Origin of the sequence: Terasakiella sp., from assembly GCF_048267425.1 — a bacterium.
Taxonomy (GTDB): Bacteria; Pseudomonadota; Alphaproteobacteria; order Rhodospirillales; family Terasakiellaceae; genus Terasakiella.
The window spans coordinates 115,344-229,573 of sequence record NZ_JBLWXN010000006.1; the positions used below are offsets into that span (position 1 = coordinate 115,344).

General features: G+C 47.8%; 115 protein-coding genes, 2 tRNA genes and 2 pseudogenes (1 of these 119 only partly in view). 42 read left to right on the plus strand and 77 right to left on the minus strand.

Annotated features, from left to right (window positions below; translation table 11 throughout):
* The 11 genes from ACN0VA_RS11020 to ACN0VA_RS11070 all read right to left on the minus strand — a co-directional run.
* On the minus strand, positions 1-35 hold the beginning of the coding sequence (locus ACN0VA_RS11020) for an NAD(P)H-dependent flavin oxidoreductase (protein ID WP_417821203.1). Its footprint begins 961 nt before the window's first position; the window shows 35 of its 996 coding nt (coding positions 1-35); it begins with the start codon at positions 33-35; its stop codon lies beyond the left edge, outside the window.
* A gap of 71 nt (positions 36-106) precedes the next feature.
* Positions 107-2,377 carry a 3-hydroxyacyl-CoA dehydrogenase NAD-binding domain-containing protein gene (locus ACN0VA_RS11025; protein WP_417821204.1) on the minus strand — a complete coding sequence of 757 codons (2,271 nt, stop codon included), beginning with the start codon at positions 2,375-2,377 and terminating at the stop codon, positions 107-109.
* A complete protein-coding gene (bktB, locus tag ACN0VA_RS11030; protein WP_417821205.1) occupies positions 2,377-3,564 on the minus strand; it encodes a beta-ketothiolase BktB in 1,188 nt (395 codons plus the stop codon). The genes ACN0VA_RS11025 and bktB overlap by 1 nt, the downstream gene beginning before the upstream one ends.
* Before the next feature lie 28 nt (positions 3,565-3,592).
* Positions 3,593-5,371, minus strand: coding sequence for an acyl-CoA dehydrogenase (locus ACN0VA_RS11035; protein WP_417821206.1), 1,779 nt, complete (start codon positions 5,369-5,371; stop codon positions 3,593-3,595).
* A gap of 21 nt (positions 5,372-5,392) precedes the next feature.
* Positions 5,393-7,204, minus strand: coding sequence for an AMP-dependent synthetase/ligase (locus ACN0VA_RS11040; protein ID WP_417821207.1), 1,812 nt, complete (start codon positions 7,202-7,204; stop codon positions 5,393-5,395).
* Positions 7,205-7,232: 28 nt separating this feature from the next.
* Positions 7,233-8,048, minus strand: coding sequence for an ABC transporter ATP-binding protein (locus ACN0VA_RS11045; protein WP_417821208.1), 816 nt, complete (start codon positions 8,046-8,048; stop codon positions 7,233-7,235).
* A 10-nt stretch (positions 8,049-8,058) separates the two neighbouring features.
* Positions 8,059-9,234: an ABC transporter substrate-binding protein gene (locus ACN0VA_RS11050; RefSeq protein WP_417821209.1), complete on the minus strand. Its 1,176-nt coding sequence runs from the start codon at positions 9,232-9,234 to the stop codon at positions 8,059-8,061.
* Between the two features lie 56 nt (positions 9,235-9,290).
* Entirely contained in the window at positions 9,291-10,334 is a 1,044-nt protein-coding gene (locus tag ACN0VA_RS11055; protein WP_188662273.1) for a branched-chain amino acid ABC transporter permease, read from the minus strand.
* Positions 10,335-10,339: 5 nt separating this feature from the next.
* Positions 10,340-11,218, minus strand: coding sequence for a branched-chain amino acid ABC transporter permease (locus ACN0VA_RS11060; RefSeq protein ID WP_417821210.1), 879 nt, complete (start codon positions 11,216-11,218; stop codon positions 10,340-10,342).
* A gap of 3 nt (positions 11,219-11,221) precedes the next feature.
* Positions 11,222-12,010 carry an ABC transporter ATP-binding protein gene (locus ACN0VA_RS11065; protein WP_417821211.1) on the minus strand — a complete coding sequence of 263 codons (789 nt, stop codon included), beginning with the start codon at positions 12,008-12,010 and terminating at the stop codon, positions 11,222-11,224.
* A gap of 99 nt (positions 12,011-12,109) precedes the next feature.
* On the minus strand, positions 12,110-12,853 hold the full coding sequence (locus ACN0VA_RS11070; protein WP_188662280.1) for a FadR/GntR family transcriptional regulator: 744 nt from the start codon (positions 12,851-12,853) through the stop codon (positions 12,110-12,112).
* 319 nt (positions 12,854-13,172) lie between these two features.
* Here ACN0VA_RS11070 and ACN0VA_RS11075 point away from each other — a divergent pair, with 319 nt between their 5' ends.
* Together ACN0VA_RS11075 and ACN0VA_RS11080 are read left to right on the plus strand one after the other, a co-directional pair.
* On the plus strand, positions 13,173-13,943 hold the full coding sequence (locus ACN0VA_RS11075; RefSeq protein WP_417821212.1) for a FadR/GntR family transcriptional regulator: 771 nt from the start codon (positions 13,173-13,175) through the stop codon (positions 13,941-13,943).
* A gap of 237 nt (positions 13,944-14,180) precedes the next feature.
* A complete protein-coding gene (locus tag ACN0VA_RS11080) occupies positions 14,181-14,744 on the plus strand; it encodes a substrate-binding periplasmic protein (protein ID WP_417821319.1) in 564 nt (187 codons plus the stop codon).
* 112 nt (positions 14,745-14,856) lie between these two features.
* Here the strand turns inward: ACN0VA_RS11080 and ACN0VA_RS11085 are convergent, their stop codons facing one another.
* Genes ACN0VA_RS11085 through ACN0VA_RS11105 form a run of 5 tightly spaced genes read right to left on the minus strand, consistent with a single transcriptional unit; the run spans position 14,857 to position 19,359 of the window.
* Positions 14,857-15,573 (minus strand): ABC transporter ATP-binding protein, encoded by a 717-nt coding sequence (locus ACN0VA_RS11085; protein ID WP_417821213.1) that lies wholly within the window; start codon positions 15,571-15,573, stop codon positions 14,857-14,859.
* On the minus strand, positions 15,557-16,276 hold the full coding sequence (locus ACN0VA_RS11090; RefSeq protein ID WP_417821214.1) for an ABC transporter ATP-binding protein: 720 nt from the start codon (positions 16,274-16,276) through the stop codon (positions 15,557-15,559). Before ACN0VA_RS11090 ends, ACN0VA_RS11085 begins: the two co-directional genes overlap by 17 nt.
* Positions 16,269-17,243, minus strand: a complete 975-nt coding sequence (locus ACN0VA_RS11095) for a branched-chain amino acid ABC transporter permease (protein ID WP_417821215.1) — start codon at positions 17,241-17,243, stop codon at positions 16,269-16,271. Before ACN0VA_RS11095 ends, ACN0VA_RS11090 begins: the two co-directional genes overlap by 8 nt.
* Before the next feature lies 1 nt (position 17,244).
* Positions 17,245-18,114: a branched-chain amino acid ABC transporter permease gene (locus ACN0VA_RS11100; protein ID WP_417821216.1), complete on the minus strand. Its 870-nt coding sequence runs from the start codon at positions 18,112-18,114 to the stop codon at positions 17,245-17,247.
* Positions 18,115-18,174: 60 nt separating this feature from the next.
* The gene (locus tag ACN0VA_RS11105) at positions 18,175-19,359 is read right to left on the minus strand and encodes an ABC transporter substrate-binding protein (RefSeq protein WP_417821217.1); all 1,185 of its coding nucleotides are present in this window, start codon (positions 19,357-19,359) and stop codon (positions 18,175-18,177) included.
* A gap of 266 nt (positions 19,360-19,625) precedes the next feature.
* Here ACN0VA_RS11105 and ACN0VA_RS11110 point away from each other — a divergent pair, with 266 nt between their 5' ends.
* Both ACN0VA_RS11110 and ACN0VA_RS11115 read left to right on the plus strand, forming a co-directional pair.
* Positions 19,626-20,399 carry an IclR family transcriptional regulator gene (locus tag ACN0VA_RS11110; RefSeq protein ID WP_417821218.1) on the plus strand — a complete coding sequence of 258 codons (774 nt, stop codon included), beginning with the start codon at positions 19,626-19,628 and terminating at the stop codon, positions 20,397-20,399.
* Positions 20,400-20,451: 52 nt separating this feature from the next.
* The gene (locus ACN0VA_RS11115; protein WP_417821219.1) at positions 20,452-21,309 is read left to right on the plus strand and encodes an acyl-CoA thioesterase; all 858 of its coding nucleotides are present in this window, start codon (positions 20,452-20,454) and stop codon (positions 21,307-21,309) included.
* Positions 21,310-21,350: 41 nt separating this feature from the next.
* On the opposite strand, the gene ACN0VA_RS11120 is transcribed toward ACN0VA_RS11115, so the two are convergent.
* Positions 21,351-22,742: a hypothetical protein gene (locus tag ACN0VA_RS11120; protein ID WP_417821220.1), complete on the minus strand. Its 1,392-nt coding sequence runs from the start codon at positions 22,740-22,742 to the stop codon at positions 21,351-21,353.
* A gap of 2 nt (positions 22,743-22,744) precedes the next feature.
* Positions 22,745-24,319: a class I adenylate-forming enzyme family protein gene (locus tag ACN0VA_RS11125; protein ID WP_417821221.1), complete on the minus strand. Its 1,575-nt coding sequence runs from the start codon at positions 24,317-24,319 to the stop codon at positions 22,745-22,747.
* 239 nt (positions 24,320-24,558) lie between these two features.
* Here ACN0VA_RS11125 and ACN0VA_RS11130 point away from each other — a divergent pair, with 239 nt between their 5' ends.
* From ACN0VA_RS11130 to ACN0VA_RS11155, 6 genes are all read left to right on the plus strand, one after another.
* Positions 24,559-25,761, plus strand: coding sequence for a 3-oxoadipyl-CoA thiolase (locus tag ACN0VA_RS11130; RefSeq protein ID WP_417821222.1), 1,203 nt, complete (start codon positions 24,559-24,561; stop codon positions 25,759-25,761).
* A gap of 62 nt (positions 25,762-25,823) precedes the next feature.
* Entirely contained in the window at positions 25,824-27,929 is a 2,106-nt protein-coding gene (locus ACN0VA_RS11135) for a 3-hydroxyacyl-CoA dehydrogenase NAD-binding domain-containing protein (RefSeq protein ID WP_417821223.1), read from the plus strand.
* Complete coding sequence (locus tag ACN0VA_RS11140; protein WP_417821224.1) at positions 27,926-28,939, plus strand: NAD(P)H-dependent flavin oxidoreductase; 1,014 nt, start codon at positions 27,926-27,928, stop codon at positions 28,937-28,939. The genes ACN0VA_RS11135 and ACN0VA_RS11140 overlap by 4 nt, the downstream gene beginning before the upstream one ends.
* Positions 28,936-29,676, plus strand: coding sequence for an enoyl-CoA hydratase (locus ACN0VA_RS11145; RefSeq protein ID WP_417821225.1), 741 nt, complete (start codon positions 28,936-28,938; stop codon positions 29,674-29,676). The genes ACN0VA_RS11140 and ACN0VA_RS11145 overlap by 4 nt, the downstream gene beginning before the upstream one ends.
* 31 nt (positions 29,677-29,707) lie before the next feature.
* Entirely contained in the window at positions 29,708-30,904 is a 1,197-nt protein-coding gene (locus ACN0VA_RS11150) for an acyl-CoA dehydrogenase family protein (RefSeq protein WP_417821226.1), read from the plus strand.
* 14 nt (positions 30,905-30,918) lie between these two features.
* A complete protein-coding gene (locus tag ACN0VA_RS11155; protein ID WP_417821227.1) occupies positions 30,919-32,052 on the plus strand; it encodes an acyl-CoA dehydrogenase family protein in 1,134 nt (377 codons plus the stop codon).
* A 155-nt stretch (positions 32,053-32,207) separates the two neighbouring features.
* On the opposite strand, the gene ACN0VA_RS11160 is transcribed toward ACN0VA_RS11155, so the two are convergent.
* From ACN0VA_RS11160 to ACN0VA_RS11200, 9 genes are all read right to left on the minus strand, one after another.
* Positions 32,208-32,411: a hypothetical protein gene (locus ACN0VA_RS11160; RefSeq protein ID WP_417821228.1), complete on the minus strand. Its 204-nt coding sequence runs from the start codon at positions 32,409-32,411 to the stop codon at positions 32,208-32,210.
* Positions 32,408-32,860, minus strand: a complete 453-nt coding sequence (locus ACN0VA_RS11165; protein ID WP_417821229.1) for a FliM/FliN family flagellar motor switch protein — start codon at positions 32,858-32,860, stop codon at positions 32,408-32,410. Before ACN0VA_RS11165 ends, ACN0VA_RS11160 begins: the two co-directional genes overlap by 4 nt.
* An 83-nt stretch (positions 32,861-32,943) precedes the next feature.
* On the minus strand, positions 32,944-33,504 hold the full coding sequence (locus tag ACN0VA_RS11170) for a Crp/Fnr family transcriptional regulator (protein WP_417821230.1): 561 nt from the start codon (positions 33,502-33,504) through the stop codon (positions 32,944-32,946).
* Positions 33,505-33,516: 12 nt separating this feature from the next.
* Positions 33,517-34,836, minus strand: a complete 1,320-nt coding sequence (locus ACN0VA_RS11175; protein WP_417821231.1) for a dihydroorotase — start codon at positions 34,834-34,836, stop codon at positions 33,517-33,519.
* Between the two features lie 17 nt (positions 34,837-34,853).
* Entirely contained in the window at positions 34,854-36,614 is a 1,761-nt protein-coding gene (gene asnB / locus ACN0VA_RS11180; protein WP_417821232.1) for an asparagine synthase (glutamine-hydrolyzing), read from the minus strand.
* A 44-nt stretch (positions 36,615-36,658) separates the two neighbouring features.
* A complete protein-coding gene (locus tag ACN0VA_RS11185; protein ID WP_417821233.1) occupies positions 36,659-37,696 on the minus strand; it encodes a glycosyltransferase in 1,038 nt (345 codons plus the stop codon).
* Positions 37,696-38,730, minus strand: a complete 1,035-nt coding sequence (locus ACN0VA_RS11190; protein WP_417821234.1) for a glycosyltransferase — start codon at positions 38,728-38,730, stop codon at positions 37,696-37,698. Before ACN0VA_RS11190 ends, ACN0VA_RS11185 begins: the two co-directional genes overlap by 1 nt.
* Positions 38,730-39,482 carry a glycosyltransferase family 2 protein gene (locus tag ACN0VA_RS11195; protein ID WP_417821235.1) on the minus strand — a complete coding sequence of 251 codons (753 nt, stop codon included), beginning with the start codon at positions 39,480-39,482 and terminating at the stop codon, positions 38,730-38,732. Before ACN0VA_RS11195 ends, ACN0VA_RS11190 begins: the two co-directional genes overlap by 1 nt.
* Entirely contained in the window at positions 39,482-40,510 is a 1,029-nt protein-coding gene (locus ACN0VA_RS11200) for a glycosyltransferase (RefSeq protein WP_417821236.1), read from the minus strand. Before ACN0VA_RS11200 ends, ACN0VA_RS11195 begins: the two co-directional genes overlap by 1 nt.
* Positions 40,511-40,658: 148 nt before the next feature.
* On the opposite strand from ACN0VA_RS11200, the gene ACN0VA_RS11205 reads away from it, so the two are divergent.
* Together ACN0VA_RS11205 and ACN0VA_RS11210 are read left to right on the plus strand one after the other, a co-directional pair.
* On the plus strand, positions 40,659-41,486 hold the full coding sequence (locus tag ACN0VA_RS11205; RefSeq protein WP_417821237.1) for a YgfZ/GcvT domain-containing protein: 828 nt from the start codon (positions 40,659-40,661) through the stop codon (positions 41,484-41,486).
* Positions 41,486-42,394, plus strand: a complete 909-nt coding sequence (locus ACN0VA_RS11210; protein ID WP_417821238.1) for a DMT family transporter — start codon at positions 41,486-41,488, stop codon at positions 42,392-42,394. The genes ACN0VA_RS11205 and ACN0VA_RS11210 overlap by 1 nt, the downstream gene beginning before the upstream one ends.
* Here ACN0VA_RS11210 and ACN0VA_RS11215 read toward each other — a convergent pair.
* Entirely contained in the window at positions 42,391-43,023 is a 633-nt protein-coding gene (locus ACN0VA_RS11215; RefSeq protein WP_417821239.1) for a LysE family translocator, read from the minus strand. The genes ACN0VA_RS11210 and ACN0VA_RS11215 overlap by 4 nt on opposite strands.
* 109 nt (positions 43,024-43,132) lie before the next feature.
* Entirely contained in the window at positions 43,133-44,461 is a 1,329-nt protein-coding gene (locus tag ACN0VA_RS11220) for a sodium-dependent transporter (protein ID WP_417821240.1), read from the minus strand.
* A 223-nt stretch (positions 44,462-44,684) separates the two neighbouring features.
* On the opposite strand from ACN0VA_RS11220, the gene ACN0VA_RS11225 reads away from it, so the two are divergent.
* Positions 44,685-45,299: a FecR family protein gene (locus ACN0VA_RS11225; protein ID WP_417821241.1), complete on the plus strand. Its 615-nt coding sequence runs from the start codon at positions 44,685-44,687 to the stop codon at positions 45,297-45,299.
* 7 nt (positions 45,300-45,306) lie between these two features.
* On the opposite strand, the gene ACN0VA_RS11230 is transcribed toward ACN0VA_RS11225, so the two are convergent.
* The 6 genes from ACN0VA_RS11230 to ACN0VA_RS11255 all read right to left on the minus strand — a co-directional run bounded on the left by ACN0VA_RS11230 (position 45,307) and on the right by ACN0VA_RS11255 (position 53,174).
* Positions 45,307-46,248: an ArgK/MeaB family GTPase gene (locus tag ACN0VA_RS11230; RefSeq protein ID WP_417821242.1), complete on the minus strand. Its 942-nt coding sequence runs from the start codon at positions 46,246-46,248 to the stop codon at positions 45,307-45,309.
* Positions 46,249-46,263: 15 nt separating this feature from the next.
* Positions 46,264-48,930 carry a pyruvate, phosphate dikinase gene (gene ppdK, locus ACN0VA_RS11235; protein WP_417821243.1) on the minus strand — a complete coding sequence of 889 codons (2,667 nt, stop codon included), beginning with the start codon at positions 48,928-48,930 and terminating at the stop codon, positions 46,264-46,266.
* A gap of 105 nt (positions 48,931-49,035) precedes the next feature.
* Positions 49,036-51,120, minus strand: a complete 2,085-nt coding sequence (glyS, locus tag ACN0VA_RS11240; protein WP_417821244.1) for a glycine--tRNA ligase subunit beta — start codon at positions 51,118-51,120, stop codon at positions 49,036-49,038.
* Between the two features lie 2 nt (positions 51,121-51,122).
* Positions 51,123-52,010 (minus strand): glycine--tRNA ligase subunit alpha, encoded by an 888-nt coding sequence (locus ACN0VA_RS11245; RefSeq protein WP_417821245.1) that lies wholly within the window; start codon positions 52,008-52,010, stop codon positions 51,123-51,125.
* Positions 52,011-52,093: 83 nt separating this feature from the next.
* Entirely contained in the window at positions 52,094-52,360 is a 267-nt protein-coding gene (locus ACN0VA_RS11250) for a hypothetical protein (RefSeq protein WP_417821246.1), read from the minus strand.
* 100 nt (positions 52,361-52,460) lie between these two features.
* Positions 52,461-53,174, minus strand: a complete 714-nt coding sequence (locus ACN0VA_RS11255; protein ID WP_417821247.1) for a hypothetical protein — start codon at positions 53,172-53,174, stop codon at positions 52,461-52,463.
* Between the two features lie 278 nt (positions 53,175-53,452).
* Here ACN0VA_RS11255 and ACN0VA_RS11260 point away from each other — a divergent pair, with 278 nt between their 5' ends.
* Complete coding sequence (locus ACN0VA_RS11260; protein WP_417821248.1) at positions 53,453-55,588, plus strand: diguanylate cyclase domain-containing protein; 2,136 nt, start codon at positions 53,453-53,455, stop codon at positions 55,586-55,588.
* Position 55,589: 1 nt separating this feature from the next.
* On the opposite strand, the gene ACN0VA_RS11265 is transcribed toward ACN0VA_RS11260, so the two are convergent.
* Together ACN0VA_RS11265 and ACN0VA_RS11270 are read right to left on the minus strand one after the other, a co-directional pair.
* The gene (locus ACN0VA_RS11265) at positions 55,590-56,378 is read right to left on the minus strand and encodes a tRNA1(Val) (adenine(37)-N6)-methyltransferase (protein WP_417821249.1); all 789 of its coding nucleotides are present in this window, start codon (positions 56,376-56,378) and stop codon (positions 55,590-55,592) included.
* A complete protein-coding gene (locus tag ACN0VA_RS11270; protein ID WP_188667307.1) occupies positions 56,356-56,580 on the minus strand; it encodes a DUF2007 domain-containing protein in 225 nt (74 codons plus the stop codon). The genes ACN0VA_RS11265 and ACN0VA_RS11270 overlap by 23 nt, the downstream gene beginning before the upstream one ends.
* 123 nt (positions 56,581-56,703) lie before the next feature.
* Between ACN0VA_RS11270 and ACN0VA_RS11275 the strand changes: the two genes are divergently transcribed.
* A complete protein-coding gene (locus tag ACN0VA_RS11275) occupies positions 56,704-57,702 on the plus strand; it encodes a polyprenyl synthetase family protein (protein ID WP_417821250.1) in 999 nt (332 codons plus the stop codon).
* 108 nt (positions 57,703-57,810) lie between these two features.
* A tRNA-Pro gene (locus tag ACN0VA_RS11280) sits at positions 57,811-57,887 on the plus strand.
* Between the two features lie 291 nt (positions 57,888-58,178).
* Here the strand turns inward: ACN0VA_RS11280 and ACN0VA_RS11285 are convergent.
* The 21 genes from ACN0VA_RS11285 to ACN0VA_RS11385 all read right to left on the minus strand — a co-directional run bounded on the left by ACN0VA_RS11285 (position 58,179) and on the right by ACN0VA_RS11385 (position 81,217).
* A complete protein-coding gene (locus ACN0VA_RS11285; protein WP_417821251.1) occupies positions 58,179-58,829 on the minus strand; it encodes a hypothetical protein in 651 nt (216 codons plus the stop codon).
* A complete protein-coding gene (locus ACN0VA_RS11290; protein WP_417821252.1) occupies positions 58,829-59,272 on the minus strand; it encodes a glycoside hydrolase family protein in 444 nt (147 codons plus the stop codon). Before ACN0VA_RS11290 ends, ACN0VA_RS11285 begins: the two co-directional genes overlap by 1 nt.
* Before the next feature lie 9 nt (positions 59,273-59,281).
* Positions 59,282-59,527: a hypothetical protein gene (locus ACN0VA_RS11295; protein ID WP_417821253.1), complete on the minus strand. Its 246-nt coding sequence runs from the start codon at positions 59,525-59,527 to the stop codon at positions 59,282-59,284.
* 39 nt (positions 59,528-59,566) lie between these two features.
* On the minus strand, positions 59,567-60,058 hold the full coding sequence (locus tag ACN0VA_RS11300) for a hypothetical protein (RefSeq protein ID WP_417821254.1): 492 nt from the start codon (positions 60,056-60,058) through the stop codon (positions 59,567-59,569).
* Complete coding sequence (locus ACN0VA_RS11305) at positions 60,059-60,505, minus strand: hypothetical protein (protein WP_417821255.1); 447 nt, start codon at positions 60,503-60,505, stop codon at positions 60,059-60,061.
* An 11-nt stretch (positions 60,506-60,516) separates the two neighbouring features.
* Complete coding sequence (locus tag ACN0VA_RS11310) at positions 60,517-62,034, minus strand: hypothetical protein (protein WP_417821256.1); 1,518 nt, start codon at positions 62,032-62,034, stop codon at positions 60,517-60,519.
* A 140-nt stretch (positions 62,035-62,174) separates the two neighbouring features.
* Complete coding sequence (locus ACN0VA_RS11315) at positions 62,175-68,717, minus strand: hypothetical protein (protein WP_417821257.1); 6,543 nt, start codon at positions 68,715-68,717, stop codon at positions 62,175-62,177.
* Entirely contained in the window at positions 68,714-70,519 is a 1,806-nt protein-coding gene (locus tag ACN0VA_RS11320; protein WP_417821258.1) for a hypothetical protein, read from the minus strand. Before ACN0VA_RS11320 ends, ACN0VA_RS11315 begins: the two co-directional genes overlap by 4 nt.
* A 2-nt stretch (positions 70,520-70,521) precedes the next feature.
* The gene (locus ACN0VA_RS11325) at positions 70,522-71,148 is read right to left on the minus strand and encodes a hypothetical protein (RefSeq protein WP_417821259.1); all 627 of its coding nucleotides are present in this window, start codon (positions 71,146-71,148) and stop codon (positions 70,522-70,524) included.
* Complete coding sequence (locus tag ACN0VA_RS11330; RefSeq protein ID WP_417821260.1) at positions 71,148-71,618, minus strand: hypothetical protein; 471 nt, start codon at positions 71,616-71,618, stop codon at positions 71,148-71,150. Before ACN0VA_RS11330 ends, ACN0VA_RS11325 begins: the two co-directional genes overlap by 1 nt.
* Positions 71,611-73,863 (minus strand): ubiquitin-activating E1 FCCH domain-containing protein, encoded by a 2,253-nt coding sequence (locus tag ACN0VA_RS11335; RefSeq protein ID WP_417821261.1) that lies wholly within the window; start codon positions 73,861-73,863, stop codon positions 71,611-71,613. The genes ACN0VA_RS11330 and ACN0VA_RS11335 overlap by 8 nt, the downstream gene beginning before the upstream one ends.
* Positions 73,860-74,453 carry a hypothetical protein gene (locus tag ACN0VA_RS11340; protein WP_417821262.1) on the minus strand — a complete coding sequence of 198 codons (594 nt, stop codon included), beginning with the start codon at positions 74,451-74,453 and terminating at the stop codon, positions 73,860-73,862. Before ACN0VA_RS11340 ends, ACN0VA_RS11335 begins: the two co-directional genes overlap by 4 nt.
* Before the next feature lie 51 nt (positions 74,454-74,504).
* Positions 74,505-74,903, minus strand: coding sequence for a hypothetical protein (locus ACN0VA_RS11345; protein WP_417821263.1), 399 nt, complete (start codon positions 74,901-74,903; stop codon positions 74,505-74,507).
* A 42-nt stretch (positions 74,904-74,945) separates the two neighbouring features.
* On the minus strand, positions 74,946-75,350 hold the full coding sequence (locus ACN0VA_RS11350) for a Bbp16 family capsid cement protein (RefSeq protein WP_417821264.1): 405 nt from the start codon (positions 75,348-75,350) through the stop codon (positions 74,946-74,948).
* A gap of 41 nt (positions 75,351-75,391) precedes the next feature.
* Positions 75,392-76,396, minus strand: coding sequence for a major capsid protein (locus ACN0VA_RS11355; RefSeq protein ID WP_417821265.1), 1,005 nt, complete (start codon positions 76,394-76,396; stop codon positions 75,392-75,394).
* Between the two features lie 22 nt (positions 76,397-76,418).
* Complete coding sequence (locus ACN0VA_RS11360; RefSeq protein WP_417821266.1) at positions 76,419-77,129, minus strand: hypothetical protein; 711 nt, start codon at positions 77,127-77,129, stop codon at positions 76,419-76,421.
* Positions 77,104-77,454 (minus strand): hypothetical protein, encoded by a 351-nt coding sequence (locus ACN0VA_RS11365; RefSeq protein WP_417821267.1) that lies wholly within the window; start codon positions 77,452-77,454, stop codon positions 77,104-77,106. Before ACN0VA_RS11365 ends, ACN0VA_RS11360 begins: the two co-directional genes overlap by 26 nt.
* Positions 77,454-79,115, minus strand: coding sequence for a portal protein (locus ACN0VA_RS11370; protein ID WP_417821268.1), 1,662 nt, complete (start codon positions 79,113-79,115; stop codon positions 77,454-77,456). The genes ACN0VA_RS11365 and ACN0VA_RS11370 overlap by 1 nt, the downstream gene beginning before the upstream one ends.
* Positions 79,116-79,119: 4 nt before the next feature.
* On the minus strand, positions 79,120-79,326 hold the full coding sequence (locus ACN0VA_RS11375) for a hypothetical protein (RefSeq protein ID WP_417821269.1): 207 nt from the start codon (positions 79,324-79,326) through the stop codon (positions 79,120-79,122).
* A 9-nt stretch (positions 79,327-79,335) separates the two neighbouring features.
* On the minus strand, positions 79,336-80,895 hold the full coding sequence (locus ACN0VA_RS11380) for a hypothetical protein (RefSeq protein ID WP_417821270.1): 1,560 nt from the start codon (positions 80,893-80,895) through the stop codon (positions 79,336-79,338).
* The gene (locus tag ACN0VA_RS11385; RefSeq protein ID WP_417821271.1) at positions 80,852-81,217 is read right to left on the minus strand and encodes a hypothetical protein; all 366 of its coding nucleotides are present in this window, start codon (positions 81,215-81,217) and stop codon (positions 80,852-80,854) included. Before ACN0VA_RS11385 ends, ACN0VA_RS11380 begins: the two co-directional genes overlap by 44 nt.
* A 237-nt stretch (positions 81,218-81,454) precedes the next feature.
* Here ACN0VA_RS11385 and ACN0VA_RS11390 point away from each other — a divergent pair, with 237 nt between their 5' ends.
* A complete protein-coding gene (locus tag ACN0VA_RS11390; RefSeq protein ID WP_417821272.1) occupies positions 81,455-82,030 on the plus strand; it encodes a hypothetical protein in 576 nt (191 codons plus the stop codon).
* A gap of 17 nt (positions 82,031-82,047) precedes the next feature.
* Positions 82,048-82,899, plus strand: a complete 852-nt coding sequence (locus ACN0VA_RS11395; protein ID WP_417821273.1) for a hypothetical protein — start codon at positions 82,048-82,050, stop codon at positions 82,897-82,899.
* A gap of 186 nt (positions 82,900-83,085) precedes the next feature.
* Here ACN0VA_RS11395 and ACN0VA_RS11400 read toward each other — a convergent pair whose 3' ends face one another.
* From ACN0VA_RS11400 to ACN0VA_RS11460, 13 genes are all read right to left on the minus strand, one after another.
* Positions 83,086-84,012, minus strand: a complete 927-nt coding sequence (locus ACN0VA_RS11400) for a phage Gp37/Gp68 family protein (RefSeq protein ID WP_417821274.1) — start codon at positions 84,010-84,012, stop codon at positions 83,086-83,088.
* Positions 84,005-84,349, minus strand: coding sequence for a hypothetical protein (locus ACN0VA_RS11405; RefSeq protein WP_417821275.1), 345 nt, complete (start codon positions 84,347-84,349; stop codon positions 84,005-84,007). The genes ACN0VA_RS11400 and ACN0VA_RS11405 overlap by 8 nt, the downstream gene beginning before the upstream one ends.
* A 57-nt stretch (positions 84,350-84,406) precedes the next feature.
* A complete protein-coding gene (locus tag ACN0VA_RS11410) occupies positions 84,407-85,123 on the minus strand; it encodes a hypothetical protein (protein ID WP_417821276.1) in 717 nt (238 codons plus the stop codon).
* Complete coding sequence (locus ACN0VA_RS11415) at positions 85,120-85,971, minus strand: DUF1376 domain-containing protein (RefSeq protein ID WP_417821277.1); 852 nt, start codon at positions 85,969-85,971, stop codon at positions 85,120-85,122. The genes ACN0VA_RS11410 and ACN0VA_RS11415 overlap by 4 nt, the downstream gene beginning before the upstream one ends.
* Before the next feature lie 85 nt (positions 85,972-86,056).
* Positions 86,057-87,469: a DEAD/DEAH box helicase gene (locus ACN0VA_RS11420; protein WP_417821278.1), complete on the minus strand. Its 1,413-nt coding sequence runs from the start codon at positions 87,467-87,469 to the stop codon at positions 86,057-86,059.
* Positions 87,466-87,858 (minus strand): RusA family crossover junction endodeoxyribonuclease, encoded by a 393-nt coding sequence (locus ACN0VA_RS11425; RefSeq protein WP_417821279.1) that lies wholly within the window; start codon positions 87,856-87,858, stop codon positions 87,466-87,468. The genes ACN0VA_RS11420 and ACN0VA_RS11425 overlap by 4 nt, the downstream gene beginning before the upstream one ends.
* Positions 87,859-87,869: 11 nt before the next feature.
* Positions 87,870-88,661 (minus strand): hypothetical protein, encoded by a 792-nt coding sequence (locus ACN0VA_RS11430; protein WP_417821280.1) that lies wholly within the window; start codon positions 88,659-88,661, stop codon positions 87,870-87,872.
* A gap of 66 nt (positions 88,662-88,727) precedes the next feature.
* On the minus strand, positions 88,728-89,420 hold the full coding sequence (locus ACN0VA_RS11435) for a DNA-methyltransferase (protein WP_417821281.1): 693 nt from the start codon (positions 89,418-89,420) through the stop codon (positions 88,728-88,730).
* Positions 89,420-89,617: a hypothetical protein gene (locus ACN0VA_RS11440; RefSeq protein ID WP_417821282.1), complete on the minus strand. Its 198-nt coding sequence runs from the start codon at positions 89,615-89,617 to the stop codon at positions 89,420-89,422. The genes ACN0VA_RS11435 and ACN0VA_RS11440 overlap by 1 nt, the downstream gene beginning before the upstream one ends.
* Positions 89,618-89,624: 7 nt before the next feature.
* Positions 89,625-89,891 (minus strand): hypothetical protein, encoded by a 267-nt coding sequence (locus ACN0VA_RS11445; protein WP_417821283.1) that lies wholly within the window; start codon positions 89,889-89,891, stop codon positions 89,625-89,627.
* A gap of 3 nt (positions 89,892-89,894) precedes the next feature.
* Positions 89,895-90,149 carry a hypothetical protein gene (locus ACN0VA_RS11450; protein ID WP_417821284.1) on the minus strand — a complete coding sequence of 85 codons (255 nt, stop codon included), beginning with the start codon at positions 90,147-90,149 and terminating at the stop codon, positions 89,895-89,897.
* A gap of 2 nt (positions 90,150-90,151) precedes the next feature.
* On the minus strand, positions 90,152-90,625 hold the full coding sequence (locus tag ACN0VA_RS11455) for a phage regulatory CII family protein (protein ID WP_417821285.1): 474 nt from the start codon (positions 90,623-90,625) through the stop codon (positions 90,152-90,154).
* 160 nt (positions 90,626-90,785) lie between these two features.
* On the minus strand, positions 90,786-91,022 hold the full coding sequence (locus ACN0VA_RS11460) for a hypothetical protein (protein ID WP_417821286.1): 237 nt from the start codon (positions 91,020-91,022) through the stop codon (positions 90,786-90,788).
* Positions 91,023-91,118: 96 nt separating this feature from the next.
* On the opposite strand from ACN0VA_RS11460, the gene ACN0VA_RS11465 reads away from it, so the two are divergent.
* Positions 91,119-91,442, plus strand: coding sequence for a helix-turn-helix domain-containing protein (locus ACN0VA_RS11465; protein ID WP_417821287.1), 324 nt, complete (start codon positions 91,119-91,121; stop codon positions 91,440-91,442).
* Here the strand turns inward: ACN0VA_RS11465 and ACN0VA_RS11470 are convergent.
* Together ACN0VA_RS11470 and ACN0VA_RS11475 are read right to left on the minus strand one after the other, a co-directional pair.
* On the minus strand, positions 91,393-91,623 hold the full coding sequence (locus tag ACN0VA_RS11470) for a hypothetical protein (RefSeq protein ID WP_417821288.1): 231 nt from the start codon (positions 91,621-91,623) through the stop codon (positions 91,393-91,395). The two genes, ACN0VA_RS11465 and ACN0VA_RS11470, sit on opposite strands and share 50 nt — an antisense overlap.
* A gap of 222 nt (positions 91,624-91,845) precedes the next feature.
* Positions 91,846-92,277 carry a hypothetical protein gene (locus ACN0VA_RS11475; protein ID WP_417821289.1) on the minus strand — a complete coding sequence of 144 codons (432 nt, stop codon included), beginning with the start codon at positions 92,275-92,277 and terminating at the stop codon, positions 91,846-91,848.
* Positions 92,278-92,388: 111 nt separating this feature from the next.
* Between ACN0VA_RS11475 and ACN0VA_RS11480 the strand changes: the two genes are divergently transcribed.
* The 14 genes and pseudogenes from ACN0VA_RS11480 (at position 92,389) to ACN0VA_RS11545 (ending at position 99,399) form a co-directional block, all read left to right on the plus strand.
* Positions 92,389-92,682, plus strand: coding sequence for a hypothetical protein (locus ACN0VA_RS11480; RefSeq protein WP_417821290.1), 294 nt, complete (start codon positions 92,389-92,391; stop codon positions 92,680-92,682).
* A 168-nt stretch (positions 92,683-92,850) separates the two neighbouring features.
* On the plus strand, positions 92,851-93,159 hold the full coding sequence (locus ACN0VA_RS11485; RefSeq protein WP_417821291.1) for a hypothetical protein: 309 nt from the start codon (positions 92,851-92,853) through the stop codon (positions 93,157-93,159).
* Positions 93,160-93,459: 300 nt separating this feature from the next.
* Positions 93,460-93,537, plus strand: a tRNA-Arg gene (locus ACN0VA_RS11490).
* A gap of 297 nt (positions 93,538-93,834) precedes the next feature.
* Positions 93,835-94,935 (plus strand): PD-(D/E)XK nuclease-like domain-containing protein, encoded by a 1,101-nt coding sequence (locus ACN0VA_RS11495; protein WP_417821292.1) that lies wholly within the window; start codon positions 93,835-93,837, stop codon positions 94,933-94,935.
* Position 94,936: 1 nt separating this feature from the next.
* Complete coding sequence (locus ACN0VA_RS11500) at positions 94,937-95,929, plus strand: AAA family ATPase (protein ID WP_417821293.1); 993 nt, start codon at positions 94,937-94,939, stop codon at positions 95,927-95,929.
* A 152-nt stretch (positions 95,930-96,081) separates the two neighbouring features.
* Complete coding sequence (locus ACN0VA_RS11505; protein WP_417821294.1) at positions 96,082-96,237, plus strand: hypothetical protein; 156 nt, start codon at positions 96,082-96,084, stop codon at positions 96,235-96,237.
* Between the two features lie 13 nt (positions 96,238-96,250).
* Positions 96,251-96,610, plus strand: coding sequence for a hypothetical protein (locus ACN0VA_RS11510; protein ID WP_417821295.1), 360 nt, complete (start codon positions 96,251-96,253; stop codon positions 96,608-96,610).
* A 10-nt stretch (positions 96,611-96,620) separates the two neighbouring features.
* Complete coding sequence (locus tag ACN0VA_RS11515; protein WP_417821296.1) at positions 96,621-96,791, plus strand: hypothetical protein; 171 nt, start codon at positions 96,621-96,623, stop codon at positions 96,789-96,791.
* A 19-nt stretch (positions 96,792-96,810) separates the two neighbouring features.
* Positions 96,811-97,131 carry a hypothetical protein gene (locus tag ACN0VA_RS11520; protein WP_417821297.1) on the plus strand — a complete coding sequence of 107 codons (321 nt, stop codon included), beginning with the start codon at positions 96,811-96,813 and terminating at the stop codon, positions 97,129-97,131.
* Between the two features lie 13 nt (positions 97,132-97,144).
* Positions 97,145-97,432 (plus strand): hypothetical protein, encoded by a 288-nt coding sequence (locus ACN0VA_RS11525; protein ID WP_417821298.1) that lies wholly within the window; start codon positions 97,145-97,147, stop codon positions 97,430-97,432.
* A 13-nt stretch (positions 97,433-97,445) separates the two neighbouring features.
* Positions 97,446-97,676 carry a hypothetical protein gene (locus tag ACN0VA_RS11530; protein WP_417821299.1) on the plus strand — a complete coding sequence of 77 codons (231 nt, stop codon included), beginning with the start codon at positions 97,446-97,448 and terminating at the stop codon, positions 97,674-97,676.
* A gap of 14 nt (positions 97,677-97,690) precedes the next feature.
* Positions 97,691-97,924: a hypothetical protein gene (locus tag ACN0VA_RS11535; protein WP_417821300.1), complete on the plus strand. Its 234-nt coding sequence runs from the start codon at positions 97,691-97,693 to the stop codon at positions 97,922-97,924.
* A gap of 303 nt (positions 97,925-98,227) precedes the next feature.
* Positions 98,228-98,365 (plus strand): annotated as a pseudogene (locus tag ACN0VA_RS11540) (helix-turn-helix domain-containing protein); the annotation flags it as partial.
* Between the two features lie 17 nt (positions 98,366-98,382).
* Positions 98,383-99,399 carry a tyrosine-type recombinase/integrase gene (locus ACN0VA_RS11545; RefSeq protein ID WP_417821301.1) on the plus strand — a complete coding sequence of 339 codons (1,017 nt, stop codon included), beginning with the start codon at positions 98,383-98,385 and terminating at the stop codon, positions 99,397-99,399.
* 300 nt (positions 99,400-99,699) lie between these two features.
* Here ACN0VA_RS11545 and ACN0VA_RS11550 read toward each other — a convergent pair whose 3' ends face one another.
* Together ACN0VA_RS11550 and ACN0VA_RS11555 are read right to left on the minus strand one after the other, a co-directional pair.
* Positions 99,700-103,452, minus strand: a complete 3,753-nt coding sequence (locus tag ACN0VA_RS11550) for a hypothetical protein (protein WP_417821302.1) — start codon at positions 103,450-103,452, stop codon at positions 99,700-99,702.
* Positions 103,453-103,476: 24 nt separating this feature from the next.
* Positions 103,477-103,716: a helix-turn-helix domain-containing protein gene (locus tag ACN0VA_RS11555; RefSeq protein ID WP_417821303.1), complete on the minus strand. Its 240-nt coding sequence runs from the start codon at positions 103,714-103,716 to the stop codon at positions 103,477-103,479.
* 152 nt (positions 103,717-103,868) lie between these two features.
* On the opposite strand from ACN0VA_RS11555, the gene ACN0VA_RS11560 reads away from it, so the two are divergent.
* The 5 genes from ACN0VA_RS11560 to ACN0VA_RS11580 are packed head-to-tail and all read left to right on the plus strand — an operon-like array spanning position 103,869 to position 106,189.
* A complete protein-coding gene (locus ACN0VA_RS11560) occupies positions 103,869-104,087 on the plus strand; it encodes a hypothetical protein (protein WP_417821304.1) in 219 nt (72 codons plus the stop codon).
* A gap of 9 nt (positions 104,088-104,096) precedes the next feature.
* Positions 104,097-105,284: an Arm DNA-binding domain-containing protein gene (locus ACN0VA_RS11565; RefSeq protein WP_417821305.1), complete on the plus strand. Its 1,188-nt coding sequence runs from the start codon at positions 104,097-104,099 to the stop codon at positions 105,282-105,284.
* On the plus strand, positions 105,277-105,570 hold the full coding sequence (locus ACN0VA_RS11570) for a hypothetical protein (RefSeq protein WP_417821306.1): 294 nt from the start codon (positions 105,277-105,279) through the stop codon (positions 105,568-105,570). Before ACN0VA_RS11565 ends, ACN0VA_RS11570 begins: the two co-directional genes overlap by 8 nt.
* The gene (locus ACN0VA_RS11575) at positions 105,567-105,782 is read left to right on the plus strand and encodes a hypothetical protein (RefSeq protein WP_417821307.1); all 216 of its coding nucleotides are present in this window, start codon (positions 105,567-105,569) and stop codon (positions 105,780-105,782) included. The genes ACN0VA_RS11570 and ACN0VA_RS11575 overlap by 4 nt, the downstream gene beginning before the upstream one ends.
* A complete protein-coding gene (locus ACN0VA_RS11580; protein WP_417821308.1) occupies positions 105,782-106,189 on the plus strand; it encodes a hypothetical protein in 408 nt (135 codons plus the stop codon). Before ACN0VA_RS11575 ends, ACN0VA_RS11580 begins: the two co-directional genes overlap by 1 nt.
* 1 nt (position 106,190) lies before the next feature.
* On the opposite strand, the gene ACN0VA_RS11585 is transcribed toward ACN0VA_RS11580, so the two are convergent.
* Complete coding sequence (locus ACN0VA_RS11585) at positions 106,191-106,523, minus strand: helix-turn-helix domain-containing protein (RefSeq protein WP_417821309.1); 333 nt, start codon at positions 106,521-106,523, stop codon at positions 106,191-106,193.
* Between the two features lie 146 nt (positions 106,524-106,669).
* Here ACN0VA_RS11585 and ACN0VA_RS11590 point away from each other — a divergent pair, with 146 nt between their 5' ends.
* The 4 genes from ACN0VA_RS11590 to ACN0VA_RS11605 all read left to right on the plus strand — a co-directional run bounded on the left by ACN0VA_RS11590 (position 106,670) and on the right by ACN0VA_RS11605 (position 113,623).
* The gene (locus ACN0VA_RS11590; RefSeq protein ID WP_417821310.1) at positions 106,670-107,215 is read left to right on the plus strand and encodes a hypothetical protein; all 546 of its coding nucleotides are present in this window, start codon (positions 106,670-106,672) and stop codon (positions 107,213-107,215) included.
* A gap of 656 nt (positions 107,216-107,871) precedes the next feature.
* Positions 107,872-108,387: a hypothetical protein gene (locus ACN0VA_RS11595; protein ID WP_417821311.1), complete on the plus strand. Its 516-nt coding sequence runs from the start codon at positions 107,872-107,874 to the stop codon at positions 108,385-108,387.
* The gene (locus tag ACN0VA_RS11600) at positions 108,384-110,588 is read left to right on the plus strand and encodes a hypothetical protein (RefSeq protein ID WP_417821312.1); all 2,205 of its coding nucleotides are present in this window, start codon (positions 108,384-108,386) and stop codon (positions 110,586-110,588) included. Before ACN0VA_RS11595 ends, ACN0VA_RS11600 begins: the two co-directional genes overlap by 4 nt.
* Positions 110,585-113,623, plus strand: coding sequence for a tyrosine-type recombinase/integrase (locus tag ACN0VA_RS11605; protein ID WP_417821313.1), 3,039 nt, complete (start codon positions 110,585-110,587; stop codon positions 113,621-113,623). The genes ACN0VA_RS11600 and ACN0VA_RS11605 overlap by 4 nt, the downstream gene beginning before the upstream one ends.
* 121 nt (positions 113,624-113,744) lie before the next feature.
* Here ACN0VA_RS11605 and ACN0VA_RS11610 read toward each other — a convergent pair.
* Positions 113,745-114,196, minus strand: a pseudogene (locus ACN0VA_RS11610) (IS6 family transposase).
* Positions 114,197-114,230 lie beyond the last annotated feature (34 nt).

Sequence of the window (114,230 nt, forward strand, 5' to 3'; positions counted from 1 at the left end):
TTCAGATTATCGTTAAAATTTTGCGCTAAAGTCATAGCCTTCTTTCCTTCCTAAAATGAAACGGGTCTGTTTTACCCCGAATAAAACAGGTCCGATCCTTTGTTTCTTAATTTTTCAACGGCTTGCCCGTCTTCAACATATGCTGCATGCGTTCGATCGCAGCAGGTTTTGCACACAGTATAAGCACGTTTTCCAACTCGGCTGCCAACAAGGATTTTTCCCAATCATCAGACAAGGCCGCCAACATGGTTTCATACGTCGTGCGTTCCACCAGTTCCTGATGACCACCTTCACTAAAAGATGGTTCTGCAACAGGTGATAAAGCGCTCAAAGTCTTTGGCTTGAACGGTGTTTCCTTAAGGGCGAGTGCACGCTTTTTCGCATCCATTAACAAACGATCCCGGTTCATGGTCACACCGTCTGTAGATCGCAGGTATCCCAGTTCCTTGGCATGCATGGCAGAACCGGACACCATCGCCCCGGAAATAACGCGGTAGGCATTTTCAATGGCTTTATCGGATCCCAACATTTCCTGTGAACGAACCAGTAATTCTTTCGTGCCGCCCCATGCCGGAATAATGCCGACGTTATTTTCCACAAGCCCGATATATAGTTCACTATGGGCCTGAACGGCATGGCAATGCATCAAAATTTCCACACCGCCGCCAAAGGCCCGCCCGGCAGGTGCCCCGACAACTGGTATTGAAGCATATTTCAAACGCATAAAGACCTGTTGACCATAGGCGATATAATCACGCACATAAGTTTGATCTTCGACCTTTTCGATCAAATCCGCCAAATTGGCCCCAGCGGCAAATAACGGCCCTTCGTTATATAAAACCAGTGCCTTGTTTTCTGCTTCGGCACGTTCGCGGATATGATCAATATTTTCCAGTAATTCTTTGGGTAAGGTGTTCATTTTTGTGCGAAATTCCAACGCCCAGACATCATCGCCCAAATCCCAGACATTTGCCGTTTCACTTTCAATCACACAAGCCTTGCGGCGTTTCAAATCCGCCAAGGTCAACACACCATCGGGGCGTGCGATTTCCACATATTGCCCTTTGGCATTCAGGCATTTTTCAACACCGTTTTCTTCAATATAAATCTGGCGTCCATCGGCATTGCGCAAGAAATCAGAAACAGACAAGCCATCCGCATCCAGACGGGCAACAAATTCTTTGGTGCCGATCAAGTCGATCATTTCAAACGGCCCGAACTGCCAGTTATAACCAAGCTTCATGGCCTGATCGACGGATGTAATTTCCCCCGCAACATCAGGGACCAAAGTTGTGGCGTAGTTCAAAACCTGTGACAGAACTTTCCAGCCATAAACACCGCCTTTATCGGGACTTGCCAGCAGTTCAGCCAACTGACCTTTCTTCAACTGTGCACTGGCGAGTTCAGATTTCTCGAAGTTTCGATATTCAAGGTTTTGAAGATTGATCGTTTCTTTGATTTTTTTGCCATCATCGGTGCGGCTCAGACGGTAAAACCCCTGATAAACACGTCCTTTGCGGCCATGATAGCCCCGTTCCACCATACCGACGATTTGTGGCAGAACATCCCGATAAGGCGCAAACGCATCTGTTTCAGGCAATAAACCACCCAAACTGGCCGTCACATCCGGCATCAAATTGATCCCGCATAAATCCCAAAGGCCGAAAATTCCGGTGCTCGGATAACCACACGGACCAGACATAATCGCGTCCGCGTCTTCAATACTCAGTCCATTGCGCACGGCTTCATAAACCGCGGCCTGCATCCAAAACACGCCAAGACGGTTGGCGATAAAACCGGGACGGTCCGCACAATGAATAACGGTTTTCCCCATCTGGATGTCATTAAAAGAAGCAACGCGATCAACCGCACTTTGTTTGGTCTCGTCTCCTTTAACAATTTCCAACAGACGCATATGGCGCGGTGGATTGAAATAATGCGTCACGATAAAATCTTCGCGCAAACGCTGGGGCATCCCTTGCATCAATGTCGCCAACGGAATGGTCGAGGTATTGGACGATACGACCGATCCATCTTTGCGCACGGTTTCGATCTTTTGAAATAAGTCTTGTTTGATATCAAGCTTTTCAACAATAACTTCAACGATCCAGTCACAATCCGATAGAAGGTTGAGATCGTCTTCGATATTACCGACGCTCAGGCGTTTGGCTGCCTCTTGCCCCATAAAGCCACCATTGGCCCCGGCTTTGATAAAACGCTCCACCGCCCCTTGGGCAATGGCATTTCGGTCCGTTGCACCATCGGGCACAATATCCAGCAAGACAACCTCGGCCCCACCATTGGCCGCCTGTGCGGCAATGCCTGCCCCCATAACACCGGCCCCAATGACGCCAACTTTTTTAATATCCTGCGTCATTACAGTTTCTCCACGATCATTGCGATACCCTGACCGCCACCTATACACATGGTCATCAAACCATAACGTCCATTGATGCGTTCTAATTCATACAATGTTTTCAGAGTGATGATTGATCCTGTTGCACCAACCGGATGACCAAGGCTAATCCCACTGCCATTCGGGTTTACTTTTGCCGGATCGAAATCAAGCTCGCGTGAAACCGCCATTGCTTGTGCTGCAAATGCTTCGTTTGATTCAATCACATCCATATCAGCAACGCTTAACCCGGCACGTTGCAATGCTGCAGGTGCCGCACAAATGGGGCCAAGCCCCATAACATTGGGGGCAACACCACCAAAACCGTATGATACAATGCGCGCACGAGGTTTCAGGCCCCGTTTTTCCGCTTCGCTTTCGGTTGTTAAAACCATTGCACAAGCCGCGTCATTAATGCCGGAAGCATTCCCCGCCGTGACAATGCCATCTTTTTTAAAGGCAGGCGGTAATTTTGCCATGCCTTCAACTGTTGCATCCATGCGGATATGCTCATCCGTATCAAAGGTAAACGATTTGCGGCCTTTCTTAACTTCAACCGGAACAATCTGGCTTTTGAAATAGCCTTTTTCCGTTGCGTTTTGGGCGCGACGATGACTTTCCACCGCATATTCGTCCAGTTCTTCGCGGCTCAAACCATATTGTTCGGCAATGCGTTCGGCTGTCATACCCATATGACCACTGTCAAACGGGTCTGCCAGAACACCTGTTGTCATATCATACAGGCGACCATCACCCATGCGTTGACCAAAACGTGCACTTTCCAAATAATAAACGCCCCGGCTCATGACCTCAGCCCCACCAGCCAAAGCCAGTTTACAATCGCCCAACATCAACATTTGCGCGGCTGAAATTAAAGACTGAATGGATGATCCACACAGACGGTTCATATGAAAGGCAACCGAGCTTTCTTTCATCCCGGCGTTCAAGGCAATATGGCGCGACAGATAGGCATCCTGCGCCCCGGTCGTGATAATATGCCCAAAGACAGAATGTTCGATATCTTCTGCCGGAACACCGGATTTTGAAATCGCTTCTTTGGCTGCAATGGTGCCAAGGTCTGCTGGACTAAATCCACTGAGGCTGCCACCAAAACCACCGACCGCGGTTCTTGCACCATCAACAATAACTACATTTTCAAGGTTGGACATTTTTGTCTCTCCGTTTTCTTTGAATTTCTTAGAATTGATCGTCGCTCAGTCCCCAAACGGCATCCGTGCCATCCAGAACGATACTGAGGCAGGCCTCAGCCTGCGGTAAAATGTGAGTGATATAAAAATCGGCGCAGGCGATTTTCCCTTTGAGGAAACCCGTATTCGCATCACTTTGTTCCTGCTGCGCCATTGCAATAGAGGCTGCCTTCAACATCAGATAACCGCCAATGGCGTATCCCCAGACATCTAGATAAGCCACAGCGGTTGCCGCCACGTTTGCCGGGCCGGATTTGGCACGTTTCAACATCAAACCCAAAGCTGCGTCACAATGATCCAATGATTTTAAAACCTTGGCTTTCCCATCTTGCAAACGCCCGTCCTGATATCCGATGACATCTTCTTTCCATTGCGCGAGCAAACGACGCGCCGTCGCACCTTCGTCACGCAATGTCTTGCGGAAAACAAAATCATTGGCTTGAATAGCCGTTGTGCCTTCATAAATCGTGATGATGCGGGCATCGCGGTAATATTGTGCTGCCCCTGTTTCTTCGATAAAGCCCAAACCACCGTGAACTTGAAGACCAAGCGAAGTCATCTCCACCCCGCGTTCGGTGCACCATGCCTTGATAATCGGTGTTAAAAATTCCGCATCCGCCTGCACTGACTGACGACGTGTTTCATTTTCTTCATAATGGGCCAGATCAAGTTGTGCCCCGCCCCAATAGGTCAAGGCACGCATGGCTTGGGTCTGACTTTTCATGTGCATCAACAGACGTCGCACATCGGGATGCTTGATAATTGTATCACCGGGTTGTCCGTTAAACGGTACGCCCTGCACCCGTTCTTTGGCGTAAGAAAGCGCTTTTTGATAGGCCCGTTCCGCCAAGGATACACCTTGCAAACCAACTTCAAAACGCGCACGGTTCATCATCACGAACATATATTCCAACCCGCGATTTTCTTCGCCGATCAGATAACCAACCGCACCATCTTCATCCCCATAAGACATAACGCATGTCGGGCTGGCATGAATCCCCAACTTATGTTCCAGCGAAATCGCCCGCAGGTCATTTCGTGCGCCCAGACGGCCATCTGCATTCACCAGATATTTCGGGACGATAAACAAGGAAATCCCTTTGACCCCGTCCGGTGCATCCGGTGTGCGCGCCAAAACAAGATGAACGATATTGTCTGATAGTTCATGATCCCCATAAGAAATAAAGATCTTCGAACCTGAAATCAGATAATGATCACCATTTGGTACCGCCTTGGTCCGAACCGCCGCCAGATCCGAGCCAGCTTGCGGTTCGGTCAGGTTCATGGTGCCGGTCCATTCCCCACTGATTAATTTGGGAAGGTAGCGTTCTTTTAAGGCATCACTGGCATGGCGTAAAATCGCATCCCCGGCCCCTTGGTTCAACAAAGGCCAAAGGGAAAAGGCAAGGTTTGCACTTTGAAACATTTCAGCGACACTGCCTGCAACAACTTCGGGGAAGCCTTGCCCGCCATAAGCCGTTGAACTGCCAAGACCGACCCAGCCGCCTTGCGCCACCGCATCATAAGCCGCTTGCCAGCCATCCGGCGTAACAACCTTGCCATCAATCAGTTTTGATCCTTGTTGATCCCCGGTTTCATTTAAGGGGGCGAGAACCTGTTCCGCCAGTTTCGCGGCTTCTTCAGTAACGGCCTCGACCATATCCCAAGACAGATCATCATTGCCAATTTTATCAAAAATTTGATCGTAGTTCGCCATATGTCGCACGACAAAACGAATGTCGTCCAACGGTGCTTTGTAAGTCGTCATTTCTCTATTCCTTGTCACAGATCAGGCGTAAAGGGCCTCAATTTCCGTTTCATATTTCTGCGTAATGCTTGCACGCTTGATCTTCATGGTCGCCGTGACTTCGCCGTCGTCATGGTCCAGTTCTTTGGTCAGCAGGTGGAATTTGCGGATATGGGCAACCGTTGCCATTTTCTCATTTTGAGTCTTAATCTCGTTTTCCACCAATTCCCGAACAGCGGGGTTTTCTGCTAAATTTTTGAAATTGGTATAAGCAATTTGCTGGCTTTCCGCCCATTGGCCGACCGTTTCAGGATCAATCTGGATCAAGGCGGAGACAAATTTGCGTTTTTCCCCAATCACAATACATTCCTTGATGTAAGGGCTGGCCTTCATGGTATTTTCAATTTCTGTGGGGCTGAGGTTTTTCCCCCCGGCCGTGATCATAATATCTTTCAAACGATCAACAATGCGCACATGCCCGTCTTCGATGCGCACCACATCCCCTGTATGCAGCCAGCCATCCACGATGGTCTGTTTGGTGGCCTCTTCATTTTTGTAATATCCGGCAAAGACCAGATCGGATTTCACCAATAACTCGCCAGTTTCTTCATCTGCGCGTAGCTCGGCATTGAAAACACCGGGACCAACCGTACCAAGTCGGATATCTTGTAAGGTTTGTGACGTAACCATCCCGGTGGTTTCCGTCTGTCCATACACTTCGATAAACGGCAAACCGATGGTGCGAAAGAAATTAAGGATAAAAGGCGAAACCGGGGCCGCCCCACTCATCACCGTATGGGCGCGACGCAAGCCGACAAAATTCTGTAACGCGCGAAAGAACAGCCAATAAGCCAACTGAAATTTCAGTTTTTCGCCCAATGTGCGTTCATGGGCCGGTTTCAGATTAAACGGTTCACACATTTTCAGCATTTTTTGATAAAGGGCATAACGCCAGCCGCCAGCTTCCACCATTTTGATATGAATGGCAGATTGCAATTTTTCCCAAATACGCGGCACACCTAAAAACAAATGCGGGGCCACTTCGCGTACATCTTGCTGCACGGTGCGAATAGATTCCCCAAAATTCACCTGATAAGCTCCGCAAATCGCGCCATATACGGTCAAAAGCTGTTCTGCCACATGGCACAAGGGTAAATAAGAAAGGTAACGTTCGCCTTGTTTTACACCCAATGTTTCCAACACGGCATGGCCTTCTGCGCGCATGTTTTTATAGGATAGCATCGCGCCTTTGGGGCGTCCGGTCGAACCGGATGTGTAAACCATCAAACCGATATCGGATAACGTCTGTTGTGCCAGTCCTTCTTCCAATGCCGTGAAATGAGTATCGCCACGTTTGGCACCGGCCTCGACCACATCATCAAACAAAAGAACCTTATCTGCCGGATAACTACGAAAACCTTTATGTTCCAAAACGATGATCTTTTTCATTTTGGGCAGGCTGTCCCAGCTTTCTAAAATCTTATCTGTCTGTTCCTGATCTTCACAGACAATAACTTCCACATCCCCGTGTTCCAGAACGTAGGCGACCTCTTCGGCGGGACTGGTCGGATAAACCCCGACTGAAATAGCTCCTAAAATATTCGCCGCCATTTGGGACGTCACCCATTCCCAGCGATTTTCCGATAAAATGCCGAGGTGACTGCCTTTGCACAGTCCCAGTTCTTGCAAACCCAGCGCAAAATGACAGCTGCGCATATAATAATCGTGCCACGTGATCGGTTGCCAGATACCATGATCTTTTTGACGCAAGGCAACCTCATTGGGAATGTCGCGGGCATGGGCCTGCAACATTTGCGGGATGGTCAGTTCCGGTAAGGATATGTTCGCATTCATTCTTAAAACGTCCCGTATTCTTTTTCTTTTAGGAAAGCCAGCGTTTGCGGCGTTTATAATGTTTGACGTCACGGAAGGATTTACTTTCGCCTTCACCGTGCCCGCCCATGCCCAGATAGAATTCCTGAACGTCTGAATCGCTGGTCAACACTTCTGTCGGACCATCCAAAACGATCTTGCCCGTTTCCATGATGTAGCCGTAGTCCGCAACGGCAAAGGCCATTGCCGCATTTTGCTCCACCAACAGCATGGAGGTTCCCTGCTCGTTATTGATCCGCGCGATAATGGAGAAAATTTCTTCGGTAAACAGCGGAGACAAACCAAGGGACGGTTCATCCAGCAAGATGATTTTCGGATTGGCGATCAAAGCCCGCCCGATAGCCAACATTTGTTGTTCTCCACCCGATAGATAACCCGCCAGACCGTCCCGGCGTTCATAAAGGCGGGGGAAATATTCATAGACCAGTTCAAAACGTTTTTTGGCCTTGTTCAGATCATCGGCGTAAGTGGCGGCAGTCAGGTTTTCTTCAACGCTTAAATCTTCAAAAACGCGACGGCCTTCCATGACATGAAACAAACCACGGCGCACCAGACCATGTGGACTATCTTCCCGAACGGCCTTGCCATCAAACATGATCTCGCCGGATTTAACTTCGCCTTTTTCCAGTTCCAACAGTCGTGAAATGGCTTTTAAAGTCGTGGATTTTCCTGCCCCGTTTGAACCGAGGAGGGCGACAACCGCCCCCTTCGGCACAGACAGTGACAAGCCCCGCAACACCTGAACAGTGTTGTTGTAAACAACTTCGATGTTGCGGATATCCAAAATGGGTGACTCGCTTGTCATAAGTTTTTCCTTAGTCCAGATTGATCCAGTCGGAAGCTGCAACCATTTGTTTTTTCGCAGCATCGTACTGATAAACCCGACCAACCGGGACAGAGTTCCCTTTCACAGAAACAGGCACACCGATCACACCGCCGGTATCAAAGTCTTTAATGGCTTGCAGGCCAGCCTTCAGGTTCGCCCCGTTCAGTTCTTTGCCTGCTTTCACCGTATTGCGCGCCGCTTCCGCCATCATCATGGTGCTGAAGAAACCCTGCATATAGGCATTGCTTTGATAGGTGTCGCGCATGGAACGGATTTTATCCAGCATCGGTGCATTGTCGGCTTTGGTGTAATAATAGTTATACGGCATCACGCCCATAAACCCGTCGGCAACATCACCCATTTTGCCAACCATTGAATTGTCCATAGACCAGAATGTACCCATGAATTTGGTCTTTAGGCCCATAGAGCGCGCTTGTGTGATAAATTCCGGGATCGGTGCCAGTACATAACCGTGGAAGATCACGAAATCAGGACGCGCACGACGCATTTTTAAAACTTCGGTGGATACATCCACACCACCCGGTGCAGTGGAGATCACAAGGTTCATATCAAGGCCAAGTGCCTTGGCGCTTGCTTTGGCCCCTTCAACCGGATCACGGCCGAATTCTGTATCAGAATGTACAAAACCAACTTTTGCACCCGGTTTTTCCTTGGCAATATATTCCAGCAAAATACCAACCATGTCGGTATAGCTCGGCCCCGGAATAAAGATATTCGGGTATTTCTTCGGATCATCCAACTCAGATGCAAAAGATGCACCTGCCATCAACATTTTTCCAGAACGGTCAAGTTCGGGGGCGATCGTTTTGGAAAAAGCCGTTGAATCCCCATAATAAAGATTTACATCATGCTGGCTGGTAATTTTGTTAAAGGCGGCAACGGACGCGTCCACCTTGTAAGCTGTATCTTCCGGTACATAGACCAACTTGTGTCCTTCAATACCACCATTGTCATTGGTGATTTTTACCGCGTCTTGAATACCGGCATGAATACCAACACCAGCAAAGGCAAAGACACCTGTCAACGGAATGGAACCGCCAAGAACGATATCCTTTTTATCAGCTGCATGTGCTGCACCAACCATCAGACCGGCACCCAGTGCAACGGCTGTAGCCCGTTTTGCTATCTTGTGAAAAATAGACATTGATTACTCCCTGTTAGGATCGTGTTTAAGTTAAAATTTGACAGTTTATTATTGTCTCAGGTCCGAAACGGCCAGAGATGGAAGAACCGTCGGATATTGCGCCAAATTTCGGCCAAACCGTCCGGTTCAAAGATAAGGAAAAAAATGATCAGCCCGCCAAAAACGATGATCCGTACAGGCGACATCACCGCAACCGCGTCCGGCCAAATCGGCGATAACACGCCCACCATCATTTTCAGAATTTCCGGCACCATCGTCATAAAGACTGCGCCTAAAATACCGCCGAGGATTGAGCCCATGCCGCCAACGATAATGGCCGCCAAAAAGAAGATCGACATCATCAAGGGAAAGCTTTCCGGCGTAATCACACGGAAGAAATAAGCCCATAAGCCCCCGGCGACACCGGCGTAAAAAGACGAGATCGCAAAGCTCAACAACTTATAACGCAACAGACGGATACCCAGAACCTCGGCAGAAATATCCCGGTCACGAATGGCGATAAAGGCACGCCCGATGCGGGTGCGAAACAGGTTCGCCGCCCCAAACAGCATGACAACGGTGATCGGCATAATAATCCAATAAACCTGATTAGGCTGCACCAGTTCAAACCCGAAGATAGACGCAGGCGGCATGGTCAGACCGGACACACCACCTGTCACGCTCGTCCAGTTTGCAAAAACAAAATGCAAAATGACAGACGCCGCAATCGTTGCAATCGCCAAATATAAACCCTTAACCCGCAAGCTTGGTAATCCAACGACGACACCAACCAAAGAAGCCGCTCCACCTGCAATCAGCAAGTTTAACAAAAACGGTGTCCCGGCGTTGATTTCAAGGATTGCGACCGTATAGGCTCCAACGCCCATAAAGGCAGCTTGGCCTAAACTCACCAGGCCGGTAAATCCGGTTAAAATGTTCAATCCCGTCGTACTGACAATATTGATTAAAACCAGACAAACCAGATAACCGATATATTGTCCGCTGATAAACGGCAGAACCAACAAGGCTGCTGCCAAGGCTACCATCCATGCGCGCTGCACGTTCGTATCGAACAGGGCTGCATCATGGAGATAATTTTCTTTTGCTGTACCAATACGCATATCACTTACAACCGTTCAATTTCATGTGTACCGAAAAGCCCATAAGGACGAACGACGAGAACCAGAACCAACAGGCAAAAGGTCGCCAGCATCTTGTATTCTCCACCCAAATAAGCCCCGGCGTAGGTTTCGATTATGCCGACCAAGACCCCGGCAATCAGGGCACCCAACAAGCTGTCCAATCCGCCAACAATCACGACAACCAGTACAGACAGGCCGTACACCCCCATGTTGGGCGAAATTCCGCCGATGGACCCGACCAGAATGCCTGCCCCGGCAGAAATCATCGCCGTAATGACCCAAACGCTGGAAAAAACACCGGGAACGTTAATCCCCATTGAATATGCCGCTGCTTGATCACCCGCTGTTGCGCGCAAGGCAACACCGCCGCGCCATGTGCGAAAAACAATCAGGAACAGACCTAAAACGACCGCTGCAATAGCAAAGGCATAACCAACTTTGGATGATAAATAAGCTTCGCCGATAAAGATCGGATCAGATGGCATAAATTCGACCAGACGCTGCGGATTTGCCCCCCAGATAATCTCGACCAAACCAACCAGAACGCTGCCTAAGCCGATGGTGACCATAAAGATAGAAATTGCGCTTTCACCCAACATCGGGCGAATGATCAAACGTTCAATCACGCCACCCATCAGGCCTGTCACAAGGATCGCCAACGGAATGGCCGCCCACATCGGCAAGGCAAGTCCCGCGCTGAACCCCATGAAAACATAGGCACCGAACATCAATATCTCGCCGATTGCCATATTGACAACACGGGTCGCCTTATAAATCAGAACAAGGGCCAAACCGGTCAGGGCATAAAGACCGCCACTGCCGATCCCGGCCAATCCGATTTCGCTGAAAAATAACCAGTCCATAGCTTATTTTCCCTCCTTGAATTTCTTGCGAAGGGCCGCAACATCACCTGAACCCAAATAAGCGGAAATCACATCGGGATGCGCCTGAACATCACCGGGCAAACCCTCGGTAATGACTTTGCCAAAATTCAAACAAACCACATGATCAGACAGGTCCATGACCAGTCCCATGTCGTGTTCCACCATTAAAACCGTCACGCCCCATTCTTCTTTCACATCCAGAATAAAGCGGGCCATATCTTCGGTTTCTTCGCGGTTCATGCCCGCAACAGGTTCATCCAGAAGCAGAATTTTCGGCTGCATGGCCAAGGCACGCGCCAGTTCCACCCGTTTTTGCAACCCATAAGACAGATTGGCGACGGATTGATTGCGGATATGATCAATTTCCAGAAAATCAATGATACGTTCTTCAACTTCACGGCGCAGTTCACATTCTTCACGCCGGGCCCGCCCAAAATAAAACAAGGCATCCAGCACATTGGTTTTCAAATGAGCATGACGGCCTAGCTTGATATTGTCTAAAACCGTCATCCCCTTAAACAGGGCGATGTTTTGAAAGGTTCGTGACATGCCGCGTTCAGCGCGCTCCGGCGCCGTTACTTTATTGACGTTCTCGCCTAAGAAACGCACATCGCCTTCACTCGGTTTATAAAAACCCGAAATGGAGTTAAACAAAGACGTCTTCCCCGCCCCGTTTGGCCCGATCACGGACGTAATCGAGCCCTCTTTCACACTGAAAGACACGTTGGACAATGCTTTGACCCCGCCAAAGGATAGGCTGACACGGTCCACCGCCAATATTTCCTGATTTAAGAGCGGAGGTTCTATCGACCGCGCACTCTGTGATACTTGCCTCATCTGCATTGCTTTCTTCTTTTTGAAGTTTCCCTGTTAATGCTCTTTATCGATCCAGTATTTCGACGTCACCGGATCATCGAAATTGACACCCACGCCCAGCAGGCCTTTTTCAAAATCGAGAATATGTTTCTTCATCCAACTCAACGCCTTATCCCGATCACCGGCTTCCAACGCCTCCAGTAAGATACGGTGCGCGTCATAAAGACGTTGCGCCCCGATCGGTGCCTTTTCAAAAATCTGCTGCGTGGACGCATAAATCAGCTGACCAACCGGTTCATAAGCCATAACCATCACCGCATTTTCCGTGGCACGCGCCAATGTGGTGTGAAATTCCATATCCAATCGCGCCAGCGTTTCCGGCTCCGTCATGGACATACGGGTCTGCGTCAAGTTTTCACGTAGCGCGCTAAACAACACCGCATTATCATGCTGCAAGGCATTTTCAATGGATGCCATTTCAACAAAGCTGAGATATTCCACAAGATCGCGGTAGGTCGCACGCTGCATCAAAAGGGTGCGCTTGATCTGTGCGCTCATCAAATTGCTTTTGGGGCGGTCGACACTCAGCCTGCGCCCTTTTCGACGCGTCAACAAACCCAAGTATTCCAGAACGCGCACCCCTTCACGAATGGTGTTGCGACTGACGCCGAATTGTTTTTCCAATTCGGCTTCCGTGCCGATCTGGTCACCTTGGGAAAGCTCCCCACGCATAATTTTCATTTCGATCGCTTCAACCACCTGATTAAAGGCAGGTTGAAGGGATAACTTCTCAAACATCCAACAGCCTCCCTTATAATTATTGGTTTAAATGATCTTTGGATCTTCGTATTGTCGGACAATAGGACTTTATAAAATTATGTTCGCCAATCAAGCATTTTTTGAAATTTTATTATGTGCAGTGCAGCGACACCTTATATCCCCTGCGTCAAGGGCTACACAGGTTGACACATTCAGTCGGTAAAGAATGAGAATGAAGAGCAAATGCATAAAAGATTCGAGGCAAACAACCCTAATGACAAGTCCGCCTATCTCCACTATATTCGCGAGAATCAGCACGCCTTTGTTCAAAGGCTCAATCGGGACTCTCGTACTTCTTATGAAAAAACAAAAATTCGAAAAGCTTGAAATCTTACCTGCCTATCGTCAGGTCGCCGATGCAATCGAACAGCAAATCATGGAAGGCCTGATTAAACCCGAAGAACCCATCGGCACAGAGGCCGACCTTGTTGAACAATTTGGTGTCAACCGATCCACGGTTCGCGAAGGCATCCGCTTGTTGGAACAAAGCGGCATGTTGCGCCGGGGTGAAAAACGCCGCCTTTATGTGTCCCTTCCCGGGTATGACAAACTGGCAACACGCATCAGCCGTTCCTTGGTCCTGCATAAAGTTACCTTTCGGGAGCTGGTGGAATCACTGGAAATTTTGGAACCAAAAACCATTGAATTGGCTGCAAAAAATATCACCGATGACCAACTTGATCGTCTAGAACGCAATGTGCGTGAGACAGAAGAAAAATTGGACGATAAAAACGAACTCGCCCGCCTTGATACCGAATTTCATAGTATATTAGCCGAAGCCGCCCAGAACCGCGTTTTTATTCTGGCGCGCGAACCCTCTGGCTTACTCATTTATCCGGCCACCCAATATATTTTTGAAACCGTCCCCGAAGCCCCGTCTCGCCTGCTGGAAGCACATAAAGTCATGCTCAACGCGCTACGCGAACGTGATGTGGCAGAAGCAAAATCATGGATGCATAAACATGTACGTGATTTTGTGAAAGGTTTGATCCGTACCGGTGTCGATCTGGATGGCCCCATCGCCAAGCCCCATCTGGAACATTTATTCAGCTTAGACACGTATCTCTAAAGCCTGAACACATTTTCGGTGCATTCCTCTATTGAACATAAGAACAATATATTATAGGCTTCAATTCAACCACTAATAAGAACAGAACACCAAGAATTCTCTAAAACAGGGAGGTCCAGCACAATGTCTTTTGCGAAACATTTTCTTTTGTGCTGCCTTTTCACTGTTCTTGGTACTTTTTCAAATCCAGCAAGCGCCACTGATTCCCCCCAAGTGAAAGTCGCAGTATCTTTGGAGATGATTAAAGGTCTCCCCCAGAACGCACGTTGTCTGGAACGAGTGCAAAAAACATTACCCAACCTATCTATACAAGATATGCCGTGGAAAAGGATCATACAGTCCTTGCAATCGGGACGATCCGATATAACCCCTTGCATATTCAAAACGCCTGAGCGCGAAACCTTTCTGGACCTCTATGGTCCAATTGCCATGCTGCCGATTATCCTTGTTCGACGAAACGGGCAGAATATCCACCTTGGTAACATCAAGGATTACCACGGGGTTTTCTTGCGCGGGACGTCGCTGATAAAGGACTATACCAATAAGTCCATGCGAGTTTCAGAAACCTCGCGCATCCCCAATATTCTGGAACTTATTCGAAATGGTCGGGCAGATTACTCCCTTATGCCGGGGAATTTCATCGAAGATCGCAACACCACCGACCTCAATATAAATGTGATTGATGAAATCCCGCTTTATATCGGCATCAGTAAAAAATCCCCCAACAAGACGGTGATTTGGAACCAATTATCCGATCATGTTCCAATTGCCAGTCGCAATATACCCGCTCCCAATCGTTAAGGCCCTTATCCCGCAATAAAAACTGGCTCTATCATTAAAATGATAGAGCCAGTAGCCCTTAAAATAAGGGCAATAAACCAAATCTAGGGATTATTTGGTCTAAGTTCATAATTTATGCGGTTCTTGCAAAATACAAATCTTCAAGTCGTTGCAAATCCACGGCTTCACGCGGTTCTGACAAAGTAACTTTACCGGCTTGCATCAAATAAACATGATCGGCAATTTTCAAAGCTTGATTGGTATTTTGTTCCACCAACACAATTGTCATCTTATCTTCTTTCAATTCTCGAAAGATTGAAAAAATTTCATTGGTCATCACCGGGGATAAACCAAGGGAAGGTTCATCGACCAGACAGATTTCCGGTTCTTCCATCAATCCCCGGCCAATGGCCAGCATTTGCGCTTCACCACCGGATAGGGTTCCGGCTTCCTGATTGCGTCGTTCTTTCAAACGCGGAAATAACTGGAAAACATGTTCCCGGTTTTTTTCCATCGATTTGCGTGTTTTCTTCGGATAAGCCCCCATGATGAGGTTTTCTTCCACACTCAAATCAGAAAAGAGTAAACGCCCTTCCGGGATCATAACCAAGCCATCGTTAATCCGGTTCCATGTCGGTTCCTTGACGTAGCTTTGTCCCTTGAAACGAATATCGCCTTCGCGTGGTTCAATCAGCCCCATCAGGGTTTTCAAAAACGTACTTTTCCCGGCACCGTTCGGACCTACAATTGTTGTGGTCCGCCCGGCCTCAAACGTCAGCGACAAATCCCAAAAGACTTCCATCGCCCCATAACCGGCACTTAATTTTTCAGTCTCAAGCAGGTACTTCACCGGTGTAACTCCTTACTACTTCAGGGTTGCGGAAGGTTTCTTCGGGATCGCCATCGGCAATAACCTTGCCGAAGTTAAAGACCACAACGCGGTCACACATATTCATAATTGTTTCAATATCGTGTTCAATCACAATCATGGACAGGGAATACTTCTCGCGAATGTCCTTCAGGGTTTGCATAAACAGCTTTTTACTGGTCGTTTCCAACCCCGCCAAAACTTCATCCAGCATCAACAAAGTCGGTTCCGTCGCCAACGCTTTGGCAACTTCAAGGGCTTTACGCTCCGTCAAGGCCAATTCGGTTGCCGCGTCTGCCTCTGCCTTATGCAACAGATTGACAGATTCCAAAATTTCATCAATTCGTTCTTGCTTAACCTTGCCATCGGGACGGCCAAAACGTTGGGCCACGATCAGGTTTTCGCGTACGCTCAATTCATGCATGGGTTGGGGAATTTGAAATGTTCGCCCGATCCCAAACGTCACGCGTTGATGCATGGAAGATTTCAAAATATCATGCCCGTCATAGGTTACACTTCCCGACGTTGGGCGCACAGTGCCAGACAAAACGTTGAAACTTGTCGTTTTACCGGCCCCGTTCGGACCAACCAGACCCAGAACCTCGTGCTTTTGGACTTCGAAACTCACATTCTGAAGGGCGCGCACACCGCCAAAATTCACACTTAGATTTTCGACTTTAAGCATGTTGTGCCTCCCCCCGTTTGTTATCCGGTTTTTTTCGCGTAAACAGGTTGGTAATCACTGGCAACAAACCGGACGGGCTGAGAATAATCATCCCGGCCAACATCACACCAAGGATCATTTGATGCCCTTGCGGTATCAGGTTTTTAAAGACCAGTTGATCCACCAGATAAATAAACAGTGCCCCTAAAACCGGACCGCTTAGCGTGCGGTAGCCCCCGAAAATTGCCGCGACAATCGGAAAGACCGTCCATGTCCCGGAAAACGCATAATCAGGTTCAAGAAAGTTAATATAATGCGCATTAAACGCCCCGACCGCACCGGTCATAAAGGCAGACACAAGCAACATAACAACTTTCAAATAGGTGGCAGGAACCCCGACAATCCGTGTTGCCAGTTCGGAATCATGCATGGCTTTTAACGCCAAACCATAGGAACTGCGACGGATGAAGTAATAGGTAATCAACATCAGGGTAACGATATTCAAAATAACGATATAGCCCCCTAATTTTGTCCCAAAATCGACCCCGGCAAAAACAGGCAAAGACGGAATACTGAGCAACCCACCAGCCCCACCGGTCAAGCCCGTGGCTTCGGTTGCCAAAATTTTAAAAATTTCAGCATAAGCCAGAATGGCCAAGGCGAAATAGGGACCGCGTAATCGAAGCGCCGGCATCATAAAGATAGATGACAAACTCGCACCAATCCCACCGACAACAAGAGCGACAAAGACGGGTACCCCATAATCCATCGTTAAGACAGCCGACGTATAAGCCCCAACACCAAAGAAAGCGGCGTGTCCGAAACTGACCATCCCGCCAAGATTACCGAGCAAGGCCCAGGCCACCGCAACACCGGCAATGATTAAAGCCGATGCGACAAGACCGATCAAATAATCATTGCCGCCAAGGAGAAACGGGACGCCAAGATACATGACGGCCAACATGAGTGCAGAAATTTTAATATTCATCTTAATGGCCCCCCTTTTTCCCGAACAAACCGGACGGCATAACCAGCAGAACCAAAAGGAAAACGGTCATACTTGCCAGTTCTGAAAGTGAAGATTGGAAAAACGTTGTCGTCAGCCCTTCAATGACACCAATCATCAAGGCCCCGACCAGCACACCGGGAATAGACCCCATACCGGCAAGGACAGTGATAATAAAGGCTTTGATTGTCAGACTATGACCAATCGGGGGATGGATAACACTGGTCACATATAACATGACCCCCGCCAAGGCGGCCAAAACGCCTGCAATCCCCCATGACCAAAGCTCTGCCTTGGTTGGGTTCATCCCCATCAGCTTGGCAGCATCCCGGTTTGACGAGACCGAGCGGATTGCCCGACCATGCCACGTATGGTTTAACCACCAGTACAGGCCACCCAACGCACACAGACCAACAACAAACGCAAGCATTTCACTGCGCATACTAAATAAAGAGTCTGCAATCACCAGACCTTCCATAAACCACGCGCTTTGTGTCGAATAAATATCGGCAGAAAACACCATCAACAAGCCGTTGGTTAGGACGATCCCTAAACCAAACGTCAGGATCAGGGAATTAAGCTCCCGATCTTTTTTGATTTTATTGGTTAGATAAAAGGTGATCAGGGAGGCTGCAATCACAACCGCCATTGCAATCGGCATTGCCAATAAAGGGTTAATCCCGGTTTGGCTTTCAACCGCGTAAGCGATGTATGCAGCTAACAACACCAGCTCGCCATGCGCGAGGTTAATTACCTTCATCGTCCCGAAAACAAGAGCCAGCCCAACGGCAACAAGTCCGTAGAAGCCCCCCATCAACAGTCCGGTGAAGATCGCCTGGGCCGTAAGTTCCATCTTTCTTCTTCCTTCAGGTCCCCGGGCCGAAGCCCGGGTTTATATGTTATTGCTGTATACTTACTGCCAAGGTGTTCCAGGGAACACTTTCTCGCCTGTCTTCGAAGTCGCAGGCCAGACAAGCGGAATGGTCCCTTTTTGATGCTGACCGACACGCTGGACAAATTCCGGGTTGTCGCCATGTTCATCAAAACGAACCCGACCGGAAACGGTCTCCTCATCAGTTTTGCGCAGTTCTTCTGCAATACCTTTCAGGTTCAATTCGTTTTTATCAAACGCACGCACAATGGCTTCGCCTAACAAGCGGGTTTGAACGTAACCGAATTGTTCCAGATAGCTTGGCTCATCCTTGAAGTTGGCTTTAAACGCCTCATAAAAGAGTTTTTGTTTTGGGGAATTGAAAGAAACCGGGAACGGTAACATCGCTGTCCCATACACATTTTCCATCAAATCCGGGAATTCTTTCGCCATCTTGCCAGTCGCCAAGGACCATACACCGATCATGGCTTTTACATCCGGTTTCAACAATTTTGCCGCCCGTAAGATGCCGACATATTCGCTTTCATACCCAACCATAAGAATGGCTTCGGAACGATCGCGCAATTTGATCTTATTTACGATGGATTTAAAATCTTTAACATGGGCATCATATTCGTGCGTAGAGACTTTCAGCCCTTTTTCACTTAACTTCTTCTCAATATAGCCCGCCATTTTGTGCGTAGCTTCTTTGTTGGAATAAGCGATTGAAACGCTTTTCAGCCCCATTTCATCAACCAAACCAACAATTGCCTTGCCATAACCAGCAGCACTGTTAATGCGGAAGAAACCTTCGTGACCACGTTTGGACAAAGCCGACGCAACACCGCCAAAGGTGATATAAGGAATTTGTGCCTTGTTGGCAGCTTCAGACGCCGGACCAATAACGCCGGATGCGTAACCACCACTAAAGGCAATCACACCTTCGCTTGCCAGTTTTTCAACCGCACTCACGGCCTTTGCGGGGGAGCTTTCATCATCAATGGTTTTAAGTTCGAATGTATGCTGACCCGCATATTTATCATTCAGCACCTTAATACCTGTCATGACACCACGATGGGAACCTGTACCGACGCGTGCGAGTTTACCGCTCAGGGGTGTATGTTCCCCAATAACGAAATTGGCCGAATGAGCCGGGCTGGAAAAACCGGCACCCAATGCCATACCCAATGCACAACCGATAAATCCGGAAAGACTTAAAAACTTCATGTTCGCCTCAACCTGTTTGTGTTTTTACTACTCTCGCGACGCAATTCGACATTTGAATGGAAGCAAGTTGTCATTCTTTATATTTAAATGAAATTTCCATGTCAAATATTAAAATTTAATTCCGCATAGCGAAATTTATATTGCATTATTTTACAAACTATGGTTATTTTTATACTAGATAGTTCAACGCCTATTAACAGAGTTACCCCATTGATGTATCTTCCAAGCTATTCTAAAATCACGTTTTCCATCCCAAGAAGATCAAAATGACCGATACAGAACAAACAAAAGACAGAAAATTTGTAGAAGCTTTGTCCCGCGGCCTGCGAATCCTCAGCGCGTTTGACAAAATGTCGGGTCCACTTGGGAATCAGGATATTGCCTCCATCACAGGCCTGCCTAAACCCACCGTATCACGTATGACCTATACCCTCACTCAATTGGGCTATCTGGTCTATTCCGAACGTAATGAGAAATACGAGTTAGGCGCAACCAACCTGACACTGGGGCATGCCTACACCGCCAATCTGCGGATCCGTCAAATCGCCAAACCCCATATGTTGGAACTTGCCCGCGAGTTCAACGTCAATATCGGACTTGCGACCAATGTTCAAAACGAAATGATTTTTGTTGAATATTGTCGTGGTGACCAACTGAAATCCGTTCTTGTTGATATCGGTAGTAAGTTGCCTATGGGAAAATCAGCGATTGGTCGATCCTATCTGGCAGCCATCCCGGAAGAAAAGCGCAATCAGATTCTCCCGCAACTTGCTGACATTCACGATAAGGATTGGCCGGATGTTGAAAATAGCATTCAAGATTCGCTGGAAAGTTATCGTACACTGGGCTTCACCCGTTCCTTCGGGGATTGGGATCGCAACATCAACACCGTTGCCGTACCGTTAAAACTGTCGGAAAATAAAATTTTCTGCATCAGTTGCGGTGGTCCCAGCTACGTTATTTCCACCGATACCCTGCTCAACGTCATCGGGCCCCGCCTGATCCACGTTGCCCGTGATATCATGAACAGCGGCCTGTAACTTAAATTAAATAAGGCCGCCTCCCCCCCAACTATACATAAATGAGGATCACATGACCGAAGACCTCATGGCGCTTCTGGACGCCTTGTCACTGGAAAAAATTTCCCAAGGCCATTACGTCGGGCGCTATATTCCCGCTATCCCCAACCATATTTTCGGCGGTCAAATTGTCGCCCAAGCCATCAGTGCAGCCCAACAAGAAGTGGCCCCTGACAAATCGCTGCATTCTTTACATTCATATTTCCTCAATCGCGGACAAACGGACCTGCCGTTTCATTTTCATGTGGATCGGGTCCGTGACGGTAAATCATTTTGCACGCGTCAAGTCAGCGTCACACAGGAAGATCATGTCTTGTACAGCGCAACCTTTTCCTTTCATCGCATTGAAGACGGCCTGACTTTTCAAAAAGACATGCCCCGCGTCGATGCGCCGGAAAACTTTATGGAAGAGGCTGAACGTTGGAACACTCACCCTGTCATTCAAGAAAACCCACATCGTAAGATCACATTCCGCCCCAATGATGTCCGCCATACAGGGCCGATAGATTGGTTTGACCCGACCCCCACATCGCCTGAAACAGGTGTATGGATTAAAACCAAGGGACGGATTGGTGATGACCCTCGCCTTCATCAAACTCTACTTGGTTATTTTTCCGACTCTTTTCTCTATGCCGCTTCGTTGCGCCCACATGGTTTGACCTTCAATACACCAAATGTACAAGGCACCAGTCTGGATCATTCCATCTGGTTTCACGATGATTTTCGCGCAGATGAATGGCTATTCTATCAGCATAGCGGGATTTGGTCTGGGCGTGCACGTGGGCTAAATTTCGGCAAGTTCTACACCCACGATGGGCGTCATGTTGCCAGTACCTCTCAAGAAGGGCTGGTGCGGCTTAAACAGGCCTAAACACGATCAACAAGGCGCAGACTTTAAAACAGGTTTGCGCCTTAATCGTATATCAGGTGAAAAACGTATAAAATGGCAATGACAGCACTCAACGCCACACAAGAATAGCGCAGGTTCCAAACCAGTGTGATGTCACGCGGACGACAATCCAGAATGCGCCCGATTAAAATTGTCGAGATCGTCAAGGGAGAAGCGTTCAACGCCATTGCCCAACCGATCAACAGACTGAGTGCCAAAACATAAGGTGACAAGCCAAAAGCCGCCACATTGGCAAAAGTTGAGGCCAAAATGGTTACGGACACAAACGGGCTTACCCCGACAATACTGGTTCCTGTTACCATCAATGCGCAAAAAACCGCCAAGGCAAACCCTTCCAGCCCCATAGAGCCCGTTAAAGATTGCACAAGATCAGCCGGGATAATCGCAGCCACCAACGATCCGGTAAAGCTCGCCCCGCCGATTACCGCAACCTCAGACGACATAGCGTTTAATTCTTGTCCCAGATTTTGGGAAAACTGCATGGATACCGATTTCAAACCGAAACCGGATAAGCCCCCTTCGATCAAAAACCAGACAAGGCCGAACAGCGGACTCACCAATAAAATTGATGTCGGCAAGCCATAGCCCATATACATACTCAGCCCGCCGGAAAGGCCAAACAAGCACAGAACGATCACTATAAAAGCCAGAACAGCTTGAAAATTCTTACGTTGTCCAGCAATCAATCCTGTCCCGGACTTTGGTGGCGGATAAGCACGATAGTCCATGATCCAGCCCAGTCCGATCAACACAATGGCAAAAACGAGGGATAACGGAATGAGTGATTGCCATTCCAGCGCCGGAATAATCGACAACACCAACGCCATCGAAATGGAAAAAGGCGACGATAAGGGTAGAGTCGAAAAGCCCCGCAACATGGCAAGGACCATGCGTTGCAACCTGATCAGATGAATACGGCTATCACCTTTGGCCGCTTCCAACGTATTGCCATTGGCAATCACTTGGCCCATCAGGTTTAAGGCACCGAAGCTTAAAATCGCACCCAGCAGACAGCTGCCATAAGACAGCACGGCATAGCGTTTACCCGGTTTCTGATTGATCAAAAAATTGCCACAGCGCGAAATGATCAAGGACCGTTTCGCCGCCACCCGTAAAAAAACCAACGCAATCATAAAGGCGGAAAACAGGATAACGCGCGAAAAGCCTTGTTCCACAATAGCGCGATCAACCCCATCCCCCCAAAATAACACTAACATCACGATATTAATCGCAATAAAGATTTTACCGGGCCGTGAGACCTTCTGCCAAGTCAGTACGAGGAAAAGCAGAACTGCACCGGAGGCAATGAACAACATTTCCCCCACCCCTTGTGTTTTAAACACAATGGTCGAACACAAGGTTAAAATAAGCAGAAAGGCATTCACATAGGACATTCTTAACCAGCGGCTTGTTGTGCCGTTGCCATTTCCTTCAGGTGATGTTTCAAAATTTTCCCGGTGGAACTGGCTGGCAATTCATGAAGAATTGTTATTGAGGTGGGTCTTTTATACGCGGTCAACCGTTCCTTGCAAAATGCTTTTATCTCAGCTTCGCTTAAGGTGCTTTTGCGGGGGACTTGTACAAAGGCGTGAACCTCTTCATTTCCTTGAACGTCCACACCGACAACGGCTGACTGGATAATCCCATCATGGGAATTCAACGTTGCTTCTACTTCTGCCGGATAAACGTTAAAACCAGAACGCACAATCATTTCTTTGGTGCGACCAACAATAAACAGATTGCCATCTTCATCTTGACGCGCCAAGTCCTGCGTATTGAACCAGCCCTGATCAGTTAAAACGGCAGCCGTTTCTTCCGGCTTTCTGAAATAACCTTTCATTACATTGGGGCCCCGCACCCATAATTCACCGGTTTCGCCGTCCTTAACTTCTTCATCGGGCGTTTTCATCAGCTTTATTTCTTGGCCTGGGATCGGCTTGCCAACGGAACAAGTTTGTAAATTCTCATTTAATCGAACTTGGGAAATCGTCGGGCTGGCTTCTGTTAACCCATAGCCATTATGCAAGGGACGACCAAAGAAATTTTCCGTAATTGTTTTGGTTTCCGGGTCCAAAGGTGCCCCGCCTGCGGACATGTAACGCAAGAACAGGTCATCGGCTTTCAAGCCATGATTTTTTAAACCTTCGATCAACATGGAATACATTGGCGGCACGCCTTGCATCACGGTGATTTTCTTGTCGCGCAAGGCATTCAGGCAAATTTCGACATCAAAACGGGTTTCCATAAACAAGGTTGCCCCGGCAAATAAACTGCCCATACAGGTTGAGGCCAAACCAAACACATGCGAAATTGGCAAAACCACATAAACCCGATCCATTTGTTCCAAACCGCGCAAAGCCCCTGAAACTGTCGCAATAAAACCGATATTGCGATGGGTCAGCATCACCCCCTTGGGCTTCCCTGTCGTCCCAGAGGTATAAATCATCGCAAAAACCTGTTCTGCAGCAGATGCCTCCACAGCTTCAGCCTTGGAATCGGGATAGGTTTGACACATCAAGGTGCCAAGCAGGTCGTCCTCAACCGTCTTACAGCCAATGAAGTCCCCATAACGCTGCGCATCTTTGGAATAATCAACAAAACAAATCAGATGTTTCGGATCACAATCTTGGCGAATACCGTCAAGTTCTGCATTGGACATACGTGCATTGACCACAGAAACCCACACATCCATATCACTGGCAGCAAGCATAAAGGCCAACACAGCGCAGCAGTTTTCAATCACCACCATCAGACGATCACCAGCAATCACGCCGTGTGCTTCCAGATGCGCGCGCGCGCTTTTAATCGCATTTCCCAGATCCGCATAGGTCCACTGTTTTTTCGGATCGCTGACCGCATCGCGGGTCGGCGTCTTTTCAATCCATTCCCAGATTTTATGGCTCACGCGTTGAGGAAGCGCGGTAATAACCTCCTCTACATCCTGACCTAAAACTTTCTCGTTCTTATTCATCTTACGCTTTTCCTTCAATATTCGCGCAACTTTTAAACATCTTCTAAAGGCGTTTTATCTCACCTTTACACATGCTGTAAACAAAAATAAATACCGCATAGCGGAATATATGGTTTATTTTTTACATTAAAATGTTCTTTTTTTGAAAAAATATATGGACAATTTTAGATGATATGAATTATCTATATCTTGTTTTCGGAATTTTATTTCGCAATGCGAAACTAATTTGGAGTCCTTTAATGACTAATGCATATATATATGACGGTGGCAGAACGGCGTTTGGCAGACATGGCGGGGCATTATCTTCTTTGCGTCCTGATGACATGCTCGCTCATGTCATCAAAACTTTGATCAACAGAAACAATTTTGACTTAAAGGACTACGAAGACGTTATCGCGGGTTGTACCAATCAAGCTGGTGAAGACAGCCGCAACGTGGCACGTTTTGCCGGTCTTCTATCCGGTCTGCCGATGGAAACAGGTGGCATCACGCTTAATCGCCTGTGCGGATCCAGTCTGGCTTCTGCTGCTGATGCCGCACGTTGCGTTAAAGTCGGAGAAGGTGAATTATTCGTTGCCTGTGGTGTAGAAGCCATGAGCCGGGCTCCGTTGGTCCTGTCCAAAGCACAATCTGCTTTTGATCGTCAACAAACCATTGCCGATACAACAATGGGCGCACGGTTCAGCAACCCCAAACATCTGGAACAGTTCGGTGCTCACTCCATGCCCGAAACCGCCGACAATATCGCCCATGACCTTGGGATCACCCGCGAAGAAAGCGATGCCTTTGCGCTTGCCTCCCAACTCAAATACGAAGCCGCATACAAGGACGGTTACTATGACGGCGAGATTATTCCCATCCCTGTTTATATGGGTCGCAAAAAAGGCGAAGTCATTATCAGCGAAGACGAACACCCCCGCCCGAACAGTGATATCGCGTCCTTACAAAAACTCCGCGCTCTGTTTGCCGATGGCGTGGTCACAGCCGGTAATGCATCCGGCATCAATGACGGGGCCAGCGCAGTCCTGATCGGCAGCCAAGCTATTGGTGAGAAAAGCGGCGTGAAGCCGCGTGCCCGTATTGTCAGTTCGGCAATCGTCGGTGTGCCCCCACGGGTTATGGGGCTTGGTCCGGTCGGTGCAACACAAAAAGCACTGGCACGCGCAGGCCTGACGCTTAACGATCTTGATGTCATGGAATTCAACGAAGCCTTCGCGACACAAGCCTTGGGATGTTTAAACCAACTGGGTCTTTCCTATAATGATCCCCGCATAAACCCCAATGGCGGTGCCATTGCCATCGGTCACCCCTTAGGCGCCAGTGGTGCGCGCATTTTGTGGGCGGCTGTACGCCAACTGGAACGCACAAACGGTCGTTACGGCTTGGCGACCATGTGTATCGGTATCGGCCAAGGTATCGCCGTTGTTGTTGAACGTGTTTAAAGCAGGCTGACACAACCTGCAATGACGCATTTGCGTAAAACCAATAAGTGAGAGCAAGTTTCATGTCCCCCGTCAGTTACGAAATTATTGAGAATATCGGCATCATTACCATCGACAACCCGCCGGTCAATGCCCTGTCCCATGCGGTGCGTGTCGGTTTGGTTGAAACCGTTCTTCAGGCCCAAAATGATGAAAGCGACGCCTTGTTGCTGATTTGCACAGGCAAAACATTTATCGCAGGCGCGGATATTTCCGAATTTGGTAAACCACCGCAAGAACCTTTTTTGCCTGATGTTCTCAATACGCTCGAACAATCAGATAAACTGATTGTTGCGGCCCTGCACGGTCAAGCCTTAGGCGGGGGATTTGAAACAGCCTTATCCTGTCATTATCGTTGTGCCCTTGCCAGTGCCAAGGTCGGACTGCCCGAAGTCAACCTTGGCCTGCTTCCCGGTGCGGGCGGCACACAACGCACGCCACGTCTGGCAGGTGTAAAAGTGGCATTGGATCTGATTTTGTCCGGTAAACCAATTTCAGCATCAACCGCCCTTGAGGATCATCTTATTGATCATGTTTTTGCAGAAGGCGACCTCAAAACACAGGCCTTGGCCTACACCAAAGGATTGGTTGCTCAGAAGGCACCTTTGCGCCGTGCCAGCGAACAAGAAATCGACCAGAACAGCTTTGACGGTGCGATATTTGATCAATATCGCAAAACATACGCAAAGAAGTTACGCAATCAAAACTCCCCCCAATTGATTGTCGATTGCGTCGAAGCCGCCACAAAAGAAAACTTTACCGATGGTATGAAAATAGAACGCGATGCCTTCTTACAATGTCGTGCCTCCGATCAATCTGCCGGACTGCGCCATATTTTCTTTGCCGAACGACAAGCTGCCAAGATTAAAGATCTCCCCAGAGATACCGCCACCCGCGACATCCAGTCCATTGCCATTATCGGTGCCGGCCTGATGGGTGGCGGTATCGCCATGAATTTTGCCAACGCAGGCATCCCGGTAAAAATGCTGGAAATCAATGATGATGCGTTAAACAAAGGCCTTGCCAATGTCGCCAAAATTTACCGTTCAATGGCGGCAAAAAACCGCATCAGCCCAGAAGAAAGCGAAAAGCGGATTGCCTTGATCAGCGGCACAACGGATTACAATGACTTGCAAGATGTCGATCTGGTCATCGAGGCCGTTTTTGAAAGTATTGAGGTTAAAAAAGACGTATTCACCAAACTTGATCAAGTCTGTAAAGACGGAGCAATTCTGGCAACCAATACATCTTATCTCGATATCAACGAAATCGCCCAATTTACCAAGCGTCCCCAAGATGTGATCGGTTTGCATTTCTTCAGCCCCGCACACATTATGAAATTGCTGGAAATCGTACGCGCTGATGAAACGGCGGACGATGTCATGGCCAGTGCAATGGCCCTTGCCCGTAAAATCAAGAAAGTCCCGGTTCAGGCTCGTGTCTGTTATGGCTTTATCGGCAATCGCATGTTGCGCCAGTACCAACGTGAAGTTCAAATGTGCCTGATCGAAGGGGCAAGCCCCGAACAAATCGACAAATCCATGATGGACTGGGGGATGGCAATGGGACCGTTAATGGTTGCCGACCTTGCCGGATTGGATATCAGTTACAAGGCCCGCCAAGCCTTAAGTGATGAACAAAAAGGTGACCCCAAAAGTTATCGCATTCCCGATGTCTTGTTTGAAATGGGTCGGATCGGTCAGAAATCCGGTTCCGGTTATTATATCTATGATCCGGAAACCAAGGCCCGCACGGCAGACCCCAGCGTCAATGATATCATTGAACGTGAGGCCGCTGCATTTGGCGTTACGCGCAAAGCTATGAGTGATGAAGAAGTCCTCAACCGTTTGTCGCTGGCCTTGATTAATGAAGGGTTCAAGATTTTAGAAGAAGGCATTGCCCAGCGTGCCAGTGATATTGATGTCGTCTATTGCTTTGGCTACGGCTTCCCAAAATATCGCGGTGGCCCGATGTTCTTTGCGCAAACCCGTGGCTTGAACAAAGTCTATGAAGATATTTGCGCTTATCGCGAAAGCCACGGCGACCTTTATTGGACACCATCAAAACTGCTGCAAAATCTGGTTGAAACAAACACAAGCCTGAGTGATTGGGAAGAAAGCACGCAATGATGAACACGCCGATACCTTCACGTCAGGATTATCTCATTAAAACATTCGGACTGAAGTTCCCGATACTTGCCGGTGGTTTGATGTGGTTGTCCGATGCCAATTACGTCAGCGCGTGTGCCCGTGCCGGTATTTTAGGCTTCATCACCGCCGCCAGTTTCCCGGACGAGGGCGATTTGCGTAACGAAATTCGCAAATGTCGCCAACAAAGCAACGGTGCCCCGTTCGGGGTCAATGTCTCCATGCTGCCCAAACTGGTCCCCGGAGAAAAAACCGAAGATGTCTTTCGCCTGATTATTGATGAAGGTGTTCAGGTCGTGGAAACCTCCGGTCGTAACCCGGAACCCTATGTCAAGTTGCTCAAAGATGGGGGTGTTAAAATCATTCATAAGGTGCCCGCCGTTAAATATGCACAAAAGGCCCAGCAAATCGGTGTTGATGCCGTTTCAATTGTCGGGGCGGAATGCGGTGGTCATCCAGGTGAAGAAATGATCGGCAGTATGGTGAATTCCATTCTCGCCCTGAAACGATTGAATATCCCTTATTTTATCGGCGGTGGGATCGGTCACGGTGCCCAAATTGTCGCCGCCTTGTCAATGGGGGCTAGCGGAGTTGTCATCGGCACCCGTTTTTTAGTTGCTGAAGAAATCTGGGCGCATCCTGATTATAAAAAAGCATTGATCCATGCTTCTGAAAGCGACACGGCATTGATCATGCGCAGTATTCGCAACACAGTGCGTGCTTTTAAAAACCATACCACTGACTATGTACAGGCGATTGAACGCGAACAAAGCGATATCACGATTGACATGCTTTTGCCTCACGTGGCCGGAAAAATCGGCAAAACCGCCTACGAAACAGGGGATGTCACCAAAGGCGTACTTTCTGCCGGACAAAGTTTAGGCATGACCGACAAAATCACATCGCTTGCCAATATCATCGCAACATTGAAAGACGAATACCAAGCCGCCTTGTCCCGCCTTGATCATTTTGACGGGAAGGTAAGCCAATGAGTGAGCAATTCATTAAAACCCACGTTCAAGATCACGTTCAAATCATTGAATTGGACCGTGTTGATAAAAAAAACGCGATTAACAACGATATGTATATCCGGCTGCGCACCATGTTGGAAGATGGCGAAGCCAACACAGATGTGCGCGTTATCCTGATTCGGGGCAAAGGAAATGTTTTTACCGCAGGAAACGACCTTGGTGATTTCAACAATCGTCCTAAAAATGGGCCGTCAAAAGGTCACCTCTTCCTGAGAACCCTACATCGCGTCAAAAAACCACTTATTGCGCAGGTCGAAGGTCTGGCAATCGGGATTGGCGTCACGTTGCTGCTGCATTGTGATCTGGTTTATGCCGCCACCAACGCCCGCCTGCGTCTGCCTTTCGTCAATCTGGGGATTTGCCCGGAAGCCGGTTCTACCTTGTTATTACCGCAAAAAGCCGGGCATCGCGCCGCAAGTGAGCTTTTTCTGTTAGGTGATTATTTCACCCCTGAAGAAGCCAAAGAGCACGGCATTGTCAATCGCATCCTTCCCCCAGATGACATTCATGATTTTGTCTGGGAACAAGCTCAAAAGCTGGTTCAACAGAACCCACAGGCCCTAATGGAAACCAAGCGCCTGATGAAAGCCCACTTGCAAGATGCGACCGCAGATCAAATCGAAGCCGAAGCCATCACCTTTAACCGGCTTTTGCAATCGGATGCATCTAAAACCGCACGCAAAGAAACCCTGAAATAACAATGATCTATTTACTGAAAATGGTGACACAATGAATATTCATTTAACAGACGAGGAATTGGCCTTTCGCAAAGAAGTACAGGATTTCTTTGCCAACGAATTTCCCAAAGACATCAAGGAAAAACAAGCCAAAGGCATTTACCTGAGCAAAGACGATCACGTTCGTTGGCAAAAGGCCCTGCACGCCAAAGGCTGGGCCGGGATCAACTGGCCGGTTGAACATGGCGGCACAGGTTGGAGCGCCACACAAAAATACATTTACGCAAACGAAGCAGCCAAGGCCAATGCACCACGCATTATCCCCTTTGGTTTAACAATGGTTGCCCCGGTTATCTTTACTTATGGCAATGAAGAACAAAAGAAACGTTTCTTGCCTGATATTTTGGCCTCCAACGTCTGGTGGTGTCAGGGTTATTCTGAACCAAATGCAGGGTCTGATCTGGCCTCCCTCAAAACCAAGGCGGTGCGTGACGGTGACGATTTCATCGTGAACGGAACAAAAACGTGGACCACATTGGGCCAGCATGCCGACTGGATTTTCTGCCTTGTGCGGACCGACGACACGGGTAAAAAACAGCAAGGCATCAGTTTCCTGCTGATTGATATGAAAACACCGGGGGTCAGTGTTCATCCCATCATTACCATCGACGGCACCCATGAAGTCAACGAAGTCCACTTTGAAGATGTTCGTGTCCCGGCAGAAAACCTGATCGGGGAAGAAGGCAAAGGCTGGACTTATGCCAAAGTGTTATTGACCCATGAACGCACCGGCATTGCACGCGTGGCAGAGTCCAAAGCCCTGCTGGCATCGCTGAAACGCATGGTCGATGCCCAGAACGATGAACTGGTCAATATGAAAGAAAACACCGTTTTCATGACCCGTTTGATCGAAGCGGAAATCGAACTCAAAGCCCTTGAATATACCGAACTTCGTGTTTTATCCGCTGTTTCCACGGGCAAGGCACCGGGGCCGGAATCCTCAATCCTGAAAATCAAAGGGACAGAGATTATGCAGTTGTTAAATGAACTGTTTGTCGAAGTTGCAGGCATATATGCCCTGCCCTATGTCCCGGATCAATACCGTGACGGGTTTAATGACACACCTGTCGGCCCGCAATTTGCCGCAAAAACCAGTGCGACTTATTACAACAACCGTAAAGTCAGCATTTACGGCGGCACCAACGAAATTCAGAAAAACATTATTTCCAAGCAAGTGCTTGGGCTATAGGGAGAGGACGGATCATGGATTTTTCTCTTAACGATATTCAAGAAATGATGCGCGAAAGTGCGTCCAAATTCATTCAGAAAGAATATGACTTTGAAACCCGTCGCAAGCTGAGCAAAAGCGAGATGGGCTATAGCCAGAAAAACTGGGAACTCTTCGCAGAACTTGGCTGGCTTGCCCTGCCTGTAGACGAAGATTTCGGCGGTATTGGCGGCAGTGTTCTGGATACGATCATCTTACAGGAAGAACTAGGAAAAGGGCTGGTTGTCGAACCTTATTTCGCCACGGCCTTATTGGGGGCCAACCTGATCAACAAGTTTGCCCGTGATGATCAAAAAGAAACCATTCTGGAAAATGTCATTGCCGGGACACAAAAACTTACCCTCGCCCACAGCGAAGGCCATGCGCCCTTTGATCTGACACAAATGCGCACCACAGCACAAAAAAGCAGTAACGGCTTTGTGTTAAACGGTAAGAAGTCTGTGGTTCTGGACGCACAAAACGTCGACATGTTGTTAGTGGTTGCCCGGACCTCCGGTCAAAATGGTGATAAAAACGGACTGAGTGTTTTTAACCTCACCCCCGATACAGCTGGCGTGGCGATCAAGGGCTATGAAACAAATGACGGCTTGCGTGCCGCCGACATTACTTTTGACAATGTCAACCTTGACGAAACCACGGTTATCGGGGAACTGGACCAAGCCTATGACGCGGTTCATCGTGTTCTGTTGGAAGGGATCGTCAATCTATCCGGCGAAGCCGTCGGCATCATGGAAAAGCTGGTCGAATTGACCGCTGAATATTTAGGCGTACGGGAACAATTCAGCGCCCCCATTGGCAAGTTCCAAGCCTTGCAACACCGTACTGCCGATATGTTCATGGAAAAGGAACAAGCCAAATCCATGCTATACTATGCAGCCATTGAAACCGCAGAAAATGCAGAAGGTTTTGAACGAGCCTGCGCCATGTTAAAGGTTCGCATCGGCAATGCAGCACGGTTCGTCGGTCAACAAGCCGTTCAATTGCACGGCGGCATGGGCGTCACCGACGAACTCAGCGTCGGTCATTATTTCAAACGCCTGACCTGTATCAACAATTTATTGGGCTCTCGTGACTATCACCTGAATATTTTGGTGAAAGAAGCGCAATAGAAGGCCTATAAAAACATACCCTCTCTTTATCTGGAGAGGGTATGCCAGGCTTCTGACAACGTGTTTTGGGTAAAATTCCAATCAAATGGATCCCCGATCAAGGTCGGGGATGACAACATTGCTTATTGCCACAGGAAATTTTATACGTTCGCACCCTAATGCAGAACAGCACTTTTCGGGCGTTCTTTCGTCAACAGGATTTCGACAGCGCGGGTAATACGGCGCCACAGGACTTCGCCTTCCTGATTGCCTAAACGCTGAAACTCATCGCCTCGAATTGCGGCATATAGGGCGGCTTCGTCACCAAATTTCTCAATGACCTGATTGGCTGTTTTATAGATATCTGTTTCGGTTTTCATCGGCTTCGCTTCGACCTCATAATATCCCCGATGCTTACAGCCAGCTTATCCTCAACGACAACGACTTCCCCTTCTGCGATCTTTTGATCCGAGGAAAAGACATCAATCGGGTCGCCGACACCACGATCCAGTTCCACCACGGCCCCACGGCCAAGTTTCAGGATCTGGCTCATCGGCATCACTGCCATACCGAGAACAGCACGAATACTGACTTCGACATCGTAAACGGCATCCATAGATTCACTATAGCCCAAGGCACCGCCCAAGGTTGCGCCACCTTCGTCGCCATTTCCACCGCCACTAGCCGCTTTTTGGGCTTCTTCAGCCTCAATTTCCGCCAACGCCGCTGCCATGTCCATGTCTTCATCCATAGACGGTGCATTGTGGTCTTCTGCCAGTGCCGCTCCCCAATCTACGGAGAGATCGTCATCGTCTTCATCGTCCGCCATAAGCGCCTCTTAACTCTTACGGTTCATCGTCGGGACACATTCCCAACTGTGTGTTTATAGCGGGAAAAAGGTTAATAAATTCTCTAACCTTTTATTTTTCCCGTATATTTTTGCGAAAGCTTGTAAAGCTTATCACATTCACGCCGAATATTCACCAGATGGGGTTCAACTTCTTCCATAAAATCATCCATTTCCGTCAGGCTCGCCAGCTCGCGCATCGCGTTCAAGTTCCGGTTCAGCGACCTGATATGGCCTTCAAAGCTATATTTTGGATTCTTATATGTTTTGTGTGTGTCGCGCAGATTAGTCATAAAAATCTGCAATAGGCTTTTGGTAAACTTATCGCTTTTGGCAATACGTTCTTCCAACGCAGCCGGCGAGATAACGATCAAAGTAGACTCCACCGTTGCAATCGCCGAGGCCATACGTTCGCGCCCATCCAGCACAGAAACTTCACCAAAAATTTCACCAGGATGTAAGGCCGTCAGTTCAACTTCGCTGCCATCGATCATTTTATAGATGCCGATTTCGCCCGTCTCAACAATATAGGCATAATCACCGTGTTCGCCTTCATTAAAAATGCGGCGACCTTTGGCGACTTTTTGACGTTCAAACTGCTGAACTTCAACTTTATTGTCTTCCATGCATCTTCCCTTTTACAGGCATTCCGCAAAGCGTACAGCTGTCCCCAACGGATCACCGATCAATTCGCCTTCATGCATAACCACATTGCCGCGCACGATGGTTGACATCGGCCAACCTGTTACTTTCATGCCGTCATATGGGGTCCATCCGCAACGCGACGCAATCCACTTATCTGTAATGGTACGTTCTGCCTTCAAGTCAACGATGGTAAAATCTGCATCATATCCTTTGGCAATACGCCCCTTGGCTGCCACATTATAAATGCGACACGGACCCGCACTTGTCAGATCGACAAACCGCTCCAGACTCAAACGCCCTTGATGAACGTGGTTCAACATAATCGGCACAAGCGTTTGAACCCCCGTCATCCCTGATGGGCTATTGGGGTAAGCTGCTGCTTTTTCTTCCAATGTATGTGGGGCGTGATCGGACCCAATACAATCCACCACCCCTTGATTTACCGCTTCCCACAATGCATCCACGTGATGTTGGGAACGGATCGGCGGGTTCATCTGCGCACGTGTCCCGATACGATCATAGGCCTCATCATTCAGCGTTAAATGCTGCGGGGTGCATTCCACCGTCGCAATGTCACGATATTGCGGCAAAATTTCCATTTCATCCGCTGTTGTCACATGCAAAATATGAACACGGCGTTTCACACCCTTGGCGATTTTTAACAGACGCGTGGTCGCACGTACCGCCGTTTCTGCATCACGCCATTGGGCGTGCATAGACACAGGGGCACCACCACGCACCAGTTCAAAACGTTCTTTCAGACGATCTTCGTCTTCACAATGAACCGCAACCCGGCGATTACCGGACGCCAGCACACGTGCAAGGGTCGCATCATCTTTTACAAGCAGGCTACCTGTTGAGCTGCCCATAAAAATTTTAACACCGGATACCCCTTGCTCGCGTTCCAGTTCGGGCAGGTTTTCAACATTTTCAGCCGCCGCCCCAACGAAAAAGGCAATATCGGTCCAGACGCGGTCTTTGGCACGACGGCATTTATCCGCCATATCTTTTGCCGTGATGGTCGACGGTTTGGTGTTCGGCATTTCAAAAACAGCCGTCACCCCACCCAGCGCGGCCCCTGCCGTACCAGTGGCCAAGTCTTCTTTATGTTCCAGGCCGGGTTCACGAAAATGCACCTGACTATCAATTACACCGGGCAGAACATGCAAGCCCGTGACATCCATTACCTGTTCAGCCTTGGAGACATCGATATCACCAATTGCTGCGATTTTCCCATTTTTGATGGCAACATCGGTTTTCACGATACCCGCCAATGTGGCACAGGTGCCGCCTTTCAGGATCATATCGTACATGGTTGTCTCCTTACAGTTTATGTCAAGGACAGGGCATCAAACACATCCCCGTCCGTTTTCAATTCCAATATATGACGTTGGTGCCACAAGGCATAGAACAGCAAAGTCCAAGCCGCGAAGCCTTCTTCCTTGCCTTCTGTTTTAAACAGTTTAATCACCGCGTCCCGATCCCCAAACGCTGCCACACCGGGTTGATCAGCGACCATTGGGCCGAGTTTTACCCCATGATTGGCAATCCAATGCCCCACAGGCACTTTAAACCCACGTTTTTTAGAAAACGGTTGAGCCTCTGGTAAGCGGCGGTTTAACCAATGGCGTAAAATGGATTTCCCGAGTTTATTTTGAATTTTCAAACTATCTGGCAAATAGAAGACGGCCTCGGTCACCTGCGGGTCCAGAAACGGGGTTCGACCTTCAACGCCATTTGCCATCAGGCAACGGTCCAGCTTGATCAACAAATCATGGGGCAACCAATCAATTAAGTCGATCCCTTGTGCACGTTGCAAACGGGTGAAATCAAATTTCTTGAGATAACGTTCGGCAATCTCAATGCCCTTATGCCAGTCTTTACCGATTTCCTGCTTAAAAATACCAAGCCCGTCAAAAGTGCCCGTCCCCCGGATTTGTTTGCGCAAAGGCCACGGTCGACAATAGGAACGATAGCGACCATACCCCCCAAGCAATTCATCAGCGCCTTCTCCACTCAGCACGACTTTTACTTCTTTGCGAGCTTCTCGCGCCAGCTTATAGGTCGGTAAAACCGCATAATCTGCAACCGGGTCGTCAATCGCCTCGGCAACCTTGGGCAATAAAGTCAGAAAATCGCTTTCATCAAATTCGACTTCCGTATGGTCTGCCCCAACTTTTTTTGCCAGCATACGGGCGTGTTGACGTTCATCCGGGACATCTGTTCCGCTGAAGCCCGCCGTATAGGCCTTGATCGGATTATCGTTCAGTTCTGCCATTAACGACAACAAAGCAGATGAATCGATCCCACCGGACAGAAACAGTCCATAGGGCACATCGGCACGTTGATGTACCTTGACGCTATTCACCAGCGCCTCTTCCATCTTTTTCGTGGCATCCTCGGCAGTTATTGCTCTCGGCCCACCGGCAGGGACCGCCAATTTAATATGATGATCAACCACCAATCCCCGTTCAACAACCAATGTTTCGCCCGGCAGAACACGCTTAATGCCTTCAAAAATCGTGTGGCGCCCGGTGGAAAACTGCAATTGTAAAAAAGCATCACGCGCAGTATTGCGCACTTCCGGTTTGACCAGTCCCGCCCCAATCAAAGCTTGCGGTTCGGATGCAAAAGCAAACCCCCGTGGCGTTTCCGCATAATAAAGCGGTTTGATGCCAAACGGATCCCGCGTTAAAACAAGGCGACCACGTTCCTGATCATAAATCGAAATGGCAAACATACCGCGCAGATCGTCAACGAATGCCAAGCCTTTGCGTCCATACAAATGCAAAGGCGGTTCGCAATCCGACGCGGTTTTCATGGCCATATCCGGCAAGCTTGCGCGCAATTCGACGAAATTATAAACTTCGCCATTCGCGCTGATCACATTCCCTTTGTCATCCAGGATCGGCTGATCGCCCGTTTCCAAATCGATAATTGCCAGACGGGTCTGCACCAAGGCGACATTTTTTTCACGAAAAACGCCGTGTCCGTCCGGGCCGCGATGTGCAAGGCAACGCGTAAAGGCTTCGATCACCTGATCGCTGGGTGACGTCCCATCAACGGTCATAAAGCCTGCAATACCACACATATTGTCTTATCCTGTTTTTAGTTTTGCCGCATCATGCGGGGTTCTTAATCCTTGGCGCGGGTAATTTTATCAAAAAATTCCAGATATTTGTCCACCACGACCTTTTCTGTAAATTCCCGTTGGAACGTGTTCCAGCCATTTGTTGCCAGTTTATGGGCAAATTCCTGATCACTAAAGACCCACTTGATAGCATCCCCCATCGCCTTGGCATCATCCACCGGGCACAATACCCCGTCCTGCCCATGCGTAATCAAGGTGCCCGGACCCAAGCTATCAGCGGCAATCACAGGGCGACCTTGTGCCCAACCTTCCAGAACCACATTACCCAACGGTTCATGGCGTGAGGGGCATATATACACATCACTTGCCGCAAACAAAGCCGCCGTATCTTCGCGCCAGCCCAGAAAACGCACACGCGGGCGAATGCTTAATTCTTCTGCCAGCAATTCCAACTCACGACGCAACGGACCTTCGCCAGCCAGCCATAAATAAACACCGGGCACACGGGCAACGGCGCGTAACAAAGTATCAAATGCCTTATTTTCATGTAAGCGGCCCAAGGAAAGAAGCAAGGGCGCATCTTCAGGCGTAGATAAATCCATACGCGAAACCGGTTCTGCCTTTTCACTCACGACGAAATTCGGTAAATAGTGCGCACGATCCTGCGGCCAGCCTTCTTTGACCAGATAATCGACAATATCTTGTGTATTGCCGACCAAATGATCGCAATCACGATAATATTTTAAATCGTAATACCCGCCAAGTCGGGCAACTTTAACAAACTTACCCTTGCCTGCCGGTGTTTTTTTTGTCGCCCGGTTCATCCACGATAAAACGATATCGGGCTGGAATTTGTTAATCTCGCGTTTGATACCAAACCCCGTTTTAAAATCCAACGCACCGCCAAACGGCAGTTGAACCGGATCGACACCGCCTTCACGCAACATCCGGGCACGCGCCGCATTCTCACGAATAATGACACGTTGTTCGATATTGGTTTTCTGCAGGGCAATTGCCAAACGGGTGAAGAAAACTTCCGCCCCGCCAAACTCGGCCCCTGCCATCGTTTGCAAGATACGCATTAAGGGATTAGCTCCTCAAATGCAGCGCAGGCTTGTTCCCAACCCCAGCTGCGTTGTGTTTTCAAACAATTTTTATGTTGTTCAAACCAATGTTCATCGTCATTCAACAGCTTAATCGCACCAGCGCTAAATGCCTCATCCGTTTGGGCGACATAACCTGTTTTTCCATCTACGACCCGTTCTGCCATAGACCCGAAATCCTGCACCACCGTCGGCGTCCCCAAGGCTTGCGCTTCGGCCACTGCCAAACAGAATGTCTCGTTAATATCACCGCGAAACGTCATAATACGGGCCGTTTGCAGTTCTTCAATCAACTGCTGCTTTGTGGCCGGCCCCCGTAAAACAATCCCGATATCAGACAGGCTCTCAGCACGCTTGAAAATTTGATCCATCAATGCTGCTTTTTCTGCCCCGACAGCGCCATAAACACTGGGACCACCAAATACATGCAATTCGGCCTTGGGCGATTGCGGATGAATTTCATTTTCCCAACGATCCATCAACCAATCCAGACCACGCAGCGGGTTTGATGTAAAAACCGCCTTCGGGGCCGGGGCAACCTTGCGTTCTTCAGCATGACGAAACATATCAGGGATCCCGTAAGGGATGATCTTACGCCCCCCATCCGGTACCCAGCCCGGTAATGTATCGGCATGATACGTCCCGATAAAGACAATCGTCGGGCGCACTTTCCAGAATTTTTTAAGATAACGCCATTTCACCATGAACCGACAGGGATTATGCGTCCAAAACACCGTGTGCTTGGCCTTGGGCATCAAATCAATCAGTTTGTCACCCCGGTTTGCAATATAAAGATCGGCTTCTTCCGGCAAACCGTTTTCAATCGGCGCCCAATCTACCCCTTTATAGACCATCGGGGCCTTGCATTTGTTGCGCACAATGACCTCATGCCCCCGCTTGGCAAATTCTTCCATCATCATAATGACAGAAGATTCCACCCCGCCAAGGGCGCGTTCTTCCAATGTTTTACCGTCAAATTCGATGCCGTCATCGGCAAATACAATGCGCGCCATTATTCTTTTTCCAACGTCGCTTTAAGATAAGAAAGAAGCGGATACATCCCGGCAAACAGGGCAATCAAAAACCCATATCCACCTTCCTTGTACCCTTTGCGTGACACATAGCACTTGAAGAAGCGCGAGAAAAGCCTTCTTAGGTTATTGGCGAAACTTCCAACTTTTCCGCTTTCGCGCAAATCCTTTGCCCGTGCCGTACTGTAGCTGTCCAATCGTCGGATCATATCGGAAATATTGCGATCCACATAATGCTTAATGCGCCCCTTTAACATCGGCCCCTTTGCGCCCGACCATTTCAGCGAAGGATGAAGACGTTCCGGCCCCCATTCTTTCACCCCTTTTTTAAACAAACCAGGATAGGCCGCCTTGCCAAAGGATGCGCCCCAGCCATGTCGCACCAATCGGTCCCCGATATAATTATCGACCAGAACCTCGTGCCAATCAAAAGAGGTCGTTTCAATGGTTTGACGAATTTCTGCCGCCAGTTCAGGTGTCATATGTTCGTCGGCATCAATTTCAAACACCCAGTCCCCGCTGCAATATGAAATTGCCGTGTTGCGCCGTTCACCTTCCAAACGCCACGCCCCGACGAACACTTTATCCGTATATCGTCGGGCAATTTCTTCGGTTGCATCTGTGCACTTATCACAGACAACAACGATCTCGTCGGCAAAGCTTAAGGTTTCCAGACAACTTGCCAAACGATCTTCTTCGTTATGGGCTGTAATCAGGGCGGACAATTTGGGCATTACAACAGGGCCTCAAATTCAGCGGCCGCCACATCCCATGTACGCGCGCGTTGCATCATACGGCAATCCCGGCTCATGTTCTCGCGTGAGGCTGATTTTGTCAGCAAGTGCACCGTTACGTTCGCCATACTTTCCACGTCCGGCACGAGGAACCCGGTCTGCCCGTTCTTCACCCGTTCAGAACAGGCCCCGATAGGACGGGCGACACAAGGTAACCCAATGGCTTGCGTTTCAGCCAAGGTGGAACAATACATCTCCGTTTCCACACCGGGATAGATATGGCAGGCGGCTTGACGGTATGCTTGCGCCATTTCCAAATCTGAACCGGGTTTCAAGACTTTTACCCCATGTTCTGCCGCGCCTTGCACCTTGTCAAAAACCGGGCGTAATTTATCCGGGACATCCCCGCCATTTTGCGCTTTGAACAAGCCTGCTGAATAGATATGCAATTCAGCATCACCGCCGACTTGCCCAATAATATTATCCGTCCATAAATCAATCAGGCGATCCAATCCATGCAAGGGATTTGTTGTCACAATGGCGCGTGGCGGTTTAACCGGTGCACATTCTGCCTCTGTCAGATATTCGTGACGTACACCCGGCGTGACAATCCCTTTGCGGAAATATTTCCACGGTTCCCACGTGCGATAATGTGTATCGCCCATGAAAACAACAATCGGATTATGCTTTTCCATCAAAGCTTGATATTTCGGCTTATTCAAAATTTTTGCGGGGGTTGCCAACCACAGAAGCTTGTTTTCCACATCGGGAAATTCATCCATCAACTGTGGTTTCTTCACGCATATTACAACGTCCGTTTCCGGTGGACGCGGTGCATCGAACGGCACCCATGATACCCCATCAATCATGGCCCCTTGTTCAATGCGGTTGATCACACAAACATCGTGCCCGCGTTTTGCCAAAGCCGGCGCCAGTGAAGCCACGGCTTTTTCCGTCCCGCCTAAAGGCTGGATCATCGGGCTGTTGCCGTCATAGGCGATTGAATCGTCAATAATGGTGATATGCATAGGATCCCCTGATGAAAATAATCAGTCGTTATCTGCTGTTATAAGTCGATTTTTACATTCTGCAAAGAGAAGAGCCTTGCGAAAATTGATTAAATATCCCACTTTCTAAAAAAACATCTCCCTCTGCCCATCATTGGAAAGCAAAATCATGTCCCTTTCTTACTGCAAACTTCCCAACCGCGCCGTCTTGAAAATTGAAGGTGAAGACCGTCTGGACTTTTTGCAGGGGCTGATTTCCAACGACGTCAACAAAGTCACCGCCACGGATGGAATTTATGCCGCGTTTCTAACACCGCAAGGTAAGTTCCTTTGTGATTTCTTTATTGCCCAAGAAAATGACGCTCTTTTGCTGGACATTGATGCAGAGGCCATGCCCGCCTTTAAGAAAAAACTGATGATGTATAAATTGCGCGCCAATGTCGCCATTGCCGATGTCAGTGCGCAATATGAAGTTTTTGCCGCCTTTGGTGATAAAACAACTCAATCCGGTGTCTTTGCCGACCCCCGTCTGGAAGAAGCCGGATATCGCGCCATTTTGCCAAACGGGCAAGACATTGAAAATGCCGAGCCTGTTCCTTTTGAAACCTATGAATTAATGCGCATCCAGTTGGGCCTGCCCGATGGGGCACGTGACATGACAGTTGAAAAGTCTATTTTGCTGGAAAATGGTTTTGACGAACTACACGGTGTGGATTGGAATAAAGGTTGTTATATGGGCCAGGAACTGACCGCACGCACAAAATACCGTGCCCTGATCCGAAAACGTCTTTTCCCTGTGATGATTGAGGGTGACCTCCCGGCCCCTGGAACCGAGATTACATCGGGTGACAAGGTGGTCGGCGAAATTCATTCCGGCATTCAAAACATGGCGCTTGCCACCCTTAAACTGGATGCCTTGGACGATGAACTGAGCGCAAACGGGGCCAAACTGACCCCGAAAAAACCGGACTGGATGATCCTGCCTGAAAGCGCCTGATGCCCCATACCAAAAGCCATTTGGATGGGCTTTCGATCATCCTGTTGACAGTTCTATGCGCAAGCTGGGGCTTACAACAAGTCGCGATTAAACTTTCAGCCGCAGATATTGCCCCTATCGTTCAATCGTCCATCCGTTCCGGTGGGGCGATGGTTCTGGTTGGATTATGGGTCTTTTTGCGACGTAAACCTATGTTTGAAAAAGACGGTACCTTGTGGTGGGGCATTGCGGCCGGATTGCTTTTTTCATTTGAATTTGTGCTGGTCTATTTCGGTCTGGAATATACCAATGCCTCACGGGCCATTATTTTTCTTTATATGTCGCCTTTTGTCGTTGCCCTTGGGTCGCAATTCTTCATCCCGACAGAAAAACTGACCCGCTTGCAATATATCGGTCTTATCAGTTCCTTTATCGGGATCCTCGTCGCCTTTGGCGAGTCCTTTACGTTTCCCTCTCAAGACATGCTGATTGGTGACTGTATGCTCATCATTGCTGCGATTGCATGGGGCGCGACAACGGTTGTTATCAAGATGGGACCATTGGCGAAGGCATCATCCAGCAAGACCCTGCTGTATCAATTGTCTGTCTCAGCCCTTATTATGCCAATCGCCGCATGGATTTCGGGTGAAACATGGGCGGACATTCACTTTACTCCGGTTGCAATTGCAAGTGTCGCTTATCAAACAATCTGGATTGCGACCTTTACCTTTATCGTCTGGTTTTGGCTGATCCGTATCTATCCTGCACCCAAATTGGCGTCTTTCAGCTTTTTAACCCCCTTTTTCGGTGTTTTGGCAGGCGGTCTTATTCTGGATGAACCCATGACCCCGGCCTTGCTGGTTGCCATGGTTATGGTGGGCATCGGGATTTATCTGGTCAATCGCAAACATACACCGGTTGTGGTTTAATCCCGGTCAAAGGCAAGCTTTAACCCAAATCCGATCAATAAGGTCCCAACCAAACCATCAAACCAACGCGAGACTTTGGGCGAAGATAAGAAAACCTTCGCCCTGTCAACCATTGCAGCGATCAAACACTGCCAAATCATCGCAATGAAAATATGTATCAATGCCAATCCTTGTGCCTGAAGAAAGGCATTGCCCGCAGCATCAATAAATTGCGGCAAAAAAGCCATATAAAACACCGCGGTTTTCGGGTTCAGGACGTTTGATAGAAAACCTTCGCGCAAGGATCGTTTAAACGAAAAACGTTTATCTACCACATTGAGTTTTGCGGTGTCACACTCACCTTTAAGCGCAGATAAAAGGCTTTGCAGTCCCATCCAGATCAAATATCCAGCGCCCAACAGCTTGATCACACTGAACAGATAAGCCGAACTTAACAGAATTAAGGATACGCCGGCTGCAGAAATTGCCGCATGTATAAACAGCCCTGAACAAATCCCAACACTGGTGACAAAACCGTCCTTGAAGCCCCCACGAATGGAATTGCGCGTCATCATCACCGTGTCTGCACCCGGTGCAATGGTCAACAAGGTGATGGCAATCAGGAATGCCAGAAATTGCCCTTCAATCATATGCCACTCACTTTCAATAAACAGGCCAATCGTCCTTAAGACAAAAAAAACACCCCGTCGAGATAAAACTCAAACGGGGTGTTAATGAAAGTCGATTAAGGGCAGAAAATTACAGGCCGCTTACCAAAATCCATGCAACCGCAACCGGTGCAACGAAACGACAGATGAAAAGCCATGCACCCAAGAACGGGAACGATTTTTCACCATTGTTCGTTACTTCCTCTTTCATTTTGTCAGCCATTACCCAGCCGACAAAAATGGTAATAAGAATACCGCCAACGGGCAACAGAATGTTCGAAGCGACATAATCCACAGAATCGAGGAAACCTTTTTCACCGATAATGTGGAAATCGCTCCAGACGCCCAAAGACAAGGAAGACGGAATACCCAAGACGAAAATAGTCACGCCCGCCACTACGGCTGCAATTTTCGGGTTCCAACCTTTTTCATCGCTGAAATAAGAAACAATCGGCTGCAACAGAGAAACCGCAGAGGTCAACGCCGCAATCGTCAGCAGGAAGAAGAAGAGAACACCAAAGAACATCCCGCCCGGCATCTGTGCAAACACAGCCGGAAGCGTAATAAATGTCAGCCCCGGACCTGCGGCAGGATCAAATCCAAACGCGAAAACAGCGGGCAAAATCAGCAAACCGGCCAAAACAGCAACACCGGAATCCAATGATGTAACCCACATTGCAGATTTGCCGAGGTTTTCTTTCTTATTCAGGTACGAACCATAAGTAATCATTGCCCCCATACCGATGGACAGTGAGAAAAACGCCTGTGACAGCGCACCGTTAAAGGTATCCGCCGTCACTTTGGAAAAGTCCGGCATCAAGAAGAATTCCAACCCTTTTTCCGCACCCGGCAAAGTCACGGCACGACCGATCAAAACCAGCAGCAGAATAAACAGCAGCGGCATCAGAACCTTACAAGCTCGCTCAATACCATCATGTACACCGCCTAATACAACGGCAATGGTCAAGCCCATAAACAAAGCATGATAGATGATCGGCTGAACCGGATCAGAAATAAAGCTGCCAAAAGCAGCGCCGAGTTCATCAGCACCGCCAACGAGGGCCCCACTTGCCATCTTGACGATATAGGCAATCGTCCAACCCGCGACAACACTGTAAAAAGACAGAATAAGGAAGGCGGCCAGAACGGCCAAAAAGCCGACAACAGGCCATAACTTGCCTTTAAGGACGGCAAAGGCACCAATCGGGTTACGCTGGGCCGCACGCCCCACCGCAAATTCAGCGAGCATGACGCTCAAGCCAATTGTGAAAACCAAAGCCAGATAAATGATCAAAAAAGCGCCGCCGCCATTTTGACCTGTCATATAGGGGAATTTCCAGATGTTACCCAGACCAACCGCAGAACCCGCAGCCGCCAGAACAAAACCAAGACGTGAACCCCATTGTTCCCGTGTATTCATTGCTAATATAAAATCCCAATTTACCAAGTTAAGGTGCTTGCTTTGACGTTCTTATGACGTATATTTTTATTCACACCATAACGGGCGAAATTACATGTTTTCGTGAGAAATAGGCTTGCGAAGATTCTTAATAATTTAGAATGATACCTTTGACCAAACGGTCAATTTTGTAACTTTATTACGCGCAATATGTCTTTTCCTCCCCTTACACAGGAGTATCCCCTTGAAGAATTCCCCCCTTCTCCTTGCATTTCTCTTTTCTTTCGTCTGTGGGTCAATCGGTTGGGCCAATGAACCTGTTGGCACAACCTTGCGGGCCAGTGGTGCCACATCGGTTTTGCGTCTGGAGAACGTTTTCAGTCAGCGCAAGGATGATCCGGTCTTTTGGCAAGACACAATTAAGACAGGTGCGGCCTCCCGCATGGAAATCCGATTTATTGATAATACAATGTTGTATATCGGCGATCATTCCAGCTTGCAAATTGATGAACTGGTCTATCAGCCCAACAAACCGGGCAAAGCCTTTTTCACCCTAAGCCAAGGTGTATTCCGCATGGTGAGTGGCGCATTAAATAAAATGGACGGCAGTACATTCACCCTCCGGACCCCGTTGGCCACCATCGGCATTCGTGGAACCGATTTTTGGGGTCATCAAACAGCCGATAAGTTAACAATGGCCCTGCTGGATGATGGCGAACTGCGCATTACTAGTGGAAAAGAAACAATTGTGCTGACGAATCCGCTGGAAGCCGTTGTCATCGAAAAAGGCAAAAACACCGTTGACGTTTTCACCTTAACGCCGGAACAAGTCGCTCAGGCTAAAAAAACAATTGAATAGGAAAACCTTAATTTCCCCATCGCCCTTGGAATGCCTGTGAGATTTCATACAAACGTTCAAAGGGCGAGTCTGCGGGGGATATATTCAAATCCCCTTCCACATGGCCGAGGCCAACACGCCCGAATTTTTCACGCACGGCTTCTTCCAACCATTGCCGGGCTTGCGTATGGCGGGCACCGTTCAGAAAATCATTCGCTTTCAAAAATTCAAAATGGGTATCAAAGGCCGCAACCAGATCATCCACCCCTTGTTGGCGCATGGAAGATAACAACAAAACCGGGATATCCCACGGTTCGTTCCCCATACGCCCGGCCAGATTAAGCGCACCTTTCATATCGGCCATTGCCCGGCGTGCCGGTGCCCCCATATCAGCCTTTGTAATCGCCACGATATGCGGTATTTCAACAATCCCGGCCTTGATAAACTGCAAGCTATCGCCAGAACCCGGTTGCACACAGAACAAAACCGTATCCGCCACCCCGACAATATCGGTTTCGGATTGCCCGACACCGACCGTTTCGATCAAAACAACATCATACACGGCGCGCATCAAGACCATGCCTGACACTGTCAATCCAGCCAACCCGCCCAAACGGTCACGTGCTGCCATTGAACGCACATAAATCCCTTGATCGTCCGGGTTGGTGGTAAAACGGGTCCGGTCCCCCAACAAGGCACCACCGGTACGGCGCGAACTTGGGTCGACCGCAATCACACCAACAGTGCGCCCCAACGCCCGCCACTGGGCAATCAGGGCATTGGTTAATGTGGATTTACCCACACCCGGTGGTCCGGTGATGCCGATAACCTGTGCCTGCGGTTCACGATAGGCTTGATTGAGCAAATCCAGTGTTGCCCGGCTATCAGGTTCACGTTCCACCTGGGCCAAAGCGCGCGCCATTGCGGCTTTTTTACCGCTTTTTAATTGGTCAAAATCAATCGTCTTCATAGTCTGCCTGATTTTTTATCTTTGACGAATAGCGGCCTGTGCTGCTGCCAAACGGGCAATCGGCACCCGGAACGGCGAACAGGACACATAGTTCAGCCCAATACGGTTAAAGAAAGCAATTGATACCGGATCGCCCCCATGTTCCCCGCAAATACCAAGCTTGATATTCGGGCGTGTCGCACGCCCCCGTTCACAGCCCATTTGAACCAGTTCACCCACGCCATCCTGATCGATAGAAACAAAGGGATCGACCTCAATCACGCCACGTTCCTGATAGACACGCAAGAATTTCCCGGCATCATCACGTGATAACCCAAAAGTCGTTTGCGTTAAATCATTTGTCCCAAAACTAAAAAATTCTGCGGTCTGGGCAATATCCCCGGCACGCAAGGCAGCACGCGGCAATTCGATCATGGTTCCGACGATAAAATCGATCTCGACCCCTTCGCCCTGACAGACCTCATGCGCCGTTTTATCAACCACCTCTTTCAGGCGGTCAAGTTCCGCTTTCATGGCAACCAGCGGGATCATAATTTCCGGTACAACCGGTTTGCCCCCGCGTTTGGTCACATTGCACGCTGCTTCGAAAATGGCGCGGGTCTGCATTTCATAAATTTCAGGATAGGTAATGCCCAAACGACACCCGCGATGGCCCAACATGGGGTTTTGTTCCGCCATTTCGCTGGCGCGTTCTTTGACATGTTCAACCGACATACCTGCCACTTCGGCAACCAAGGCCATGTCACGTTCACTATGGGGTAGAAATTCATGTAACGGTGGATCCAGCAAACGAATGGTAACCGGCAAACCTTCCATGATTTCAAATAGGTCTTCAAAATCCTGACGTTGGAACGGCAAAATATCCGCCAACGCCTCGCGACGTTTTGCTTCATTATCCGCCAGGATCATTTCACGGACATAATTGATACGGGCACTGTCAAAAAACATATGTTCCGTACGGCACAGGCCAATCCCTTCTGCCCCAAATGATCGCGCCATTTCGGCATCATGGGGTGTTTCGGCATTGGTGCGAACGCCCATTGTGCGGATGTTATCCACCCATTCCATCAATTTGGAAAAATCACCGCTTAATTCCGGTTGAATCGTCGGAACAGTCCCGGCCATAACCTGCCCATTAGATCCATCAATTGTAATAACATCGCCTTCAACCAAAACCTTACCATTGAAGCTGGTCAATGTTTTGGCGCGATGATCAACCTTTAAATCCCCGGCACCGGACACACAAGGCGTGCCCATACCGCGCGCAACCACAGCGGCATGCGAAGTCATACCGCCTCGCGTGGTCAAAATACCTTGTGCAACATGCATCCCGCCAATATCTTCCGGGCTGGTTTCTGTACGCACCAGAATAACTTCTTCTTTGCGTTTGACCCAGCTTTCTGCATCTTCGGCGCTGAAAACAATCCGCCCGGTGGCGGCCCCCGGCGAAGCCGGCAAACCTTGGCTCATCACATCACGCGGGGCATCGGGGTCAAGTGTTGGATGCAGCAGTTGATCAAGGGATTGCGGATCAAGACGCATCACAGCCTCTTCCTGACTGATCAAGCCTTCGTGGCACATATCCACGGCGATTTTCAACGCCGCCTTTGTGGTTCGTTTACCGACACGGGTTTGCAACATCCAAAGCTTACCTTCTTGTATGGTAAACTCCATATCCTGCATATCTTTATAATGGGCTTCCAGTTGATCGCGATATTGAACCAGCTCGCGGTACGTATCCGGCATAATTTCTTCCATCGCCGGAAGGCTGGATCTGCTTTCTTCTTTTTCAAACAGGGTCAAGGGTTGCGGGGTGCGGATACCGGCAACCACATCTTCGCCCTGTGCATTGACCAGATATTCACCATAAAAATGATTATCCCCCGTGGACGGGTTGCGCGAAAAACAAACACCTGTGGCACAGTTTTCACCCATGTTGCCAAAGACCATTGCCTGAATATTGACCGCCGTGCCCCATTCAGCCGGAATATTATGCAAAATCCGATAGGTATTGGCCCGTGCATTCATCCATGATTTGAACACGGCACCGACAGCCCCCCATAATTGCGCACCAGGGTCTTGCGGAAACTCTTCATCCAGTTCTTCACGGACTTTATCCTTGAACTGGACGCACAGTTCTTTCCAATCCTCCCCTGTCAAATCCGTATCAAGGGTATAATCTTTTTCGTCCTTGAGGTATTCCAGCAGTTCTTCAAAGATATAATGATCGACACCTAAAACCACGTCGGAATACATCTGGATAAAACGGCGATAACTGTCATAGGCAAAACGGGCGTCCCCCGATGCCTTTGCCAGACCTTCGACGGTTTCATCATTTAAGCCAAGGTTGAGAACCGTATCCATCATGCCGGGCATGGAGGCACGCGCCCCACTGCGCACCGACACCAAAAGCGGTTTCTTCGGGTCACCGAAGCGGGCATCCATATGCCCTTCGATTTCCGTCAAAGCGGCCATGACCTGTTCTTTCAGATCATCGGGATAGGTTCGTCCATTGTCATAAAAATGGGTGCAGACCTCGGTCGTGATTGTAAACCCGGCGGGTACGGGAATACCAAGGTTGCTCATTTGTGCAAGGTTGGCACCTTTGCCACCCAGCAGTTCCTTCATATCGGCACGGCCTTCGGCTTTACCTTTTGCGAAGGTGTAAACCCATTTCGTCATGTCCTTGTCGCCTCTCAAAGCACTTGTGTCCCCGCCTTTTAAAGACGGGGAACTCTGTCAAACAGATTCCCGAAACCTTCGGGAAACACAAATCAGGCGAACGGCTTATCCCTCCAGTTTGGAGAAATCCGCAATCCCGTCCAAAGCACGGCCAATTTGCGACAACAGGCGCAAACGGTTGGCACGTACATCGGCGTTTTCACAGTTTACCGTCACCGTCTCAAAGAACGCATCCACCGGTCCCCGCAAGGCAGCAAGAGCTGTCATTGCCTCGGCAAAACGTTCGTCTTTAAGAGCAGAGCCCAGAGTCCCCATGACTGGTTCCAGCTTCTCAAACAGTTTTTGTTCTTCATCCTGTTCCAAAAGGGATGCATCGACATCGCCGTCATATTTGACGCCGTCTTTTTTCTCTTCGATGCGAACAATGTTCATTGCGCGGCGATAAGCCGCAACCAAATTTGCCCCGTCATCATTTGACAGGAACGCTTTCAACGCCTGCACACGCGCCAACAAGCGAACAAGGTCGTCTTCATCCCCCTTGGAGAAAACAGCCGTGATCATGTCGTGTGCGATACCTTCGTCTTTCAGGTGAACCTTTAAACGATCAGCAAAGAAATCCAGCAGGCTTTGCTCGTTCGCAGACGGGTCAGCAGGAACGGAGCTCAGACCATTGACTGTGGAATAAGCCGTATGAGCCTGCGAGAAAACATTCAACAAATTCAAGCGCAGACCGTTTTCCAGTACCAGACGGATAATGCCAAGGGCCGCACGGCGCAGTGCAAACGGATCCTTGGACCCTGTCGGTTTTTCATCAATCGACCAGAAACCAACCAGCGTATCGATTTTATCCGCCAGAGAAACCGCAACGGAGTTTGGCGCACTTGGACATTCATCACCGGGGCCTTGCGGTGCATAATGCTGTGCAATGGCTTGGGCGACTTCATCCTTTTCACCTTTGCGACGGGCATAATATTCCCCCATGATCCCTTGCAGTTCCGGGAATTCATAAACCATTTCGGAAACAAGATCGGCTTTTGCCAAATGGGCCGCACGGCAAGACAGACCAAGGTCAGCCCCTTCGATCATTGAAGACAGTTCCCCGGCCAGTTTTTCCATCCGTTGAACTTTTTGCCCCATAGATCCCAGCTTGGCATGGAACAACATATCGTCCAGTTTCGGCAACAGATCTTCGAGGTTTTTCTTCAAATCCTGATCCCAGAAGAACTTTGCATCGGATAAGCGTGCCCGTAGAACACGTTCATTCCCGGCGACAATCGCCTGTCCACCATCTGGGGCAACCTTGTTGGCCACAACCACAAAACGCGGGGCCAATGTGCCATCTTCGTTCAGGCAGGAGAAATATTTTTGGTGTGAACGCATGGACGTAATCAAACATTCCTGCGGCACTTCCATAAACGCATCATCAATTTGACCTGCATGAACCACCGGCCATTCAACCAGACCCGTAACTTCATTGAGCAAACCTTCGTCGTCTTTTAAAACGAAGCCTTGTTCTTTGGCGACAGCCTCGGCTTGCTCACGAATGGCTTGTTTGCGCTCATCCTGATCCAGAATGACTTTATGTTCGCGTAAAAGCGTTTGATAGCTGGCAAAATCATCAACCGAAAAATCTTTTGGTGCCAGAAAACGGTGACCGTGGGTATAACCGCAAGAGGTCACAGGCCCGAACTCAAACGGAACAACGGCCCCGTCCATAACACACAGGATATTTTGCAACGGGCGGACCCAGCGCAAAGAATTAGAACCCCATTTCATAGACTTGGGCCAAGGTAACGCGTTCAATGCTGCAACAAGAATTTCCGGCAAGACCAAAATGGTATCTTGCCCAGTCTTTTCGATCACAGCAACGTAGAAACTGCCTTTTTTGCCTTCTTGAATTTCGCATTGATCCAACGTCAGCCCGGTTGATCCCAAAAAACCTTGAATGGCTTTTTCCGGGGCATCGACCTTCGGCCCTTTGCGTTCTTCGCGCACATCGGGTTGTTTTTGCGGCAACCCATCAATGACAAGCGCAAGACGACGCGGTGTTACATAACTACGCGCATCACTATATGCCAAACCGGCCTTATCCAAACCTTCACACACAAGACGTTTCAGGTCATTTGCAGCACGCACTTGCATACGAGCCGGAATTTCTTCGCTTAAAATTTCCAGTAACAGCTCAGCCATTTTTATGCCTCCTCACCTGTCTGTGTCTTCATCCAGGCTTCGCAGCAGCCTTTTGCCATTGCCCGTACACGCCCGATATAAGCGGCACGTTCCGTCACGGAGATAACCCCGCGCGCATCCAGAAGGTTAAAGGTATGGCTGGCGCGCACACATTGTTCATAAGCAGGCAACGCAAGCGGTTTATCCAAGTTCAACAAGTGTTGGCATTGTGTTTCGGCATCGCGGAAATGCTGGAACAAAATATCGGTATTGGAGTGTTCAAAGTTGAAGGCTGATTGTTCGCGCTCATTTTGCAGGAACACATCACCGTAGGAAACGCCTTCCCCATTGTAATCCAGATCATAGACGTTTTCCACGCCCTGAATATACATCGCCAAACGTTCCAGACCATATGTCAATTCAACCGAGACCGGATCACATTCAATCCCGCCGACCTGTTGGAAATATGTAAACTGGGTGACTTCCATACCGTCCAGCCAGACTTCCCAGCCGAGCCCCCAAGCCCCTAATGTCGGGCTTTCCCAGTCATCTTCGACAAAACGAATATCGTGCAGGTCCGTATCGATCCCCAAATGTTTAAGAGATTCCAGATATAAATCCTGTGAATTATCCGGGGACGGCTTCAAAACAACCTGAAACTGGTAATAGTGCTGCAAACGGTTGGGGTTTTCCCCATAACGACCATCGACAGGACGGCGCGACGGTTGTACATACGCGGCTTTCCACGGTTTCGGACCCAACGTGCGCAAGGTCGTTGCCGGGTGGAAAGTCCCTGCCCCCACTTCCATATCGTAGGGTTGCAGAATGACACATCCTTTTTCCGCCCAGAAATTCTGGAGAGACAGGATCAGGTTTTGAAAACAGGTTTTTTTATTGGGTGTCGTGCCCATAGTCTTCACAATCTTTAAAAAACGTTTGTTGCAGCGCGAAAAAACTAGCTGATAAGTCTACATCAGGTCAAGTTCGTTCGCGATTATTTATCATAAGGACAGTTCTCTTTGCCACAGCCCGATTTTTTATCGGCAATGACATAATCACCGCAGGTGGGGCAAGCGACCAGTTCTTCGAAATCCGCATCTTTAGAACGGGGCTGGCCCGCCGACGTGCGATCATGGCGCGCCGCGTGCTTGGTCTTCTTTTTTTGATCGGCCTGCAAACGATTTAACCATTTGAAACCGTACCAAACGGCCGCAATGATCAAAGCGGTAAACAGGATCTTATTCGGGCTTAAGCCAAACATCGGTCTAAACAATCCTTACGACAGAAATAGCGAAAGGGCAGTTTTAGCAAAGCTGCCCTCCTCAAGAAATAGATTTTTTATTTGTTTTGAAGATACGAACCTAACTCCCAGCCTTGAAGTCTTCCGAAAACTGATTGAACGATTCAAACGCATCGGGGTCACGTCGTTTTTTCTTCTTCTGCTTTTGCTTGTTTTTTTCTTCAACGGACGGACGCCCCGCAGGCTGCTTGGAAGTCGGCGGCGGCGGTGGAGATGGCTTGCTTTTAATCGCAGATTTTTCAGCACCTGAAGGCGACGCGCTCACATTGCTTTTATCAATAACCGCTGCCATGTCCGGTGCTTCTTCACTCGGTCCAGTCATAACACGAGGGACTTCCAGATCCCCTAAGGGGCTGGACATTGCGCCAGACGGCATAGAACTATTTGAACTGGCCTGATGATTATAAGAAGGCTTGACGCCCTGATTTTGCTGCATATTTTGCATCTGAACCTGCAAGGAAGTAATATCTGCGCGCAGTCGTTCCACCTCTTTCGTCATTTCGCCGAAAGTTTCTTCCAAATGACCTTCCATGCTTTCCTTGAAACGTTTTCCTTCGGATTTATTTTCGTCGCGCATCCAGTTGACGCGTTGCTTGGTATCTTTTTCAACCCATTCCTGAAGTTCTTTGACTTTTTTATCAAAATCCTTACGCACGCCCACTTTGACGTCGTAAATAGAATTAGCAACATTGCCCAGATAATAGACAATGAAAAAGCCAACCAAAACCGCAACGGCAACCCCTACGGTAATGGCAATCGTCGCCGTACCGCTCATTTAGCGCCCTTCCCTCGTTAAAAACAACCGCCTCATGGGGCATACTGTGTCAACACGATTAGACATTATTCGTTTTATACTCGTCATTTTCAGATCATGTAAACTTCCCTACAGACTACATGAACTCACAATAAACACCATAAAAAACTATGCTTTGCCATTATTTAAAAAGGCTTTGTGGTTGATTAAAGTCAGGTACTAAGCAATCATGTATGTTAGACTATTCGAAAATACATCTATGTAAAATAGAGAAATGAAAGGTCAGCATGGAACTGAATGTGAAAAAGAATAACGAAGATATTTCACAAGCACTCGCATGGAACAAGGATGCGTTAGTCAACAGTTTCATCCTAAAACCGGTCTATTGGTTGCTCCCCATTGCGATCTGGAGCATCATCGTTCTGACATCCTATTTACATAATGTCTCTCAAATTCAAAATAATATCGAGGAAATGGCCACAAACAAAGGTCGCTTTGTCTTTTCGATGATTGAAGATGTTCGCCTTTGGAACGCCCGTCACGGCGGCGTATATGTCCCGCGCACCCAGAAAACGCCCTCCAATCCGTACCTCATAGACGACACCAAAGATGTCACGACAGATATCGGGCAAGAGTTAACCAAACTAAACCCTGCCTATATGACCCGTCAGCTTGGTGACGTGATCCGCGAAAACAGCGATACTTCAATTCACATTACCAGCCTTGTCCCCATCAACCCGGATAACACCCCGGATGAATGGGAAGCTTCGGCCCTTAGCACTTTTGAAAAACGCGCCCGCGAACAGTTTGAATTTGTCTCCTTGAATGGTGATACTCAGTTTCGATACATGGCCCCCCTCATCACCAAACAAGCCTGCATGGGGTGCCATGAACATCAGGGCTATAAGGTCGGTGATGTCCGCGGTGGTATCAGTGTATCTTTTGACGCCTCCCCCTTCCTAAACGCACAAAATACCCAGATTGCCAGCCAACGCATGATCCATATCGTTACGTGGCTGTTGCTGTGTAGCTTAAGCTTGCTTGCCTTATTCAGCTTGCGTCACCATCTCGCGATTTTATTGACTGTCAACGAAGAACAGGAAGCTATTGTCAACCTGCGCACCAAAGACTTGCGTGAAGAATCAAAGAAACGCCATGAAGCACAAGCACAATTTCGCCGGTTCATTGATGCATCCGCCGAAGGAATTGTTGCATTGGACGCACAAGGCATCTGTACGTTTGCCAACCTCAAAGCCGCGCAATTGCTGCATCTAAGCAGTCCTGACGACTTAATTGGACGAAACTTTGATGACGTCAGCAGGTATCACAGCCGGGCTGAGAACAACACGGCTGTGCTCACAATTGCCGATGCCGTTCGCTCTGGTCACGAAACCGGCAGTGACAGCGAACATTTCAGACGCTCTACGGGTGAGGCCTTTCCCGTTGAATATTACGTTGCTCCTGTTCACGAAAATCAGAACCTTATCGGCGCAGTCCTGACTTTCAGTGACATTACAAAGCGTAAAGAACGCGACAGTGAACTTCTCAAGCTCTCGACCGCTGTTGAAGAAAGCCCTGCTTCTACCATCATTACAGATTCCAATGGCAGAATCGAATATGTCAATAAACGCTTCAGCGAAAGCACAGGATTCACAAAAGACGAGCTTATTGGCAAAACCCCGCGCCTGTTGAAATCAGGTTACACCCCACCCGAAGTTTATCACAGCATGTGGACGAACCTGCGCGCAGGCAAAAGCTGGCATGGGGAACTGTTAAACAAAAAGAAAGACGGTAGCCTGTTTTGGGAAGAAACATTGATTTCCCCCATTAAGCACAATGGCGAAGTTACACACTTTGTCGCTGTCAAACGTGACATCACCGGTTATAAATCGGAAATGGACGAAGCATGGCGACAGGCCAATTACGATGCCTTGACCAAATTGCCCAACCGCAACCTGTTTGAAGACCGACTTGAAAATGCCGTTGCCTTGGCCCAACGCGAAGAACGTAATCTCGCCTTGCTCTTTATCGATCTGGATGGTTTCAAACAAATCAATGACAGCTATGGGCATGATGCCGGCGATTTTGTTTTACAAACCACCGCCGAACGCCTGCAATCCTGCCTGCGACACAGTGACACGGCAGCCCGTTTAGGCGGCGATGAATTTACCATCATCATCCAGGATGCCACATCGATTGAAGCCATTGAAAATGTTGCCGACAAAATCATTCGCGAAACCGCACAAGAAATGACGTATAAACAAAACGTATTTGCTGTTTCTGCCTCTATCGGGATTGCCGTTCTACCACGCGATGCCAACAGCGCAAAAGACCTTGTTCGCTTTGCCGATGTCGCCATGTACATCGCCAAACAGCGCGGCAAAAACGGCTATTATCACTATGCAGACTTTATAAAAGGCCAGCCTCAAATTTAAATCACGGTTTTAAAACCAAACCGTCACCCTCTTGTAAGATTGCCTTAGCCTTTTTTGAATAACTGCCGTCATCTTCGTGAACCACCAAACCATTTGCAAATGTCAGCTGCGTTTTAATGCCTTTTCGCCCTTGCAGGATAAACCGTTTGGCTCCGCGCGCTTGCGTCCCTGTTGGACTCATTGACCAGATGGGAAACAAAATTAATTCCCCCAACCGCCCTTTGAAGGCCGCTAGTGTTTCTTCCAGACGTTCGACCCGGTTGATAAATGTAACGGTCCCCTTTGGCTTGGTCATACGCAACATATAATCCACCCAGTTTTGCAAGCTTGCGCCTTCTGCCACCTCCATATGGGCACGGGCCTTGATTTCATTGGGGGGGCGATGCCCTGATCCGGCCTCGTAAAACGGGGGGTTTGCCATAACATGATCAAATGAATTGGGTACCGGATCCATAGGACGACTGAGCAAATCCGCACAGACAAAACGGGCGCGATCTTCCATATCATTCAAGACACGATTTTTCTGCGCAATATCCACCAATGTGTCCTGAATATCAATTCCACACAGATGCACCCCGGCCACCCGCGCAGCCAGACAAAAACTCGCCGCCCCCACGCCACAACCAACATCCAAAATGCATTGCCCTGCACGTGCAGGGATACTCGCGGCCAACAAAACCGGGTCCGTTGCCGCCCGATAGCCATCAACAGGCTGTAACAGGCGGACTTTTCCACCCAAAAACAAATCTTCGCTTAGGGGCAACCCATTATTCACAAGCCATTTCTCCATCCTGCAAGCTTTTCAGCAAACGTTTGGCGCGGTCGTAATGTTCATCAATCACCATGATGCGACTGGACGCCACAGACATTTCACCGGGAAAAAGACTGCCCACATATCCGTCGAAGGTATCAAACTCTATCCCTTCTGAATCAAGGTGATACTTAAGAGCCGAGAGCAATACCAAATCGCCAGTGGCAACTAACTCTTTCATAAAATAACATCCCCCCTTCCAAGAGCCGCGCAAACCTGCTATTTGACTTGTGCGCTGTGTTTTTATTGGATGATTTAACCAGAAAACACAAGGCTATACTATAATTTATCGGTTATGGATAACATGGATAAGCACTCATCAGGCCCTTCAGCAGTTGAAACCCTCACCAATCTGGTGGCAGACGATCTTAAGGCAGTCAACGCCGCGATTTTAGAGCGTATGCAAAGCCCCGTCGCCCTCATTCCTCAACTGGCCGGTCATATCATTGCTGCCGGTGGAAAGCGACTGCGCCCGATGCTCACCCTTGCAAGCGCCCAGTTACTTGATTACCAAGGTAGCAAGCACGTCGGCCTAGCCGCTTGTGTAGAATTCATCCATACCGCGACTCTGCTCCATGATGATGTGGTGGATGAAAGCGATTTACGCCGTGGACAAGACAGCGCCAATGCCATCTGGGGCAACAAGGCCAGCGTTCTGGTCGGTGATTTCTTATTCAGCCGCAGCTTTGAATTGATGGTACAAGCCGACAGCTTGAAAGTGATGGAAATTCTTTCCCATGCCTCTTCCGTCATTGCAGAAGGCGAAGTTCTCCAGCTGATTACCGCCAACGATGCCGATACGACCGAAGATGCCTACCTCGAAGTGATTCAGGCCAAGACGGCACAGTTGTTCGCCGCTGCCTGCCATGTTGGCGGCCTTGTAGCAGGCGCAACCCCGGAACAAGAAGAAGCCTTGCAATCTTACGGAAACAATCTTGGAATCGCCTTTCAGCTTATTGATGACGCGCTTGATTACAGCGCAAAACAGGCCGAACTGGGCAAAGCTGTCGGGGATGACTTCCGCGATGGCAAGATGACCCTTCCGGTGATTCTGGCGGTTGCCCGCGGGGATGACGAAGAAAAAGCCTTCTGGAAACGCACACAAGAAGATCAAGACTTTCAAGACGGTGATCTGGAACGCGCCCTGAACTTGCTGCAAAAACATAATACATTGGACGATACTGTCGCTCGGGCACGCCAATACGGCGAAAAGGCCATTGCCGATCTGGATATTTTCCCCCAAAGCCCCGCCAGAGAAGCCCTGAAAGGCATCGTGGAATTCTGCATCGAACGGGCCTATTAAAAAAAATATTTTTGGGCTTGCCACGCCTGTTCTGACAGGCTATATACCGCCACACAAAATCGAAACGGTGTCCCGAAAACAACACTCACCGCTTTGACATATCGGTAACGGGAAGTAGCTCAGCCTGGTAGAGCACTGTCTTCGGGAGGCAGGGGCCGGAGGTTCGAATCCTCTCTTCCCGACCAATAAAATCAAGGACTTAGAGATATCTTTCTCTAGGTCCTTTTTATTTTTGGGGACGTTAACGGGGACGCTACGCCCTATTGCGAGCCTCATTATAAACGCAAAAAAAACGCCCCACCGAAGCAGGGCGTTTCTTAATCTGGTGACTAACGAATATGGGTATAAACGTTAGTTAAGGGGTAATAGGTAACGATCATGTGAGTTCGATGAAATGGAGGTAAGGCATCCATCCCCCACCATCGGAGCCAACAGGCAAATTGAGCAGTCAAGAATCCTTGCAGCATGTGAGCCTCCTACTTGCCAAAAATATTCTTCACAGAACTGACGAACCCGCCCACCGATCCGGTGATATCAGCGACACTGACGCTATCCTTCTGCCCAACAGCCTTACCGACTTCGCGCATGCCCATATAGGTCATAATCACGCCAGCCGCCCAACCGATCATATTTGTGTAAAGATCGTTCAGCACACCATCCAAGGCGATAAGGGCAATCTGGTTGGGATGCTCTGCAAAGGCTGCGTCCAATGCGTTATAGATCGAGAGCAACAAATTTGTTGCCACAGTTGCCAGTGGCGGGAAGACAACAGCAATAACCATCCAGCGAACCGCCCAAGGTCGTGTCGTCATCCGCATCTTGGCGATAGCACCTCGTTGACGTTCCGGTATGGCGTTGAGTGTGCCCGCGTCGATCCGCCCGCCCTGCTGTTCAAGCCTATGTGTGATCGCTGTGTATAGATCAAGCTCTGCACGCATGCGATTAACGAAGACTTCCTGCTGGTCAGGGGGTAAGTTCTCGTATTCGCGTTTTAGGTCTTCGGGGTGTACGGAGCTTGAGGGCTCACCTGTCACCTCTTCAATCACTTTCTTACCTACATCAAACAGCTCGGACACCTGCCCGACAGCAGAGAAGATAGCCGGGAGGGCTGCGAGAAAAGCGACCATCAGACACACTCCTTAAACAGATTGGCGTTATCGATCGCACGCTGGCCCACCTGTTGCGCCCACCGGGAATCAAGTGCCTCGGTTGCCGCGTCTTTAAAGCGCCCCTCCTGCAAAGCCGTAAGCATCTTGCGGAAGGTCATCAGGCGAGGCAGGCCCATATTAAAGTGCATATCAGCCACGGCTCGTTGTGCCGGTTCTGGCAGGTCGGCAATCCACGGCATTGCTGCGTATAGCTCCTTTAAAAGACGGTTCACACGTAGCGAAAGGAGGGCGAGAATTTCATCACTATCAAGGCCTTCATGCAGGTTAATACCGACGCCAATAGTGAGTTTGCCCTTTAGCGTGTCGCCAGTGTTAAATTCCTTCCCTGTGGCGTCGTCATAAGGTTTGCTGCGAATACCTTCGTGCCGGGATAGGTCTTTCTTATATTGGTCAATATCCATAATAATCTCCTACTCGGCAGGTAAGTGAATTTCACCGTCAAGTTTCCGCTCGATCCGTTCCAACACACGGGTCATGCGGCCCTCAACGTCTTTAAGGTAATTGATTGTCGCGTATTGCTTAGCCACATCCAGTTTGTAGTCGGTCAGTTCTTTCCGGGTGCTAATGATCAGCCAGAACAGCCCGCCAATTGCCGGAAGAATGACCAAACTCAGCCAAGGCAAAAGCGCTTCCAATTTCATATCTCCTATTTCCATTCTCTCAGCCTCCATGTTCAGGCCGATCTCGTTGTTTCTCTAAGCCTCTGCCCAGATAATCAGTTTCCAGTTTGCTGAGGTTAAAGTTTCACTCCCGCCGTTATCACGTCGAATAAGCAGAATTGGCCCACCACCACCAAAGACACCCGTTGTCGTGCCTATTTTTGCATGGACATGTGTTGCATCAACACTGACAGCGACGTTATGGTTATTCCCACCAACGCCAATATTTTGGTTGGGAAAGTCGATAATCTCCCCCGCTAAATACCCTCGTTCCGCAAGAATGCATTTCAGCTTCAGGCCATGTTTTTGGGGAATAACGCCAAGACCATGTTCCCAATCAATAGCAGCACTTGCCGTTATCGTATATTCAGCGGAAACTTGACGCTTTGTCGTGACAGGTGTTACCGAGGGATCAAGCGCGTCTGCGCCCACTGCATTTGTGGCCAGCTTATCAGACGTGATACTGCCAGCCGGAATGTGCGCAGCTGTGAGGCCGCGTGCCATTTCCGCAAGATTGCGCCCGCTCATTTAAGCGTCCTCCGCGTCGGCCCATTCAGGCAGGGTCTTGATTGCGTTGTACAAGTCTTCGCGGGTGACTTCCTGAATGCCGGTGATATCAAGTTCCGGTGTTGAGGTAGGTCCCGTAAATGGCGCGACGCTTTCCAGTTCTTTTTGCTTGTTTTTAATTTCCACTTCCTTGGAAAGAAGGCTCAGTTGCGCCTGCGTCATCGCGCTTTCATCTTTTGCCTTGTGTGCATCCAGTATGGCTTGATGTAGGGCCGCATGATCATTCTGGAGGGTTGCCATATCTGCAATTGCAAGCTTGTGTGCCTGCCGTGTTGCCGCGTCTTTATAGGATTGGATCATACACACCGCGATACCGTCATAATTGATGGATGCCCCAACAATGTGGTGATATGCGTTTTCGACCGGTGGCAAAGACGGGTGTGTTTTAACGGAAAGAATAAGGGCCATAATATAATTCCTTAAGCGTTTGCAAGAACTGTGATGGTGCCGGATGAGCCGCGCCAAACGAGGGCACCGGCTGACGAATAAAGGGTGCCGCCGCCTGTATTGTTTGATGCTGGCACTGAGGTTGTGTTGTTGACATCAAAGTTACCGGCTGCGGAAATTTTGGCCTTGATCTGACTGTTCGTACCAAGATAAAGATTGCCGGCTTCTGCGTTCCATAACCATAAATCCGCCCCATCGTGCTGGATCAAGCCGCCGTTGTTAGTGCCGGATCCCGTCGCGTTATTAGTCAGCATCAAGTTTGCATTTGAGGCCCCGCCGTTGATCTCAACGTTTGTACCGCTGGACCACTTCAAAGGCGACGTTGTGCCGATACCAAGTGACCCATCCGCATCAAGGGCCATACGGGACTGGTACGAACCTGTTTTACTTGTCCCAAAAATCAGCTTCGTACTTCCGCCAGTGCTGTTCGGCCCTATTTCACCCACGCCAGAAGCCCCGTTATAGGTCAGCGCAAGGCGGTTTGTTGTATGCCCGCCAGTTCCATGAATATTAACACCACCCGTCAAAACGATATCTTCGAGTGTTTTGTTGAGAAGCGTTTGCGTGTTGAGAGTTCCGACGAATGCACCCTGCACACCGTGTACGTTTGACGTTTTCGTTTCATGGTCAGTGACATCAAATGAACCGAACGCGCGGATTGTAACAACATCGCCAGCGGTTAATGCTGCAAGCCCTGTAATACTGGTCCCATTTGTCGCGGTGAAATCAACACCGTCCTCAAGTAGCGCCCCGTTCATCTCCACGATGATCACACCCGGCACATAGGACAAGGTGTTTGCGTTATCGTCGGGGCCGGATAAAGAGGTTTCGCCGCCCGTTGCGGTGTATTTAAAAACGGAATATGTATTTTGAGCCGCCGTTTGGGCCTCGTCACGGTAGGTTTGTGCAAGGTCGCGGGCCGCTTCTGATCCTGCTTTAGCTGCCTCCGATCCAGTTTGAGCAGTCTCGGCATTTGCTTGAGCCGTCTCCGCTGCTGTCTGAGCGGTTTGCGCCCCTACCATGTGTGCATTCGCATCCGCAACGGCCTGAATAATATTATTAAGCAAGTTGTCCGGCAAATCAGTTGTAGAAATACCAACTTTAACCGCACGAGAAAGCTCTTCTCTGAGGTAAAGAACTTGCATCACGATTTGGTCAAACACTGCTTCGTGGTTAGGCCCGATATATCCGCCATGCAAGGGGAATGACGCACCTTGCGTCCACGGTGGATTGCGCCGGAATGTCAGTGTCTCACTTGCTGGCAGAGGGCTTCCTGATAATGGATATGTAACCGTTCCACCTGCTGAATTACCAACGCTATCTACGCTATAATGAGTGCCTTCTGTGAGAACCGTTTCTATACCATCAGCATCGGCATGAATAACTTCAAGGTGCGATGATGCAATAACGAGGAACTCGTAGCCAAAGCTTGTGTTGGTTCCATCGCCGGATAACGGGCCTGTTTTCGTTGTCTCAGAAGAAAAACTCATAACTCACCTCAGTTGTGATTTTAACAACTTATATCATATAAAGATGCCCATCGAAAGGATTAGCATGTTGCAGAGGATGGGTTGAAACAGATTTACACCGTCACAGCCCATATTGCGGATCACAGCTAGGCATTTTCAAATCAATCGCCTCTATAGTCTTTCTGCACAAAGGCCTCTATAAAACCCTCAAGCAGGTTATCCGGTTCTTTCTCTCCCGTTGCCACGTCAAAGATATATTCCCCGGTCAGCCACATCTGATTTGCAGGTAAAGGAGGCAGGCCGGGCATCACCGCCGCTGTCTTCAAGGCAGTCTTGACCAATGCTTTATCTAGCTCGCCCTGTTCTATCTGTGTCGCTAAATCTGGAATATTCTTGAGAGTACCTTGAACGGGTGAGATTTGGTAAGGAAAGCCACTTACAATAGAGCTCATCAAGTCTCGCAAAATAGGAATACCTGCCAAGCCAAACGTCACCCAATTTTTAGCCATCCACTCCGCCCAACCTTCATCCTCATCCGGTCCACCGACACCGGCAGCCGCGAACATGGCGGGAAACAGGTTTGCTGGGATAAAGGTTAAAAGTATCATATTTGTTGTAAAGATGTGTGCTCTCTTCCATCCTCGCTCCTTTGTCATCTTGTATTCATCGACAACCATGTTGTGCATGGCTGAGAAGAAGGTCATATACATGGTAAGGAGTTTTTGCGCCTCTGATCCACGTTGAGCGGCTGACAGGTCAGAAGATAACCCTCCTGATTGCGTCATACGAACCACACTATCAGCATAGGAAACGGCTTTTTCTTCACTTCCTGTCCGATCAAGCTCATATTGATATCCAGCCAGCCATGTCGGCATATCGACTAACTGTTGAGCCTTGCCGATCATCATCAAGAGAGAGGCCTCATAAACTGCCGTCTTGCCGCCCTTGATCCGCTTCATGTTGTCATGGATTTCCCGGTCAAAGGTGCGAGAACGCTCACGCATCAAAGAGGAACGCTCATAGACAAACGCAGCTTTCTCTTTTGGTGCTGAATAAAAATCCGTCAATCCCTTGCCAGCATAACGCAACCCGCCACGCACGGAACCCGTGTCCGAAATCATCCGGGCCATCGATTGTGTGTAGCCGAGTGGCTGTAATAGGATCGTTGAAAGCTTATACCCCATAGTCATCATGGAAGTACGTTTGCGCAGAAATGCTGCCGCAGTATCCCAGAAACCGGAAGGCGGTTTTACATCGCCTGCAATGCTATCCGCCAACCAATCACGGAGTTGTTGCATCCGAACCGGCCCTACGGTATCGCGCAAGGCCTCAGATACTTCCTTGTGGTTCATAATCCGGGAAACATCCAAGGCCGCCTTCCGCATTGAAAGGTCATGGACGGTCTCATCGATGGCTTGAAAGAACACATCCAGATCAAGCTTTATCTTTAACCCGCTCACCGCTGCCAGACGTTCTTTTGTCCGGCCTTGGCTTGTTGTCGGCCTGCCCATCTCGCCACGGATCATTTGCTTGAAAAGATCTTCTGCACTATGTGAGACAGCCTTATCAGATTGACGATCATCATATTTAATCGGGTAATATCCGCCTTTGATCATACGGCCTGAGGACAAGGTAAAAGAATCAGCTTCAATCTTCGGGGGGGCAACGCCTTTGGTATCTTTATCAAGCGCGACAGTTTCCTCCCAATAGCTATCAATGAAGTCCCAGACACCCTCAACAAAATCCCAATCCCGATCATCCAAATGAGAGAGAACTGCATGCAAATCAGCTTCGCTCCATTTGTAGCTTTTCAGGAGCTTCTCTTTGTTGTCCTTGTTGCCCACATTCAAGGCCACCGACAAGATGCTGCTTTTTGTCAAACTCATGCCAACACTGTTGATATGCACCTTCTTAGTGAACATTTTGCCAGCTTCTTTGGAATTGTACTTCTCAAACAGTTCGCGCATGGTTTTAGCCGCCTGATGGCGTCTTTCTTCCAGATCATTTGCAGCACTGGACACAGTGCCAAAGAGATACTTATGCACCGGGCCAGTGTCGAACCCATCCAGCTCACGGAATAGAAATTCCATTTTACGCAGCGAGAAGCGTCGCAAAAATCCATCTCGTCTTTTCTCAATGTCTGTTAGAGAAACCTCAGGGTTTTTGATATCACCTTTCCAGTTGTTATAAATGCTATCCGCAACCTCGTTGGCAACCGCATCAAGCTCACGTTTTTCATTTGCCAAGAACAGCTTTTTCTTGTTCCGGCCTAATGTTTCAAGATGCTTCACCGTATCATAGAGGCCTCGCAATTCTTCCATTGTGAGATTTTTGTAATGCGTTTTCTCTGAGGCGACCAAAAGCTCTTGAGGAATATCCGGCACAATATCCTCATCCTCCTGCTTTTCAGCCAACCATTGCCTCATTCTATTGAGCTTCTCCTGTTTTTTCACAGACGAGCGAAACTCATAAATAGAAAGAAGATCTTGAATGCGCTCAACGTAATCAGGCGCGATCCCTTTCAATTTTGTCGCAGAACCAGAGAGTTTAAGCATTCTTCGCTCAATCTTCTCGACCTCATCCTTGATCTTCTTGGCTTCCATATACAAATAATGATTGAGCAGTTGTTGGCGCGATGCCTCATATGCCCGACCCCAATCACCTTTGAGGATGGCGTACTTTGATTCCCTTCCTGCCTTCATTGCCTGGGAAAGGTACTGGCCTGCACGGGTTGCATCCTTCACCCGTTTTGAAGCCAGTGTCGTCTTTGCAATCTGCCTTGCAACGGCTGCCGGAGTGCCGGGTTTACCACTATTCTGAGCTGCAACTTTCAACTCAAGAGAAATCGCAAGGCCGCGTTTGTCATTGTGAACGGCATTGATAGCAGCTTCCGCAGCTTGGCGCTTATTGTCCCTCAATGAACCATGAACCTCATTCATTTTCGACATAGCCCGCTCATTGATCATGGCATTACGCTCTTTCTTGTTCTTTTTGGCATTCCAGAGCTGTTGAATAAGATCACTGCCAGAAGCAAACCCAAGACGATCCGCAAGAATATCCGGGTGCAATCCACGCTCCACGGCGTACAACCCTTTAGGCAATAGCTTCAAGGCTTCCTCGCCATGCAGATCAATGATGGCATCACGAGAAAGCTTAATATCATTCTCAGGGTCACGCAGCATATCCATTGCCAAATAGACAGGCTGTGAATTTATTTCCCTCTCAATCGGTTCTCGAACCCTTTTATATTCATCCTTCCATGCACGGCTTTCCCGGTTCACTTCCTCCTTGATCTTGAGAGCTTCCATTTCAGCAATAGCACTTTCCTTGGCTGCCTCGTTGGCTTCCAGATAGGCCTTTGCATCTGCATCACTCATTTCAGCAAGAACGCCCTCTTTCACATTAAAGCTTGTGTAATTCTGGGCAGCATCGATCTCTTCCTCAGTTGCAAGCAGGCGGTCAAACACCGCTTTGACGCCTTCATCGATCGGGAGCTCTTTATCACCTTGGAAAAGTCTTCCTTTTATTTCCTTATAAATGGTAATCAGCCAAGAGCGGAAAGCAGCGAATGCAGGCTGCAAGTCTTTCGATGGAGCCTTTCCCTCAGAGAGGTATTTCTCAAACGCCTCAGCAAGCTTTTCCTGCTTGGCCCTAGCAGCCTCTCCATGCTTGTTAATATCCATTTCATCAGCACTATTCGCACCAACAAAAGTCAACATATCAGCAAGCATCTTCTGAGACTGCTCAGGAGCTTTCTCCATAGTAGAAATTTTCTCAAGGTTGCTTACAAAGAAGTGACCACTCTCATGCAGGAACGTGGACGGGTCAGAGTGCTCAAACAGCTTAATGATGCCGCCATGCTCTTGAGGTGTGAAGGAGCCCTTAACATTCTGAAAGTAAGGGTTACCTTGCATATCTTTGACACCAGAGAGCATTTGGCGTATATTGAAATTAAGGGGTTGTCCTCCCGTGATACTTGGCGATGTCGCAGACGCTTGAGCCTTGGTGGGAGACAGCCCCTTATTCTCGACAATCACATCGTACATATCAAACTTGTTAGGGTTTAATTTGAGTCCTGCTTTAGTTTGTTCTGCGACTATGCGGATCACCTTGATACCTTTCCCATCGAACACGGGAACATAGAAGCGGTGATAACTGTCAATTTTAGGCTTTTTACTCTGCTTAGTGTTTGGGCCACTCTCGATGAGAGCAGCATGACCAATCAGATCGACAATATTCTCAATGGAACGCGCTCGCGTGATCTTATCCTTACTCCGAATGAAGCCTCCCGAATAAACAACATGAGATACTTTCTTAGGTAGGATTTCTAGGATTTGACTTTCGTCTTTTGTCGGTATTTCTTCACCGACCCAAGCTTTCAGTCCATTCTTAAGGTCATTCGCATTTTTAGCCGTGTTCGGCAATTTGGTGAGGTCTAAAACTTCCACAATCTCATTTGGATCAACACCAACATTCACAGGCTGAAGCAATGATTTTGCGTCATCGCTCGCACTATCCCGCAAGGCAGTCTTGATTTCCTCGCGGGTCATGTTCTGCCAATCCAGCCCGATATCATCCATCAGGGAAACCAATTGAGAGACCGGATCATCCAAACGGGATGCTTGCTCTTGTTCATCCAAGGTTTTTAAATCGATTCCAGACACCTCGTTCTCAATCGCTTCCATCAACGCATCAGGATCAACATAATTGTTGCCGGAACCGTCCTCTGTCATGGTTTCAAAAACCGTTCCAGTATCACGCACGATATTGCTCAGGTCCGCAATCCCATTGGTTTTAAACAGACCGGGGAACACTTTGTTAGAAACACCGCGCTCAATCAGTTGCTTCCCTGCCGAGCTATCTGGTCGCACTCCCAATGATTTGAGATAGGACAAGATCGGCTTTCTCCCCCCGACATGATTGCCTGAAAGAGCGCGCTCGATCATTGCGTCAAGCTGTGTGACCTCTGTTTTTTGGACTTGGTTCTGAAACGGACCAACGATTTCCAAGCCGTAATATTCACGAGGATCAAGTCCCCACTTTTGTAAGACCTTCGCATGAGCCCTGTGAAGCGCAGCCCCGTGCATAGCTTCATCCGTAGGGAGGCCGGATGCCAGAAGCTTGCGACGGATTTCCTCACCAATCTGATCCACATCATCCAGCATCTCAGCATCTATCTCTGCCGCACGCATGGCCTCATTGTATTCCTCAGCATAAAGGTCATTCTTTTCAGCCTCAAACTGAGCGGCCTCATTTGCTGTAAAATCATCATGGCGTAGCTTGATATCATCCCGCACAACATCGAAAATCTCTGATCCGGCAATATGAGAGGCAAAGGATGCCATATCCATCCGGACGAAGCCTTTCAAAGCCATATTCTGCTTAAGCTCACGGACATCACCCTCATCCATCAAATCAAATGCTTCGTCCAAATGGCCACCCTGATAAAGCTCATTCAGCTTTTCACTATCAACATACACCTCCTGAGCTGCCCCACCGTTCTGCTCAAGGATTGCCTTAAGACGTTCTTGCTCTTTTTCTGGAAGACGTTGGCGTAATTGGTTGTTGGACTGACCTTCATTGAGACGTTCAAAAAACTCCTTTTGCTTGGCGTTTCTATTCGATTTGATGGCCCCTTCTATCGTTCCGGTAGTGAGCCGCATGGAACCGCCATAGATACCCCCGCCGACAGCCCCTGCAAGCATTTGATCACCCATTTCAGCAGCGTTCATGCCCTTCTTGGTGCCAAGGTGCGTTCCGGTATATTCAAGCCCCTCCTGCACCGCTTCTGTGCCTGCCTCTTTCACAAAGGCCTTACCTGCAGCAGGAAGAACGTCTTTGATGCCTTTGACGGAATCATCCAGACCGAATGAAGCCTTGGCACCGATACGCTCAAGCAGTGCAGATGCAACGGCTGCCGGAGCAGCCTTTATAAAATCTTCAAAGTTGGCTTCTTTTCGCCCATCATTATCAGCGCGCTCGTCTCCGAGTTCGCCTGTTCTGGCTGTTACATATGCAGGAAGATTAACCAAAACCGCCATCATATCAGGCAAGGAAACGATCCCTTGCTCTATAGCAAAGGGAATAATGCTACTCAATGGTTCCTCTTTAACATCCTCCCACGATGTCGCGGCTTCATACCCAATTCCTTTTTGAATATCCTCTGTAAATTTAAAGAATGCTCCAAAGTCATCTTTGCGTTTCTGTGCCAGCTCATCCATCGGACGCCAACCAATACCGTCCCTATCAACATACACCTCGCCAAGCGGTATAATTTTCTCAAAAAAATCTCCCACCGCATCAATATCAATTACCTTATCGGCACCTATCCCACGCAACAAGTTTGCCGTACCGCCAATAAGCCCCACACCGCCATCAGTTACACCTCTAAGCATGGTTTCGCTCCATGCCATTTCCTCCACACTATCTTTTGAAAGAGCGGCATTCTGATCCTTTGCCAGCCATTCTTTTGTAGCAGGAGCATCAGCCTGATTAAGGAAGGACTGCAAATCAGCCATTTTGGCGCGTCTCTCAACCTCTTGCTCTTGCTCTTCAACAACAGCCATAGGGAGTCCGGTTCGTTTTTGAAGTTGAAAGCGTTTCGTTGCCTGTTCCGGCTCAACATCGACAGAAGCCTCAAAGGCAGTTGTCGGATTAGGCTTTTCTTGTGAGGCCTGTTCAATAAAGTCTCCGATACCGCTCATTTAGCTTTCTCCAAAAGTTTGATCATGCGTTTCAAATTGCGCGTTGCATAAGCCCCGGCAATCATCTCAATCACATCATTGTTGATATCACCCTCAGCCCATCCTTTAGCTTTCAGGGCATCTGTGATGGTTTTCTTGTCAGTGTCAGAGATTTTGTCAAAAGGCACGAATGCTTCATCAATCTGCTTCTGAGACATAAATTCAGTTTGGAAACTATAGCCACTAAAGCTTTCCTCCCCCTTCTTTGGTAGGCCGAGATTGCCTGTATTGTCAGGATCAGCCTCAACCTGCATCATTAGGCGCGCCGCTTCTTTGCGAAGCTCAGCATCAGTCGGCTCTTTCCCTTGGTCAATATAGCTATCAATAAAGAGATTCATGGCCTCAACAGCACGATTTGCAAGAGCCTTTTCTACATCTTTCGCCTTAGCTGATCCGAACTTCATCGACGCTGGAGCCATGTCTTTCAGTAACACCTTGCCGCGATTGTATGGCTGGGCATTGGTTTGCATCTTGCTCAAACGCTCCTTTGCCTTTTTCTGCTTACCGACAAAGTTCTGAAAGGTCGTTTCAGTCAGAGCGTGCTTGTGTTTAGAAAGATCTTCTTTCACAAGGTCCGTGTCCTGCATGGCATTTAGCTTGGTTTCTGTATCTGAGTCATCAGTCTTGGCGTGAGGTGTTCCCATCCTGGCAACATTAGCCTCATAGGTCATAGCAGCGGAAAAGGCAGAACCATCAGCCATGATGGCGGCTTTCATGTCCTGAGGAAGTTCACGGAATGGAATACCATTTGCCATTTGCTCACGGGCCCGCTTTTGACGATCCTCAAGGGCTTCTTTGTCCAGACGCCTCCTTGTCGCAAAACGGTTCTTAATTTCTGCCTTGGCCTGCTTTTCTTCATCACCGGAAAGGTTCTTTTCAACCCATGCCAAGGCATCCCCTTCATTGTCCGCAAATCGCACAAGAGCATTATCCGCAATCGATTGCACCTTTTTGAGCGTGTTCTCAGCTTTCAGCAGCTTTTCAAGACGGTTTGCATCTCCAGACAAAAGCTCACCGTCTTTGGTGGCCTGTTCAAGATACGCCTGAGCCCCCTGATCATCCTTATGCGCCAGCATCCGCTCAACGACCTTTGAATGCATGGCAGACACAGAGCCCTTCAACAAAGACGTCTTTTCTTCTTCCGACATGCCGTTGCGTTGAGCAAGGTCCTCAACCGATGTTATGATTTTATGCCGTTCGGCCTGCACCCGCTTTGGGTCCGTGTAATTGTTTGCAGCACTATCTACAGACCCTTGAATACGTGCTTTCAACTGTCCATCGTAATATGAGTTAAGCTCTCGGCGTTCATGGTTTTGCAGATTACCCAGCATTCGGCTACGGCGCGCTTCAATCAACCGTTCTATATTCAGACGTTGGCGTTGTGAGGTGAAGCCTTTTGTAATGCTTTGACTAAATTTGTCATAATCATTCCCGATGGAGTTCGACAAACCGAAAGCGCTTTTACCTTTCTTGGCATATGCCCCTTTTTCAGGATCATGCAGGATGGCGTTTTCGTAATCCTCAAGGTGCTTTTCCGCTTCAAGCAATTGAGATTTCTCAAGAAGCTCCTTTTGCTCCATAGCGATAGCGTCAAGACGATTGGAAGCGTCTTGCAGTTGGCGCCCTGCGTTAACCATATCTCGGCCTTTGTTCGCCCCAAACATATCTGCATTCGTATTCATGCGCTGATCGGGTGTATTTAACGGTGTCGCACGAACTTGACCAACGCCAGCTTCGGGGGATGTAGGAACTTTAATAGCCATGATTAACCTGCCTGATATCTATACCATTTGTCCGCAACGGCAGATGCCCCGCTAAAAAGGGCTGAACCACCGGACAAGAGGGGGGATTGAGAATTTGCCTGTGCGGAATAAAGACCGGATTGCGCCTGATGGTTCATACCTGTAACCTTATGGTTATAGGCCTCAACCTCTGCATTGTGCCGGATCGTCAAGGCGTCGAACTCTCCAAGCTGTGCTGTGTCCTGCAAAATGCCAATTGCATCTTCCTGATCAACGGCAAAACCTGATGAGGCCAAAGCAGAGCGTTGCTTGCCTTTCAGTTGCTCCACCTTCAAACGATGTTGGCGTTCTTCGATTTCACCGCGCTTGGTTGCGTCCTCTGCTTTGCGGTCTGCGATAATCTTGTTGTTATTGGCAACTGCCGCCTGATAGTTTGCTTGATCCTGTGCGGCTTGTGACTGCTGCATTTGACCATAGACATTCATGCCCATAGAAAGCGCAGTTGTCGCCAGTGATGCGTTCGCCATCATTGCCATTGAGGCATAGGTGGCCTGCATGGCGGCTTGCGCAGCGGTCATTACCGTTGTTGTAGTTGCAGCCGTTGATCCAGCCATTGCAACGCCCGTTGCCGTTGCTACAAAAACACACATCACGCTCTCCTTTTTTCAAAATAATGAAATGGCAATCCTTCAGGTCCAAAAGGCGCAGCTTCTCCCACCTCAAACCCGAGCCACTTCAACCAACGAATAGCCGCCACGTTTCGGGCATCCACCCAATTGTAAAGGTGGTGGTAAAGCTCGTTCATTTGGGTCACCATCACCCCATTTTCACGGACAAACTTACGCGCAACCATCTGGTCATCAAGGGCCGTTGTTCCAATCATCCAAGGCGCAGCGGTTCCGGCAAATGAATTGATAGGTGCCACGCCAAACAGGCAGACAGGCATAATATCGGCATATCCAACCCAACAATGAGAAGAGCAGCGATAGGACTGGACAAGCGCCTCCACGAACGGCTTTCCCGTCATGGCTGTTGCTTCTTCTTTATCGGCATCCCGGGTAAAAGCGATAACCCGCCCCATATCTTCCATTGTCGCTTCATGGGTGAACGCCTTAATCATCGCTCACCTCAATTTCAGGCTTCATGGTCAGGATGGTAAAAGGCATTGAATTGCTTTGACGAACAAGGAAAGATCCGTTGTCACCCCATCCGGCTTGAATGGTCACATCAACGTTTTCCGGCCCTTTCACGAAATCAACAAGTTCCGTCATATCAACAAGGCTTTCTGCGTCTGGCCCGACCTGCAAGCCTCGCGCATTCATCACTTTCATTTTGACCGACGAGACGCGCTTTGTGTTCCCTGCGTCTGATGGATCTACGATAATTTCCAACGGCTCGACATCTGACACATAAGGCAGGCCAATATGAACAACCGAAGCCAAACGACCAAGATCAACGGCTCCATCCGTTACAAGCAGGTCATCAATAATGTTTGTGTCTGCGATTGCCCGGACGGTCATCCCTTCAAGATGATCAAGTCCCGTTATCACTTGTTGTTGAGGGTCGAATGTGCCGGATAAGGAGCAATCCAGCATGTTATAGTCTGCTTCGTTGTCCACATTCAGGGAATTGAGACGCTCGACAAACTTCTTGTCTGTTCCATTAATGTTGCGCTTAACAGATAAATAAACAGCATCCTCGCGCCCCTCCGGCACGGTGCACACACTTAGAAACTCGCCTTGCGTGTCGTGGCGGTGCCATGCCCAAACCTCATGCTCTTTAAGGAAGGTCATGCCTGCCAGTGATCCGTCATCAAGGACGCACCAAACGATTGAATGCGGACGTTTCGCGTAAGCCCAATCCATAATCTCTTTACCGTCAAAAAGGTGGCGGGCCAGAATGGTCAAGTCGGTGGCGTCGAAGCTGTCTTCTGTCAGTTCGTATCCAAAATCACGGATAGTGTTTCCGCTGCTGTCCACATATGTAATGGCCTTTCCGACCTTAAGCGGTGGCAGATAGGAACATCCGTGGCTCGTGTAATCGTCCGCCGAAATTGTGGAATAGCTGATTTGCCCATCTTGCCCGGAAATAACCCACTCCTCACCCGCCGTGAAGGTTACAAGGTCTTTGTTGCGACGGACAAAATGCATGACCTCTTCGGACGTTTCCAAGGCGCGGGTAATTGAATCATCGTCTTTCCGGGGGCTTGAATATGACAGGTTCTTATAATGCCCGACTTGCGTCATCCAGACAGTTCCCGGTTTCGCGGTCGTGTTGGCGAAACACTTGCGCTGCTTGAAATACTCAACAACGCCGGGGTTATTATTGGGACCTCTAAATGGATTGCGCGCCTGCGGCGGTGTGTCGTTCACGTCCGGTTTTATATTGTCATCAGTAAAACTCAGACTATCAGAACGACCTACAAACCCATAAAACCCGGTAAAAAGACGGTAAATATTATAGGTCACATTATCCGGTGAGGCATCGTAGCTTATGGTGTTGTCCCATTCTGCATCCTTACTGGTTGTCACCTCAAAGAAGGTGCGCGCAACTGTTCCACCGCTTACGTAGGCGCTGTAGCCGGTTCCATCTTCTTCCAGAAGATCAAATGTATCGGTGCTTACATTGGTTATTGTGAAGTGAGTGTCGTTAATCTCTGACATACCAGTAACGTCACTGATATAGACCTCATCACCCACTTCAAAGCCATGCGCAACAGCAGTAATTGTGACCGGGTTTGTTTGCGTGGCGTTTGTGATCGACACAGTGGTTGCGCTTGGCCCTGGCAAACTCACTTCGCCCGTATCACGATCAACGGCGCATACTTTATAACGAAACGTGCTTTCTCCTTCCGTGCCGTTTACCGTCACAGATACATTAGACGGCGGGCTTGTTTCAGGCTCAAACTTGGATACCTCCAGCCCCCAAAGATGATGGTCTGTGCGCGTTAAGTCTCGCGTCTCATAACTGCGGTGCGCAATCGTCATCGTGTCCATTGATTGCGTGTATTTGAGATATCTTAAAGCATCTTCTGCATAAGGCGTGACAATCTCAGCAGGCTGATCATCAAGGGGATTTAGAACAACACCGCCATCCTTGATGATGCGCATATTCATATCACCAAAGGCCAACACGTAAGCTTGTGCAGAATTGAAACGAAACGGAATAAGGCGGTCTTTTTTCGTGCTGTCCTTATGCTCGCAGATAAATGTGGTTCCAGCTCGTCCAGATAACCCGCCTTGTGCATGAATGATAACGTTGCGCGCTGTTTTAAGGCCGCTTTGGTACTTGGCAAGGTCTGCCCTGCCAGACACAGCCGGAGACTGTTCACCGCCCGTAAATGATGTTTGCAGCTTGCTCGTCATCGCGGGACCTCATGCCAAGGCACGCTAATTTCTTCTTGGTCATCGCCTTCGGCTGCATCGATCGATTGCGCACGAGGTAGAGCGATCTCTTCGAACATTTGCAATGCTTCCCGCGCTACAGAGGCTTTCTTGCCGAGCTCTCCTGAAATGCGGTATGCAAGATTATAGGCCACTGCATCAATGAAAATGGCCCCGTATAAATTGGGATCCGTTACCTTGATGGTATAGACGAGCGTGGCTCCATCCTGATCGGTAACGATGCGGCGCTGTCCGCCTATGTTTGTGACTTTAAATTTAACGGACTGCTTGCCATAAGAATTAATAATTTCTCGTGCGCCATCTTCAATACAGCGCACTGGATATTGATAAACAAATTCATATTTAGGATGTGTTTCAAGTGGCATCTTGACCAGCGAGGCGGTTTCCTCAGCGAAACTCCAAGGGTGCGCAATTAAGGTAGCTGTTAAGGCTTGATCCCAATGGGTTGCGCAAACAATGCGTTCTGTGGTGTTTTCTGTGTCAGATTTAATCCGCTTCCCATGCTTGGCATAGGAAAGGGCCATATTCCAGATATCTACCTTTGTGGTCATGGTTTTGCCTCGCATGAAAAGAGGCGGAGCCCGAAGGCCCCGCTCTATCGGTTACTTGCCTTCTTTGGCGGCAAGCTGGTTTTGCAACTTGGTCACTTCGCCTTTTTGGGCAGTGAGTTGCTTTTTTAGCTTCTCGTTTTCGGCTTCCACTGCCTCAATCTGCTTTTTCAGATCAAGATTTTGCGCTTCGGCTTCTTCGTTAATGGTTGTGAGTTCACCCACCTTATCTTCAAGGAGGGCGATTTCTGCTGCTGCGGATTCTGCATCCAAGCCAAGATCGGGCGAGGCTTTACACTTGCCGTTACTTTCCAAGGCCGCAAGCAGGTCTTTGTCTTCTGTTGCCATCCAATTAGAAGAAAAGTCCGAAATTTCCTTAATCTGGAAACTTGCACCTTCTTGGATGATCTTATTGGCGTAGTAGCCTTTTTGTGTCGCTGTCACTATGTACATCTCAACGCTTTCCTTATGAAATTAAGCCATAAACCAACGCCGTTACACGTTGGTTTGGTTTCCTGCCGTAATACCAGCCGTAAACTTGCCAGCCGTTAGAGGCCCTGTTGCGACCGTGTAATAGACGTCAACGTAACGGCCTTCCGTGCCAAGCGGGATGTAACTGATCGGCACTTGATAACCCGCAACCAAGTCGGCCTTGGGGATAGCACCCGTTTCAATCACAGTCTTCGAGCTGCTCATGTCTGAATTGTCCGAAATACGCACGGAAAACTTGACGGTTGCAGCTCCGACCGCAGCGGCATCTTCGGTACACTGGATCAACAAAGGGATCGGTGTACCTTTGCCAATATCGCGCTTAACGCCAAGATCGATTACATTGGTCGAACCTGCCGTTACTGTGACGGCCTGCTTATCTGAGAAGAGGTTTTCTTCATCTAAGATCATTGTTTAATTCCTTCTACCTGAGAAAAAGGAGGGAGCGCCGCCTAAACGACGCGCGCCTCAGTGTTCAAGATTGCATCACATTCACGAACCGGGATTTTGCGGAAGTGCAAAACAGGCTCGCTATCGGGACCAGCTTCTTGCCAATGCAGGTGAACCTTGTTGTTGGCTTCGCGTGACTGGTGATCCAGATATTCAAGGATTGTGCTGTTGGCATAAATCGCAGCCTTGCCACCGGTCACTTTGCGTTGTTGCAGTTTCCAGTATGCCTTAACCATTAAACGGAACAGGTTCGCGCCTGTTGTGCCGTCTTCGGAAAGGTCAGAAACATCAATGTTGGCAATGCGGACAACGTAGCGATAGTCACGCACAGAAAGGCCGTTGTGCCATGTGAATTTTTCACGAAGAACGCGTAAGATGGAACTATCTTCCATTGTCTTGCTTTCTTCGCCGTAATCTTCACGATCAATGCCAGCTTTTACATTTTCAGGATAGAGGCCGTGAACGGTACGTTTGCCCCATACCACAATGTAAATGGATGTATTATCCGATCCGGTACCGCCCGCATCGACAATTTGCTTGCCGCTTTCCGCATTCAGGTCGTTAAAGCGCGGGGCAAACCCCATAAACTTGTCAGGATCAACGGCTGTGTCGCCATACCACAACGTTTCCGCCATTTCCTGATTGAGAGCTTCCAAGAACGCGCTTGCTTCGGACAGGCGCAAGCCTTTCGGGTCTTTTGATAATTCAACAAGTTTTTTGTCAACTTCGGAAAGAGCTTCCACATAGCCGGTTGTGTCTTCAACCTGTTTGGTGGTTGATTTACTGGGCTGTACACCCTTGTACAAGCGGCCCCATGTTGCGGACGGCAAACCTGTACGAACAGTTGTTTTGTGTTTCGTGCCGTTGTTGCACTCATCCACAATCATATCCTGCAAGATTTCATTGGTTTCCGCCAACATTTCAATAATGGTGGCAACCATCTTGTCTTTATCTGAACGCTTATAGACATCCGCGAGCGTCAGATAAGTATTCCCTTTAACTGCCATTTGGCCTTACTCCTCTTTAAGATTAATCGGGATACATAATGTCTTCAGGGCTTTCTGCGCCCTTCATGGTTGGGTCAGGTGTTGGTGTGTCGGTATCATCTTGCACCGACTTACCAACGGCATGCAGGAACTTGCGCACCGCTGGATTCTTATCGAGGAAGTACTGTCCAAGAACTTCCTGAAATTCTGTGCCGCCCTCGTAGGCGTCAAAGCCAGCCTTGATGGAGGCCTGAGCCTCGCCTTCAAATAAACCGGCTTTCGTGGACTCTTCCGTCCACTTTGTTTGCGTTTCATTCCACTGAGAAAGGACCGCTTCTTGTTGCTTCTGGACAAGCCCCGCATAGACATCAACAAGCTGCTGTGCCTTTGCTTGGCTCATGTTGTTGTCTTTCAGGAATGGTTCGACCGCAGCAAGGGCGTCTTTGTCCAGATCCATACCATCAGGCATGCTGAAATCTTCATAGCCATTTTCAGGGTAGCCTTCTAGCTTATCGCCGTCGTCTTCATCTTCGCCCTTGGGAGCGTCTCCCTCGGCTGGCTTTTCTTCGGTGTTGCTTTCTGTCGCGCCATCATCGGCGGGCGCTTCGCCACCTTCTACCGCTGCCGGTTCATCGCCACCGCCGTCACCATCAGGGACATCGGCACCAACGGAACGCAGTTCTTTCGGGTTCATGGCGTTCCACTCAGGCCAACGCGGGTCATAATCATCAATCGGTTTTGTCATCGTCTTCATCGTCAGAGTTTCCTAAAGTTTGATTTTCTACAACCATCTGCGCAAAGTAATTCTTTTGATCGTGTGCGCTCAATTCCATCACATCATTAAAAATATCCGTTGCGCAGCTTCGCATACCTTCAAATATAAAGAGTTCGCTATGTTCTGTCTGCACTGCATTGCGCGCATCAAGGAAATGAAAGCGTTCAAGCAGTCTCCAAATATAGCGCCTTCCACCAGTTGTATTTATCACAACTCGAAGATCATTGAAATTCTTTTGCTTATTTTCAGCTTCAAGCCGCCTTTGTTCTTCGGCCTCAATCTTTTCTTTTTCGTACAGGTCCATTAGATTTTCATGCCTCCCAATGCAGCATCAAGCAGATTTCCGCCGCCCGTTGATGTTTCAGAAAGCATCTTTGCCCCTTCAATGGCCTGACCAGCTTGTGCTTGCAGCGCTTGCATCTGGGCAGCTTGTGCTTTTGCGTCACGTTGGGCCTGCGCTTCTTCCATTGGCGTGATGATACCTGGGGGAACATTGCGCAGCTCGCCAAAGCGATCAATCGCCCCGTCAACATTAATACGATCAAGAATGCTCGGGTTGAGTTGTGCCACGGTGCCTGCAAACTGTAATGTGTCCTCAATCGTCTCGATCTCGACCTGCTTCTGCGCCATCGCCAGAACAGAGATTAAATCCAGTTCCAGTTCTTGCCCTGCCAACTCAGGTGGTGGTGGCGGTAAGATTCCAGCCGCCAGCATGCGGGCAAAGGTGTTGTCAATTAAAGGCTCCAGAAGATCATCGCGGAATTGCGTCAGAACCGGACCAAGCATAGTCAATTTTTCTTCGTGGCGCTCCACAACTTCCGTCGCGGTGATCTGGCGGCGATCAGAAGACAACATCATCATAAACAAATTGACATAAAAGGCCTCTCTGATCCGGTCCTCTGTTCGCATAATATCGTTGATGATACCTGCCATTTCAGGCGAAACCTGATAGATCGGCTCCAAAATGTCCTTACCCGCACCATCTGAAAGATAGCTTACCTTACCGGGGATGCCGGATATACGTGCTTTCTTAAGTCCCCCGCTGGCCTTCAACGGTGGGTTCAGGGATTTAATAAGTCCCTTGTCTTTCTCAAGTTCCTTACCCTGCAAAGCAGCAGCATCGCCAAGGGCATAGAAACTTGGCGCAACGCCATAGACATCTTTTGTCCCTACAACTTCCCAACGTGGGCCGTATGCCGGGAAACGATCAAACCCGGATTGACGCAGGTATTTGCTATCGTTACTTTCCGCTTCGAAATGCACCGATGAAAACGCCTTGTTCTTCGATAGCTTGCTTTGCTTGTTGCGATCCCTGTTCGGCTCAACCGCATGGATGATTTTAACGTTCTCGTCATAATCCCCATTATCGTACATCCGCTTGACGGTTGCAGATACCCTATCAAGACCATAAAAGCCAACAGCCTGTTCAACAGTTAAATCAGCATCGCGATAAAGGGTATTGACCTTGCCTTCATGGTCAACCGCAATCCGATAATCCCCCGCTGTCAGCGTGTTGAACCGGGTGACGTTATCAAAACTGTCAAACTGCATCATAACCGACGTACCAAACACCGCGAGCTCGGTGTAAACAGCATGAAGGTTGCGATAGAGGCCTGTCTTGTTGAAGATATCAAACATGGCCTGCTCGACGGTCCACAGGTATTTTTTAACCGGCTCGTACTTCCGCATGTCCGGGTCACTTGGCATTAAACGGAACCAAGGGCGCGACGGGTCGGTCATGCCTGCCCGCATACCTGAGGCCATAATACGCACGGCGAGCAAGGCCGTGTTGTTGAGGTTCTTTGTATTGCGGCGGGTTGTTAAGTTCTCATCGCCCACAAAGTTCCCGCGAAACGGCATGCAGTACTCTGCTAAATCTTTCCACATCGCCTTATGCGGACCATAGAGAGAAATCAGCTTATTATTCCGTTTAACGTGTCTCTTAATTCCGCTTGGCGGTTTCATTGCATCATTCCCCCAACTTCTTTTTCAAAGTGGTTGCTTGAGATTCCAAGCCACGGGCACTGGTGGCGATTGTTGAAGAGCGACCCGCCATCATTTGCAGGCGTTTCTTTTCATCATCACGCGCCTGTTTCACTTCCGGGTTTGTGTCTTTCGGCGGCTCGGGCGGTGCGGGCGGCGGTGCGGGCGGTGTCGGCGTGCTAGGTTTGCTCATGCACATAGTTTAACCTCTCATCCAAGGGTTGCTGTTTTCAAAATCTTCTGTTTCAACGTCTTCATTGGCGAAGTTGCCCTCATGGTCAAAGGCGACGGGGTAGGCAAACGTTAAGGCGAGCGCCTCACCAATATCAGGGGAGAAACCGAATTGCTTTCTGATCTCTTTTTTACCTAAAAGCTTAAAGCGCGAGTTGCTGTCATAAAGCCGGATTGCCGTTGTAAGATCGGCTTGCACTTCATCTTCATCAGGGATGGAAACAGGGCTGTCATGCAGCCAGTCCGCAAGCTCGCCCCACATTTCCGCACGCTTGTTGACATACTTGCGCTCATTATCAGCCACCACACCCGCATTCACGTTGGTTACGTCATAACCAAGCTCTCGCATACGGTCATAAACGCCTGCGCCAATGCCAATATTATCTACAAAAAGCTTTTGCAAGCCCCACTCTTTGAAGACACGCCCAGCCCATCCAACGACCTCCATAGTATCAAGCCCACGCTTGACAGAATACTTGTGAAACTGGCGACCTTGGCGAATAGCAATAACCGTCCGATCCCCCTTAACGCCATCACCAGCAGGGTCAAGACCACCGATTATTGGCCCATAAGGACGCTGCACAACGCCTTTGCGCGCCTTCATAATAATCTCTGGCGGCATCATGGCGTCTTCCGCCGAGGTCTCAAACGCCTCCGCTGCTGTTGCGGGGTATTCCTGCCGGAATTTATTTATACCCAGTTCAGCGACCTTGAAGCGCCTCCAAACCATATGCTCAAGGCTAACGCCATGCACCGTTTGATAATCGACTTCATCAGGCGTGAGGCTAAAATCCTCGGGGACCTGCATGGAGTATTCATCTTGCCAGAACCAAGGAACAAAGATTGCAATAAATGCGCTGTCGCCTTTCTCTGCCAACTTCCACTGTTGGTGGAAATAATTCCCCATGCCGTTCGCCGTAGATTCAAGAATGATCTCCGTTCCCGGCTCATTTGGCACGGCCTGCAATGCGCCCGCTGCAATCTCTTCACCATTCTTCCAAAAGGCAACCTCTGAGCCGTGGAAAAGCTGGATCGTTTCGCCACGCCCTGCACCTTCGTTCCCGGCGGTGGCAACACGGTATGAACAATCATTGTCCGCAAATACGAGCTCTTGTTTGTTTGAAGTCGATGCGCGAGGCCGTAAAGGGGCTGGGCATTCTTCATAATAGCGTTTTGCCATTGTGAACAACGCCGCTGCGCTGTCTGCCTCGTGCGACAGGATAAAGGCCCGCAACCCTTTACTGACAAACGTTCTCCAAAAGAACCGCCCCTCAACGTATGTGGAGCAACCCTGTTGCCGCCCCTTAAGGATAAGTGCGCGAACACTCCCCTTTTTGTTCCGCTGGCCTTCAAGTTTATCGTGAATATATTGCTGCGCTTTATTTAACGAAAAAGGGACAACAAGGCCCGATTTTGTGCGAATACGCAGGCAAGACCTTGCAAAAAATTTATAATCATCTCGAAGCGCGAACAACTTCTTTTTTTGCTCAACTGTCAGATTTAGAGCCATTAGCAGCCCCTTCCAGATCATCAAGCAAATCAGCAAAGCAAAGCGAACCGCTCAGATTAATATCCTTGCGTTCCCGGTACTGATCAGGGCGACGCGCCCCAAGTAAAAACTTGATCAAGGAACTGTCACCCTTATTGGCAAACTTTAGGGCCGTGTCCTCTAGTGTGTCCGTGCCCTCTTCGATTGCCTCATCCCAAAGCCTTGCGAACTCCGCATCCGTTTCGCGCAAGACATAGACATAGGCGCGGGAAATCCTCGCCAGCCGAGCAGCTTTCGTCACGCTGGCACCAGTCGATAGCACCTTAAAGAACTTCTCTTTTTTCTTTTCCGTGATCTCGCTCATCCATTTCCTGCATAATTTTGGACAACAAAAACAATCTATCAGTTGTTAAAATACCAACTATTGAACAAAAAAGAAACCCTCAACAATCCGAAGAAAGTTAAGGGTTAAGTTGTTTTGTCTGACGAAAACCGCGTCCTCGTCGGCGTTGACAGTTGTGAATATACCCATCATTGTTGCAATTGACAATGCCCCAAAGAGGGTGAAAGTTGTAAAAAACAAAAACAAAGGCGTTGACCAATGTTGAATTATGAAGCGATCCGCCAGCGGCTTAAGGAGCTGCATGGCAAAGATCAAGCAGGCTTTGGGCGTGCGATAAACGTCGATAAAGCCAATATCACTTTGATGCTTAAACACGGCAAAAGGAAGTTGCAGCTAAACGAGATTCCTATAGCCGCGCAGTACCTTGAATGGTCCGTTGACGAACTGCTCAGGCAAATCGGCATCCCCGTAACACCACCACCTGTGCAGCAAATCCAGCTTGTCGGCACCATCGAAAAGAATGGGCGCGTTACGGACGTTACACCGGAAAATATTTCGGCAGAGTTGCCACCCCTCCCGCAAGATGCTGTGGCCTATCATGTGAAGGAAGCACCTCTAATCAGGGGGGCGCTCATCGTTTCATTGCCCGTTAAATCCATTTCTCCTGACGCTATGGGCCGATTAAGCATTGTTCGCACATCAACCCACACGATGCACCTTTGCCACCTCTCAACTACCTTTAGAACGGGAATTTACAGCATGGAGTTTCCAGACGGGTCGATTAAGACGGATACAATTGAAGGGGCAAGCCCCATTTTATTTATTAAACCGTAGTGAAAAGGAATGACGAAATGAAAAACTCTGCAGAGTTTAAGCTGGGGTCTACCCTCGATAACCTTCAAAATGATTTAATATCCCTCAGAGCGGCATATTACGAAGATGAAGATAAACCGATCTCCTGTGACAGTAATTGCCCTGCGCTAACAAAAGACAGCGTTGGACATTTTATCTTTACAAACTTTGCTGATAATACTGTTAAAGGAATAGATTATTTACGAAATATTTCGAATGAAATAAAGATAGGAAATAGCAACTCAATTGCGGAGCAAAACGAGGCAATAAAACGTTTGCAAAATGATGTCGCTGAAACATCAAACGCGTTAGAAGCTCTTACGAATTTTTCTGATGAGTTAAAAAAGATTGGATCGATGGGGGCGCATTGGGAAGATAGAGAGAAATCTGCAAATTTTGCATTCCTTGGGTTTATTCTAGGCACTATAGCAATCTCATTATCAATAATAACCCTCATCTCACCTAAGCTTTCGAACTTAGAAACTATAGCAAACTTTATAGAAAACCTTTCGAAGGTAGACACTGCAGCAAACCTTTCGAAGCTAGGCGCTATAGTAAATTGGACAAGCTTGATTCCCAATATCCTTCCAACTCTGTTGTTTATCTGGCTATTGCGAATACTCATACAGCAAGCATATAAATACAGAGATATATCAATAGATGCCGCTGAGCGAAAAACAATGGTTAAAACATATTTGTCGCTTGTTGCAGATAAAAATAACGCCCTAAGTCCAGAAGAACGTGATTTAATATTAAAACCGCTTTTCACCCTATCCAGCCACCCAAGGTCATACGATGATGGAGCACCTATCCAGATCATTGAGAAGATAGTTGAGAGAGTGAAGAAATAATCCCTATAGAGGTCGTCCATTACGTCTATCACAACTTCCTCTCCAACTCGGGCAAGTGCTTAAGAACACACTCGGCAATAATGATCTTGTACGGTTTAAAATCTTCCTTCGATACGGGTTCGCCACAGGCCTCAGCAACGAGGAGGGCCCCGGCGCGTTCTAGGAGTTCGATGCGTTCTGTGCGGGTCATTGACCTGCCTCCGGGTATTGGTCAAATGTTTTGCCATGCATCAAACGGCCCGCAAGTTTCTTGCCAATTTTAATCAACGGACGCCAAGTTGCCCCGTAACTCACGAGCGCACCTTGATCTATTTGCCCTCGATCATAGGGTGCCCACTCGCCCCATTGCTTGAACAAGAACGGAACGCCGGACATCTCGCACTGCCCACGTAATTCATCAGCCCATTCTGGATGCATAGGACGCGCGCCGGGGCCGCTTTCGCCACCGACAACGACCCAATCAAGATGATCTATAACTTTCTCGCGGTAGACCTTGCCAATACCATGTATGTCAACCGACCCAAAAATTACAGGACCCAACAACGGCTCCGCACTAACCCACCGCACAGCGGCAGGCGTATCCAACAACAGCGGGATACGCTCGTTTGCTGTTGCCTGATCCTCGATCGATACACCGAGCCAGACGTTAGGCAGAGAAACCGTTTGCGATTGAAAACGTTTTGTAAATTCAGCTTGTGCCCAAGTGATAAGATCATCACGCGCCGGGTTTTGATAGAATTCCCGCATCCGCTCAGGACGCTTGGTCAAAACCTGAAACGTGTGCTGCGGGCACAAGGCCATCACTGCAAAAATCTTATCAATCCACTCGTCAGGTACATTCTCGTGGAACAAATCACTCATAGAATTGACAAAATAACGGGTTGGTGTTTTGCGTTTCAGGGGCGCAAGCAACGCTTTTTCATCAAAATTGATTTTCCCCGTCCAAACGTGTTTCGTACCGGATTTACGGGTCGTGCCGACGTACTTGTCACACCCCATTGCAGCGTTGCGCATGGCCTGATTAATCGCGTAACAATTTTTACACCCCTCACTAACAACCGCGCAGCCCGCGATGGGATTCCATGTCTTATCCGTCCATTCGATTTTACTCATCTCCTTTCCCCTTCCGTACAGTCAAAGCCATCAGGCGATCGTATTCAGGATCATTGTCAGCGTCCCAAAGCGGCGCATCCCCATCAGTCATTCGTTTGAACTGCAAAAGCACATCCTTCAGGGCTTCCCGAAGTTCCGCGTTCTCTGTCTCCATGCCATTGACGCGGTTTTCAAGTTCCGTCACGTGATCCACCAGTGCAACCATCTGCATTGGCATAACATGGACGGCATACTCCCACTGACTAACTAGCTCAGGCAGGTCTCGTTTTTCCATGCAAGACTCACGGTACAAACGGTCCTGCTCAATCGCAATTTGCTTCAACTCTCTCAAATCCATCAAATTCTCTCCTCCCCCTTTGACCCGTCCGACGAACGTGCAAGGGGTTTAAAATGGTTAACGGCTTATGCCGCTTAATAACTCAGCCGCTTTTCGATCCAGCTCCGCCCGGTCATGCCCAAAGCTTTGCAAGTCCACAGCGTCCTCTTCTTTGACCTTCCGAGGCCCACCCTTACCTTGAATTTTCTCGACGTATCCAACGGACGCATCACCGTATTTTTCGCGCATTTCAGTTATATGTTCGTCACGGATTTTCCGGTCTTTCGCGAGTACGGCCTCGCGTTCAGCTTCCTTCTGGCGGCGCTCGTGTTCGCGGATATGCTTTCTGGCAATGATCTGCGCATAGGTCCACTTACCCACCAGCTCCTCAAATACCTGCGTAATCTCAGCAATAGCCGGTTTGAACTTGTGCCGATCAAGGATCTCGTTGGTTGCTTTGGTGTGAAGGGTTGCGGGGTATTTCGCAAAAACTCTCACAACATGGGCCATGTAGATTTTTGGATTTTCCATCCCTTCGGCAGATTTCGAAGATTGCGGATAACCGCCAAGCAGGAAGGCGACGGCATTGGTTGTATGCTCCCCTTCGCCAGCCGGTTGGTATTCATCGTCAATTTTTTCAACGATGGCCCGACAAGCTTCCAGTGGAACAAGTTTTGTGTTTTCGTCCACACGGGGTAAGGCCCCATTTTCAGCCATTAGGTCTGCTCTATGGTCGCGCATTGCCTGAATGGCTAAGGCGCTGTTGTGCGTTGGGAGTTTGGTGATATTGCTCATTCGCCCATCCTCAGTTTGCGGTTTTCCTCGTAGTCTGCGAGGTGTCCTAGCAAGCCTTTACCCTGCGACGTGGGAGACGCAGACGGGTTGGGACCGTTCTGGGTAATTCGCTCAATCGGGTTTTGGAAATAGTTCAGGCTTGAGACGGCTTTGCCTTGGGAGGAAAGCTTTTCGACCTCAAACCGGATAACCTCGATGATCTGTGCTGGGCTGGGACCAGCTTGCAGCCACGATGGGACGATGGCGAGTTGGGACTGATCACCTCGGATGAAAGCTGTTCGGAGTTTGTCATTTGCAATCGGTTGAACGATCTGCATAACCTCATCCTGTAAATTTGAGATTTCGTTTTGAGTTTTGTCGCGCGCTAATGGTGGTGGTTTACCACTACCATTAACCATAGGAGAAGGAGAGGGAGAAGGAGGCTTTGTGTTAAGTGATTGTTTTTCCTCATTTCCACCCTCTGAAACATCAGATAAATTTCCGTTTTTTTGAACATTTTTTGATGTTTTTTTCGTGTTTTTTTGTTGTTTTTTTCCGCCTTTTCTTCCGTTTTCTATATTGAAATTTGCTTTTTCGATCTCTTCCAAGGCGCGATTATTGACAATTTTACCATCAATAATTTGCAATTTCTCAGTGTCGAATAATTCCTGTACAACCTTGCGCATGGATCGAATTTGTTTGAACCCGAGAAGCTGGCAAAGGTAATCTTCATCATAAGGGATGGCCTCCCCCTGATTGTAAATGACGGACAGGATATCGATATAACAGCCCTTCGCGGCATGGCTCAGCCCACGGGTATCGGCAAGCCAATCACGAGGGTAAAAATCGACACGTGACAGGCCACTCATCTCCACACCTCAGCAGTTGGTGTGAAGATGGATTTACCAGTATTGAGCTGGTTGAATAATTTCCTTTGTGTTTTTGTTAGCCTTGTCATGCCACTCCCCTCCGCTTCATCGCATGACGGCGTTGCATAACATTTTCCACCCACTCCTTAGAAAATCCACGGATAAAGGCCACGCGCTCAAGGTCACGTTTGGTTTTGGCGATTTGCAGTGCGGATTGAAAACTCATATCCCTGATTTGACGGGCTGAATAACAACGGATACCTGGCACCCCTCGCAGTTCAATATCACTCAAGGACGTACGAACCGTTTTTGGCTTCTGGTAGGTGTGCTTGCATGTTGGGCATTGGTCTGCCTTCTGGTGAACGCGAGAACAGCGCGGACAACGGCTTAAAACCGTGTTGTTTCGGTCAATCGAAATCAGACCATCGCGTAAGGACCATTCCCGATCCGTTTCAGGCAAACCATGCTTGGCCCAATTCTGGACAAAATCCAAGATGATGGAATGTTGTTTACCTTTATGCAGGCGGAACGTTCGCCCATTCTGTTGATCATACAGAGCAGTAGATTCCGTTGGTCGAAGATTAAGCGCAGCGCCCACAATGGGGATATCCGTACCTTCGGAAATAATGTCGCATGAAGTCAGGTTTTGAATGCGGCCCTTACCAAGTCCGGTAATAGCGTTTTCGCGTTCAATAACGCCCATTGACCCATCAAGGTTGGTAGACTTCCATCCCGATTGGGAAAACGCCTCAGCAACGCGGGCAGCACTGTTCACGCCTGCACAAAACGTGATTGTGGGAATGCCGGGACAAAAATGGGCGTATGACTTGACGACAGGACGCAAATCAATTTCATCCATGACGCGGTTCAATTCTCCACGCACGAAATCACCGCCACGTTTAGTGATTCCCGATAGGTCAACGTTCAGGTCAGGAGCAAAGACAACCGAAGGGGCGATAAACCCCCATTCAATCAATTGGGCCTTGCTTGGACCGCGTACGGCTTCCACAAATGCGGAACCGAGTGGCTTGCCGTCTTGCCGCCAAGGTGTCGCGGTACATCCCATAATAAGGGAGTTTACAAGTGCGTCCTGCACACGCCCCCAAGAGGACGCAACAATATGATGCGCCTCATCAAAAATGGCTAAATCAATTGTACTTAAAAAAGGTTTTAAAGAATTAAGACGACGATCAACAGTATCGATCGAAGCCACATGAATTTTATGAGAAGTCGGTTCATGTCCGGGCGCAATAACGCCAACATCCAAACCCATTTCTTTTAATGTTTTAATGGCTTGCTGCAAGAGTTCTTTGCGGTGAACGAAAATGCAAATATTGAAATTAAGTTGTTGCAAAAGGAAAAAGCACAGACGTGTAAAAACACGAGTTTTCCCGCCCGCAGTTGGTAGAACATACAGGAAACCGGGAACGCGCCTCTGCACACAGGCCAGTAAAGCGTTCAGGTCGTTGCGTTGATATTGTCGCAAGTCTTGCATCATGTGAAAAGCTCAGGTTCCAGAGGTTCAATAACGATTTCAGCGCGGGGATTCTTCTTGTCGATTGCGTGGTAAAGATGCTTTTCGCGGAGCTGCCGGTCATTGTCGTAAAGACGGTCCTGCAACGCATCGAAAATCAGCTCACAATCAAGGTCCGGTTTTTGAGTTTCATAAAAAACCCGTATCCAGATTTTGCAAGGACCGTTGATCCGGCGTCGAAGAATGGGAACCTGCCGTTCGATTGATTTCGCATAAGCCAATGCTTTATCGCTCTTGATAATGCGAGGAATGCGCCGCCCTTTATGAAAACGATAGGTGATTTGCCTACTATTCTTCATAGAGACCGGCTGGCCTTTAATCGTCAAATGCAGTTTCCCGTTCTTCCACTCCATCACAACACCCTTTAATGAACGTGGGCGTCATCGCCGGGGAACGGCTCATCTTCCCCAAGCATACCGGCTGGAACTTCGGCGTCTTCATCGTCTTCAACATGCAAATCGCTCATGGCGCTGTTAAAGCCACGTTTCCAGATTGCCGCTTCCTTGGTACGTCCATCATGCGGGCAATCGTCAATGTCACCTTCATCAATGGCGCATTGCTTACCTGAGTTGAAAATTTCACCTGAATTTTCCGGCATATCATCAATCGCATCGACTTCCGCGCCGTCGTCATCAGCAACCTGCACACCATCGGCACCATCAGCCGCTAAGGTGTCACCTTCTTCGCAATCGCCTGAATCGTCTTCCGCTTCATATTCGGCGTCAGAACTTTCGTCTTGAGTATCGTATTCGTCATCATCATCAGACAACTGGATATCAAGACCCACTTCACCGGCACGGTCATTCAGAATGGCAACGATTTCTTTAATCCGTGTATGCACTTCGTCACGAGAAAAAAGATTAAGTTGATCAAAAGTACCGTTAATCAAGCAGTAACCAAGCAAGCAGGCAATACGATCCTGTGCTTTTGTGGGTGTCATATTCACCAACTGCTTCGCCGCTTTAAATGCCCATTTATCAAAATCGGCATCTTCGATCTTTTTCATTGCCGAACCTTTATCGCCACGGGCGGAGGCTTCTTTTTCTTCGGCCCGTTCCAGTTGGGCTAAAAGGGTACGGAAAACAGCGGCGTCAAAGTTTACGATATCGTCGTATTGCTTATCAGCTTCACCGTTTCCAAAGAGTTCATCAGACATAAAAACTACTCCATTAAAAAAATGCCGGGACCACTCCGAGCAGCCCCGGCGAGTTATGCTCACCGGTTAGGGAGAGCCGGGATTGAGAAATTTTTCGTGTGCTTTTCTGATACGACGCACAGCCATACCGTAGTAATCAGCGTCCTTTTCGATGCCGATAAAATTACGCCCATGTCGGATGCAAGCTTCCCCGGTTGTGCCCGTACCCATGTATGGATCCACAATCGTTTGTGCGTTTACATTCGAGATAATTTTTTCCATTAAAGGCAAAGGCTTGACGGTTGGGTGGTCATATTCCTTTTGCGCCCCTACCGCCGAGATATAATAGCGCCCCATATCCTTGTGCTCCCCAACAGGATGAGCACCTTTATTCCATGCATGTACATAGAACTCTGTGTCAGGCAGGTAATGCTTGTTCCTGACCGGCATTGGGTTTGTCTTGTGCCATGAACCGACCATATAACGGTGATAATTACCCGCCAAATAGTGCAGTATTTTTGACAGTTGATCGTTGTGGCAAAAGACTGTGACGGATGGATACAGCAAAGGATTTAAGACGGACACGTCAAACCCTTTATCGAGGCCTTTCTTTTGTATTTCGTCCATACATTTACGGTTTTGGCGGAAAATACCCCCACCTGATGCATCAAACTCGTATTGAGGATCAGAAACAAGAGCCTCCACAGGGCCTAAAACTGGTAAAATGTCATCACTATCGCCGTGATAAAGTGTGCAAAATCCAATCTTTACAGCTTCCATCACACCCCGCCTTTCAGCCATTTAAAGGCCCGCTTTACAGAAACTTTAAAACAGGAAAAGCGGTTCTCTTTAAACAGTTCGGCATGCCGTTTCTTGCGGTTACGCTCAATCAGGTGAGACGTTGGATTATGCTTGCGTTGTGCGTCTTGGACTTCTGCCAATTGTTCCGCAACGAGCTTGTGATAAGCGTTTGTCATAGTGGCCTCACTCCTTTAAACCTTTGCGTTTAAGCTTTAGGGTGCGAGTTTTGCGCGTCTCTTTCACAAGGGCGTGTCCCGTCGCCGTGCAAATAACCTTAGTGTGACCGTGCATCTCCAAACGACCCCAATCACGCATCTTGGCAATAAATTCACGTACAAAAACATCACTTGTGATGCGGTCTGTTACTTTCGCGCAGATTTCTGAAATCTCTACAGGTTCATTCAGACATTTTGACATGATGGAAAAAGAAAAAGCGTCAAGCGTTGCCATTGTTCAGGCCTCCAGTTTATGAACGGCCTCAAGTTCGGCCTCTAAATTTTTAAGAGCGTTACGGGCGCGAAAAACCCGGTTTACAGCACGAGCAATGAGATATTGCTTAGCCTCTTCAAATGTTTCGAAGTAAAAGCGTTTGCTCTCGCATTTTTCACCGCCAGCGTAATCGTCAATAAATACGCATTTCGCTGTCTGTCGAACGATATCGGCGCGCACGATCCGATTTTCACTGCGTATGACTTTGTACATAATCATTGTCATAGCCTTTCAATGTCTTTGCGCATTTTCATAAGCTCCTCGATTGCCTCATCGACTTCGCTTAATGCTTGGTTCTTTTCAGAGTTGGAAAAATTGCGCCCATCGGGGCTGTTGATATGAGTTGAAGCTCTAAGCACCCCGGCGACATCCCCTACCTCAGACATAACCGAAGCAAGTCGATCAAAAACGTCACCCTGCTGATAGCGGACAGTGCCACCTAGATCTGCAAGCAAGCGCTCATACTGGTTTTCAAGGTGTGGCAAGAAGATGCGCGGCAAGCCCTTTAAACTTCTGGCAACGTCCACATTTGCAGCAGTTACCGCAGCAAGGCGAACTGGATCATTAGGGTTGCTGGCTTTGTAGAGCGCATCCAACCCAAACCCGGTGGTACGGTTTAACAGTTCCGGCCCAACTTCATTGATCGTTTGGAATAGCTTAAATTCTATAGTTCCGGGGTCTCTATCTATAGTCATCCAAAACATCCTGCTCTATTGGACGTGACCTAAATTAGGCCTTCATTCACAATCAGGTTCATGGAAAAAACTTACCCACAAACCAACTTTCCTTTCGTCGGCGTTGATCCCTTGGCTTGGCTCTTAGAGCGGGCCGAGGCGATTGACCGGGGCGAGAGGGTTATTCCGCTGCCGATGGAGGTGATCCGAATATCTCTGCTAAATCAGGGCGCAGAATAGTTCGATCTACACCTGTTACCTTTTCAACCTTTTCAACGTGCTCGTCAGGGCAAACCGTCCACTTAGAAACAGCGTTGATACTTATCCCAACTTCTTTAGAAACAGCGGATTTCATGCCGCGAGGTTCTAAGGCTTTCTGTAGAGCTTGCTGGGCGCTCTCTTTGAAATTTTGGCTCATAATGAAAAAGCGTACTTTTGGTTCACTTAAAAGTCAAACAAAAAATGAACCATTTGTTCACTTGCTAAATGAACCATTTGTTCACAAAATTACACCATGAAAACAATTGCTGAACGCATAAAGCACGCTAGGAAACAAAAAGGGCTCAGTCAAACTGAGCTTGGTATAGCCTGCGGTGTTTCTAAAGAGGCCGTGTATAAATGGGAAAAAGGTAAAGGCTACCCCTCATCAGGTAAATACACAACAATCGCCAACACCCTGGGAATCTCTGCTGAATGGCTTATTTCAGGAGAAGAAACGTCAAAAATTGATTTGATTGAAGATTCAGTTCAGATATTAGGAAAACTAACGCCTGAAAACAAACGCTTAGCTAACCGCCTTCTTCAGGGCGTGTATAAAGGCCAACTTGAGGATGAGTGATGTGATTCTCTTTAAGGGCCACTAGTATAGCTAACATTTCCTCTGCAATATGCTGTTCTACAGATTGTAATAAGTAAACCAATTTAGCTTCTGATAACTCTTCCCATTCCTTTTGGATAGTTGCGCCTTCTGTTTTTGCTACTTTGGCATGTTCGACATACCCGTAAGTCTTCTTACTCATTAGTAAATCCGTCCCCAACTTGCTATATATCACTTGTCCGGCGTCGGACAGGTGAGGTTAAAACGCGGAGACTGTCAGGATCAGTCGAGGCGGGTGGCAATGGGGGCCGAATCCCATTATCATCACCTCGCCGCTTTTCCAGCGGCTACTTTTGATTATATATGATGTTACATATAATAACTTCTAACAATAAATTTATCGCTTAGGTAGGTTAACAAAAGGTTAATTAACTACCTTTTGTTTGCATTTAACAAACCGGTATTTCTTTGCACAAATAGAAATAGCCAGAACGGACCAAGCTAAATCCCTTACCGTTGCCCAATCATCAGCAATGAGTCCAATCAACAGATTAAAAATAGTTGCAGCTAACGAAAAAACGCCAAGAAGGCCTACCGCTATTACCAGATAGTGTGCCTTTTTCGGCACAACACTACCTATTACATCAAGCACTATATATAAGGCAAACAAGCCACTCACCATAGGAACAGCGCCATCTACAAAACCTCTGGGCCAGAATGGCAACAAAAAAAACTGGTTACTCAAAAATGACATAACAAGAAACGCGACTACATAAATCAAAGCTAATAAAGGCCAGCACAAAACCCAGCGTACCCACTCCGGGATACTCACCCAAATTCTTTCAACACCTTCCATTGCACACCTATAAGAAGTTTTTAACCAGCCTAATTCATTGAAAAACAATGATAACAGAACAGGTAAATTAAAAAAGTGAACTATTAGTTCATTTTACTATTGACCTTATATGTGAACTTATGGTTCACTACCTCCATCAACAACGCAACGGAGGTCAGAGCAATGGAAGAATACTTCATCAACGTATTCACGGTCGATAAGGACGGTTCTGTATGTAGCGAAAGCTCGCACATGACGCAGGAAAGTGCGGAAGAAGAAGCGCAGTCCGGTTTCATTGGTTTGACCTACCTGCACACCATTCACAGCCAGCGTGACGCTCAGAAGAAGTGGCACACCGATTGTGTGGACCTGTCGCCGGAAGCGGCAGCGGATGAAGATTATTTTCGTGAACTGGCAGCGGAATAGGAGGGGATGATGCTTATTAAAGAAGATGGGTCTGCTCATACATTTAAATCAATTGAAGATGCGTATGCGTACGTTCGTGAACTTAAGAAAGACAAAGGAATTATCTCCATTCCTGTGGAGATGGGCGACGTGTTTGTGTTGGTCTGCGTCGGTTGACAGGAGAAAAAAATGCTTCCCCAAGATCAAGCGGCACAATCCCGCATAAATAAGTTGTTCGGTCAGGCTAAAGGGAGTTCACCCATGTTTGTTATTTCGGCAGGCGAGGCAACAAAGGCCATTAACCAACTCGTTTTTGAATGCGTCCACCACGGCATCAATGAAATGGAGGCCATTGACCGCATAGACCGCGCCATGTGTGACATTCGCCCCGAACCTGTTCACACCTCTGCAATTACCCGTTTTCGCGCCATTGTCGAAGAATATGGCATGGAAACAACAAAGCGGAAAATTCGCAGAAAGGTGAGAGTGGGCACCTAAATCCCCTCCGGTGAGTTGCCCGGTTCCCCTATGCGGTCCTCATGCCCTCAAAATCCGCATTTGGGCAACTCTCCCGAGGTGATTGCAAGCCACCTCAGCCGACCAGCCGCGCTCCCCCTCGAAGCTTAAACCCCTGCGGCTGGTCGGTGCCTACATAACGACGAAAGGAAAACAAAAATGAATAAAATTGTATTTGGTAAAAATTTGCTCAATCGCTTCAAAGTCATCAATGGCAAAGCGTACCAACTACACGCAACAAAGGGATGGCGGCGTTATCGACCTTAATTTCAACAGAATAATGACCTCGTAGCTCAACTGGATAGAGCACGGTGCTTCTACCACCGGATGTTGAGGGTTCGAATCCTTCCGAGGTCACCAAACCTTACCCCCGTCCAGTTCGGCTGACGGGGGCTTAGGGGTGAGAGGTGCGTGTCAGAATAGGTTAATGACCCGCCAGAAGGATTTTGCAAACGATGGATACTCGGGGCCGTACACCTCGGTTATCCGGGCCTCAGGATTGCGGCGAAGTGAAAAGCTTATACAGGTTCGATCCCTGTCGCATCTCTCACCTTTTAACAACGAACCATTTCCGCAGCCTGTCGGCACCTCCCCGAGTATGCCGAGAAACAACAAAAAGCTGGCAGGCTCCGTAAGTGGTTTTGAGAGGAAAGAAAGATGACCGCGCAAAAGTCCTTTAACCCCTTTGAAAAGTCTGAAACGTCGATTTATTTCGGGTTGCCTGATGATGCCTATCATTCTGTCGAGGCTCTTTCGAACTCAGGTATTAAAGAGTTGCTCGTTGATCCTCTCGACTTTTGGTACCAGTCTTGGATGAACCCGCACAGAACGGAAAAAGAATCTTCCGCCATGCTGTTTGGCAAGGCTTTTCATAAGTTCGTTTTGGAAGGTGAAGAAGAATTTGACAACACTTTTGTTGCCGATCCTTTAAAAGCCGATCATCCAGAAGCATTAGACACCGTAGAAGACATGCAGTCTTGGTTGCGTGACCATGAACTGAAAATCTCAGGTAAAAAAGCAGAGTTACGCGACAGAATTAAACATCACGATTCAAGCGTTGTTTTTTGGGATAACCTGCGTTTGGAATTGATGGGTGAACGATCCGTTTTAAAGCAGGATGATATCGACCAGATTAAAAACAGATGTCGCATTGTCCGCGCAATTCCATCTATATACAACATTGTAAAGGATGGTTGCGCAGAGGTTTCTATCTTCTGGACCGAGCAGTCAGACCACGGACCTGTTCGCCTTAAAGCACGTACAGATAAACTTAAACCAAATGGCACGATTGCAGATTTAAAAACCTTCCAGAACTCTCAACGCAGAAAGCTTGAGGATGCCGTCTCATGGGAAATTGCAACTCGTAAATATAACTTACAAGCTGCAATTTACCGACGGGCCGTTAAGTCGGTTATTGATGCATATAAAGCAAAGAAGCTTATCGTAGTTGGCGCACCTGATGGTTTTTTGGATGAACTATCAAAGGCTGAACATATACGTTTCGCCTTGATTTTTGTTCAAAACCATGACGCCCCCAATGCCATAGCTCGGGAGTTGCGGGAGTTTGAAACCCTCAAAGGTTTAGGCATGTCTCCGAACGCCTACTGGCGCAACGCTGAGGAGGCATGGAAATACGCTGTCCAAAAATTTGGACGTTTTCATAAACATTACGGAAATGAGCCGTGGGTTGAAGAAAAGGCCATTAAAGCCTTAACCGACCATGACTTACCTATGTTCGTACAAGATGGGATGATTTGATATGCCAGAAGCACGATATGATTTTATCATTGAAGACGCGGAGCGCGTCGGCGCACCTCCACTGATTGCTGTTTGGGGGCCGTCTACTTGCGGCAAGACACTTACTGCTCTTTTAATCGCTCGTGGCATTGTGGGGCCTGATGGTCAAATAGGCCTTATAGATACCGAAAACGGGCGTGGACGTTACCATGCAGACAAAGCACGTGGCGCAAATAACAAGCCGTGGAAACGTCTCGACTTACAACCTCCATTTTCACCTGAGCGATATACTGCTGCTTGCAATGCCTTGATTGAACAAGGATGTGATGCAATCATAATCGACAGTGGTTCTCACGTATGGGAAGGCGAAGGCGGTGTAATTGATCAAGCTGAAAATGCTACCTACGGCAACGGTCAAGCCGCGCAAGGTCTACAAAAATGGAAGGCCCCGAAAACGTCTTATAAGAAGATGGTCAACAACTTGTTACGTGCGACTGTCCCTGTCGTTTGGTGTTTGCGCTCCAAAAAAGCCTTTGAGCAAAAGGTAAACCCAAAAACTAAAAATAAAGAAATTGTTCAGGAAGGCATTGTTCCGATTTCAGGCGATGGTCTTATTTACGAAATGACCCTTTCTATTTTGCTTGGCCTTGACCACAAGCCAGCCTTTTTCGATCCAGAAGCACCTTATAACGCACACCCGACTATCACCCCAATTAAAGCACCTGACGAACTCATTGGTGAAATTAAGAAAGGTGAATATCTGGGTGAAGAGTTCGGCAAAAAGATTGCACATTGGATCAATGCTGGCGGGGAATGGAATAAACATGAGGCCGAACTTTTGAAGGTGGCTCGTGATGTTGCGACAATGGGAACCGAGCGCCTTTTGCAACACATTCGTTCGTTGCCAATGGATGATCAAAACGCCCTTAAGCCACATTGGAAAGCTGAACTAGAGCCACTTGCAAAACGGTACGACGAGCCAGAAGAACACTTTGATGATGAACCTGAACTTTAGGAGAGGCCGCGCAATAGCGACCCCTTCCCAATGCTGGCGACATATCAACCACAACAGATTGAAAGGGTCGCTTGGTTAGATACTGATTTCGCCTACCCGCAAATCAACGTCGCCAGCATCGGTAAGGACAAAAGGAAGACACAGGAGAAAACATGGTTAAGCTCACAGATTTAAAAGATGCCTATTCTGCAGCGGAAGAATTCGTTTCCCGAATGAGAGAGGCTTATCCAAACGCTGACGATCAAACGATCCGAACGGCGTGTACCTATCATGTCGAAATGGTTCTTTTAGAACTGAAAGAAAAGTAAGGAGAACCCAGAAATGCTCACTCTCAATTTACACCAAGCTAAAGAACTGGTTTCCCTCTTTGGTGACTGTGACGAAACACTGGTCACAATCCAAGAATGCAATGAAGGGCATAGCGGTCCCGGCATTTACGCCTACTTTGATGAATACCCTGAAGAAGGCTCTTGCCACTTGCCACTAGAGCCGTTGCCACCGATAGAGTTCACGGTTGGCACTCATATCGAAACCCATCTAGGCAAACCGGGCGTGATTGTAGATGCAACACCAAACGAAGACGGAAAGCTGAAAGTTGAATTCGATCCTGTATGGGTAGGCTGGTATCTCCCTGAAGAACTAACCGCTGTTCCCCACATGGAACACCCAACCGAAAAGTAAGGACAGAAAAATGCTCGACACATTGAGGACCGCAATATTGTTAGTGCCTTTTTTGTACTGCGCTTTTGCGTTTGCGGCACTGGAAATAAATCCGCTGAATTGGGAAGCGCATATTCGCTGGATAGCTTTGTTGGCTCTGGTGCTGTTCACGGCGCTTCTTGAGCCGGATAAAGAAAATTAAACGTAAGGAGAGAGAATAAATGAAATGGCACAAGGAAGACAAATCACTCCCACAGGTAGGGCAAGATGTGTTGCTCCTATACAAACGTGGTGACGGCTATGTGCGCCCTTTGATGGTCACTCTTTTGATACGCCATGAAGGTGTAACTCCTAAGCCAGTTAAGAAAGGGGAGAAAATGCCAACCGATTATTATTGGGCAAAACATGGTGACATTAACAACCCCGTATTGATCAACGGTGAAAAGTATTGGTCCGACATGTCAGAAATGGAGCTTCCCGAAGGCGTATCCCATGTGACAAGCGACAATGGTTATCACTCGTTTTGGTCAGAAGAAAAGTAAAGGAGTATCGAAAGTGTCTACGGATATAGAACAAAAACCAATCGTGGTGAAAATCTCAATTCTTCCACAAAAGCCAAATCGTTTTTTTCGCCTTATCTCAACCATTTTTGTTTTTGCCACGCTTGGCGCGTTGTGGTGGTTAAACGTCAAAGTCCTTGGCGATAAATGGGTACTGGACATCATTCTAACAATTGTTTGGATCGTGAGTATCGGGGCAACCGTTCAAAACATCAAAACTCACCACTTCGGCAGCAAGGAAGACGCTATTGAATTCCTAAAGAAACATAAACCCGAAGCGTAAGGAGAAGGCACCGATGGATAAGATTTATAAAGCCCGGCAAGCAATGCGCAAAGCCTTTATAGGCTTAGGGCTGAACAGTGAAGAGGTTTTAGAAGCCCTCCTTCAAAATACAGCCGAGATTATCGCAGATCATACCGATGGGAAAATGAAAGCCAGCCATGTTCGCGGGTGGTGTGACGCTCGATTAGGTAGCTATTTAGACGAAATCTTGGATGCAAAATATCCAAATCCCCAAATCAATTAGTAAGGAGAAATGAAATGTCGAAAGACCTGCTAAAGAAAAAAGGTTCTTCATGGATTTCACAAGCGATCTTTGAACAGGTTGTTACGGAGCCTATGAAAGAGGAAATTCGTTCTAACTCAGAGGCTTTAGACACCATGAAATTCGAGGTGTCATTTCAAGAATTATCTTACCTCATGGGCATGGCTTATCTAGAAGGCGGTAAGCATACACGCAATGCAATCCATCAATATGAGGCAGACCTAAAGTAACCCTTAAACACCGACGACCACCGCAATTAATGGACAGTGAGAAATGAGCCGAAGCAGAAACGTTTTCCATCATAAGCACCTTGAGCCTTTCAAGGCTTGGTTGCTTGAGAAAGGGTTTGTTGAAGAAAAAAACAAAGGCGACTTTGAGGTTTTGCGCGTCCGCAAAGGCAAGGAAAAGCCTGTTATTTTTCATTATCGCTATGGAAGTAACCAACAACATTACACCGCGCAAGGACATGGCCTTGAATTGTTTTGGCAATGGAAAAGGAGCCAGTAACAATGGAAAACTCCCTCCCCCCCTTGATGTCAGCAGCCGAAGTAGCAGAATATTTGCGTAAATCTGTTTCTTGGGTTAAGAAACAAGTTAACAAAAACAAAACTCTTTCCGCTTATAACGTCGGTGGTTCCCTCTTATTTTCACAAGAGGACGTACATTCGCTGTTGGAGAATAGCAGGGTATGCCAAGAAAAAACAAAGGCCCGCACCTCTGGTACGACAAAGACAAAGACACCTATTTTATCAGGTGGTACGAGCATGGAAAACGCTGCAAGAAAACAACGAGCACAGGAGACATCGGCCTTGCTCAAGAAAGCCTCGCGGTCTTCCTCCTCTCATGGCGGCAGTCAGGTGGTCCATCTTCCCCGGACGAAAGGTTAATTGATGATTGCCTTGACGCCTATGCACTTGAAGTCGGCGTTAATGCCGTTGACCCTGAACGAATTGGGTATTGCATCGACGCTCTTAATACCTTCTGGCTTGGTAAGAAACTGTCAGATATTAGCCGCAACACCTGTAAAGCTTACGCAAAACATCGTGGCGTATCCGACGGTACAATCCGGCGCGAACTTGGCTGCCTAAACGCTGCAATCGGTCACGATTATATGGAGGGTCGCATCACTCGTAAGGTGCCGGTTCCCCTCCCCCCCAAGCCTCCATCAAAAGAACGCTGGTTGACCAGAAAAGAAGCCGCCGACTTAATTCGGTCAGCTCGCAAAAGACGCGATGCAAAAGATTACCTCCCCCTGTTTATTCTTATTGCTCTTTATACAGGGCAACGAAGTGAGGCTATATTGTCTCTGCGTTGGCCTCAGATAACAGCCGACCGCATCAACTTTCACAATAAAGAAGTAACAACAAAAAAGAAGCGCCCGATCGTTCCAATTCACCGGCGCTTAAAGCGGTTCCTTGATTTTCAGCGTAAACGCGGTACACAGCTCGGATATGTTCTCCACAGAAACCAAAAACCCATCAAGTCAGTGAAAAAATCCTTCAAGGCATGCGCTCTTGATTGTGGTTGGAATGATGTTACCGCACACACTCTACGGCACACATGCGCGTCATGGATGGCGCAAAGAAGTGTCCGCTTCGAGGTGATTTCAAAATTCTTAGGACACGACGACGTAAGAACAACCGAGCGCATTTATGCTCACCATTCGCCAAGCTATTTAGATGATGCGTTAGAGGCTTTTGATTAGGGGACGTATAAGGGGACGCTAAGTGTGTCGTAAAACGTCCCCCGTGCCGCAAATCACGTATAAAAATCCATAAATAACATATAGTTATGCTTTAACTACAGTTTTCGGGAGGCAGGGGCCGGAGGTTCGAATCCTCTCTTCCCGACCAACATAACCCCTTGGGAAACCAAGGGGTTTTTTGTTTTTACATTTTTATCCAAAAAAGTCGGTGCCCATACGGTGCCCAACTTGTGCCCATCATATATTTTACCTTTCTTCTGAATCTAAGTTTGATGACACCTGCCTTGAGTTTATTCCGTCTCAGTCATCTCTCAGGAATTCAGACTTTTTTGTTTTTTCAATATCCTTGTAAATCCAGTCAATCCAATCTGCAATATCTGTTCGATGTTCAAGAAAATCAGGTCCAGAACATAGCGATTTGACCTTTTCAAGGAATTCGGCGCGTCTTGTGTCAATGGGAACCCGACTACCGCTCCATGACTGCATGGAGGGTTCTATATTTAATTTTTTAAAGTCCGCAAAGTGTTGATTGTTTTGCAAAAAAGTTTTGATATGGCGTAGGCGGCGGTTTTCCGGAAAATAGGAAATGGGTTCAAACGCAACCAGCATTCTGCCCTGATCCCCTGCATGGCTTGCAATATACTTATCCAGAAAAGCATCCTGTTTTTCATGGATCTCTTCAGAGCCTTTGGGTTCATCGTATTCTACACTGAAAAACCTTTTTATCGTGTCTGCGCACTTATGAACTTCATAAGGGTTTTCACAGCTTTCAAGAAGGTATGTAATCGCATTTTCAAGATGTGATGGAAAATCATCAAGCTCCCATAGAATGTCGAAGTTTTGGGAAGAGCGGTTATAGTTTTCCTTATCTCTGATGATTTTTATCATTTCCATGAAAAAGGCAGGATCGACATCCAGCATGTTCTTGAGGAACTGGCTGCGGTAATCAAAATGATCACGTGACAGGTAGGAAATGATATAGGCTTTTTTAAGCAGCTCTTCCTGACCCTTGAAAATCTCATTTAGGGTTCTGTCCCAGTTTTCTTCATCAGAAAACACTCTTTCCAAGCCAAAATTATAAGTTGGTTCCTTTTCATGACGATTAATTAAAAGGGCCGTCACTTTTGGTAGAATATTTGGATCGGTAGACTGGTATTTAGAAAGGTAATTAAAGTCATAAAACATTGCTGAAACATGGGCGGTTTCATAAAGGTCCAATAAGACATCACTATCTTCTGGCCGGACCTGATCTTTTGGCAGGAAGAGATAGAAAAGAAATTTCCAACGTTCTTGTTCCTGCATATCAATTTTTACAATCAGGGCCTCTAGGGTGTCTCTATCCGTTTTCTGGAGAAGCTTGCTGATAAAGAGGCTTGCATTATCTGTGATCAGGGCCGCATCAATTTCAAGGAAGCGGGTCAGTACGGCTTCGATAAAGGGCACATCTTTTTCCAACAGAATTTCAAGGAAGGAGTGAAAGCCTTGTGAAATCTCCCAACTGATGCGATTGGTCGCTTTATCTTTCGAGATGACTTTGTAAGCTATGAAAAAATCGACAAACTCATCTGCTGCAAATTCATTCGTATGGCAACGGATTGCCTCACTTCTGATCCGCTTGGTTTCGTTAAAGTCATCGGCTTCTCTTCGGTAGGCATAAAAATCCAGCAAGTTATAGATTTCCATCTCTGGGCAAGTGAAGTGCTCAAGAAGGACCCAAAACTGCGGATCATCTTTGTCACCTTTTCGATGCACGTAGTCATGGACAAACTTGCAATCTGAAAAGTCCTTTGGATTTAGGTTTTCTCGAATGAAAGGGATCAGTAAAACCGCATCTTGCTCCAAAATCTCCTGAACCCCACCCTCCATTTCCGGCTGAATATAGCCGTTGAGAGTTTCAAGAACATGGGGTTTCAAGCTGTCTTGCTCGTATAGGGCAAACAGCATTTCAAAAATGCTTTTTCGAAGCTGTTGAATGTTTCCATTATTTGCCAACGCAAAACGATAAAAGGTAACTGTGCGCCCCTTTGATCGATTTTCTTCAAAGCGGGTTTGCAGGTAATAGGCTGCGATTTTCGTGAAGGCGATGGCAAGGTGCTCTGATCGTTTTCCTTGAAAATTGGCAATGATGCTTTCGATCACCAGCTTTTCACGTTCATAGCCTTGGTTTATGGAATAAGTATTAAAGCCAAAATCATCTGTGAGCAATTGCACCACAGACATTATGTCTTTAGGATTTTTCTCGCCATATTGAATGGCAAGGCTAATGGCTGTTTGGAGTTCATCATCATAACACTGCCAAAAAGGAACAAGCAAACCCAGGATGCTCTTTTCTAAATAGAGACCCTGTATTGTCTCCCATAAAATCTCTCCTGAAGAGATTGATGTATCCGGCAGTTTTTCGATTAATGTTTTGATGTAAAGAAGGGTTTTATCGAGGTGAACGAAGGAAAACAGGTCTGCAAGAGTATAGAGCCAATCTGGATCAGTGCTTTTCCAGGCTTCTTGCGTAAAAGGCTTTAGCTTTTCTGTGGTTTCTTCCAACGAAAAAGTATTTATGCAGGGACAAAGTGAATCCCGGAGCAAATTGGTATGCGACAGCATGAACTTCGAAAGCAGAATTTCCAAATCACCCGCGTTCTGCCTGAAGAAATGAACATAAAAAAGATAGGTTGCCAGAACCTGATCGCTCATTTTGGCGGCTTCGTCTTCATATAGATCAATAATTTCAAGTTCGTGCAGTTTAGTGATGCCCTGCCACAAGGTATCTTTATCAATACCAAACACGTTTTCGATTAAATCAATCTGCTCGTCATTGGATTTATCCAGCTTGCGAAAAAAGCTGATAATCCCGGCGGTGCGGATGAGGTCCTGATTCTTCAGGTCCTCAAGGTCTTTGAGGATGTCGGAAAAATATTGATCATAAAGGGCGGTGACATCGCTGATCCCGGCGAGACTTTTTTGTTCCATGGCAATCTTGCCCGCCATGATGGCAAGGCGCGGGTTGCCATGGGAAAGCTCCTGAATGCGATAAATGTATCCATGGTTACGGATGCCGATGCTTTCTTCCAGAAGCTTGCTGATTTCTTCATCCGTAAAGCGCTCAAGGGCAAGTGAACTGAAGTTGCCAACCTGTTTAGAGGTGTTTTCGATCTTATCCAAGGCGTAATCACGCACAGTGGCGATGACTTTTATCGATTGATCACCTCTTTGATGAAGCAGCAGGTCGATGAAATAATCAAAATTGCTGGCCCGGTTGGCATCATCAACCAGAATCAGGAATTTACCGGGGCGAGAGAAATAGGTTCTGACATCGTCATAGATGTCTTGGGCCTTGTTGAAGATGCAAAAGGGTTGGTGATCCGGTTCAAGCTTTTGAAAACGTACCATGGCTTCAAGGGCCAAGCGTGATTTGCCAACTCCGGCATTGCCAGAGACAAGCAAAAGGTCGCTGCCTTGCAAACACTCAATAGCAGTTTCAACGTCCTTTTCACGTTCACAAAAAGCTGTATCAAGCGGTGTGGAGAGCTGATTGCGGCCATAAGCTTGAATAAAATCCTCTGGCTTTAAAATCTGGCCTGTTGTGATCTCAACCCCAAGGTGGTCTTTAGCTAGATGGGGATAATATTCATAAAGGTCATGTGCGAGGCTTTCCAGGGGAACAAGGCGGATCGGAACGCTGTGTTCTTCGCCATATTTCTTGAGGTTATTTTCTTCAGATGTTGAAAGGCGTTCGGTGTGAAAAAGAATGATTTCAGCAAGTTGTTCTAAAGCAACGCCCGTTTTGCTTTCATCAAAGCATTTTTCAAGATCGCCTTGGAATTTCTTGCATGTGCCATATTGTTGAGTGGTATATTCCACAAAAACAGGCTTGCCCTCAGCATTTTCACACAAACTATCCGGCGTTCCTTTACGAGGTTTATTCATCCCTGTAACGGAGCCAATGGGGCGAATGTTTTTATAGCCTGTCGCCACCAAATAACAATCGCAAAGCTTTTGGAATGCAGTGGCATCGATTTCTTTAATCGTGTTTTCAATTTGATTGAGTTTAGACATATAAAACACTTTTATCTGAAGCGGTTATTTCTCGGGGATATCAGTTTCAGATATGTGTTTAGCAACATCCCCGACGTCGACATCAAAATATATACAAAGCTTATCCAATACATCTGTCGTAGCATTATAGCCTTTTTGGTTAGCTAACTTGGACAAGGTTGCACGGTGAAGCCCTGTTTCCAGAGCAATCTCTGCAAGTGTAATGCGTCGACCTTCTTTGAATTCTTTGTCGGCAATAAGTTCTTTTAAACGAAAGCGGATCATAGGTTCCCTCATCTTTCCCTAACCACTTATACACCACAAACGTCGCCTAAAACAATCACCCTTCACTTTTTATCGACAAAAGCCAATTGACAACGTCGCTTCTTTGTGTAAAATGTCACTTATAAGCGACATTTAAATATGGAGAATGACTTATGACACTACAAACTTACCTTACTACCGAAGAACTTTCTAATCGAATTAAATACGATGCCCGCACCATTCGGGAACGTTTAAAAGATTCCGTCCTTCTGGAAGGCGTTCATTACTTCCGCCCCTTTGGTGGTCGAAAAATTCTCTACATCTGGGAAAAGGTCGAAGAAGACATGATCCGCGGCGCTTGTGTCGACTCTCTCATCGCTGGTCTGCAATAGGAGGATAGAATGGGTAGTATTCGATCACGCGATGGAAAACTCTTTCTCGATTTCCGTTACAAAGAAAAGCGGTGCCGGGAAGCCACAACACTGGAAGACACCAGCACTAATCGCCGTCGACTGGGCGCTGTCCTGAAAAGATTAGAGGCCGAAATTACGTTGGGAACCTTTACTTATGCGAAGTATTTTCCCAAAAGTCCTCGCCTCAATGAATTCACAGCCCAAGAAACTTCGGCCCGCATGATGCGAGGTGATGTACCATTATTTAGCGACTTTGCAGAGCTTTGGTTTTCAGAAAAGAAAATTGAATGGCGGGACTCACACGCCAATACAGTTCGTATTTCGCTAGATAAATATCTTCTTCCAACTTTTGGGAAAAAGCTGGTCGGCCAAATCCGTAAAAGCGACATTCTTAACTTCCGCTCGTCACTCGCCAAAGTACCCGGGCAGAAAGAGAAGACACTGTCACCGTCTCGTATCAACCATATCATGACGCCATTGCGCATGATTATGACAGAAGCAGCCGACCGATTTGAATTTACCTCACCATGGCAAAATATCAAGCCACTAAAGGAGCCCCGGACAGAAGTTCACCCCTTTTCCTTGGACGAAGTGAATTTGTTTCTCCAGACCGTGCGACCAGATTTCAAAAATTATTTCACTGTTCGTTTCTTTTCCGGGATGCGCACCGCCGAGATTGACGGATTAAGATGGCAGAATGTAGATTTTGAACGTCGACAAATCCTTGTTGTCGAAGGTTGGGTTGAAGGTCAACGTGTCGCAACCAAAACAGATAGCTCCCATCGTGCCATTCACATGTCGCAAATGGTCTATGATGCCCTGAAAGCACAATATCTAGTGACATCCAAACTTGGAGATTATGTCTTTTGCACACAAAGTGGCACCCCTTTATTGCGGCGTAATGTGAATCGACGTGTGTGGTATCCGTTACTTCGCCACCTCGGCCTTGCGCCGCGCCGCCCCTATCAAACCCGACATACCGCCGCAACACTCTGGTTAGCTTCTGGTGAAAATCCCGAATGGATCGCCCGCCAAATGGGGCATAACTCCACAGAAATGCTATTTACCGTCTATTCCCGCTACGTCCCCAACCTGACCCGACAAGATGGTTCCGCTTTTGAGCGTTTAGTAACAAACCATTTCTCAAACGAAAACCAAGGAACAAAACATGAATAATAATATGCATTCTCTCTATTTGCAGCTGAAAGCGCATCAAGAAGGCTACGCCAGCCTTCAACTAGCTAAAAAACTTCATTGCCTCTTGCCCCTCAATGACGAAATAGACCTACGCCCCTTTATCGGCAATGGCAAGAACAGGAACAATGTCGAAGCTATACAAACATGGATCAAGGAAACAATGACAGATTTCCCCGCCAGCAGCTTTGAACTGACATTGGATCATTGGCATGAACGTCTGGTCAATGTTTTACTAAACAAGCTTTATGACGGGGAAGAAACATGATCAATTTTGCCATCCCCAAAGTAGGCCCTGTCATCGGCTATCTGGATCAACATAAAATCTATGAATGGGTTCAGGATCACGAAGGAGACATCTACCTCTTCATCGGCCTATTTGATGAAAACCGCCCTTATACCCCCCAAGACTTGGTGAATGGAGATTTGATTTTCTACCCGAATATTCATTACCGTCGTGTTGAGGAAGCGGGGGAATAATGGTAAGAGAACAAATCCCCCTTGATCAACTCATCCGCCTGACTCCTATTGCCATCAAGACCTATATCCGCCTGATGAATTTATGGGAGATCAAAACTCAAGAGCGCTGGGACCTGCTGGGCGGTACGCCCCCCTTCAACCTGGAAAGATATGAAGGGTGGAATCCTGCTCATGATATCGCACTAAGCGAGGACCAACTTTTTCGTATTGGCCTGTTGTTAAAAATTGCGACCTGCCTTCAAATCTTACTCGGACCACCGCTCTGTTGGGAGTGGCCCCAAAAGCCAAACGCCAGCCCCCTTATGAAAGGTCAAACGGCTTTGCAATATATGATAGATGGTGGCCTCCCTGCCATCATCAACGTCTACAAATTGTTGAAAGGACAGATGCAATGTCATTTTTTGTAAGTTATTTTTTATGCCGGATGAGAACTTTAGCCTGCTCGGTTACCGTCTTGATGATATCCACAGGCTGGTTTTCCAACAACGTCAGCAATTTAAGCGTTTCGTCAGGAAGGTTACGGGGCTGCACGTCGAACAATTCACCAACTTCAACGCCAAACACTGCGGCAATGCCGACAATTGTGTCCAGACGTGCCGCCTTAGCACCCCGTTCAATATTAGAGATCGTATCGACGTTGCATTCAACGGCTTCAGCCAATTGTTCCTGGGTCATGTCCTTGCTTTTACGTAAACGCCGGACCGTTTTCCCCAAATTTGTCACTGTGCTTTTATAGGTCATATTCGGAATTTCACCCGAATTCAAACCATACTCCACCGAATGTATTCAGACTTTTTATTGCACGCTAAAATTTACTGAATATAATCAGTCTTTAATTAAATTTATGCCTCCTTACTGAAGGCATTCAGACATGAAAGAGAGAGCTTATGCTTATTTTGCATTTTTTCTTATTTTTACTTTCCTTGACCATCAGCACTCAAGCAGTTTTAGCTGCCGAGATAGCAACGCCTTTCGGATTTGAGATTGGGGTGGATACCCTTCACTCCTCCAAGACTAAGGTCATCGAAGCTCGCAGCACTATGAAAAACATCGGCACAAACAAATATTCTCATGGACCGGTTTACGAAGTTGATGTCAGTCATATCGCTGTAAAAGATATAAAAACCATTCAACTCATTTTCGATGCCAAAGATCACCTGCAAGGCATTACATTCAACAGTTCAAAGCATAACTTTAAGAGTCTGGAAGACCATGTTGCCAGCAAATATCAACTCTCGAGAAGAGAAGTCCCCTTTGTTGGCAATAAATTTGCGGAATATAAAGCACCGAATGCGATCATTCAGCTTGATGCACCCCACATGAGTTTTCAAATGTCCATCAGCTACGTTTCAACTGATTTGCTCAAATCTTTCAGCAAAACAGTCCAAGAAAACAATCAAGCGCAAAAGAAAAAAGAAGCCTCACAGTTTTAATCCCACGCTCTTTACAAATGTGAGGTTTGAAATGGATCTTATCACAATACTTGTAGGGCTTGCTATCGCAAGCCTCTTCCTTTGGATGGTCACATCTGCCCTTGTGGGTACCGTTCAGTTTTTCATGCTTCCCACACAAAATAAGTATTTACGCAAACATCCAGATTGTAGAACCAGACGGGCTCCACGTTGTTGCCGTTGTGGAAGCAGTGCGATATGGCGCAGTTATTGTGGTGCGTCCCCAGGAGCGCGGCTTTTCATCCATTCCTGCAAGGCATGTGGGACAAAGCTTTATCGCAGTAGCGTTTGAATCCCAAAACTAAATCTTCTTGACTCTTTGATCTTTCCGACCTGCTTCATGAGCTTAGCCAGACCACCACGATCCGCAGCCGGACACGCACCCACCCGCGCAATATCTCCAGGGCCATTCCCCCACAAACCAAAACAGTGAGCGAACTTACCAAAGAAAATAAAGACCAAAAGGCCCCGTTTAAGGTCGATAGTCGGGACTTTCATTGAGGCAATAAAAGTGTTTATGTTTCACAACAGTTTTGTGTGGCCTGTTTTTCTAGGATTAAATCTCATCTGGAACGGGCGCGAAACTCAAAGAAAAGATGCGATTGATGACATAGGATCAAACAGAAGCTCATCAAACAATGAAAACTCGCATCACCTATGTCAATTCAGAGACGTCACACCTTGAAATTCACCCGCTTGCGCTGCCTTATGCTCAAGCATGGCAGGAACTTAAACGGCATTGGTCGCCAAGGCAACTGAGTGCCACCGACCTCAACAACATTCAGACATTTTCCATCATTTGTGCCGTGAAAATGCGAAAAAAATATTACTTTTTTTCCGATTTTGAAGTCGTGCGCATCTTGCGAGAACAACAGACAAAGACTTGGGCTCTTCGCGTTTTTGAAAACGTCAGCGATGACATTATCAAACAGATTGCGGCCAACTTCCTAACAAATATTAAAATCTTCAATCTCGACCGTAACGAAGGCCTTGCGAGCCTCCAATCCGCTGTCGCCTCCCGCATGGATGCAGCCATTTGCGAAAATTATTTTGGCCAGCCCCTTTTTCATGTCCGTCCGACGGCCAACGTCTTAGGTCTGACCCACAAAGAATTACGTAACCAGCACAAAAAATTTGCAGGAGAAAAAAGATGAACAGCCTTCTCTTCACTGCTGTAACGCCCTTCGTGCCTTCTGATCAGGCAAATCAACAACTCGTTTCTCTCGCAATTTTTTATATCCGTCGCGCAAAAAATAATTTTCAAATTCAACTGCCCCTCACAGAGCAATTCGTCAACTGGGATGAAATTGCACCGGAAACATCATCCATTGACCTATTTGCTCTTGCTCAAAAAATCCGCAAAGGGAAAAAGATCACCGACTACCCTCTCGCGGCAATGCTTGCGTGTAATTTTGAAGGGGTTTCACCACACCTCCAAACTTTGAACGACCTCAAAGCACTGGGGGTCATGGTTTTTGCTTGGTATTTGGCAACTGGCCGATCATTTCAGGATCTAAAGAAATTCTGTTACGCAATCCGAACCATGACAACAAAAAAGGGGCAATGGCTTCTAAAGCTTATTCCAAATTCCATTTCTTCACCCGATGAGCTCGTTGCCGCTTTAGAAGCGCAGCAAAGCAATGTGCCTTTTGGTGAAATCAGAAGATTTAAGGAATTTCTCCATCCACTCAAATCTTTGGTCGACAATCGCTCTGCCAACGGGAAAAGCGAACAGCAGCTGTCCGACAAAGGGGATCGCGCGAACAGGCCTCACATCGAAGCAAAGCAGGGAAAAATCTGGTTTGGTGATCAGAAAGTTACATTCTTGGTGGACCTGCCAGAACAGATAAACCCCTCAATCGCACAGGAAGAGCAAACCCACGACCATTCGAAACCCAGTCTCACTATTGAAATTAACGATCAGCATTCTTCTGAAAACAAACGAAGCCAGACCGAACGTGAAATTCGCGGGCAGGATATCGCCAATGCCATCACACGGAAGTCGATCAAAAGCATTTTCGACTGGGGACATCTGTCGGGTAACGAAATTTCAAGATTGTTCCGGCACCAATTCTACGCAGCCCAAGGCGGCAATGTCACCGCTTTATTTCTTTGCATATCGATCCTGACGGGCCGCAGAGTTGAAGACCTCATTCGCCTGAAATTGAAAAAGAGGGAAAAAACCTCAAAAGGCGATCAATGGGTTGTCGTCAAAGAATTTATCTGTCTTGTCTCCGTGCTGAATTTACCGGAAAATTCAGGTGACCAGTATGTTTCAGTAAGAAAAGATATTTATTTGCCCATCCCTCTTGCTTTGTCAGGCACATTGCGAGAGATCTTAAACGATGGGCGGAACAAAGATATTGATTTTTCTTCGCACCTGTCCCTGCTCAATCGGCATTTCAAAAACAGACTGTCACAAAACAGGTTGGCAGAAATTTCTCAGAGATTTTATATCCAGCAGGGCGTTCAAAAGCCGATAATCGCAGCGATCACGGGGCAAACCGCCAAACACAATCCCTCTCTTTTTTATTGTGGTTTGGAAAGACATACGGTTTCCTCAACCTACCAAAGGTTTATCAACTACATAAAAACACTTACACACCTGACAGAGCTCAGTCTCCCAGAAGCCAAATCAAACCAGCTCATCGGCAGCAATTCCATTGCTTTAGATAAAGTCGTTCAACAGCGCTTCACGACAATTAAAACGGCTGTGAAAAATGCTCGAAATTGGCATACCTGCCATAATGCACTGACTTTTTACACACATGAAGTTCTATCCTTGGCAACGGGCCACCGAGCTGTTGGCAGCCCCTTTGAAAAAATAACAGATTTTGATCTTAACCATGGACAAATCTGGATCTGCGACAAGGAAAATCGACAAGAACAATCTTCGCGGATTTTACCGCTCGCTCCAATCGCACGAAACCAAGTTCTTCAATATATCAACCATCTCCACGCCTCCCAATATTATCATTCCCTCTTGCAACCTGAACTCGCCACTGAGATTGACAACTCTCTTTCAGGGAAGAGTGACTTCCTGTTTTTCATCACGGGTGACAAATTACTGCCTGTTGCACCCAACATTGTTACAGAGATGGAAAACTTAGTTGATTTGCCGAATTTAAAAGGCAATTGGGCAAGACATTTTCTCTATAGCAAGCTGATTGCAAAAGATTGTTGTCCACATGCCATCTCCAACTTCTTTGGGCATGCTGACTTTGGGGAAGAGGCCGGTAATCCCTTTTCACATTTTTCAATGCAGAGATACGCTGATCTTGCGGCAAAAATCCAATCCCTCCTCACAGGGCTTCAAATTGAAAAAACCTCCGGCTGGCAGGAGACAAACATATGACCATTCGCAGAAACTCTCAGTCTGGCAGGAACGCGAGAAAGAAAAAACGGTTAAACGCCATTAAAAAATTTAAAGTCGCTTTCCCAAATATGCTGAAAAAGCATTTTCCCAACCTGCATCAACATCCTCGTTTAGCCACCAACCATGCGCAAAACCTCAAAGCTTGCGTTGATGAAATCCATCAGGCAAAAATAAGCCTGAATGCCAAACGCCTATTTATTAGCCAGCTCAACCACTTCATTGATAAGGTAAATCATGAAGAAAACTGGAACCTGCTTAAAGCACGACAAATCAACAGAGCCGTGCGACGACCCGTTCGGAGAACACTTGGCCATTTTATGCTGTGCAACCAATTTAGAGAGTGGTTTCAAATATTTGAAAGCATCGTCAAAACTACACCCTTGCACGACAATCCAGATGCCCTCGCGTGTTACCTTCTTTTAAGTGCAATGACTTATGGTGGCTTGGCAACGCTCCCTGCCTTGAAATCATTTTTGCGCGAGCTCAATGGCTCAAAGTTTCAACTACAACGCCATAACGGCCTTGTCTGGCTCAATTTAATTTATGAAGATTTTCATTCAAACCCAAATGTTCGACAGGATGACAAAGAACTAGTTTTAAAGCGTTGGTTTCTGGATGACTTGACGCTTTCCTTGCTTGATCAATATCTTACCCAAGCATCTCCAAAGCACCTTACACCACATGAAGATGAAATTTGGGCATTAATTCATCGCGTGACAGATCAACTCTGCCTCAGCCGCCTGAGAATTCCGGGCAAAAACAAACTCAAGACGCTATGCACAATTGCCTATGCCGGAGTTGAGTTTCAAGTTGGAATTCACTTGCCAGAATATTTAATTGAAACAACAACCGGTCGATTGAAAACATCATCCTTACCCACAAGTGATTTTAAAGGCCTATTAGGACTGAACACCTATACTCTTTGCGAAATTGGACAGAACGGCCTAGCCTTTACAAACGGTAAGCATCAAAGACAACAACAGAACGACCTCAACCGGGATATCGCGTTTCACGAGTTAAAATCTCTATACCAAATTCTCAATAAAGAAACACGCCCCAAACAAGCTGCCAATTCTCTGGAAAACACAATTTTTCAATCTGAAATTATCAACCATCTCAAATTATGGGCCATTTACCTTTTGAGAGAACGTGACATTGTTTTAGGCTCAGTTCAAACCTACCTCAGACAGATTTCAAAATTCCTCATCCTCGAAATTCACTTCGACAAACTGGAAAATATCTCGTCAGAAGATTGGCATGAAATCTACCAACAAGTTATTGAGAGAAAGACGAAGGTTTCAGAGCGTGACCGGACCGCCTTCCGCTTACTTGATTTTCACCGCTTCCATGCATCCCACAACCGCCTGATACCGCTAGATTTTCCTCTTATATCAGGTTCCCCCAATCGCCTGTCATTTGTAAAGGCGGGTTTCGTTGATGAAAGCCTTTTTGAAGCTTTGCGACTTTCTATTCGTCAGTCAAAGCACTTACCCAACAATACAAAGATACAATTGGAAATCTTGACAATTCTCGCCTATCGAACGGGTTTAAGAATTGGGGAATTGGTCAAACTGACAACATCCGACATTGAAGGAAAGCAACAAATCAACTTGTTTGTCCGGGATAACTTCTTTGGCCGGAACAAATCCAAAAACTCCCGAAGGCCTTCCCCTGTATGGCTGCTTTTACCCACAAAGGAATATGAGATTGTTTCCAGATTTCTGCTGTACCTACCTCGGCGTCCAAACCACCTTATTTTTCATCATGATGGCAAATCGGATCGTCAATGGAATAGCACAGAAGTCGGGCGCCTCATATCCGATCTGCTGAAAAATATATCTGGGCGCAAACATCTGAGTTTCCATCACCTTCGGCATTCAGCCCTAACCAGAATGCAGCTCATAATTACGCAAGATTCTGAGCTAATTTCACAATTCACAGCCTACAGCCAAGAAGAAGCGAAACGTCTGTACGACTATGCTTTTGAAGGTGGAAACCAAGGTATGGCGGCTTATCACCATCTGGCTAAAATGGCCGGACATGCAGAACCGGATACTACCTTTTCACATTACTTGCATTTAAATGACTTGCTTTGGTTCAAGACTATTCAAAAAAGATGTGATCGACTGGCGCCAACAGAAGTTGCAAACCTGTTTGCGCATTCAAAAAATCAATCAACAAGAATTACGAAATCTGACAATCAATGGCGAACCATCGCCAACTTGGCACTCAAGAACCTAACCGCTGCCAAGAAAGTCAAAACTTTGAGAAACACAAAAGCCAAACAGGTAAAAACAACCGCCCCCATTCAAGTCCACCAGTTCACAAAAGAAAACATGCAAACAATCTTGTATCATTATGTCGTCCTCGGACGGGATTTAGGGTCCCATTGGCCGGATGACATAAGAAGTCAAATTGAGGCTTCGATTCAGACAAGTCACAACCTGGCACTTCTGAAAACGACCCGTAAATCAAATCGCTTTCCTGTCGTCGTTAGAAAAGGCACGAACCAACCCTATGTCTTCCCCTTCACAGATCTACGCAATTGCGATCTTGAGGATATGCAAGACTTACACGCCGTTCTCATGCAGGAACATGAAAGATCACCTTCCTGCCTGACTGATTTCATTCAAGATATCATTTTGGGCAGCGATCAATCCAAGAGAGGTATTCAATTCAAGCATCCCACACGGCTGAAAAAATTTCTAAGCATCATTACAAGAGCTTTTCCAATCGAACGGCTACAACTTGAATATGAAGACCCAACAAAAGCCGACCCGAAAATTAGGGAACGTATCCGAAAAAACTGGGCAAGCGTCTTTCCCGGTAAAATGACGCCTCTTGAGGTCAACACAAAAACGCCAAGGTCTAAATTTATGAGTTCACGACTAAAACTCATGGAAGTCACAATAAAGCAAAATCAGGCATCTCCTCAAGTTTCACGGGCAACAGTTGTTACTGTCTTGGAGTTTACCATCCTACACCCTGAACTCTTGAAATCTTGTCTCACATAATGATGGAATTCGTTACAGCTCCCATTGGGACTGTGCGGAAAAACCGGATTATATCTCAATCATTTAGCTGGCCTTGTCAGACAAACTCTAAGACCTCTAACTGCCCCAGTGACGACAGACTTTAGGCTGCGCAAAGTTTCCGCCACTCAGCAAGAGCAGCATCGCGTTGTGCTTTAAAATTATCTCTTTTGGTTATATGTCTGTCAAAATTAAAGTGGTTATGGAAAGCCGAATGAACAGAAGTAAACTTCTGCAACTTCTCCTCAAGACGGAACTTGTACATCGCATTTTCTCGCCTTCGTATCGATAGATGGGAATCTTCCACTCTGTTATTTTGCCACCGCCCCGTATCCTGTTTCGGGCTGTTTCCTATCTCTTTCATGGCGGCTTCATAAGATGGCATTTTATCAGTAACAATAGAATGTGGCGTGCCATAGCGTTTCATCGATTTTTGATAAAAGCGAGAGCTGCCTTCCGGTTCCGGCTTTTGATTACATAGTTTTCCAGGATTTCACCGTCATGATCAACGGCACGCCACAAGTAATGTAATTCCCCATTGATTTTAACGAACACCTCATCCAGGTACCATCGCCATGATGAAAATTAT

Bases quoted from the DNA above. Each gene is read 5' to 3' on its own strand.
- ACN0VA_RS11565 (WP_417821305.1), top strand. From the start codon at position 104,097: ATGGGTAGTATTCGATCACGCGATGGAAAACTCTTTCTCGATTTCCGT.
- ACN0VA_RS11505 (WP_417821294.1), top strand. From the start codon at position 96,082: ATGGTTAAGCTCACAGATTTAAAAGATGCCTATTCTGCAGCGGAAGAA.
- ACN0VA_RS11385 (WP_417821271.1), bottom strand. From the start codon at position 81,217: ATGAGCGAGATCACGGAAAAGAAAAAAGAGAAGTTCTTTAAGGTGCTA.
- ACN0VA_RS11155 (WP_417821227.1), top strand. From the start codon at position 30,919: ATGGATTTTTCTCTTAACGATATTCAAGAAATGATGCGCGAAAGTGCG.
- ACN0VA_RS11380 (WP_417821270.1), bottom strand. From the start codon at position 80,895: ATGATCTGGAAGGGGCTGCTAATGGCTCTAAATCTGACAGTTGAGCAA.
- ACN0VA_RS11485 (WP_417821291.1), top strand. From the start codon at position 92,851: ATGCTTCCCCAAGATCAAGCGGCACAATCCCGCATAAATAAGTTGTTC.
- ACN0VA_RS11440 (WP_417821282.1), bottom strand. From the start codon at position 89,617: ATGACAAACGCTTATCACAAGCTCGTTGCGGAACAATTGGCAGAAGTC.
- ACN0VA_RS11430 (WP_417821280.1), bottom strand. From the start codon at position 88,661: ATGTCTGATGAACTCTTTGGAAACGGTGAAGCTGATAAGCAATACGAC.
- ACN0VA_RS11175 (WP_417821231.1), bottom strand. From the start codon at position 34,836: ATGTACGATATGATCCTGAAAGGCGGCACCTGTGCCACATTGGCGGGT.
- ACN0VA_RS11520 (WP_417821297.1), top strand. From the start codon at position 96,811: ATGAAATGGCACAAGGAAGACAAATCACTCCCACAGGTAGGGCAAGAT.
- ACN0VA_RS11215 (WP_417821239.1), bottom strand. From the start codon at position 43,023: ATGATTGAAGGGCAATTTCTGGCATTCCTGATTGCCATCACCTTGTTG.
- ACN0VA_RS11310 (WP_417821256.1), bottom strand. From the start codon at position 62,034: ATGAGTTTTTCTTCTGAGACAACGAAAACAGGCCCGTTATCCGGCGAT.
- ACN0VA_RS11580 (WP_417821308.1), top strand. From the start codon at position 105,782: ATGGTAAGAGAACAAATCCCCCTTGATCAACTCATCCGCCTGACTCCT.
- ACN0VA_RS11435 (WP_417821281.1), bottom strand. From the start codon at position 89,420: ATGGAAGCTGTAAAGATTGGATTTTGCACACTTTATCACGGCGATAGT.
- ACN0VA_RS11250 (WP_417821246.1), bottom strand. From the start codon at position 52,360: ATGTTTGGCTTAAGCCCGAATAAGATCCTGTTTACCGCTTTGATCATT.
- ACN0VA_RS11095 (WP_417821215.1), bottom strand. From the start codon at position 17,243: ATGAATATTAAAATTTCTGCACTCATGTTGGCCGTCATGTATCTTGGC.
- ACN0VA_RS11040 (WP_417821207.1), bottom strand. From the start codon at position 7,204: ATGAATGCGAACATATCCTTACCGGAACTGACCATCCCGCAAATGTTG.
- ACN0VA_RS11340 (WP_417821262.1), bottom strand. From the start codon at position 74,453: ATGACCACAAAGGTAGATATCTGGAATATGGCCCTTTCCTATGCCAAG.
- ACN0VA_RS11110 (WP_417821218.1), top strand. From the start codon at position 19,626: ATGACCGATACAGAACAAACAAAAGACAGAAAATTTGTAGAAGCTTTG.
- ACN0VA_RS11285 (WP_417821251.1), bottom strand. From the start codon at position 58,829: ATGGTCGCTTTTCTCGCAGCCCTCCCGGCTATCTTCTCTGCTGTCGGG.
- ACN0VA_RS11160 (WP_417821228.1), bottom strand. From the start codon at position 32,411: ATGAAAACCGAAACAGATATCTATAAAACAGCCAATCAGGTCATTGAG.
- ACN0VA_RS11305 (WP_417821255.1), bottom strand. From the start codon at position 60,505: ATGGCCCTTATTCTTTCCGTTAAAACACACCCGTCTTTGCCACCGGTC.
- ACN0VA_RS11150 (WP_417821226.1), top strand. From the start codon at position 29,708: ATGAATATTCATTTAACAGACGAGGAATTGGCCTTTCGCAAAGAAGTA.
- ACN0VA_RS11450 (WP_417821284.1), bottom strand. From the start codon at position 90,149: ATGATTATGTACAAAGTCATACGCAGTGAAAATCGGATCGTGCGCGCC.
- ACN0VA_RS11420 (WP_417821278.1), bottom strand. From the start codon at position 87,469: ATGATGCAAGACTTGCGACAATATCAACGCAACGACCTGAACGCTTTA.
- ACN0VA_RS11255 (WP_417821247.1), bottom strand. From the start codon at position 53,174: ATGAGCGGTACGGCGACGATTGCCATTACCGTAGGGGTTGCCGTTGCG.
- ACN0VA_RS11410 (WP_417821276.1), bottom strand. From the start codon at position 85,123: ATGAGCAATATCACCAAACTCCCAACGCACAACAGCGCCTTAGCCATT.
- ACN0VA_RS11290 (WP_417821252.1), bottom strand. From the start codon at position 59,272: ATGGATATTGACCAATATAAGAAAGACCTATCCCGGCACGAAGGTATT.
- ACN0VA_RS11105 (WP_417821217.1), bottom strand. From the start codon at position 19,359: ATGAAGTTTTTAAGTCTTTCCGGATTTATCGGTTGTGCATTGGGTATG.
- ACN0VA_RS11355 (WP_417821265.1), bottom strand. From the start codon at position 76,396: ATGGCAGTTAAAGGGAATACTTATCTGACGCTCGCGGATGTCTATAAG.
- ACN0VA_RS11135 (WP_417821223.1), top strand. From the start codon at position 25,824: ATGTCCCCCGTCAGTTACGAAATTATTGAGAATATCGGCATCATTACC.
- ACN0VA_RS11145 (WP_417821225.1), top strand. From the start codon at position 28,936: ATGAGTGAGCAATTCATTAAAACCCACGTTCAAGATCACGTTCAAATC.
- ppdK (WP_417821243.1), bottom strand. From the start codon at position 48,930: ATGACGAAATGGGTTTACACCTTCGCAAAAGGTAAAGCCGAAGGCCGT.
- ACN0VA_RS11360 (WP_417821266.1), bottom strand. From the start codon at position 77,129: ATGAAGACGATGACAAAACCGATTGATGATTATGACCCGCGTTGGCCT.
- ACN0VA_RS11415 (WP_417821277.1), bottom strand. From the start codon at position 85,971: ATGAGTGGCCTGTCACGTGTCGATTTTTACCCTCGTGATTGGCTTGCC.
- ACN0VA_RS11535 (WP_417821300.1), top strand. From the start codon at position 97,691: ATGTCGAAAGACCTGCTAAAGAAAAAAGGTTCTTCATGGATTTCACAA.
- ACN0VA_RS11205 (WP_417821237.1), top strand. From the start codon at position 40,659: ATGTCCCTTTCTTACTGCAAACTTCCCAACCGCGCCGTCTTGAAAATT.
- ACN0VA_RS11475 (WP_417821289.1), bottom strand. From the start codon at position 92,277: ATGGAAGGTGTTGAAAGAATTTGGGTGAGTATCCCGGAGTGGGTACGC.
- ACN0VA_RS11395 (WP_417821273.1), top strand. From the start codon at position 82,048: ATGAAAAACTCTGCAGAGTTTAAGCTGGGGTCTACCCTCGATAACCTT.
- ACN0VA_RS11090 (WP_417821214.1), bottom strand. From the start codon at position 16,276: ATGCTTAAAGTCGAAAATCTAAGTGTGAATTTTGGCGGTGTGCGCGCC.
- ACN0VA_RS11515 (WP_417821296.1), top strand. From the start codon at position 96,621: ATGCTCGACACATTGAGGACCGCAATATTGTTAGTGCCTTTTTTGTAC.
- ACN0VA_RS11025 (WP_417821204.1), bottom strand. From the start codon at position 2,377: ATGACGCAGGATATTAAAAAAGTTGGCGTCATTGGGGCCGGTGTTATG.
- ACN0VA_RS11570 (WP_417821306.1), top strand. From the start codon at position 105,277: ATGAATAATAATATGCATTCTCTCTATTTGCAGCTGAAAGCGCATCAA.
- ACN0VA_RS11220 (WP_417821240.1), bottom strand. From the start codon at position 44,461: ATGAATACACGGGAACAATGGGGTTCACGTCTTGGTTTTGTTCTGGCG.
- ACN0VA_RS11170 (WP_417821230.1), bottom strand. From the start codon at position 33,504: ATGGAAGACAATAAAGTTGAAGTTCAGCAGTTTGAACGTCAAAAAGTC.
- ACN0VA_RS11265 (WP_417821249.1), bottom strand. From the start codon at position 56,378: ATGGAGAAATGGCTTGTGAATAATGGGTTGCCCCTAAGCGAAGATTTG.
- ACN0VA_RS11460 (WP_417821286.1), bottom strand. From the start codon at position 91,022: ATGAGCCAAAATTTCAAAGAGAGCGCCCAGCAAGCTCTACAGAAAGCC.
- ACN0VA_RS11080 (WP_417821319.1), top strand. From the start codon at position 14,181: ATGATTAAAGGTCTCCCCCAGAACGCACGTTGTCTGGAACGAGTGCAA.
- ACN0VA_RS11275 (WP_417821250.1), top strand. From the start codon at position 56,704: ATGGATAAGCACTCATCAGGCCCTTCAGCAGTTGAAACCCTCACCAAT.
- ACN0VA_RS11595 (WP_417821311.1), top strand. From the start codon at position 107,872: ATGAAAACTCGCATCACCTATGTCAATTCAGAGACGTCACACCTTGAA.
- ACN0VA_RS11075 (WP_417821212.1), top strand. From the start codon at position 13,173: ATGAAAAAACAAAAATTCGAAAAGCTTGAAATCTTACCTGCCTATCGT.
- ACN0VA_RS11365 (WP_417821267.1), bottom strand. From the start codon at position 77,454: ATGGACCTGTACGAAAAAGAAAAGATTGAGGCCGAAGAACAAAGGCGG.
- ACN0VA_RS11370 (WP_417821268.1), bottom strand. From the start codon at position 79,115: ATGAAACCGCCAAGCGGAATTAAGAGACACGTTAAACGGAATAATAAG.
- ACN0VA_RS11300 (WP_417821254.1), bottom strand. From the start codon at position 60,058: ATGAGCGGGCGCAATCTTGCGGAAATGGCACGCGGCCTCACAGCTGCG.
- ACN0VA_RS11470 (WP_417821288.1), bottom strand. From the start codon at position 91,623: ATGAGTAAGAAGACTTACGGGTATGTCGAACATGCCAAAGTAGCAAAA.
- ACN0VA_RS11120 (WP_417821220.1), bottom strand. From the start codon at position 22,742: ATGTCCTATGTGAATGCCTTTCTGCTTATTTTAACCTTGTGTTCGACC.
- ACN0VA_RS11590 (WP_417821310.1), top strand. From the start codon at position 106,670: ATGCTTATTTTGCATTTTTTCTTATTTTTACTTTCCTTGACCATCAGC.
- ACN0VA_RS11555 (WP_417821303.1), bottom strand. From the start codon at position 103,716: ATGATCCGCTTTCGTTTAAAAGAACTTATTGCCGACAAAGAATTCAAA.
- ACN0VA_RS11100 (WP_417821216.1), bottom strand. From the start codon at position 18,114: ATGGAACTTACGGCCCAGGCGATCTTCACCGGACTGTTGATGGGGGGC.
- ACN0VA_RS11055 (WP_188662273.1), bottom strand. From the start codon at position 10,334: ATGCGTATTGGTACAGCAAAAGAAAATTATCTCCATGATGCAGCCCTG.
- ACN0VA_RS11375 (WP_417821269.1), bottom strand. From the start codon at position 79,326: ATGAGCAAACCTAGCACGCCGACACCGCCCGCACCGCCGCCCGCACCG.
- ACN0VA_RS11125 (WP_417821221.1), bottom strand. From the start codon at position 24,319: ATGAATAAGAACGAGAAAGTTTTAGGTCAGGATGTAGAGGAGGTTATT.
- ACN0VA_RS11140 (WP_417821224.1), top strand. From the start codon at position 27,926: ATGATGAACACGCCGATACCTTCACGTCAGGATTATCTCATTAAAACA.
- ACN0VA_RS11495 (WP_417821292.1), top strand. From the start codon at position 93,835: ATGACCGCGCAAAAGTCCTTTAACCCCTTTGAAAAGTCTGAAACGTCG.
- glyS (WP_417821244.1), bottom strand. From the start codon at position 51,120: ATGGCTGAGCTGTTACTGGAAATTTTAAGCGAAGAAATTCCGGCTCGT.
- ACN0VA_RS11115 (WP_417821219.1), top strand. From the start codon at position 20,452: ATGACCGAAGACCTCATGGCGCTTCTGGACGCCTTGTCACTGGAAAAA.
- ACN0VA_RS11200 (WP_417821236.1), bottom strand. From the start codon at position 40,510: ATGCATATCACCATTATTGACGATTCAATCGCCTATGACGGCAACAGC.
- ACN0VA_RS11295 (WP_417821253.1), bottom strand. From the start codon at position 59,527: ATGGAAATAGGAGATATGAAATTGGAAGCGCTTTTGCCTTGGCTGAGT.
- ACN0VA_RS11550 (WP_417821302.1), bottom strand. From the start codon at position 103,452: ATGTCTAAACTCAATCAAATTGAAAACACGATTAAAGAAATCGATGCC.
- ACN0VA_RS11510 (WP_417821295.1), top strand. From the start codon at position 96,251: ATGCTCACTCTCAATTTACACCAAGCTAAAGAACTGGTTTCCCTCTTT.
- bktB (WP_417821205.1), bottom strand. From the start codon at position 3,564: ATGTCCAACCTTGAAAATGTAGTTATTGTTGATGGTGCAAGAACCGCG.
- ACN0VA_RS11390 (WP_417821272.1), top strand. From the start codon at position 81,455: ATGTTGAATTATGAAGCGATCCGCCAGCGGCTTAAGGAGCTGCATGGC.
- ACN0VA_RS11560 (WP_417821304.1), top strand. From the start codon at position 103,869: ATGACACTACAAACTTACCTTACTACCGAAGAACTTTCTAATCGAATT.
- ACN0VA_RS11335 (WP_417821261.1), bottom strand. From the start codon at position 73,863: ATGACGAGCAAGCTGCAAACATCATTTACGGGCGGTGAACAGTCTCCG.
- ACN0VA_RS11585 (WP_417821309.1), bottom strand. From the start codon at position 106,523: ATGACCTATAAAAGCACAGTGACAAATTTGGGGAAAACGGTCCGGCGT.
- ACN0VA_RS11165 (WP_417821229.1), bottom strand. From the start codon at position 32,860: ATGGCGGACGATGAAGACGATGACGATCTCTCCGTAGATTGGGGAGCG.
- ACN0VA_RS11190 (WP_417821234.1), bottom strand. From the start codon at position 38,730: ATGGCGCGCATTGTATTTGCCGATGACGGCATCGAATTTGACGGTAAA.
- ACN0VA_RS11130 (WP_417821222.1), top strand. From the start codon at position 24,559: ATGACTAATGCATATATATATGACGGTGGCAGAACGGCGTTTGGCAGA.
- ACN0VA_RS11575 (WP_417821307.1), top strand. From the start codon at position 105,567: ATGATCAATTTTGCCATCCCCAAAGTAGGCCCTGTCATCGGCTATCTG.
- ACN0VA_RS11060 (WP_417821210.1), bottom strand. From the start codon at position 11,218: ATGGACTGGTTATTTTTCAGCGAAATCGGATTGGCCGGGATCGGCAGT.
- ACN0VA_RS11315 (WP_417821257.1), bottom strand. From the start codon at position 68,717: ATGAGCGGTATCGGAGACTTTATTGAACAGGCCTCACAAGAAAAGCCT.
- ACN0VA_RS11330 (WP_417821260.1), bottom strand. From the start codon at position 71,618: ATGATTAAGGCGTTCACCCATGAAGCGACAATGGAAGATATGGGGCGG.
- ACN0VA_RS11465 (WP_417821287.1), top strand. From the start codon at position 91,119: ATGAAAACAATTGCTGAACGCATAAAGCACGCTAGGAAACAAAAAGGG.
- ACN0VA_RS11070 (WP_188662280.1), bottom strand. From the start codon at position 12,853: ATGTTTGAGAAGTTATCCCTTCAACCTGCCTTTAATCAGGTGGTTGAA.
- ACN0VA_RS11600 (WP_417821312.1), top strand. From the start codon at position 108,384: ATGAACAGCCTTCTCTTCACTGCTGTAACGCCCTTCGTGCCTTCTGAT.
- ACN0VA_RS11345 (WP_417821263.1), bottom strand. From the start codon at position 74,903: ATGTACATAGTGACAGCGACACAAAAAGGCTACTACGCCAATAAGATC.
- asnB (WP_417821232.1), bottom strand. From the start codon at position 36,614: ATGTGTGGTATTGCAGGCTTTATGACCGTTGATGGGACGTCACCCAGC.
- ACN0VA_RS11400 (WP_417821274.1), bottom strand. From the start codon at position 84,012: ATGAGTAAAATCGAATGGACGGATAAGACATGGAATCCCATCGCGGGC.
- ACN0VA_RS11455 (WP_417821285.1), bottom strand. From the start codon at position 90,625: ATGACTATAGATAGAGACCCCGGAACTATAGAATTTAAGCTATTCCAA.
- ACN0VA_RS11500 (WP_417821293.1), top strand. From the start codon at position 94,937: ATGCCAGAAGCACGATATGATTTTATCATTGAAGACGCGGAGCGCGTC.
- ACN0VA_RS11425 (WP_417821279.1), bottom strand. From the start codon at position 87,858: ATGGAGTGGAAGAACGGGAAACTGCATTTGACGATTAAAGGCCAGCCG.
- ACN0VA_RS11325 (WP_417821259.1), bottom strand. From the start codon at position 71,148: ATGTGTGTTTTTGTAGCAACGGCAACGGGCGTTGCAATGGCTGGATCA.
- ACN0VA_RS11185 (WP_417821233.1), bottom strand. From the start codon at position 37,696: ATGCGTATCTTGCAAACGATGGCAGGGGCCGAGTTTGGCGGGGCGGAA.
- ACN0VA_RS11605 (WP_417821313.1), top strand. From the start codon at position 110,585: ATGACCATTCGCAGAAACTCTCAGTCTGGCAGGAACGCGAGAAAGAAA.
- ACN0VA_RS11405 (WP_417821275.1), bottom strand. From the start codon at position 84,349: ATGGATTTGAGAGAGTTGAAGCAAATTGCGATTGAGCAGGACCGTTTG.
- ACN0VA_RS11045 (WP_417821208.1), bottom strand. From the start codon at position 8,048: ATGACAAGCGAGTCACCCATTTTGGATATCCGCAACATCGAAGTTGTT.
- ACN0VA_RS11530 (WP_417821299.1), top strand. From the start codon at position 97,446: ATGGATAAGATTTATAAAGCCCGGCAAGCAATGCGCAAAGCCTTTATA.
- ACN0VA_RS11270 (WP_188667307.1), bottom strand. From the start codon at position 56,580: ATGAAAGAGTTAGTTGCCACTGGCGATTTGGTATTGCTCTCGGCTCTT.
- ACN0VA_RS11350 (WP_417821264.1), bottom strand. From the start codon at position 75,350: ATGATCTTAGATGAAGAAAACCTCTTCTCAGATAAGCAGGCCGTCACA.
- ACN0VA_RS11050 (WP_417821209.1), bottom strand. From the start codon at position 9,234: ATGTCTATTTTTCACAAGATAGCAAAACGGGCTACAGCCGTTGCACTG.
- ACN0VA_RS11245 (WP_417821245.1), bottom strand. From the start codon at position 52,010: ATGGGCACGACACCCAATAAAAAAACCTGTTTTCAAAACCTGATCCTG.
- ACN0VA_RS11230 (WP_417821242.1), bottom strand. From the start codon at position 46,248: ATGAAGACGATTGATTTTGACCAATTAAAAAGCGGTAAAAAAGCCGCA.
- ACN0VA_RS11195 (WP_417821235.1), bottom strand. From the start codon at position 39,482: ATGCCCAAATTGTCCGCCCTGATTACAGCCCATAACGAAGAAGATCGT.
- ACN0VA_RS11035 (WP_417821206.1), bottom strand. From the start codon at position 5,371: ATGACGACTTACAAAGCACCGTTGGACGACATTCGTTTTGTCGTGCGA.
- ACN0VA_RS11545 (WP_417821301.1), top strand. From the start codon at position 98,383: ATGCCAAGAAAAAACAAAGGCCCGCACCTCTGGTACGACAAAGACAAA.
- ACN0VA_RS11320 (WP_417821258.1), bottom strand. From the start codon at position 70,519: ATGGCTATTAAAGTTCCTACATCCCCCGAAGCTGGCGTTGGTCAAGTT.
- ACN0VA_RS11210 (WP_417821238.1), top strand. From the start codon at position 41,486: ATGCCCCATACCAAAAGCCATTTGGATGGGCTTTCGATCATCCTGTTG.
- ACN0VA_RS11445 (WP_417821283.1), bottom strand. From the start codon at position 89,891: ATGGCAACGCTTGACGCTTTTTCTTTTTCCATCATGTCAAAATGTCTG.